We start from the raw sequence: 115,343 nt of genomic DNA, 5'->3' as shown, positions 1-115,343 counted from the left end.
CGCATAACGGGAAGCCAGTCTTTCATTCACCTGCTTGATCTTCTCACGGTAGATCGGAGATGTATAGCAGTGATTATGTCGTGCCCCGTACAAATTGCGGTGCCGATCACTTGAAACCCGAAGCACCTCGGGATATTTCTGTGCCATCCATACGGGACGGGCTCCAGAAGGCGTCGCCAGGAATACGGAGATTCCGTTCTTATGCAGCGAATCCAGGATTCGGTCCAGCCACTCCCAGTTATATTTCCCTTCCTCGGGCTCCAGCACGGCCCATGAGAATATCCCTACCGACATGACATTGCAGCCGGCCTTCTTCATCAATTCAATATCCAATTGCAGCACCTGCGGATCATGCAGCCATTGTTCCGGATTGTAGTCCGCCCCGTGCAGCAAGCCATTTTTGAATTGCGTAAGCATGTTTGTCGATCACCTCCGGTTGTTATATTACTTCACGGATCCAAGCATCCCTTGCACGAACTGCTTTTGCAGCAGGAAGAAGATCAGGACCGTCGGGAGCGTCGTGATCACGATGGCAACCATGATCATCCCGTAATCCGGATTATAAGAGGAAGCGAGTGACGAGACAATAAGTGGAAGCGTCTTCTTATCCGGCGTCTGCAAGGCAATGAGCGGCCACAGGAAGCTGTTCCAGTAGTTCATGAAGGTTATGATCGCGGCTGCCGCATACGTCGGCTTCATCGTCGGCATATAGACATGTGTAAACAACCGCCATTCGCCGAGTCCATCTACCCGTCCCGCCTGCAAGAGCTCGCGCGGAAATGATTTTGTGTTTTGCATAAAGAAGAAAATCATGAACGCTGTCGTTATGGTTGGCAGAATCACGGCCGTTGGCGTATTGAGCATCCCCATCGAGCTGAACATACGGAACAGCGGAACCATAACCGCCGCAAACGGCATCATCATGGACAGCATCAGGATGCCGAACAACCGGTCCTTGCCCTTCGTCCGGTAAATCTCAAATCCGAATCCGGCCATGGAGCTTAGAATCAAGGTACAGACCGTGCCGATCACCGCAATCACTGCGGAGTTCCAAAAGGCCCCGCCCAGATCCGTCATATCGAGAAGCTTATTAATATTGGTAGACAGCTCCGATCCGAAGCTGAACTTGCCCTTTACAATGTCGGAGGAGCTGTTCGTCATGCCGATCAGCATCCAGACAAAAGGAAACAAAGAAACCACCGACGCAATGATTAGAAACAGATGGATAGCTGCTGCCGAAACCTTCCTCATTTCTTCTCACCTCCGACCTTCAGCTGGAGAAAGGCCAGCACGGCCACCATAATGACGATGGCATAGGATACCGTTGCCGCATAGCCGAAGTTAGGCGTATACATGAACGACAAGTTATAAATGTACTGGGAAATCGTCATCGTGGAATTGCCGGGTCCGCCGTTCGTAATGTTCACAACCTCATCGAACAACTGCAAGGTACCGTTCGTCGAGATGATCGCCGTGAACAAGATGATCGGCTTCAGCATAGGAACCGTAATGCTGAAAAATTGCCGCGTTTTGGAGGCTCCGTCTATGGAAGCCGCTTCATAGACGCTTGGGTCGATATTTTGCATCGCTGCTAGATAGAAGATCATATTGTAGCCGGTCCAGCGCCACGTAATCGCTGCAATTATAGCAACTTTCGCCCACACCGGGTCCATGAGCCAGGCGATTGGCTCATGGATGATGTGAATCGACATCAGCATCCGGTTCAGAATTCCATCCACTGCAAATATGCTCTTGAACAGCACAGCGTACGAAACGAGAGAGGTTACGCACGGAAGAAAGATGGCGGTACGGTAAAAGCCTTTGAATTTAAGACCCGGCATATTCAAGAAGTATGCAATGACCAGACCCAGCATGAGCATGATCGGAACTTGAACGACCAAATAAAGCAACGTATTGAGTACAGCCTGCTTGAACATCGGATCCGAGAACAGCCGTGCATAATTGCTCAGCCCGACATAATGGTACACATTCCCTTTTCCCGACTGAAACGATAACAACAAGGATTGAATCATGGGATAGAAGCTGAACAATAAGATGAGCGCCGAAGGCAGCAGCACGAACTGCCATCCCATGAGATTCGATTTATTCCATTTACTGCCCATTTCTTACCACCTGCTGACTTTTAAAATTATTGCACTTGCTGTTCGAACAATTTCTGAATGTTAGCCAAGCTTTGGGTCAGGTCGGATCCATTCAAAATGTTAGGCAGTTCATTTTTCAGTGCATCTTTTGCTTCTTGCGTGTACATGCCCAGAGAAATGCCCGGTACTTCGGTAGACCATTTCGTGAAATCGGTATAGATGGCTTGTCCGCCGAAAAATTCCGGTGTCTGGCTGTAAGCTTCACTGGAGAAGGAAGGAATGTAGGAGCCGACGCCGCCGTTTTCATTCAGGAAGCGCTCGTAGAATTCACTGCTGCCGCCAATCGTCTTCGCCAAGAAATCGATCGCCAGATCCTTGTTCGCAGAGCCTTCCAGGACGAACCAGCTGGAGCCGCCTTCATTCGAAGCGTTCACGGCGCCCTCCACATTCAATCTCGGAATCGGAGCCACTCTCCATTTGCCGCTTTGATCCTTGGCGTCCATGATCGAGGAAATCTGCCATACGCCGGATACGACCGTCGCTACATCGCCGGCGTTGAAGCTGCCTACAAACTCGCTCCAGCCCGTTACCGGCTTGGCAATTCCGGAGTCGGCAATCGCTTTGTACACACGGAGCGTCTCCGTCATGACCGGATTGTCAACAAAATTGCCTTTGTTATCCGGCGTGATGTACCAGGATCCGCCGGATTGAAGCAGGATCGAAGTCAGCGCTTCGTCGTTCGGATTAATCGTCGACATGTATTTTCCCGTCTTTTCCTTTACGACTTTACCGATTTCAATGTATTCATCCCAGGTGATGTTCTCAAGGTCCTCCGCCTTGAATCCGGCTTGCTCCAAATAATCGGAACGGTAGAACATGCCGGTGACCCCGATATCGAACGGAACGCCGTATACTTTTCCGTCGATCGTAAGCGCATCCACTTTGTACGGGGAAAACTGGGAGTAATCAACCTTATCCGTAAAGTCTGCAAATGTGCCTGGATAAGCGGTTACATATTTCTGAATATTCGGATCATTCACCAGAATGATGTCCGGAAGGCCTTCCTTAACGCCGGAAGCCAGGTTGGTGTTCAGTTTTTGCTCCAAATCCGTTTTTGCCATATCTACGACTTCCAGTTCAAAGCCCGGATTTTCTTTGGCGTACAATTCTTCCGCGATTTTCAGGGCAGCTCCGTTAAAGGACGGATCCCATGCCCATGCCACAACCTTCTTGCTTGCGGAGCCTCCTTCACTTCCTGTTCCCGACTGGCCTGAATCCGATGACTTTGAAGAGCCGCAGGCCGCCAACAACGAAGCTGTCATGGAGACGAGCAGCAATACGGATAGCAATTTTTTCAATCTGTACAACCCCTTTTGTTGATATATTTTGTAAGCGCTTCATGATTCGATCTCTATTCTATGTCATTCAAAATAGGGAAGTATAACTCATATTCAAGCTAATATCGTATTAATTATGGTCCTCTTGTCAAACGCCTGTTTATTATAGTAAAAATTATGGGTCGTAGAAATAATTATTGCATGTTGGATTCATTCAAAGCTCCATAATACCTTTATCTTTCACATTGGTATATGATGAGGAAATAAGAAATTGCAACGAGGTGTAATCATGGATAACCCTATCGCAACCTATCGGGTCATGATTGTGGATGATGAAGCCATTTTACGTACCGGCATATTACATCTATGTAATTGGAGCGAATATGGAATCGAGATTGTCGCCCAAGCTGCGAATGGTCAAGAAGCGCTTCAGCTGATCGAAGCGGCCGACCCCCATGTCGTAATTACCGATATTGTCATGCCCGTGATGGACGGCGTGGAGCTGACCAAGACGATGCGTGCACAGTATCCCGACATCAAGATCGTCGTGCTAAGCAGCTATAGCGAGTACAATTATGTGCGCGAAGTGTTTAAATACGGGGTTACGGACTACTTGCTCAAACCAAGGGTATCGGCAACCGAACTCGTCTCGCTCATTCAGTCCTTATGCAGCAACATGAATTTGAACAGCCCTGGCGGCCGGCCGGCGAGAAAAGATCCCGCGCTTATGCTGGGCCGATGGCTGGATCACGAAACGGATCAAGACCTCAGGGAAAATATCAGCCTGGAGCTTCTTCACATTTTCAAGCGTAAGCATTTCATCATAGCCAAAGCAAGCACTGCCCTGCTCTTATCCCGGACGAAATGGACGCAGAGCCAAATCGAGGATCAGATCATTGGCCTGGCCTCAGAGCAGTTAGCGGGGCTGGCACATTGCTGCGTGTTCCTGAAAAATGAAGCGCTTCTCATCATTAATTATGATTCTTCGCAATCCGTAGAAGTCATTGCCGCCTTGCGGCGATTCGCGGAGCGTATTAAGGATTCGCTGAAATATATATGCTATGTCCTCTCGCACCCGTTTGATCATTTTCGCTCCCTTAAAGGGGAGCACGAAAGATTATCGTCACATCTCGGAAGGCTGTTGTATTTTAGCGGGCAAGCCATGGTGGCTGAAGACGAGATTACGATTAGCGGCGAGAAAACCAGCTTCGATGAACGGCAATATATCAGCACGCTGCGCACGTTTTCGACGGACGAATCGATCGCGATGATAAGAGCGCTTTTCTCAGAGACGAAGGCTCATCTCTCGTATGACGAATACAGCTTGAAGCGGCTATGCCAGAATCTGGTTTACTCTACCCTTTTTACACTGGAGCAGCTCAAACAGCCGATCGCCGAGCTTGGCTCCTCCAAGCTGAAGCTCTTCAAAATGATTGATCTTGCCTTTGATATCGAGGAGCTGGAGCATATTATTATTCAGTTTCTGGAGAAGGTTAGACATGTCGTTCAAGGCAATGATTATCGGCAATCGATCATACTGCACCAGATCTATGAATACGTAAATGAACATTATGCCAATGAAATTTCATTATCGGAAATGGCAAACGCGCTGCATTTGAACTACACCTATTTGTCGTCGTATTTTAAACAGCGCACCCAAGAGAACCTTACGTCCTATATTAATCGGGTTCGCACGGATAAGGCCAAGGAACTGCTGCTGGATCCATCGCTTTCCGTGTCGGAGATCAGCCGCCTGACCGGCTTCTCGGATCATAATTATTTTTCGAAAGTGTTCAAGAAGATGACGGGAATGACCCCCGTCGAATACCGCCATCAAATCTCTCATTAAAGAAAAAGTCAGGTGCTTGCCATGCTTCGAAAAAACAGCATCTTCATCAAGATGCTCATTCTGATGCTGTCGGGGATCACGATTATTTCCTTTGTGCTCATCGTCGCGTCGTCCAATATTGCAGAACGCCTTCTGCTCAACCAGGTCGTCCGGAACGCTTCGGCCAACATGAATATCGCCAAGGATGAATTGCTCAGGTATAACGACCAGGTGGTTAATGCCATGCTTCAAATCAACAGCAGCCACGAGTTCAAGGATTATATTACCAAGCCTGCCAATACAACATTGGAGCAAATCAATCTGGCCATCACCCTGGGCAGGTACATCGATGTGTACAAGGAATATTTGAGTCCTGAAAAGTCGCATATCATTGTATCCGGCCTTCCCGGCGAAGGCGGGAGACATTATTCCAGCAACGCGCTCAAATGGGACAAGATTCCGCAGGATATCGTCTCTACGTATATGACCATTGACGGGAACATCCCCAATCGGATCAGCTACCACAGCAGCCCGGATTTATTTGCGGAAACCGTTCCTTATGACAACTATATTTTTGCGACAAAGCCATTGGTGGACAGCAGTACGGGTTGGATGTACGGGTATGCGGCCATCGTGATGGATGAACAAAACATCAAACAAAAATATAGTGCCTATATCGCCAAAGGCATTCATATTTCGCTTATATCATCCGAAGGTACGATCCTGTCCAGCAGTGACAAGGATTCGATCAGCAAGCGGGACACTGAACGGCTGTCCCTGGCAACCCATGCAGCGGACCGGCAGGACGGCGTGTGGACGGAGTCTGAGGACAAGGAGACCTATATTTCCTACTACCTGCCTGAGTTCGATGCCTATTTGCTGGAGGAGATCAACCAACGAGCTGCTTTTGCCCCTCTTTACAGCCTGTCTGCCGAAATCTTCAAGGTGGTAAGCGTTGTGCTGGTCGTTAGCTTGGTTTTTGTCTACTTCCTGAGCCGGCGGATCACCCATCCGTTGAACAAGCTGGTCAAGACGATGAAAACCTCGAAGGGGGATAATCTGATATTCCATCCTTTGGAGGAGAACGGCAGCTACGAAACCAATATATTGGCAAAAACCTACAACCGGCTGATTAAAGAAATTGATCAGTATACGGACAGGCTCGTCCATGAGGAACAGGAGCGCCGAAAAGCGGATTTAAACGCTTTGCAGATGCAGATCAATCCGCACTTTCTCTACAACACATTAAGCTCTATCAAGTATTTATCGAAAATGCACCACACGGATCAGGTGGACCAAACGATCGACAGTCTGATCTCCTTGCTCCAGAGCACGCTGGGCTCGACGGAAGATATGGTAACTGTGGAAACGGAGATCGAGTCCCTGAAGCATTATGTGTTCATTAACCGGATCAGATATGGCGAACAGATCGGCGTGCATTATGAAATCGCGGAGGACTGCATGCCGCTGTTTGTTCCCAAGCTGATTATTCAGCCCTTTGTGGAGAACGCATTCTTTCACGCCTACCCTGGAAATGTCAGCGGTAACATTCATATTTTCATTCATCGGTTTGAGGAAAATCTGATCATAGAGATTATGGATGATGGCGTGGGGATGAAAAATTCGGAGGATCAGGTTAACGAGAAGAGGCGTCATCATTTATCCGGTATCGGCATCAGCAACGTTCACGGCCGCATCCAGCTATTGTTCGGCCCTCCATATGGGGTGCTGATCCAAAGCGAGGAAGGCTACGGTACAGCGATTAAAATAACGCTCCCTGTGACAACACGGAAGGAAGCTTATGAGGACTCGGCCTAAAGCCTCATGAAGACTTTTAAATGTTCTGCAGCATACCTCAGGGAGTAGCGTGTCCTTCAGCTCATAAACATAATGCTGCTTCGAATCATCCAGAACCAGATAAGCCGCTTTCATGCCCAGGCTCATTAGCCTGGCATGAAAGCGGCTTATTCGTTTCGTCAAGCTTCGTAGACCCACCGGCCCCGATGAAGCACAGCCTTGCGCTCAGGCCTTCTCGCCACGGCTTCGGCCGAGCAGCTGGCATCCACGATGACGGCATTTGCCGCATCGCCAACCTTAGGCCACGCCCATTGTCCATTCATGTCCAGCGGCGTGATTCCTCCGGTAATGAAGCCGAGGGTCTGTCCAAGCGAACGCTCATCGCTCAGGCCGAAGCGTTCGGCCAGCGTGCACGCTTTTGCCAGATTGTCGCCTGTGCCGAACGGCGACCAGTGATCCATAATGCTGTCCTGGCCCAGCGATACGCTGACCCCGTGGCGTTTAAGTAGCGGGATCGGAATCGTCCGGCCCAAGGATACGGAAGAGGCAATGGATATCCCCAGCTCCGCTAGACGCGCTGCCATCTCGCTTGCCTCCGAAGCCGAGACATCGGCCAGAGCCAGCGCATGGCTGAGCGTCACCCTTCCCTGCCAGCCGGCCTGTTCCGTCAGATCGGCCAGATGACGGAACGTCTTCATCCCGACATCCCCCGGCTCGTGAAGATGCAGGTCGATATCGGCATTTGCTTCCACCGCAAGCTGCATTACGGTGTCGAGGGATTTTTCCATATCCTCGTCCAAGGTCGCAGGATCAACCCCGCCAACAATCGACGCTCCGCTCCGGAGTGCTTCCCTTACAAGGGCCGTGGATTGGCTCCGCAGCAAGCCATGCTGCGGAAATGCAACGATCTCGACCGACGCCCTATCCTTGTAATGCTCCACCGCTTGCATCGTTGCTTCCAGATTGCGTAAGCCGATGACCGGATCCACATTGCAGTGGGAGCGGATCTGTGTGGACCCGAAGCGAATCAACAGCTCCAAGAGTCCCTCAGCTCTTTCTCTGGCCACAGGAAGCAGCTCGGGAAGAAGACGTTCCTCTTCCTCCAGCCGGCTGACAATGCCTTTCGTCGGGATGGACGGCGCCTTCCAAGGGCCTCCGTAATACGTTTTGTCCAGATGGATATGCATGTCCCGAAAGGCCGGAAGCATCAGCCCTTGGCCGAGATCCCGCACCGGCAGCGTCGTATCGGGCAGATCCTGCCCCGGGCGGATATCGGCGAACACGCCGTTCTCTATTTTCACATGAAAAATCTCGGTTTCCGTGCCCGTCACCACATCACCCTCATATCGATAGCCTGTCTCCAGCCGAACGTTCAAGAGCCAGCAGGCAGCGCCCTGTCGTTGTTCTGTCATCCGTTAATCCCCTCTCTTCTGCTTCACCGATGTATGCCGCGTTCATCAAGACCCGGCGGCCTCAAGCAATATGCGTTCGATCTCTTTAAACCCGCGCTCCTGCGCGTGCCGCAGCGGGCTTACCCCGTTACCGTCGGCAAGATGAATGTCGGCCCCATGTTCAATCAGCAATTTGACGATCTCCTGATGCCTCTCTCCGCCGTCTCCAAGAATGATAGCCTCAAGCAGGGCTGTCCAATCCAGGTTGTTGACATGGTTGACATCGACGTCCGTCCGGGTCAGAAGCTCGCGCACAATTTCGACATGCCCCCGTTCCGAAGCCGGGATCAGAGCCGTTCCGCCAAATCGGTTGGTGAGCGTCGGATCTGCGCCAGCCGCAATCGCCAATTGCAAGATCTCAAGCTGCCCTTCAGCACCGGCATAGAGAAATACATTATTAAGATTGCGGTCCCGGATATCGATATCCGCCCCCTCTTCGATCAGCAGCTGCACGGTCTCAATATGATTGTTGTAGGCAGCAGCCATCACCGCTGTTCTGCCGGCCTCGTCGGTTGCATTGATCGCTGCTCCGGCTTGCAGCAGCTCCTTCACACGCTCGGTGTTCCCCTGCTCCGCGTGTTCGATGAGACTCTGATTCATATTCATATCCTCCGCCTCTCCCTTCTTCGGTTCGGATTGACAAGCTGACAGAACAACCACCAAAACCATGGCGATTACAAGTCTCACTGGATCCCTCCCCATCTGCCGTTTCTATGGGTATGCTATCATGAGAAAGAAGCTTATGAAAAATATTAAAAACATTGATGATCCATAGCTTTATCATATGACTAAAAAGAGGACGAAGCCCTCCTTCCCGGCCCCGTCCTCTATCCTTAAAGATTCACTTTCGTTACTGTGACCGGTATAGCCCGGCCCCAGCACGTTCCCGCTTCTGCTTCTGCCCTTGGGAGTGAAGATACAACTCCTCGTAATACCCGTGTGAATCGAGCAGCTCCTGATGCGTGCCCTGCTCCACGATCTGGCCTTTACTCATGACCAGAATCCGATCCGCCCCCATGATCGTCGACAGACGGTGGGCGATTACGAGCGTGGTCCGCCCCTGGGCGACGAGAAGCAGCGCATTCTGGATCAGCTGCTCCGTATGCGAGTCGAGATTTGCAGTTGCTTCGTCCAGGATCAGAATTTTCGGCTGGAATACGATAATTCGGGCGAAGGAGATCAGCTGCCGCTCGCCTGCGGAAAGGCCGCTGCCCCGCTCCGACAGCCGGGTGTCATATCCTTTGCTCATCCCCTGAATGATCGGGTCTGCACCGATAAATCGGCATGCCTCGATCACCCGCTCCTTGGAGATGCTGTCATCGAACAGCCGCACATTATCCAGCACCGTCCCGGAGTAGAGATAGGGCTCTTGCTGGACCAGCCCGACGATCCGGTGCAGGTCGGATTGCGCCATCTCCCGAATATCGATGCCGTCGATTTTGACGCTTCCTTCCTGTACATCATAGAAGCGGCACAGCAGGCTGATCAGCGAGCTTTTGCCCGCTCCCGTCGTGCCGACGATGCCGATCATCTCGCCGGGCTTCACGTGAAGGTCCAGATCCCGAATGACCGGCGCTCCGTCCCCATAACCGAACGTAATCCGATTGAAATCGATCCGCCCCTGAACCTTCGCTTGATCTATCTGGACCGGCGTCTTCGGATCGGTCACTTCCGGCTGAACCGCAAGCAACCCCCAGATCCGGTTGATCGCCACGCTCGCCGATTGCAGCGTATTCCACTGCTGAGTGATCGTATTGATGGGCTGGAAGAACATCCGGATGTACGTAATGAAGGCATACAGGACGCCGAATTCGAGCGTCAGGCCCAGCACTGCGCGCCCGCCGAGCCAGGTCACGACCGCTATCGCCAGATTGTTTAAAATTTCATACGTCCGGTTGAACAGCACGTTGGTCCGGATTTCCCGAAGATTCGCCTTGAAATAGGAATCGTTGCGTTCTTTGAACTGCCGCTCCTGCTCCTCCTCCTGATGGAATGCCTGGACGAGATTCATGCCGGATAAGTTCTCCGCTGTGAACGCGACAAGCCGGGACAGCCGCGTTCTTGCCATTTGATACGTATGCCGCATATAACGACGGAAGGCGATCGCGATTCCTGCAATGATCGGCAGCAGAATGAGGCAGTACAGGGTAAGCGTCACGTCCAGCTGGAACATCATCACCAAAATGAAGATCAAGGTGAATCCGTCGCGGAAGACACTTAGCAGCACCTGGTTGAAGAACTGGCTGACCGACTCCGTATCGCTGGATACATGCGTGATGAGACTGCCGCTTGGCACCTTGTCGAAGTAGGACATCGACAGCTTGGATATATGCGCGAACAGCCGCTTCCGGATACTTGCAACGATGCTCTGTCCGGCCTTCTGCAGCAGATTGTTCTGCAAATAAGTGAAGACCATGCTTATGAGCGACAAGAGAAAGTAGATGGCGCATATGATCATCAATCCACGGACATCATTCTTGCCGACCAACAGGTTATCGTCGATCGCGATTTTCATCAAGTAAGGCTGCAGCAGCTCGGCGGAAATGGCGATCAAGGTACAGCCGATAAATGCGGTAAAGGTAAGCCGGTGCTCTTTCATGTAACCGGACAACGCGCGGATGGTCGAGACCGGCTTCGTCTTATGCACCGGTGCGTTCGGATCGGCCTTCTGATCCATCTGCCAATTGTTAATGGCCTGTGCCATGGTGCACCATCCCTTCTTCCTGGATATCGTGCAGTATCCGATACACCCCGTCCTGACGCAGCAGCGACTCATGCGTGCCTTGCTGCACGATTTCCCCCCGGTCCAGAACGATAATGTGATCGGCATGCTTCAGCGCACTGATCCGGTGAGCGATAATGATCGTCGTCTTTCCATGCCGAATGCGGCGGATCGTCTCCATGATTTCCGTCTCCGTTACCGCGTCGACGGCGCTGACGCTGTCGTCCAGGATAAGGATGGGGGCGTCCTTGATAATGCCCCGGGCCAGACTGGTACGTTGACGCTGCCCTCCGGACAGCGTAATCCCGCGCTCGCCGAGCCGCGTTTCGAACCGGTTCGGGAATTCCGCGATATTGTCGTACACCCTCGCCTTCCTTGCCGCTTCCTCGACATCAGCCAGCACAGTATCCCGATTATAAAAAGCGATGTTCTCCCGAATGGTCGAGCTGAACAGGAACCCGTCCTGTGGAACGTAGGCGATCCCTTCCCGCAGACTCTTAAGCGTGAGATTCCGGATATCCTCGCCGCCGATGCGGATCGTGTCCGGCGGCGGATCGTAAGTGCGAAGCAGCAGCTTCATGAGCGTGGTCTTTCCGCTGCCGGTGCGACCGATAATGCCCAGCGTTGTCCCGGGAGGGACCTTCAAATGGATATTCCGAAGCACGTCCCTGGCTTCATCCTCCCCGTGGCCGGGTCGATCGTAAGCGAAATTCAAATGCCGTATTTCGATCCCCGTGCGGGCCGGATCCAGCTCCTTGGCATTCGGCAATTCCTTGATATCCGGCTGCTCGTCAAGCAGGGCGTTCAGCCGGTCAAGCGAAGCCCTTGCCCGCTGGACCGCGTTGATGACGTTTCCGATCTGCTGCAGCGGGTTCATCAGCATTCGGATGTACAGCGTCAGTGCAACAAAGTTTCCGACCGTCATACGTCCGATCACCGTCAGGTATCCGCCGAACAGGAGCGCGATGATGAGCGAAGAAGCACCTAGAAACGGAATGATGGACTGGAATAGCGATGAGGCGCGCACCATGCTTAGCTGCTTGTTCAGAATGCTGTCAACCGTTGCGCCAAATCTGCGTTTCATAATATCTTCCACCGCGAATTTCTTCGTAACTCGAATGCCGCCAAACTGCTCCTCCGCTGATTCGGTCATGACGCCAAGCGCCTCTTGCACCGCAAGCGATCTGCTCCGAATAATCGGTCCCAGCCACACGACGATCACCGGAATTAGCAGAAGGGGAGCGATGGACGCGGCCACCACATAGAACGGAACATTCGTAATCATCAGCATGACGATGGTGGACACCAGCAGAATCGACGCATTCACGGACTGGTTAACTCCCATGGAGATGGATTCCCTTACGGTCTTCACATCGTTCATGAAATAACTGAGCAGCTTGCCGACGCCGTTCCGGGAATAGAACCGCTCGCTCAGCCCGGTGAAATGAACGAACAGCCGACGACGGTTTACGAATTCGAAGTACCGTCCCGTATACATCACCAGGTATTGGCCGATCCCCCCCATCACCGCGAAGCCAACCCCGATACCGAGCAGCGTCCAGCTGTACGATGCGATTCCGCCTGCAGACAGCAGCCCGTCCTGTAGATCGTCCGTAAAATGACCGAGCACACGCGGAAAATTGACATGAAACATATTGGCTACCAAATGACAGCAAATCGACAACACATAAATCGGCCACGTCTTCTTAAAAAAGTCAGCAAGTATTCGGTGTGAGTCCAATTTCCCATATCACTTCCTCTTTCGTTAAGTTTGCCTTATCCGAATGTTCCCCCTTTCGTTCAAAGCTGTGATACCTCCATCTTATTAGTTTCTATAAAAAAAATAGTCCTCCTTCCGTCTTCGCGATATTGGCAATGGAATCTTTGAAATCGCTTTAAAGACAACGAGATTTTCTGGAGATATCTTGATGATTGTACTTCACACTATCCAGAACGGTATGGTAAGTGACGTGTCGATGCTTCGCACCGACCATTTGAAATGTAAGAAACCCTGTACTTTGAAAAAAGCACAGGGTCTCTCGACAATCTGACTAACCCTAAACTAGGGTTTAGTTTTTTGTTAGAAGTCAATATCGGGCTTTTCAACATGCTTACCGGTTCTAGAATCAATAATGAATGGTGTATTTTCGTAAACCTCTTTATAAGTCCGTTTCGATTCTTCTCGAGTAGTAGCCATAAGTTTATCTGGATTGTTTTTAGAACCAATAGGGGCTGATGTGGCTGCAAATGCTGCGGTGCTCATTGCAACAACTGAAAATACTGCTACTAAAGCAATGATTGTTTTCTTTTTCACGTTAGCCTTACCTCCGGATATCATTAATTATCTGCCTTGGCAGGGATCAAATTTAATTACTGTAATCTAGTGAGATAGTTTCTTTCCAATTCACCCGTTTTACATATTTTAAAGTCGAGTCAAAGGTACCACTCGAACAATAAGGAAGGGGGGGATCTGCTTAGACACTACCACCACCATCTTCTGTGGAGGAACCTTTTTCTGCACTAGATTTTGATAAAGGAGTCTCTGCATAAACCTCTTCGTAAATCAGAATTTTTTCAGATTATCCCTCCCATATTTAGAATTAATGACTCTCCTAACAATATAAACTCCTAAAAAACAGAAAATGTTATGAAAAATCCCTCTGAGAACCCGTTTTGCATCATTCGCCTAAAATTAAATGGATAACACCATGAAGTGCAAATCAGAACCCCGTTTGATAACATGGTGGTTGCCAATACAAACCAGGTGGACTTAATGAGTTGTAGACGCAAAGCTCATCGGTTTCCCTAAGGAAGCCAAGGAGATTTCCGGCCTGTATGGGTTATGGCCAATGCGTGCATAGCCCGGGTGCAGGCGATGTATAGCAGGCTTCGATCCATCTCGGAGCGGTAGCATGCGGCATTCACAAACGGGATGGCGACCTGATCGAACTCGAGGCCTTTGGCCATATGCGAGCAAGTCACCGTAATGCCCTCCCGGAACTGCTCGCTCTCGAAATCGAGCAAATGGACGTTCTCTTGCAGATGTTTCAGAGCATCATATACCTGCCTGGCCTGCGCCCGCGTCTTGCAAATGATCCCCATCGTATGATAATCCGACTCCAGAAAGCTTTGACTGAGCTTCCTGAGCATATCCAGCTCTTGTTCATGGCTGTCGCAAGAAAGGATGCGCGGCGGTTCGCCATGACGGTCGATCGGAATCATCGTGCCGCCGGGCTGTATCTCCTTGGCAAACTCCATAATCTCCCGGGTCGAGCGATAGCTTTTGGACAGCTCAATGATATCCGCTTGCGGAAAAATGGTCTTGATCGTCTGCAGCGTACTGGAGGAATAAACATTCACCGACTGCTTGCTGTCACCGAGTATCGTCTTCTTGCATGGGAACCAGCGGGACAACACCGCATACTGCACTGGCGTATAATCCTGCATTTCGTCAACCAGCAAATGCCTCACCCGGTCGTAAGGCGAGCTGCCCTCCAAATACATCTTTAGGTAGATCAGCGGAAAAACATCGGCATACTCGATCAGGCCCTTCCCTTTCATCTTAAACAGCTCCGGCTGATTGGCATGCGCATAAAACGCCTTGTACAGGCCGAGCGGTTGCTGGAATTTATACATTTTCTTGACCGCGGTTTTGATTTTGTTCGTTTCGGATTTCGTGAGCCGCTCCCCGTCATCCGTCCGCGCTCCTGCGGCTAGCAGAAGCGCTGTTTTTTCGAGCCTCTGTTTAACAGGCAGCTGTATATTCCGCTCATAAACGCTCCAAATCTCATGTGCCGGCAGCTGCACCCGGTCCATGAGGATGTCGGCAGGCTCGAAGAAATGCTTGTCCGCATAGCTCATGAAAGCTTCAAGCTCAAGGACAAATTCCCGTCTTGCCTTATACCTGATGCGCTCGGCGCTGCCAGGATCCTCGCCGTTCAGCAGCTCCTCCACCTGCTCATAGAATGTCTGGAAGCCCCAGACGCCCGCCAGCTCCTTCTCAGCCAGCTCCTCCATGCCTGCTTCCATGATCTTCTCCTCGCCCAGCTCCGGCAGGACGTTCGAAATGTAGTCGGAGAACACCTTGTTCGGTGAGATGATGAGAATGTCGCTCGATCTGAGCGTTTCCTTATATCTGTACAGCAGATAAGCCACTCTATGCAGCGCGACGGAGGTTTTTCCCGATCCGGCCGCCCCCTGAATGATCAGCTCGTTTGCGTTTTCGTTCCGGATTATGGCGTTTTGCTCCTGTTGAATGGTAGCCACGATATTTTTCATTTTCTCATCCGAAGTGCTGCTCAGCTCCTTTTGCAGAACATCGTCATGTATATTCATCGAGCTCTCGATCATGTACTCCAGCACGCCATCTTTGATTTTATATTGGCGCTTTGCCGTAATCTCGCCGTCAACGATCCCCGCAGGCGCAAGGTAAGATGCCGGTCCCGTCTCGTAGTCGTAGAACAGGCTGGCTACCGGCGACCGCCAGTCGTAGATCAGGTGATGCTGACTCTCTTCCTCGACAAAGGAATGGATACCGATATAATAAGCGCCGGCATCCGGCTGCCGCTTAGTACGAAAATCCACTCTGCCGAAGTAAGGCGAGCCTAACAGCTTGCGTATTTTTTGCAACCGGGCCACCGTCTTCTCCCCGGCATCGATGGACAACGAAATATCCACGCGGTTCGCCGCTCGTTCCGCGGCATCCAGCTGCGCCATATTGACCCACAGGTATTTCTTCGCCTCAATGATGTCCCGATACGAATCGGATACCTTCCCTTCCAGCTCTGCCAGCGTTCGCTGAAGCTCCTTCTGAACATGTGCAAGATATTCACGCTCTTCCGTTTCCTTCCCATTCCGCATAACCCTACGCTCCCTCCCTTAAAGAATAGCTTTAAGTATAGGGGTTTCGGGAAAAAAATATAGACTTATACTTTCCGTTGTAGTATTATATTTTTATCGTGGGTCCAAAAAACCTTATACGATGATGTGCAATATCATTCATACGTAAACCATAATAACCAGGCTGCATCCCCCGGATGCGGACCTGGTTTTTTGTCGTTTTCATCATGAGTATGACGGGCTCATTTTGCCCGCCTTGACATAAGTTTACAGCATGTTTTCTTCGGTAATAATGTGGGAATAGCATCTGTGAGAGGAAGGATATTCCCATGCGGTATCGAAGAAGAACCGGCCATTCAAGCAAAAACACTACCAAGGAAATCCCACCGGCCAACTCATCGACGAATGATACCGATGCTTTAAAACCGGATATCACAAGCAGCCTGGAGCATATCCGAACCACCCTCGGCAACAGCACCGATATCGTGATCAGGGAAATTCCGCTTGATGAAGAGGAAAAACATTATATGGCGATCCTCTATACGGACGGCTTGGCCGACCAAAAAGTCATCTCGGAATCCGTCATGATGGTCGTGGCGGACATTACAAAATCCCTCGTAAAGGAAGATAACGAATATTCGCAGCCTTTCGACGGGCAAAAAATATTAGAAAAAGTCTCTCTCGTCAATCATGAGATCCAGACGATAACCGATTATAAAAAGCTGTTCCATGCTCTATTGTCAGGAGACACGATTTTTCTGATTGACGGCTTGGATCGGGGGATCGCGGCAGGCACCCGGGGTTGGAAGGACCGCGGGGTCATGGAAACCTCGGCGGAAAATGTCGTCCGCGGTCCACGCGAATCCTTCTCGGAGTCGCTGCGAACCAACACGGCCTTGATCCGCCGAAAGATCAAGGATCCGAATCTGTGGATGGAAACGAAGCAGATCGGTCGAATTACCCAAACCGATGTTGCCATCATGTACATTCATGGCATTGCCAATGACAAGATTGTCGAGGAGGTCCGCACCCGGCTTGATCGAATCGACGTGGACAGCATTTTGGAGAGCGGTTATATCGAGGAGCTGATCCAGGACAAGACCCTGTCCCCATTCCCCACGGTTTATAATACCGAGCGTCCCGATGTGATCGCGGCCGAGCTGCTGGAAGGAAAAATCGCCATTCTCGTGGACGGAACCCCGTTTGTTCTGGTCGTTCCGGCACTTTTTGTTTCGTTCCTGCATGCGGCGGAGGATTACTACCAGCGTGCGGATATCAGTTCTTTCCTGCGTTTGCTGCGTTACCTGAGCATCTTCATTTCTTTGCTTGGGCCTTCTCTCTATATAGCCATTACTACTTTTCATCAGGAAATGCTGCCGACGCGGCTTATATTCGGATTGGCCGGTCAGCGGGAGCAAGTCCCGTTTCCTGCGTTCGTCGAGGCCGTCCTTATGGAACTAACCTTCGAGATTCTGAGGGAAGCGGGGGTACGGCTGCCGAAAAATATCGGCTCGGCAATATCCATCGTCGGGACGCTGGTCATCGGGCAAGCTGCGGTTGAAGCTGGGATCATCTCTCCGGCGATGGTCATCGTTGTTGCTATAACGGCCATTTCCAGCTTTGTGGTGCCGTCCTTTAACATGTCCATTGCTTTTCGGATGCTCCGGTTTCCGCTGATGGCGCTTGCCGGATCCTTCGGGCTGTTCGGCATTTTAGTCGGGGTCATCGCGATTGTCCTCCATTTATGCAGCCTGCGGTCGTTCGGAGTCCCGTATATGTCCCCTTTCGCACCGTTAATTCCGGAGGGGCAAAAAGATTCGATCTTCCGTTTGCCGCACTGGTTGTTATCAAGCCGCCCCCGATTGATCAATCAGACCAATTACAAGCGCAGGAAACGTACGCCACCCCGGAAATCGAGAGAATAGACAGATTGAGACCAGCGGGAAAGCGAGGGAAATCCAATGAAACGGATATTGGCGTTGATTCTCTTACATATCGTCGTCACTCTTCTTCTGAGCGGTTGCTGGAACCGCAGAGAATTGAATGAATTGGCCATCGCGGTTGCCGCAGGGGTTGACTGGGTTGATGACCGCTACCGTTTAACCGTCCAGGTCGCAATTCCCGGACAGGTCACCTCGAAAAAAAGCGGAGGGCCCCAAGCTCCTGCTACTTTGTATACGGCTGAAGGCGATACGATCTTTGAAGCTTCTCGAAGGATGACGCAGGTTAGCCCGCGAAAAATTTATTTTTCCCATTTGCGGATGTTTCTGATGGACGAGGCGATGGCAAGGGAGGGAATTGCCAAAGTGCTTGACCTGTTATCCAGGGATCACGAATTCAGACCGGATTTCTACCTTGTTATTACCAGAGGGGCAACGGCAGAGGAAACCCTGAAAATTATGACTCAAATGGAAACGATCCCTGCCAATAAACTTTATGAATCTCTTCAGACCTCCGAGAAGGCTTGGTCAGCAAGCATGACTGTCACACTGGATGAATTGATCAACGACCTCACCAGCAGCGGAAAGCATCCCGTGCTTACAGGACTGATCATAACTGGGGATCGAGATATCGGGAGAACGAGAAAGAATGTGGAAAACATCGACACTCCAGGTCAATTGAAATATTCGGGGCTCGCCGTTTTCAAACTCGACAAGCTGATCGGATGGTTAAACGAAAAGGATAGCAGAAATTATCGACTAATAAGCGGGGACGTTAAAAGCTCTGTAAGCTTTATCCCCTGCAAGAATGAAGGAAAGATTATCATCGAGACGCTGAGAACCGACAGTAAGCTGAAGGGAAGAATCGTCGAATCTCGTCCCGAAATGGACATCCGGATTAATATGGAGGGGAATATCGGAGCCGTGGAGTGCAGCGGCTTGGATCTGTCTGAGCCCGCGACCGTGAGGGAACTGGAAGCTGAAATGGAAGAAAACTTAAAACGAAGCTTGGAGTCTGTTGTCGATAAAGTGCAATCGAAGTTTAAAGTCGACATATTCGGCTTCGGAGAAGCCTTTCGCCGTTCGCATCCGAGAGAATGGAAAGAGATGGAGAAAACGTGGAATGAACGATATTTCCCCAACCTGAAGACCAATATCCATGTGGATTACAAAATCCGGCGAACTGGCACGACCAATGATACTTTTCTCAATGATATTAAGGAATGAGGCTGGACCATGCTAAATATTGCGATAATTGCAGTATCTGCCGCCGTAATCGTCTGGCTTGAACTGCCGAGAATGCTTCGGGAACAAGAATACAGGGAAATCTGGGGGTTTATTGCATTCTTGGTGATTGGCATAGGCATTAGCCTGGCTCAGACGATCTTCAATGATATCCCTACCCCAGTGTCGCTGATAACGATCGTGTTCAAACCGTTCAGTCATTGGCTCTCAATGTTCGGTTTGATTCAATAGGAAAAGGAGCGGTAAAAGATGCATGTAGTAAAAATTTCGTTGCGCCAGGTCAGCATTTTAACCGCTTTGTATACGATCGGCAGCGCGATTCTCATCGTACCATCGGGAATGGCCTCCATTGCTAAACAAGATGCGTGGATCGCCTGTCTGGCGGGGAGCGGTCTCGGATTCATCATCTTGGCGGTGCAGCTGCAATTGTTCAGAAAGCACCCGGAAGCAAATTTGATGCAATGGACCGAGAAGCTGTTTGGGAAATGGATCGGCAAAACGGTCAATCTTCTGCTTTTGCTTACGTTGTTCCTAGGCGGTCCTGCCACGGTATTGCACGAAATCGGCATCTTCATGACCATCCAGATGCTGCCGGAAACCCCGATTCAAGCCATCATTTTCCTCTTCGGTGCTCTGGCTGTGCTGGGCGTGCGCTTGGGGTTGGAGGTGCTGGCCCGTGCGGCGGAAATGCTGTTTCCATGGTTCCTGCTCCTGTTTCTGTCGATGAGCATTTTATTACTGTCGGAGATTCATTGGGAGCATGCGACACCCATTCTTGAATCGGGGATCAGCCCTATCTTCCCGGCCGCACTCTCTTTCGTCAGCATTGCCTTCCTGCCTCACATCGTGTTGATGGTCATCTTTCCAGGAGCCGTCAACCGATCGGCGGAAGCCTACAAAGCCGTATATATCGGAAGCTTGGTTGGTGCTGCCGCGCTATTCTTGATTATTGGGCTATCGATTTTAGTCCTGGGTCCGGACATTACAGCTAGAAATATGTATCCCAGTTATATGCTGGCCAAGAAAATCAATATTGGAAATTTTCTTCAGCGCATTGAAGCTGTTATGGCGGTTATGTGGTTTATCACGTTGTTTTTTCGGATCTCGCTTTATTTTTATGCCATTGCGATCGGCATCAGCCAAGTCTTCCATATTAAAAACTATCAGCCGCTGGTCATGCCGCTCGGGTGGATTCTGGCCGCCGTTTCCGTCTTCATTTATCCCAACGTTCCGTTCAAGCTGCAATGGGACGCAACCATTTGGGTTCCATATACGATCACCGTCGGCTTTCTTTTCCCATTGGTGCTGCTCATCTTGCACGGCTTGCGTAAAATGCTGCCCAAAAAATCAAAAAAGCAATCGGATTCGGCTTGAGCCGCATTGATGCTATGGGCTGCGACTCCGTGCCAATGTATGGAACAGAGCCGCCATTATGCACAGAAAAACGAGCCGAATCCGGTTGCCGGGATTCAGCTCGCTTGGGCGCCACTTGGGGCTCGCAAGTCCTTTTTAGGGACTTGCTGCTGGCTTGGGCGCCTCTTCGGGCCTCGCAAGTCCCTTTTCGGGACTTGTTGCTCGCTTGGGCGCCTCGTTGGGCTTCACAAGTCCCTTTTCGGGACTTGCTGCTAGCTTGGGCGCCTTTTCGGGGCGCACAAGTCCCTTTTTGCTCTTCTGTCAAGAAAGTAGACACCTCTAAGCTAAGCTATGCACTCGTAATAGCACTGCTCAAAACGCACCGGGGACATATACCCAATCGTACTGTTAGAACGTTTTCGGTTGTAAAAAAATTCAAGGTAACGGTACAGCTTCTGCCCGGCTTCCTCTTTTGTTTTAAACTTAGGTTTGCTGTAAATGAATTCTCGCTTTAGGATACTGTGAAACGCTTCAATACAGGCGTTGTCGTAGCAGTTTCCTTTGCGGCTCATACTGGGCTTCATGTTAAATTGCTTCAACTGTTCACGGTACTCTTTAGCGGCATATTGCGAACCGCGGTCGGAATGGTGAATCAATCCCTTCGGAGGCTTCTTCGCAGCATACGCCATCTTTAGGGCATCGAGGGTAAGGTCTGTGGTCATCCGATCGCTTAGCTTCCAACCGACGATTTGTTTGGTGTACAGATCCAGGATGCTCGCAAGATAGAGTTTCCCTTGGCGGCAGGGGATGTACGTGATGTCAGCGACCCACTTTTCGTTGGGCTTTGTGGCTTTGAAATTTTGTTCCAACACGTTAGGGGCAATCGGGAGATCATGCTTGGAATCGGTCGTAACCACTCGGAACTTACGGGCCATGCATGAACGAAGGCCATGTTCGCGCATAATGAGGCCCACCGTACGTTCCGATACCGTCCATCCTTCCTTCACCAGCTCGTTTCGTATTCGGGGACTGCCGTAGGTTTCATCGGAGTCATAGAAGTGCCATTTCACACGTTCAGCCAGCGTTGCCTTACGTTTTTCCCGTTCAGAAGCTTCAGAGGTACGCCATTTGTAATAACCGCTCCGAGACACGTGAAAGAGAACGCACATCTTCTCCAATCGAAACTCGGAGCGATGATCTTCGATAAACTGGAACCTTAGTTCTTTTCTTTGCTGAAGATGTGCATGGCCTTTTTTAGAATCGCAATTTCTTCTCTCAAATCATCAATTTCGCGTTTTTGGTCTTCGATAAGTTGGGTTTGCTGACGTAAGGTTTCCCCATGATTGACAGGCTCGTGCTCGAATGCTCGATACTTTTTGACCCAGTTACGTAATGTGCCTGGATTAATGTTCAACTCATCGGCGATCTGCTCCAGCGTCTTCGACTGTTCTTGCACGTACTTTACGGTTTCACGCTTAAATGTCTCGTTGTAATGTTGTCTATTGCCACTCATTTTTTTTTGACACCCTCTCGTCTGCTTTGTTTCATTATCGTTTTATCACTAAGGGGTGTCCACTTTTTATTCTAGCTGCATTTCGGGACTTGCTGCTCGCTTGGGCGCCTCGTTGGGCTTCACAAGTCCCTTTTCGGGACTTGCTGCTGGCTTGGGCGCCACTTCAGGGCGCGAAGTCCTTCTTGTTGCTTGCCCTCAGCAGCACCACCTTGGGTGCTGCGCTCCATCTACCTTATTTCGATTTTTTCATATAATGAGATATTGAAAATAAACAAACTAGTCTCCCCATCTAACCATTCCTTCCACTAACCTACTAATCCAACTAATCCATCTACTCAATCAAGTATCTATGAATCCACCTGTCGTTTCAATCATTTTCTATCCCACTCATTTGATTCCACTCGCATTACTTCAATTACTGTTATCCCCTACGATTGACGTTTGCCTCCATACGTTTGCTTCCACCCATATTTTACTTTACCGTTACTACTCCACCCGCTTATTGTCGCAATCGCAGCTTTACTTCGTCGCAGACTCCTGCGCCATCAGCTCCCGCGCATATTCGTTCAGGTTGATGGACTTTCCGTGGTTCAGGCGGGATTCCTCCGCCGCAAAGGCAATGAGATGACTCCGGACGGAGGCGCTGGCCGATGTCAGGCTCTCCTGGCCGCTATAGCCTCTTACCTCTTGCAGGAAACTCGCCACGATCCCGCTGTCGCCGCCGCCGTGGCCGCTTGCCTGGGAAGGGATGGAGATTTCCGTCTTCTGTCCGGTCAAAAAGTCGTACACCGTGATGGTTCCTTCCTCGCCGCGAAGCTCCCCGCGCGTCCCCATGATCTGGATTCGGCGTTCCTGCTCGTAGGTGAACCCGCACATGCTGAACATGGCGGTGGCCCCGCCCTCAAACTCCATATTGACGACCTGGTGATCGACCACATTATTGTCGCTCCGGTAGACACAGCGTCCGTAGTCGGTATCGCGAAGGCCTTGAATGATATTCGCCTTGGTCAGCTCATGCGTAAAATGCCCTGCCCATCCCTTGTACTGATCACTCAAATAGAACCGGGGGGCCGAGTAAGGACATGTGGATTCTACCTTGCAGTCCAGACAGCGGTCAGCCGATCCTTCCGGCGCCTGATCCTCGCGAAAATGCATCAGGGAGCCGAAGGACGTAACCTGCGTGCAGGGCCGGTCCATCAGCCAAGACAGCACATCCATATCATGACAGGATTTGGCCAAAATCATCGGGCTCGCCTTGTCAGAGTTATTCCAGTTTCCGCGCACAAAGCTGTGAGCGATATGCCAATACCCCACGTTCTCGTTCAGCTGGATCGAAGCGATCTCCCCGATCGTCCCCTGCTGAATCACGCGCTTGATCGTGCTCCAAAACGGGGTATACCGAAGAACGTGGCAAATGGTCAGCAGCCGGTCGTTCTCCCTTGCCGCCTGCTCCATCTCCAGACACTCCTTCGGATCCGGAGACATCGGCTTCTCCAGCAGCACATGATACTTCTGCTTCAGCGCCTGCATCGTCGGTCCGTAATGCATCCGGTCCTGCGTGCAGATAACCGCGATATCGGCAAGCCGGGGTTCCGCCAGCAGCGGCTCCCAGGATTCATAGCATCGTTCCGGCGGGATACCGTGATTCTCGGCGAACCGGAGTCTGCGCACAGGATCCGCCTCGGCCACGGCGACGAAGGTCAGCTCATGCGGGTAATCCAGCGCATACGGGGCATAGCCCCCGGCGCCGCGGGCGCCTGCTCCGATCAGGATTGCTTTTAGTTGTGTCATGTCAAGTCGCTCCTTTGCATTCACACACGCATTCACAGTTGTATGAACATCTTGTTTATTGGTTGTAGCGTTCCGCCGCCGACTCGTAAATGGCGAGATAGCGGTCGAGTCCCATTTTCTGCAGATTGGCGACATATTGGTCCCAATTGTCAAAGGACTCGTTGCCTGAAATGAATTTATCCCTCATTTCATCCACGTAGGTGGTAATGTCCGTCTGAATGCCGGTAAGCTCGGACTGCTCATCGGCCGTAAAGTTGAACGGCGGCCATATTTTGTCCTGCGGGATAACGTGAGGCTCGGCTTTTTTCGCATTTTCCACGGAGGTCGGAAGCCCTTCCGCCCCTTTAAAATACTTCTGCGTCACGAAGCCTGGATAGTAGCCGCCCGGCCAGATCAAATATTGTCCGACCGCCTGGTCCAGATTCAGCCCGTCCGGGTTGTTCTTGATTTCGTCGACGTAATCCACGTTACCGTCCGCATCTTCCTTATACGTCTCGTCTTTCCACCCCATAAAGAACAGCCTGATGCCTTCATCGCTGTAGAAGTAATCCATCCAGCGGATCATGGCTTCCGGATGTTTCGCTTTATCCGTGAGGACGAACATGCCGATATTGCCGAGCGGGGATCCGGTTGCGGTGTACATCTGATCTCCATGCGGTCCCTTCAGCACCGGCAGGCCCACATAACCTTCCTGGTTATAGATGGCGACCGGGTCCACATTATCCACGACGCCAAGCAGGCCTTCCACGCCCTTCGCATCCACCTCGGTGCTCTTTACGGACATGATGTCCTGCTCCAGCAGGCCGTCCTTGTACAGCTTGTTTACGTACTGCAGGAGCTCTTTATACCGCGGATCGGTCGGAATGAACCGGACCTTTCCGGATTCAGGATCCGAGTCGACGTATATATTCGACGTTCCGTGATTGTTGAGACCGAACGAACCGCGCAAATAATTCACGATGCCCGCCGCTCCGACGCCGCCCCAGGCGATTTCGTCCTTCTGGCCGTTTCCGTTCGGATCGTTCTCTTTAAACGCCTTCAGCATATTGTAAAAATCATCGAGCGTTTGCGGCTCGGATAATCCCAGCTTGGTCAGCCATTCCGACTTCACCCACGGCGTGCCGTACAGCACGGATTTGAATTCCGGATCATACAGCGTCGGCAGGCCGTAAATATTGCCGTCCGGCATCGTAATCCCTTTCTCGATGATCGGATACTTCTCCATGAGGGCCTTAAAGTTCGGCGCGTACTGATCGATAAGATCATTCAGCGGTATAAACGCCCCCTGCTTGCCGTATTTCAGCAGGTCTGCCCGCGGGAACGCCGAAGCGTAGAACATTTCCGGATAATCGCCGCCGGCGAGGAGCAGATTCCGTTTTTCCGCCAAATTGTCTTTATGCACCGTGTCCCACTGGACCTTGATGTTGGTCGTTTTTTCGTACTCCTTCCAAAGCTTGATATTGTTCCAATCCGCGTTGGCAAAGAACTTTCCGGCAAAGCCGGTCACCGTAATCGGCTCGTTCACGATCGGAAACCCCGTCTGATTCAAATTGGCTGCCGTTTCGCCAGGCGTTTCCCCTTCCTTCGACCCTCCCGGATTGTTCGGGCCGCAGCCGGCCGCCAGCGATACCGACAATACGCAGGTCAGCAGAAGACCTCCCCATTTCTTCAGCTTCATCCTTCATCCTCCCTTTTTCTCATCATCCATTCATTTATCCATGCAAGGAATTATCCTTTGATGGCTCCGATCATGACGCCTTTCACGAAGTACCGCTGCAGAAACGGGTAGAGCGCGAGCACCGGTAAATTCGCGACAACGAGAACCGCATATTTGATGCCTTCCACTTCCCGTTGCTGCTTGATTGCCGACTCGGTCGACATCTTCACCATGTCATTCGTTTGACCTTGAATGAGAATTTCGCGCAGGATGAGCTGCAGCGGAAATTTCTCCTTATCCGATAAGTACAAGAGTGCGTTGAAGAACGCATTCCAGTGTCCGACCGCATAGAACAAAATGGTTACGGCAATGATCGGCATCGACAGCGGCAGGATGATCCGGGTCAAAATTTTGATATTCGAGCAGCCGTCGATGGTCGCCGCCTCCTGCAGCTCGTTCGGAATGGACTGCTGGAAGAAGGTTCGCATAATGATGATGTTCCAGATGGATACGGCGTTCGGTATGATCATGACCCAAAGTGAATTCAGCATGCCCAGGTTCTTGATGAGCAGATAGGTCGGGATCAGCCCGCCGCTGAAAAACATCGTGAAAACGAGCAGTGCCATGATCGCATTGCGCCCGACAAAGTCCTTCCGCGACAGCGGATAAGCCGCAAGAATCGTCATTGTCAGGTTGATGAGCGTCCCGAGCGAAGTGTAGATCAGCGTGTTGGTAAAGCCGCTGATGATATCCTGATTTTGAAATATTTTGACATAGGAGTTCAGATTGAAGCCTTTTGGCCACAGCAGCATTTCGCCCCGAAGAACCGTCTGCGGATCGCTGAAGGATGCGCTTAGCACGAACAGCAGCGGGTACAGGACAATGAGCGTGACGAGGATCAGGATCGTGTAATTAATGATGTTGAAGATGCGGTCTCCCCTGGATTCGATTTGCATGATACTAAAGCGCCCTCCCCTACCAAAGACTTGTTTCGCTCACGCGTCTGGAGATAAAGTTCACGACAACCAACAGGACGAAGTTGATGACGGAATTAAACAATCCGACGGCGGCCGAGAAGCTGTATTCGGCATTCTGGATCCCCATCCGGTACACGTAGGTGGCAATAATGTCGGAGCTCTCCATGTTCAAATTGTTCTGCATCAGCAGCACCTTCTCAAAGCCGATGCTCATGATGCTTCCGATGTTCAATATCAGCAAAATGATGATCGTCGGCATGATGCCGGGAATGTTAATATGCCAGATCCGCTGGAGCCGTGTAGCCCCGTCCACCCTCGCGGCTTCATGCAGCTGGTTGTCGATGCCGGCGAGCGCAGCCAAATAAATAATGGAGCTCCATCCCATGGTCTGCCAAACATCGGACAGCACGTACAGCGTTTTGAACCAGCCCGGCTCAGTCATGAAATTAATCGCCTTGCCGCCGAACATCTCAATAAAATGATTGAGGATGCCGTAGCGCGGCGACAGGAAAATCATCATCATCCCGACGACCACGACGATCGACAGGAAATGCGGTGCGTAGGTTATCGTCTGTACGAATCGCTTGAATTTCTCGGCACGTACCTCATTCATGAGCAGCGCCAGAATGATCGGCACCGGGAATCCGACGGCCAGGCTGTACAGCCCGATTCCGAGCGTATTCTTCATCAGGCGCCAGAAATAATAGCCGTTGAAAAACCGTTCGAAATGGTCGAGTCCGACCCAGGGGCTGCCCCAAATCCCTTGGGTTGCAATAAAATCCTTAAATGCAATCTGGATTCCGTACATCGGCACATACTGGAACAGGATGTAGTAGGCAATGACCGGAGAGATCAGGACGTACAGCTGCCAATTACGCCAGATCCGGTTCCACTTATAGCGGCTGCGTTTCGTTTCAGTTGCCGCGATGGCTGGAGACTGCAGCGACGTGTTGGCCAATTTAGCATCACCTCATTGAGAAATAGTAGGGGGACGAAAAATCGGTGTAGACTGCCCCGAAATGACAGCGCTTGCAATTTTGTGATTAAAAAAATGAAGGTTTCCCCCTTCCTGCATACGATAAAGCTTTTTCGAAAATGAGATCCACCATCTTCCCCCTTTTGGTTTGTTCGTTGTGCCACATTGGCAACCATGAAGCTATCTATGCATTAAACCCATGTGACATGGGGTTTAATCCTTTTTGGATATAGACTCAAATTAAAAGATATCATTTGGATGATAATTTGGACCTCTTTAAGCAGGCAGTTTCTAGAATAATGGGGTTAGACGAGATATTTAGGGACGGTGACTCGTATATATAAAAGCTTGTTATACAAGCAAAATAAACGAAGACAAGACAAAATGAGTTCTATAGAGGAAGGTGCTGGGTAAATCCAAAACATGATCAAAAATATCCAAAAACCTTTGATTTTTTTCCCATGATAATATAGCCGCATCGTAATTGTCAAACATTTTTTTGGATTAATTTTGGTGTTATTCCTGGAATTTTGGCGCAAAAACATCACAAATACAGCTGAAAAACAATACAAAAGCAGAAAAAAACACTACAAAAACAGCGCAAAAACAGCCGCAAGCTTTGCAAGCTTGCGGCTGCTATTTTTACGCCTATTTCCTACTCGTGATCGAATTGCACACGGCCAAACTATTATATCCGATCCAATCTGGAGGACTCCCGAATGATCAAAGAGCAGGGCAGCAAAATTTTGGTAGCCGCCTTGAAATGTCCGTCCAAGTAATCGACGATGGATTTCGCGGCGACTCTGCCGATTTCATGCTTCGGCACCGAAACGGACGTGAGCGGCGGGGTCGTATACTGCGCTACATCGATATTGTCCATGCCGACAATCGCAATATCGCCCGGGATGGTGCCGCCGTTCTCGATCACCGCCCGCATGGCCGGAATCGCCAGCATGTCGCTTGCGCAAAATACCGCCGTCGGCCATTCCGCCTTCGGCAGCTTGCCCAGCAAATCGTTCATATGGCTAAAGCTTCGATCCACGTTCCAGCCCGTGTTCATGATCCAGTCCTTCCGCAGCTCCAGATTCGCTTCAAGGATCGCGAATTTGTAGCCGACATACCGCTCCTCGCTCTCCATTTGATTGGAATAGGCAGGTCCCCCGATAAAAGCGATCCGCTTGTGCCCTTGATCAATCAAGTGGCGCACCGCGGATCTGGCGGACAGCACCCGGTCACAATCCACCACCGGGACGGTCAAGCTTTCATCGTTTAAGCTTACCCCCATAATCGCGACGCCTTCCTGCTGGATGAGCTCAAACAATTCCTGGTCATACCAGCTGATCGCAACCAAGCCCTGGGCCCCGGTCTCCTTCAGCATCAGCCGCAGCCGTTCTGCATCGCTAACCTCCTCGCAGGTGCGAACGATGGCCGGAGGCTGTCCGAGCTCCTCCATTTTTTCATGGAAGCCTGCAAGAACCTTCGAGAAATAAGGATGGTCATCCATCAGAAGCTGAGGAACGATACAGACGATTCGCTTGATCTCCGTTCCATTATCACGTGCTGTCTGCATCGGTTCCTGAAGCTTATACCCCAGCTCAAGCGCCGCCTCCCTGATTCTCTGCTTGGTGTCTTCGCTGACCGGACGGCTTGTATCGTTGCTGATTGCCCGCGAGACCGTGGATATGGATACCCCGACCCGCTCGGCAATGTCTTTTAGTCTAGCCAAACGTATTTCCTCCTCCGCAAAGTTGGAGCCAAATTCTCGCTTTCTATTGATCCTATCATACCTTGGACCCATTTAGAGCGTCAAATCGCGCCGAAGAGGAGGATGTATACCACGAAACCGCAGCAGACGGAATCGGCGAATAAGCCTTAGGATCAGGAAGATACGACCGTCCGTCCGGCCTCCTTCTCCTGCTTCCCGATACGGAACAGCACCAGTGCCAGCCCCACAGCAATCGCAACACCCGCTGCCCCAAGCCATGTGATTGATGATAGAGATATGCTATTAACGGCAATACCGCCGAGTCCGGCCCCCGCAGCCATGGACAGCTGCATCACCGACTGGTTCAGTCCCAGCATGACTCCGGATGATTCCGGCTCCAGCTGGACCAGGTTGAATTGTTGTGTCGGACCGGACGACCAGGCGGACAAAGACCATAGGATCAGCATGGCGAACACTGGAAAAGCTGCAGCGGATGCATTCGTGAACGATAGCAGGGCTAACGCAAAAATGTGGATGATCATCCCGAAGGTAAGGGTCAAGGATACACCCCACCGGTCGGTGCTGTATCCGCCGAATTTCGACCCGACCAGGCTCGCAATGCCGAAAGCGAACAGCGCTGCGCTGATCCATTGTTCGCCCAAGCCGCTGACGCTTAGAAGATAAGGGGAAAGATACGTATAAGCTACGGAATATCCCCCAAGCCAGAAGAAGGTTATTCCCAAACCGAGCGCCACTTTCGGCTTTCGAAGCAGTGCAAATTGCTGAAGCAGCGGAACCGGAGCATCGCCTTGAATTTTCGGAATCGCTTTATATAAGACAACCATCGCTACGATACCCAGAACGGCAATCAGGCCGAACACCGACTTCCAGCCGAAAGCGGCGGCTGTCACGCGCCCGAGCGGGACACCGATAATGAGCGAAGCGGTAAAGCCCATGACAACCGTGGCAATGGAGCTTGCCTGCTTGCCCTGCGGTGCGATGCGGGCGGCGATGCCGAGCGCGGTGACGACCACCATCCCTGCCCCCATCGCCATAATGATGCGGGCAATGACAAAGGGAACATAGCCGGGAAGCGCGAACGACAATAGATTCGCAACAACAAACAGTCCGAGCGAATAAACCAGCAGCCGCTGGCGTTCCAGCTTCGCGGTCAGCGCCATCAACACCGGGGTCAGAACGGCGTACACCAGCGAGAAAATCGTAATCAGCTGGCCCGCGGCCGTAATGGTGATGCCGAGGGAATCCGCGATTTTGTCCAAGATCCCCGAGATGATGTATTCCGATGTCCCTACTAAAAAACTCACGATAGCCAGCAAGTATATTTTCCAAGCATTCTTCATAATTCCACTCCTTATATATTTAAATATCGCAAAATATCGATATATGAAACCAATAAATATACATATCGTAATATGTAGATATGTAGTGCGGAACAAGACTGAATATTCCTTGGCCAAGGAAGCATTCAGTTCTTGTAGGTTATATTTCCTGCTTCAAATATTCGCCGATTTGACGGATGACTTCCTCATCACGCTTGTAATACGTAAATTTGCCGATCCGCTCGGTCTTGATCAGTCCGGCCCGCTGCAAAATGGACAGATATTGCGAAGCTGTCGATTGCGTCATATTCAATTTCTCGGTCACCTGGCTCACGCATACCCCGATTTCCCTCATATCAATCCCTTCATGGGGCGTAAAATGCTGCTCAGGCTCCTTAAGCCACCGCAAAATATCAAGCCGCGATTCATTGGACAGTGCTTTGAAGATTTCGATTGGTTTCATACGAATCATTATATCGTGAATTATCGATATGTCAACGGTCGTTTCCGGTCGGACATTACGTGATCATCTTCAGAATGTTCACGATCTCCTGTTCCGTTCTCGAATCCTGCACGGAATCAACATGATCCGGCTGGAACAACTGGTATTTTTTCAACTGGTAAAAGTCCATCAACGCCTGCTTTAAGGTCATGTCGTAATGAATCGAGAACAGCGGGTCCATGATCCGCCGAAGCACGGCATCATCTTGAACCATAAACAATGCGGCATTCAAACGGTTGAAGACGCCTTGCTCCATCCCTGCCTCGAAAAAAGTCTCCAAGTTTCGATATCGGATCTGCTGTGCTGCAATCAGACGGTCAAACAGCGTCGGGTAGGAATCTCTCAGATCTTCCAGGAAGAGATCCGACACATAAACGACGCACCGCAGCGATTGCTCGTATATTTTCTGAAAGCGTTCGGCAAAATCGATGTCCTGCTGAATAATGCAGGTTACGCGGCGATAGGCGCATTCGAAGCCGCGACGGAAGCCCAAATCAAGCGGCAATTCGATGTCAACGTACTTGGGGTCCTTCGCACGACGCAAGCACTTCTTCCCCATTTCAGGCAAAGCGACGGCGGTACGGTCATCAATGTATCCTCCGTTGGCGGAAGAGTGGCTTTTCCGCTGCTGTCGCTGTATCATGCGAGCAAATGGGCCATCGAAGGCTTTTCGGAATCCCTTTTTTACGAGATGGCTGCTCATCAAATCAAGGTGAAGCTCGTAGAACCCGGCAACGTGGCCACGGATTTTACCGGACGCTCCCTCGATCTGTTGACCGATACGTCGCTCGATGCTTACGCCACGTATACGGAAACGGTTCTGCAAAAACAAATGAACAGCTTTGAAGTCCATGTTTCCGAACCGAAGCTCATAGCGGAAACGATCTTCGAAGCGGCAACCGATCCGTCCGATCGCTTCCGTTATTTGGTTGGGGCTGATGCCCATTACCTGATGGATCTGCGAAGCAAAACATCGGATGAGGAGTTTATGGCAGGCATAACGAAGCAGTTCAGCTGAAGATCAGCAAAGACGCAAGCCGCCCTACAGCCTTATTTTCCAAGCTGGGAGCGGCTTATCCAGATTAATGGCTGGATGTCACCCGCTTTGCTCGGCCTTCTCCACGTACAGCCGGCAGCAGGGACAACAGGCCCAGAACGGCTAGCAAGGCGCCGACCCAAAGCGGTGAAGCCAGGCCCAGTCCAGCATCAATCGTCAGCCCGCCTAAAGAAGACCCGACCATGACCCCCAAGCTGATCACCGAGCTGTGAATCGTCGTAACAATGGATCCCGTATCGGCTACGCGCGTTACCCGGGTAGCCATCGCAGGGTTCATCGGCACGCCAACCAGACCGACGATCACAACGGAGATCACGGCGATCGCGGGGCTGTGAACGAACAGGCCGAACATCACGAGCGCAGCGGTCAGTGCGGTCAAGCCAATCGTCAGAATCGGCATCATGTAATGATCCGCCAGCCTGCCGGTAACGATGTTGCCGATGACCGTCGCGATGCCGTAAACGCCGAGCAGCATGGGTACGGTCTCAGCACCGAAGCCTGACAGATCGGTGAGTATCGGGGAAAAATAGCTGAACGCGGCGAAGGTCCCCCCGATGATCAGCATGCTGGTGGAATATGCCGCCCACAGCCTAGGATTCTTAAGCGCGCCGATCTCCTCCCGAAAGCTGATCTTCTCGGACTTCGGCATGGACGGGATCGTGAACAGGCCGATAAGTCCCGATATGAGCAATAGAATCACAACCGCCCAGAAGCTCGCTCGCCAGCCAAATTGCTGTTCGATCCAGATTGCAAGCGGCAGGCCGATGGCGGTAGCCACCATCAATCCGCCTAGAACGATCGAGGCTGCACGTCCTCTGGCACTCTGGCCCACCAGGCTGAAGCAGATCGTCAGCGATATGCCGAAGGCCGCGGCGGAGGATAGGCCGGTCATGATCCGGGCCGCCATCATCACCTCATAGCTTGGAGCCATAGCGCCAAGCACCTGACCGGCCAAGAAGATGGCGGAGACGATCATGAACGATTGCTTTCGCGGCACTTTCAGCAGGACAGCGGTCAGCAGCGGCCCTCCCACGATCATCCCCGCGGCATACGCAGTGATCAAGTACCCGATCGCTGCCACCGATACTTGGAATTCCGCAGACAGTGCAGGCATGATCCCCGCGACCATAAACTCGGAGGTCGTCATGGAGAAAATCATAAGACCCATAATATAAATGGATAACGGCATACAAAATCCACTCCTTCACAAATATTTTTGTAGTGATTGGTACAAAAATTGGTCGGTCATCGTCTATTCCGCACCAGGCTCTTATTGGCGGACATGGCCCACTCGGGCTTTCACTCGGAACTGTACCGGGATTACCTTCTTCGGCAGACATTAATGGCTTCTACCGGGATTACCTTCTTCACCAGACTTTATAGGGCCTCACCGAACCATTCACCGAACCTCTTAGCGGGCTGACACCGGACCGTCAAACGTTTTCTGGGAGCTGCTTTTTAGCAGTCTCAACTTTTTTACTACACAGTACAAAATTGATGTAATTAAACGACTTTATCGCCGCCCGCCCTGTCTAAACGAAGCCTGCAATGGCTGCAGGACGATCCTGCCCGGCCTCAACGTCTGGAAAGTACGCTATGCTGTTCTCACTGTAAACGGCTCCTTTCCTAAGTTTCCAGCTCATTATATATATTTTGTAACGATCGGTCAATAAGCTTCGCCAGCCTATTCCCCGACTTGAGCAAAGGTCCATGCTCACGTAACAACCCAAACGCGAAAAACCCCGCCTCACTTTCTGTAAGACGGGGTTTCCTGCGCTTCCGCTCCTTGCTTGCCTACGCCTGCACTTCTTGCGCAGCGTCCAACAGAACGGCGTTGATTCCGTTCAGGAATGCGAGCGCGCTGGCCTTGATGATATCCGTGTCCATTGCGCGGCCGGAATAGCTCTTCCCTTGGTACTCGATTCGGATGTTGACCCGGCCGATGGCCTCTTTGCCGCGGGAAAGGCTGTTGATTTTGTAATCCTTCAGCTCGACGTCCAGGCCAACGATCGTCTTGATCGCGCTGTACAGCGCATCGATCGGGCCGTCTCCCACCGTGCTGTCCTGCACCGTCTCCCCGCCTTTTTTCAACTTGACGGTAGCGGTAGGATGCAGAGCGTTCGTGACGACCTGGAAGGAATCCAGCTCATACAGATGGCTGCCGGCGTCTTCGTAAGTCCGGTGATGCGTAACCAGGTAAAAGACGTCATGGTCGTACACTTCCTTCTTCGCGTCGGCCAACTGAAGAAATTTCGCGAACAGCGCCTCGAATTCCTCGCCCTCGCCTGCGTCAAAGCCCAGCTTCTCGACCGCGTTTCGGAAGGCGTGTCTTCCCGAACGGGCCGTCAGAATCAGCTCCATGCTGTCGGCGCCAACCTCCTCCGGCGACATGATCTCATACACCTGCTTATCCTTCAGCAATCCGTCCTGATGGATGCCGGAGGAGTGGGCAAAGGCGTTCTCGCCCGTAATGGCCTTGTTCACCTGCACATCCAGCCCCGTCAAATACGTCAGCAGGCGGGAGGTCTTGATCAGCTCCTTCGTCCGGATGTTCGTGCTCGCGTTGAAATAATTCTCCCGCACCTTCAATCCCATCACCACTTCCTCCAGCGATGTATTGCCGGCGCGCTCTCCCAATCCGTTGATGGTGCACTCCACCTTCTCGGCGCCGTTCTTCACGGCTGCTAGCGTATTGGCCGTAGCGAGTCCCAGGTCATTATGACAATGAACGCTTAGAATGACTTGATCGTTCAGGTTTTTGAGCCGCTCCTTGATTTTGTGAATCAGCTCGCCGAACTCTTCCGGCACGGCATAACCGACCGTATCGGGGATGTTAATCATCGTTGCCCCCGCTTTGACGACCGCTTCGATCGTTGTCCACAGGTATTCGAAGTCGGACCTGGAAGCGTCCTCTGTGGAATATTGCACCTGCGGCAGCAGCGTTTTCGCATATTTCACCGCATCGACGCCCATTTGCAGCACCGCATCCTTGGAGCGGTTGAATTTCTTCTCGACATGGATATTCGAGGTTCCGAGCACGATATGAATCAGCGGGTTTTGCGCCAGCTTGATGCTTTCGTACACCGCGTCGATGTCGCTCTTCACGGCCCGCGCCAGCGCGGTAATCGAGACGCTGTCACCTACGGTTCGTGCAATTTCCCGGACGGACTCGAAATCCCCGGCCGACGAAGCAGGAAAGCCCGCTTCAATGATGTCCACGTTCAGCCGTTTCAGCTGCTGGGCAAATTCAATCTTCTGGTGCACGTTCATTTTCGCGCCCGGTACCTGTTCTCCGTCGCGCAAGGTTGTGTCAAGGACGATAATGCTTCGTGTCATTTCTGATTCCTCCCCGGAAAGTTATCGTTGATCTATATCTATTTCAAGCGGGGTTGGTTAAACCCGGAATTTAACCAACAAAAAACCCCGTCTCTGCTATAGAGACGAGGTTGAACCCGCGGTACCACTCTAATTCATTTTACAAGTAAAATGATCTTCTTCGATGGCCATCACCATCTATCCCTGTAACGGTGGAACTCCGGCTTACCCTACATTGTCAGGCAGCTGTTCATAGACGAGTTCAAAGGGAACGACATTACCGTTTCGCACCTGCCAACGGCTCTCTGAAAAGTCATTTCGCTTCTACTATTTCTAATCGAAACATTTGGATTATGCGATTGAATTGATAACTATGTTAGGGAATGAACAGCGATTTGTCAACCCTTTATTTCCCAATTGGTTATACCAATGAGTGCGCCGGCAGCAAGCCGGATTTTCTCACATTGTCCAGGAAGTCCTGGAACTCCGGAATATTCAGCTGCTGAGCCGCGTCGGACAGAGCGGTCGCCGGATCGGGATGAACCTCCACCATGACGCCGTCCGCGCCGGCAGCGAGGGCCGCTCTTGCACATGGAGCCAAAATATCCTTGCGTCCCGTAGAATGCGTAACGTCCACGAGCACTGGAAGGTGGGTTTCCTGCTTCAGGATCGGCACCGCCGAGATGTCCAGCGTATTTCTTGTAGCCTTCTCATAGGTCCGGATTCCGCGCTCGATCAGCATGACCTGCGTATTGCCGCGGGATACGATGTATTCGGCGGCATGCACGAATTCATCGATCGTAGCCGCAAGCCCGCGCTTCAGCAGAACCGGGGTCTTGACGTCGCCCGCTGCTTTGAGCAGCTCGAAATTTTGCATATTCCGGGCGCCGATCTGAATGACATCGATATAGTCGCAGGCAAGCTCGATATGAGCTGGATCCACGATTTCGCTGATCGTTTTCAATCCGAATTCGGAAGCCACTTCCTTCAGAATTTTGAGCCCCTCAACGCCCAGGCCTTGGAAATCATACGGCGATGTTCTCGGCTTGAACGCCCCGCCGCGCATCACGGTGATGCCCGCTTCTTTCAGGGCCTTTGCGACCTGGCGAACCTGTTCGTAGCTCTCAACCGAGCATGGTCCAGCAATCATAACCGGCGTTCCGCCGCCAATGACCGTATCCCCAAGCTGGATCAAGGTGTCCTCCTTCTTCTTCTTGCGGCTGACGAGCAGATGCTTCTTATGGTCGACCTGCTGCAGCTTCAGCGATGCCTGGAAGATCTGCTTGAACAGATGCCGCACCGTTTCGTTATCGAACGGGCCGTGGTTGTGCTCGACCAGGGCATCCAGCATTTTTTTCTCGCGTACCGGGTCGAAATTCGGCACTCCCTGCTTCTGCTTCTCCTGCCCGATCTCCTGGGCTAGGCGCGCCCGCTCCGACAGCAGCTCCAGCAGCTGCAAATTGACGGAATCCAGCTCTGATCGCAATTGCTCCAAACGTCCTTGACTCATATCGAATCTCTCCCTTATGTGTATGATCTGATATAAATAAAAAAGACCCCCCGCCGCAAGGGACGAGGAGTCGTGGTACCACCCTTATTAGATATGCAAAAAAACAGTTCCTTCTTCGCTTATCTCACTTGAACCTCTTAACGCGAGGGCCTCGGGTAAACCTACCGCTTCCCATTCTTTGGAATGCGAGCTATCGGAATACCGGCTCCGGAATGAACTTCGGCGGAGAATCTTCACCCGGGCGCTCTCAGTCGGTGGCAGCCCTTTCCTGTCAGGAAGCTTCTGTCGCTTACTCTTTCCATCATTGCTTGTTGCAGCATGTCTTGTTATGAATTTATAAAGCATTGTATTACACACGGCAAAGGAATTGCAAGAGTTTATTTTAAAGCTTAGGTGCTTTGGTGTGGTGAATCGCCAAATACAAGGGCAACGGACTCGAGGCCAGGCTTTGTATTAAAAAGAAATGCCGGCGGGTTCCGCCGCTTCCCTGTTCATCCATTTCCCGTTGGTGAAATCCGGGATCGCAACGGCGGCGCTTCCAGTCTCGATCGATTGTTCGGACAGGGCGGTCACCGCCATCCAGGACGCCATATCATAGACGTCGATCGGCATCTCCCTTTCCTGAAGAACACTCTCGACAAATGCGCGGAGGCACAGATAGTCCATCCCGCCATGGCCGCCCCGCACGCCGTCTTGCATGTATTCGGTCCACAGCGGATGCTCGTATTCCTGAAGGTAATGCTCAAAGGGTTCCCACTCATGGAGCGGACTTCGTCCTTCCAGGTGAATGACGCCTCCGTCCTCCATCCAGATGCCCCGGGTTCCCTGAACGCGCCCGCCGCGGGAATATGGACGGGGCAGCGACGTATCGTGGGTCAGCAGAATGGTCTCCCCGTTCGCACATTGAATCATGGTTGTTACGACATCGCCAAGGGCCATCTCCGTCCGTGCCACGGGATGGTCTTCGCCCAAATGCCGGCGGGCCCAATCCCTTACGCCGCGCGATTTGGTCGCCATGGAGGACAGCTTGGTCATCCGGTTTCCGCGATTGATATTCAGCAATTTGGCGGCAGGACCCAGACCATGCGTCGGGTACACGTCGCCGTTGCGGCGCAAGTAATTGTGGATGCGATAGTGGCGGTTCTCTATTCCTTTGGCAACCTCATCCCGTAGATCATGCCCGTATGCCCCTTGGCAGTGGATCAGCTCGCCGAACACTCCCTGACGGACCATATGCAGCAGCGCCATTTCCTCCCGGCCGTAACAGCAGTTTTCCAACAGCATGCAAGGCGTGCCGGTCGCTTCATACGTGCGCACGAGCTGCCAGCATTCCTCCAAAGAAGCGGCTCCCCCCACTTCCGACGCCACGGGCTTGCCGACCTGCATGGCCGCTATGGCAATCTCGCTGTGGCTGGTCCAGGATGAGGCGATAATAACCGCCTCAACATCCTCGCGACCGATGACCTCGCGATAATCCGAGCAGCTGGCTGGGGCAGGTCTGCCCATATCGGTTACCACTCTCGCGGCCTCTTCAAGCCGATCCTCGTAAAGATCGGATATGGCCGCAATTTCCACGTCCGGCATTTCTACAAGCAGCTCGAGCAGACTTTTGCCGCGCTTGCCCAGACCGATGAAGCCGAGCCGCAGCGTTTGTCCTCTCCCGCCGATCATCCTGTTCATATTTCGACTACGCTCCTTTTCGATTGGCAGGCTATAGATGCTTCCTTAACCTGCATCACGTAAAATGCTGTTTTCCGCGTTTCCCCTCATCGGCTTAAATATGCCGACCTCCGCGTAATTATTCCATTGATTCGAGGTATTGCCCGAACCGTTAATCCGGATATACCTCGCGGTGACTTCCGGAAAAAGGAACACCTCCGGTTCGGCCGTCAATCCCGAGCTGACCCCCTCTGCATACACCTGCTCCCAATGAACACCGTCCACTGAAACATCGATGGTGAAATAGGACTTTCTCGTATTTCCGCTGAAAAACGCGATCGATACCGCTCCAACCTGCTTGGCCTCGCCGAGGTCATACTGAATCCACTGCGGTCCCTCCGAGGTCCAGCGGGTAATCATGTCTCCGTCCATCGTTTTATCGGGCGTATGGCCTTGGTTCGCCTGAGGGACTGCGCTGGCCGTGACCTCCCGGACCGGCAGACGGAAGCCCGGAGGGGGATCGCCGATCAAAGGTCCGACCGTAAAGGCAATCGTATATCGGTTGCTCACTTCCGGCCTCGACGGATCGGTCACGTCAATATAGGTTTTTCCCGGAATACTTTCAGCCGTCTGGACCGAAACCTCATGACCGGACACCGCCTCGACCTTCGGCACCTTCGACCGCTCCCCGTACGGCACTGTCCATTCGTAATACGTGCGCTGCGGGTCAAATCCGGCGAGAGGGGTCCCGTCCACGAGGATGGATTCGGCTTCAGGCAGCGGAACCTTCTCAGGCAGCGGACCATCCGGGATCGTCCAATCATCGAGGCTGCGGACGTCCGGAGACACTTCCGGCAGCGGTGCCGAGGCTGTCAGCGGAACCATCCACAGGGACAGACGTCCTCCGGTCACGCCCTCCATATGGACGGCCAGCTTCCGAATGCCGTGATTGACGGTTTGCCCCGAAGGATTCGGCGTCCCTTCCAGCGGCTCAGCCTTCATCGCGCTAAACGCCGCTCCCTCCGGAGCGTCCAGCATCCGCACGTACAATTTCTTATCGTTCTGCGTCAACACGGCCTCTTGTCCGCTGCCGAGCACGTCGATCTCGGCTTCCGTGTGCATGAACCAATACAGCTCGGACGGCGACTTGAGTTCGAACTCGTCTTGAACAATCAATTGCTCGCGATCGCCGGTCAGCATCAATCCCCGCTTGTAGGACCATGCATCCTTCGGATACCGCTCGGTCAGGTCGATCACGCCAAATGCGCCGCGAGGCTTGGATTCGCTCCGGACAAGCGGTGCCTTGGCGCCGTAATCCTGCATAAACACAGGGTTTTCTTGCGGATTGATGACCATGACGTTCTGCCCCTGCGCGCCTTTGCGGTAATAAGTCCAGCGTTGACCGCCGGCATAATCCCAGAAGCCGGGGAGACTGTAATTCTCCATCCCCAAATCGGTTGCCCAGCGTTCTCCCAGCGCATCAAATACAAAGGTGCCGGCGTCCATATCGATATGGCTGAGCAGCGTATCGTTAAACCCCTTTATCGAGGCATACGCATCGTTCAGATTTGACCAGCCGCTGCGCATGGATATCGATTCGATTCCGGTAAATACCCGGTCGAGCGCTGCCGGCTGCTCGTCAAACATGCCCGGGCGGTAGAACAGCAGATAGTACGGGGAAAAAGCCCCTTCCCGCCGGGTCAGCTCCCCCGCATACCAGGCGTAATGCGGCTGATCGTAGAAATCGGCCATCCAGAGCGTTTGGGGATGCACGTTCGGCGTTGCCGAATCGTAAAAGTTAAAAAATCCTCCCGGCCCCCATAAATGCAGCGGATATTCCCCCGATGCCTTCACGCCCTTCAGCTCCGCCAAGCCATAGTCGGTTCCGAGCGTATTATGCATTGCAGCAATCTTATAAAAAAGGAACTCGGTCCCGTACTGCCAATAATGCGGCCCTTCAGGCCATGAGCCGTCCTCCGCGAAGAATCGAAGCGTATGCTGCAGCTTGCCGTAGGACCCCCGGAGAATTTCCAGTCCGGCTTGAGTCGCTTTCTCGTCATCGCCGAGCATGGCGAGCGCCGCAACGGCAAAGCTGCCGTTATCCACGAAATTGATGTTGTTGAACTCCCCATTATGGGTGAATTCCCCACGGTACCAAGCGAGTGCATGACTGAACGCATGCTTCATGACCGCCTCCCGGACCATGCTCCGCTCTTGTTCCGTCATGGCGTCGTACAGCCAGTCGTAAGCGAGCGTAAATCCAAGCGTCATATACGTTAAGGAGAGCATATTGTTATAGCGGCCTCCCCAATCCGGGAACGACGCGGCGGATTCAAGTTCCTGCACGGCCCGCTGTGCGTAAGCCTCATCCCCGGTTAGCCGGTACATCATCGCCGTACGGATCAGCAAATCCCGCACATTGCTGTTGCTCCCCCCGTTCGGAAGATAACCGTACGGCTCCGCATCCAGCAGCCGATCCGTTTCCCGCTTCAGCTGCTCAAACCAAGCCGTGACGTATTCATCCTTGCCGATCAGGCTGCGGGTTAGGGCAAAATCCTCCGCATTCGCCAGAACGCGCGGATGGACGCCTTCGTTGCCGCTGGATGCAAGCTTCCCCATCAAGTCTGTCTCATCCGGTATAACAAAAATATAGGCCTTGCCCGTAGCCGATTTCCCCGACGCCGTCGTTGCCGTCACTTCAAATGAATCGTAGCCGACATCATTCGAGGCAGGCGTATAAGTAAACGAACCGTCCGAAGCGAGAGACATTTCGCCGCGCGGAGCGCCGGTCAGCGTCCACTCCACAGCCTCCTCCGAGAGAAGACGGCCTATCCGCCCTTCTAATGGCGTGTTCTTCCCGGTGGAGTACCACAGGAGGTCAAGCACGGGCGGCCCGTCCTTCGGCAGCACCTCGATCATGGCCGCCGCGGCGGCGGGCCCTCCCTCCTTGCCGATGGCCACAAACAGGAAGGAATCCGGGCCGGCGTAATCCCGGTTCGGGTAATAGCGGAACGAACCGTCGGAAGAGACGCTTACCGTGCCGTGGCGGGGCGCCGCCGCCAGCTCAAAGGAAACGGAGCCGCCGGAGGTACCGGAGCTGTCCGCAGCGGTCAGCTGCCCGTCCAAAACGCCGTTTTCATTCACGGTGCCCGCATAGGGCTCGGCAGTCAACCCGGGTGGAGTGTCCACCGTGACCACGGCCTGCCTCGTTACGCCCGACGAATGGGAGGCGGCGGAAATGACCGAATAACCCGCATGATGCGCCGCGACCTCTCCCGTCTGGTACACCGACGCCGTGACCGTGTTGGAGGAGCTCCACTCCAGGAAGGTATCGGACGCATTCTCCGGTGCAAAGGATGCCTGAATGCGTCCGGCTTCGCCCGTTCTCAAGCTGATGATCTGCGGATCGAGCGTAAATTCCTCAAGCGGGACATATTCCCGAAGGGAAAGCTGGTCGAACCATACCGTGCCCGCCGATTTTTCCAGAAACGCCTCCACCTTTCCCTGCGGGCTGGCATCCATATCGGAAGCGACATGGATGACATGGCTGAAGCGGGTCCAATCCCGGGTTCCCTTCTGCCCTTGGACCGCATAGCTGATGCTGCTCGAGCCGTTCCGCTTGTACTGAAAGCGTACCACGACCTGATCCGTCACCTGCTCGAGCTTATACATGCCGGTGAGCAAGTAGCTCTTGCCGGCTTCAATCCCTGCCGCAGGCAGCGTAATCGCTCCCCGGTCGGTGCCGGAAGCGGTGCCGGAAATGGAAACCGAGCGGCTCCCGCTATAATACACGTCCTGATCCACCGCGAACACCGGGTTTCCGGCCGCCCTCCATTCGCTGACATGCTCCGGCGCGACCTGGTCCAGCCAGGTGGACTTGGCCGTTACGGCTTCAAAATCCGAATTCATTAGCAAATTGCCGGCCGGTGCCGCCCCTTGAGCCGAAACAGGCCTTCCCGCCGCAGGAAACACCCCCGCCGTAAGCGCGATGACCAGAACCATGGACAGCCAGCGCTTGAAGTTGAAGCTCATCATCCATTCCTCCCTCTCACAAGGATTTACTTCGGGTTTATCGTTCCATCATACTTGCTCTGATTTGCTCGTTAACGGCGTTTCGCAAATCCAGCAGCCATCCAGCATCCCGCGGGTAGCGCTCAAAGGACAGCGGCGCTTCGAGCGACACCTCAATCATGTTAAGAACTTCGTCCCTCCCGATGGTTTGCTCCAGCAGCTCAAGCGCCCTGAGATCCTGCAGCGCTTCGCGGAATACCTTCATCCGTAAGGAGCATACGGGACCGTCCTCGCCCGGATATACCAGAAAGGCATCGCCGGATGGATAGCCGATATCCGCATCGGTGGTCAGATAGGGGTTCACCGGCCGCTTAGAGTATTGGGAGTTCCAGAAATTGAAGCCCCAATGGAGGAAGCCCTTAATCCGGTACTTATACAGCTGCAGCCCGAGGATGCGGTTCCGCTCGGACGGAAAGGAGAAGAAGCGGTTTGCCACCTGTTTATATTGGCTGCAGCAATAATAGGTCCACAGGGGGGCAACTCCGGATTCGAGAAACGGCTGAAGCTTGTCCGTCGCCGGAATCGGATTCGGAACCAGCCCCTCCTTATAAAACGCATAATCGGACAGTGCGTCGATCCGGGGATAATCTCCCACCGCTACATCCACGATTTCCGCCGCTTTCCGGTAAGTCTCCAGATGCTCCAAATGGGGCTCGTCCGATACATGGAAGAATATCCTGTCCTCAATGCCAAGCCCTCGGATCAGCTGTACAAGCTCCTTTAGAAACCGGGCTAGGAATTCCCGATACTCCGCCCCGAGCGCATCCGTGTCCCAACCGAAGAGGCGCCTCGTCTCCCCGTCCTCCCGGACCATAATCTTCGGCGCATGAGCTGCTCCCCACTGGGTAAACAAATGCGAAAATTCGAAATATTCGATGCCAAGCCGCTGCCCCATCTTGATCCAGCGCTCCAGCTTATCGAAGCCGAAAGCATATCCGTCACCGGACTTCTCCACATCCACAAGCTGGACCGTCAGCCGCTCTCCTCCTACGGCGGTATCCAGCGGCGGCGTGAACAGCGGAGTAAGCAGCATATTGATGCCATGCTCCGCCGCAGTCTCGACGTACCGCTCAATCAAGCGCCAATGCTCCTCCGAAAACACCTCCACCCCGTAAAATTGTGCCAGACCGTCACAGTGGAACCATTCCGTCCGGATCAGCCGCTGCTTCGGCAGGGAAGCCGGGATCACATCCACTTCAAACCGTTCCCCGCCAAGCTCTTCCCCATGCTGGGAATAAAAGACGACCTCGATCGCATGAATGCCGGGTTCGGCCCGCTCCGTCACCTGAACCTCCAACCATACGGACCGCCACTGATTTCCCGGGGAATGAACCCTATTCTCCGGATCCAGCGGGTACAACGGATCGGGGTAGAGCCCCGGCGTCGACCGCAGGATATGCCCGTCATGGTCCGGATAAATCGGAAATTCGGACGGAACCAGCCCGACCGCATACACCGATACGGATAACCCTTCGGGGGCCTTTGCCTCGACACGCACATCCCTCAGCCTTTCCCCTGTGCGGTAGGCGGTTTGAAAGGACACGATTTCCCGCCGCAAGGCGCTTGTCCGTCGACATGGCGGATCATTCAATTCCGAATCCGTAAACACTTTCGACAACGAACTCAGCGCCCGGGTCTCAAACGCGCTGTCGTTCATACCAGTACCCCGCTTTCCCGTTGATGCTGCGCATCAGCGCTTCCACATAAAAATAATCGCCCCAAATCATATAATCATCAGGACCTCTCCCGCCCCGCACATGGTACGATCCGTGCTTCAACAGCCCTTCCGCACCGTCGTCGTCCAGGGTCGCACAGCGTTCGACCAGCGCTTTCAGCAGACGATCGGCCGCGGAGCCGAGCTCAGCCCTGATCGGATCGTCTTCTTCCAGCAGCGAGCGGATTTCCAGCATGCCGCAGACGGCAATGGCTGATGCCGAGCTGTCACGGGGCGTATCTTCCGCAATCTCCGCGTCAAAATCCCAATATGGAATTCCATCTGACGGAAGGCGTCCGATAAAATACCGGGCGGCTCTTATCGCGGTCTCCAGGTATTCTCGATTTTGCGTATAGCGATAGGATAACGCGAACCCGTACACGGCCCACGCCTGTCCCCTGGACCAGGTGGATCCGTCATGATACCCCTGATGCGTTCCGCCTCCGATCGGAATCCCGCTCTCCTCCCGGAAATAAAACGTATGATATGACGAATCGTCGCCCCGCATTAAATAACGGCGGCTTTTGTCCGCCTGGTGCTCCGCGGCCTCACGGTACCGCATGTCGCCAGTCTGTTCGAACGCCCAGTACAGCAGCGGCAGATTCATCATGCAGTCGATGATGATTCGACCGCCGTTCTGCGGGTCGCCTTTCGGTCCCCATGCCTGCAGGTAACGCCCTTCGGGACGCCAGCGAAGCATCAAATGCTCCGCCGCCTCCAGCGCAAGCGTTCTGGCAGCCTCGTCCCGGTCGATGATCCATGCCGCCACGGCGGAGGGCTGATACAAAAAACCGATGTCATGATGATCCAGGTTGCGCCGGGTCACATGCAGCCGTTCCCGAAAGCTCTCCACCTGCATAAGCGCTGATTCCCTGAACTCCTCTTTCCCGGTATATTCGTAGCAGAGCCAGGTCATCCCGGTATAAAATCCCTCGATCCAATCCCGGTTCTCCCCCCATTCATACCTCTTCTCCGAGGTAATGTGGGGGAACAAGCCGGGGGCACGACGAAGGTTGCCAAGCGTCTTCTTCCATGCGTCCTCCATAGCCTGCTCCCACATGCCGTTTCCCCTCCTATTCCTTAATCGCGCCGACCATGACGCCTTTGACGAAATATTTCTGCAAAAACGGATACAAGAACAGGATCGGCAGCGTTGCAACCATTACGGTTGCATACTTGATCGTCTGCGCCACGGGCATTCGGTCTCCCCCGCCAACCGAGGTCATCATGCTGTTCGTATCGTTCTGGACCAGAATCTCCCGCAAAATGAGCTGAAGCGGAAACAAATCCCGATCTCTCAAATAGATGAGCGCATCAAACCACTTATTCCAATGCCACACGCCATAGAACAGAATCATGACGGCCATCACCGGCATCGAGAGCGGGATGACCACCCGGCATAGAATCGTCCAGTCATTGGCCCCGTCGATGCGGGCCGCCTCCTCTAGCGATACCGGCACGCTTTGGAAAGCGGTCCGCATCACAATCAAATTCCAGGTGGTCATGGCACTCGGGATAATTAATGCCAAATAGGTATCCGTCAAGCCCAGTCCTTGAACGATCAAATACTTGGGAATGAGGCCACCGTCAAAGAACATCGTCAACACGATCAATATCATGATCAAGCTGCCCCACATCACGTTCCGGCGGGATAGCCCGTAAGCCCCGAGCGCAGTCATCACCATATTAAGCGTCGTTCCTGCGACGACATAGAACAACGTGTTCAGATAACTGTTTAGAATGTTCGGATTCTCAAACACCATTTTGTAGGAATCCAAGGAAAATCCGGCCGGCCACCACAAAATCCCCCGGTGCTGCACGAACTGGTTCGGATCGCTGATCGAAGCGAACAGCACGTAAACGATCGGGTACAGCGTAACGGCCGACAAGGTGAACAGCAGAACGACATTGGTTATATCAAACGCATGCTCGCCAAAGCTTTTTTTATGCACCATGCTGTCTGCCTCCTTCTACTACCACAGCTTCGTATCGGAATAGCGTTTGCTGATATAATTCGCTCCCAGCAGCAGCGCCATGTTAATGAGCGAATTAAACATGCCCACGGCTGCGGCGTAGCTGTAGCTCGCCTCCAATATCCCCTTGCGGTACACGTATGTGCCGATGACATCCGCCGTTTCGTACGTGGACGGATTGTACATCAACAGAATCTTCTCATCCTGTAAGACCATGAAGCTGCCGATCCGCAAGATGAACAAAATGATCACCGTCGGCATGATGCCGGGCAGCGTAATGCGGAGCATCTGCTTCCAGCGGCCGGCTCCGTCCACTTTAGCAGCCTCGTAAAGAGAAGGGTCGATGTTCGAGATTGCCGCCAGATATATGATCGAGCCCCAACCGACGCCCTGCCAAATCGCCGAAGTCGTAAAGAGCGTCCGGAACCATTCCGGCAGCCGCAGAAACGGGACCCCTTTCCCTCCAAAAAACTGGATGATCTGATTGATCAGTCCGTCCGTCGACATGAAATCGACCATCATCCCCACCACGACCACGACGGAAATAAAGTGGGGGATATAGGTGATGGATTGCACGGTCCGCTTAAAGAAGCGGCTTCGCACTTCATTTAGCATAAGCGCCAATAGGATGGAGGCGGGAAACACGAAGATCAGGTCATATAAGCCGAGTAACACCGTATTTCGCAATACCCGCTCAAAGAAAAAGCCGGTGAAAAAATCCTGAAAATGCTGAAAGCCTACCCATTCGCTATGCCAGATGCCTTTGCCCGGAGAAAAGTTCTTGAAGGCGATCTGAAGCCCGTACAGCGGCCCGTAATGAAAGATGGCATAAAAAGCCACGACGGGCAGCAGCATGAGGTAAATCAACCGATTGCGCTTGAAATCCTTCCTGACTCTTACGCCGAAGGGTTGGCTGATTCGGGCGGATGCTGCATCCTTCCTGCCTAACTCCACAGTTGTCCCTCCTTTATGCTATTTGCTAAGGTTGACCGGAGCCCATATATCGGTGCGGTCCCGGCTTCTTGATTCAAACAAGTCATTGTTAACGGCTGTTATAGCGGTCCAGCGCGGCCTGCTGAATGGCGACGGCCTCTTCGATTCCCATGCCTTTAATCGTTTCGACGAAGGCTTCGAATTGGTCGATCGGCTCCACGCCCATGATAAATTTGTTCAGCATTTCGTCGTAGTAGGTTTTCACATCGTTCATGATGGATGCGTACCGGGCCGATTCCTCTTCGTTCGGGGAAATGACCGGCATCAAGCGGTCGTTCTTGGCATTCATCCAGGCTTCGATGGCCGACGCTTGCTGCGGCAGCGAGGAATACTGCTCCATATACCTGCGATCCTGGACGAACGGACCGGAGTATCCGGCCATCGCATACTGCGCCAAGGCCTGCGCAATCGGAAGACTATCGTTTTTCGTGATTTGCTCGGTATACGTCGGGTACCCGTCAACCATCTCGTAGCTTTCTCCCTCGATGCCGAAGTTGAACAGCAGTGATCCTTCCTCCCCGTACTTGTAATCAAGCCATTTGACGGTGGCCTCCGGGTTCTGGTTTTTGGATGTGATGGCGGCGCCGTACCCCGTAAACGGAGAATCCTTCTGGCCCAGCGGCGGCGTCTCCCCCTTCTTCAAGGCCACGTTCGGCGCGCCGGCAAGATCAAAGCCGCCGCCCTTCCCTTCCATCATCTGCAGATAGCGGCCGATGCCGCTGCCCGTATAGCCGGTGAAGGCGCCCAGCGTGTTGTTCGTAATTTTGGCGTCCCACAGATTGGAGTCTCCTGAGAGATAATCCGGGTCGATCAGGCCTTCGGCATACCACCGGCTCATCGTTTGCAAAAATTCCTTGAATTCCGGCTGGATCGGACCGTATTTTACGACCCCGTCCACTTGGTAAAAGGAGTCGGTGATCCCCCATGCCCCCAGAAACGCCTTATTCATAGAGAGCTGACCCGGATCCAGGCGAAGCGGGATTTCATCGGCCTGTCCGTTCCCGTTCGGATCGTCGTTCTTGAAAGCGGTCAGAACCGTATGCCACTCTTCGATCGTTTCCGGCATGCCAAGTCCCAGCTTGTCCAGCCAATCCTGGCGGATGATCAGCCCGTTGTAGGTCAACAGGTAGTCGTCGCCCCGCAGAAACGGAAACACGTATATATTTCCGTCGTCCGAAGTAATCATTTTGCGATACTCCGGATTTTCGTCGAGCACCTTCTTTAAATTCGGGGCATGCTGATCAATAAGCTCATTGAGGCGAATCAGGGTGCCGTCTCCAATCAGCTTGTCGGGACCGCCCGAAACGGCGGACCAGTTGTGCTCGATCACGTCGGGCAGATCGCCGGACGATACCATGATGTTGAAGGAGTCCTGCTCCGATCCTGCCGGAGGGTGCTGGAACTGCACCTTGGTTCCCGTCATTTCCTCCAGCTTTTGATATGCCTTGATCTCACCGGCATTTTGAAGGGTTGCGGAAGCGTTGGAATTCAACGTTACCCAGTACGTCAGACTTTCCGGATAGCCGACCTCCTTCGGCGTCCCTTCCTGCTGCGTCTTGGCCGGATCGGCTTCGCCGTTTTGGTCGGAATCAGATTTGCCTCCACCTCCGCTGCAGCCCGTTAATGCCAATACAAATGACATTATTAGGGAAACAAATATGACATTTCGGTTTTTCATTTTAACTATTCCCCCTCCTCGTGTTCATCCTGCGAATATCGCTCCCCTTATCGGGTTCTCCTTGAATTTTAGGGAATGGTCGCGCTTTCGTACATTGCCAAAATTTCTAATACCGTTTACATTTCTTCAGAATGAAGACGCAATTTTTAATATTTCGTTTACAATGTTTACGAAATCGTTCTATAACCTTCACGTTATGTGATATTTATTAACTCACATGTAACAAATTAGAGTGCATAAACAGAAAACAAGCAGTTGCTAGACAACTACTTGTTTTCAACCAATGTTTTGTATTTCCCCGGCGTGATCCCTTCATGCTTTTTGAATACGCGGATGAATCCGACATCATTGTTGTATCCGACGAGGCGGGCGATTTGAGAAATGGTAATATCCGGGTCGTTCATCAGTTCCTTGGCCTTTCGAATGCGGATCTGGGCGAGATAGTCCGACATGTTCATGCCGCTGCTCTTCTTGAACAGCCCGGACAGATACTGAGGCGTAATGTGAAAATGCTCCGCAACCGCGGCCAGGCTCAGCATGGCGTCATCCGCGTTCTGCTCCAAATAGGCCTTGGCCTTATCCACGACCGCCGATGCATTGTTTACACGTTTCTTTCGCACCTGCTCGCAAACTTGTTGAAAGAGCGACAGCACAAAGGCATACATGTCCTCGACGCTATCCGCTTTGTTGATGACCTCCAGCGGTTTCAGCCCGGGTTCGAACAGATCCTCGTATTTTAGATTCAGGGCGTTCAAAAGCTTGAGCAGCGTGCTGAGCAGATTGGCGAACAGCAGTCTCGCCAGCTCCGGCTCCTTATGCTCCATCTCTAAATTGCTGCGGTATAGGTTTCCAATTAGCTGCTCGACCTTTTCCGTTTCCCCGTTCTTCACCGCGTGAATGATCTGAACCTCGGTGTCCACCGGGAAATCGTAGACCAGTCCCGACCTGTGCTTCATATCATCGTAGACGAGCACGGACCGGTTCTCCGTGAAAATGGAATAATCCAGCGCTTTCATGCTTTCGTCCATACATACGGGGACCTGTTCCATGCCCGGGTGGAGATCGCTCAAGGCAACGATCACGCCGGTCTCGAACTGCCCGCTGATCAGTTCCTGAATATTCCCCAGCCATTCGTACAGCGATGCTTTTTGATGGTGATCCTTCTCGGAAACATTGAGTACGACGGCAACCAGATCCTTGTCCAGCTCCACGCAATGAAAACAGTAAAGCGGGTGGTCTTCCACGAGCTTCCCTGTCAGAAAACGCATGATCGCCCAGACCCTCTCCGTCTTCTCCTGTTCCTCCGCTCCCATTCCGCACAGCTTGATCAACGCGACGCCAAAGTAAGCATGCCTGAACCCGATCTCCATGAATTCCAGCGAATGGTCCGATACCGCTTGGGCATCCACATGACCTTTCAGCAGCCGCTGCAGGAAGTGGGAGCGGATGACGGGCACCTGCTCCTTGAGCCTGTCGTTTATTGCATCCTTCTGGACAAAAGCATCCTTCACGGCAGTCTTGATGAATTCGTATTCGTTGCCGTAAGCGGAAGGGCTCGGCTGCTTTTTTTCCGAAATCAATCGGATGATTTCCCGCACCGGCTGATACGCCCGATAGGTTAAGAAGGCGCAGGCGCCGATCCCCCCGACTAAATAGATGAACAGCACGCTGAGCGCCCAGCTTTTGACGGTTCCTACCTTTCCCCAAAATACCTCATCCGGCACAGCGGACACATACTCCCACCCGCTGCGCGCGGAATGAGCCGACACGCTGATCGTGCTCGGATTCCCCTCCTGCATTGTCATAAGGCTCTCGCCGCTTCCCGTATGCAGCAAAACCTGCCCTTCAGCGTTCTTAATATAGATCGTCCCTTGATTCGACCGGGTGATTTCCTCCAGCCATGTATGAATTTGCCGTTTATCGATTAACATCACCAAGGCGCCTTCGGGAGCGCGTCTCTCGCCCGACGGCAACGAGTGAACATAGGTCAGCATTTCCGTTTTATCATTGGGCCGGCCGATGGGTTCCACCGGAAGAAATGAATTATAATGAGGAGCATTCAATATTTGGTCCTTCCACTGCTCATACGTCATGCCATTGTATGCGTAAAGCCTCGAATAGAACAAATGGGCACTCGTTTTCAGACCCGGCGTCAGAACGATGTCGCTGTTCCGGAAGTAGATGTACAGTTCGCGGACAAAGCTGTTGTTGTTTTTGTACCGCTGTATTTCCTCCATGAAATTGTAGAAGGCATAGTTCTCTTTGCCGTTCGTTATGCCATCCATGCTTAAAAGCGCTTTCATATCTGGATGGGACGTAATGTTGCGTGAAAGCTGGTACATCTCCTCTAGTTTGCTGTCAACAATCTGCTGCGCCTGCTGAATCAAAGCCTGGTTCAGCTTATTCGCGTTATCTACCATGACGCCCTCGATTCGATTATAGACTGCGGCAAAAACAAGCCCCGGAAAAAGCAAGATCAATAAGTACGACAGCAGCAAAGTCATAAACACTCTTCTGCGCATGAATCGTCTGTCACGCATCATTGCCGATCCTGCCATATCCCTCCACCTCCATCGTGTTATACCTAGCATCATAACGCAATCCTTTCAGGATCGCACAACTCATCTTAAATATTGATAATGCACTTTCAAATTATATAATACGATTTTCATGTTTAAACGAGCCTTCTGTCCTGTATACGGCTCCCTCTTGTTCCGATTAGCAAGAGCGGCAGTCAAACCGCCTCGAAGTCATTGAAGAGACTTCATGGGAACCCCCTCTAGCTTCGTATGGTCAAAAAAAGAGACTCCCGCCGCGAGGGACGAGGAGTCGTAAAATAACCCTGTTAAAGATTTTATAAGGTGCCGCGTTGCTGCCGGGGATGCGATACGTCTTGCCCGCTCCGCTTTACAGGGTTCCCCCAATAGGTGACCAGCCGCCACACATATTCCAATGGTCCGATTGGAAACCGTCTTAGCCACCATATACTGAACGCCGTTTGCAGGGCGAAGATGAACAACGCCAGCAGCATTTGCGCCGCGGGCGCGACCTTGCCGAACCACCCGAGCCCGTAGCCGTAGAAGATCAAACCGCAGATGACGGATTGAAGCAAATAATTGGTAAACGCCATTTTTCCCGGGCGGGATAGTGCATTCAGCACGTTATTCCAGCGGCTGTTCTGGTATAAACGGGCGAATGCACCGATATAGGCCAGCGTCACCAGCGGCGCCCCCACGAACAGGGAGACCGCTTCGACCCAGGTCGGAAGCCCTTTTGCCAGCGACATCATCACTTGAAGCGGAAAACCGATGAGCGCCCCGAGCAAAATCAGTCTTGCTATAATCTTACGGTTTCCGTCCGCATCATGAAGAATCCGCTGTTTGCAGAAGTAAGCGCCCAGCAGGAACATCCCGAGAATTTGCGGATAAAAGACAAGCATGTTGAACAACGAGGCGATGTAATCATTGATGCGCTGAGCCGTGATCTGAAAAAACGTGCCCTCGCCGTAAATGGCCGCATCGCGTTCTTGAAAGTAAATCCCCATCCGATAGGCATCCGCTTGGCTTATCGGCTCGAACGCTTGGCTTCCGGCGCCGGGTGACAGCAGGCTGGCTCCCGTCAGCAGGACCGGAACAACCAGGAGCAGCGCCACCGACCAGATCAGCAGCGTACGCGGCTTACAGCGGTGAAACAGCAGCAGTACAAACCCCAGAATGGCGTAATGTGTCAGGATGTCGCCATACCAGATCAGCAGGCCGTGCAGCAGCCCGAACACCAGCAAGGCCAACAGCCTGCGCGTGTATATGCGATGAAACCGGCCTCCTTTCCTCCGGCTGCTCTCCTGCATTAACACCATGCCGAAGCCGAACAGAAAAGAAAAAATCAAGATGAATTTCCCGTCGATCAAGATGCCGCGCAGCAGCATCAGTCCTTGATCCAGCCATCCGTTCCATAATTCGACGCCGAAGGAGATCGTCTGGAGCGAGGTCGTAAAGAACGTAATATTGACTAAAAATATGCCGAATAACGCCAATCCCCTCAAACTGTCGATCTTCGTCAAGCGTTGTTGCGAATTCCTGTCCATTCATTTCCCTCCTTACCCATGTATTCCAAGGTTAAGGTACAATGATAAAGAATCTATAAAGTCCGCTATCCCGTTGCCGGATCTATGATTTTGGTTCAACGAACGGGGGATTCTTTATTCTTTCTTTAGAAAATTGATATAGACTATGAAGATCCTGATTCTCGCAGGTTTAGCGATTGGAGGAAAACAACGACATGAACCGATTAAACGAGACGATTCTGCTTGTCGACGACGAAGAGGACATCGTCTCATTTATACGCGACGCGCTTGAGCTCGACGGCTACCAAGTGCTGACTGCAGCGAGCGGGCAGGAGGCGCTGAGCCTATGTAAGCTTGAGCCTTCCTTGATCATCCTGGACGTAATGATGCCCGATATGAACGGCTTTGAGGTATGCCGCGTGCTCCGGGAAACGATGACCTGCCCGATCGTCTTTTTGAGCGCAAGCCAGAGCGAGGTAGACCGCATTCGGGGCTTGGCAGCCGGAGGGGACGATTATTTACTGAAGCCGTTCAGCATGGCTGAGCTGAAAGCGAGAGTTCACGCCCATCTCCGCCGGGAGCAGCGGATCCGCACGCAGAAGGAGCAGGGCATCCTCCGCTTTCCGCCTTTAACGGTCGATTGCCTCGGCCGAACCGTAACCTGCCGGGGGCAGGAGATCGTTTTGACGAACAAGGAATTCATGATTCTTGAGCTCCTCGCCATGCATCAGGGACAGGTTTTTACACGGGAGCAAATCTACGAGAAGCTGTGGGGATATGACGCAGAGGGCGATGACGCCACCATCACGGAGCATGTCAAAAAAATCCGCTCCAAGCTGGCCGCTGTATCCGAAGAAAGAACCTATATTCAAACCGTATGGGGCATCGGCTATAAATGGGAAGTGAAATCATGAAGGCGCGGTCAATCAAAAGCACCTTCGCCCGTCATTTCGCCTCCATCCTAACCTGCAGTTTGCTCGCAACGCTTGCAACGTGGGGGCTGCTTATAATTCTTCTCAACTATTTGTTCAACCAAGGCGTCCTGCTTCCGGCTAATCACTATGAAGCACAGATCCCTGCCATCTCTGAGTATGCGCGTACAAACGGCGAATCGATCATGAGCGGTCAGGGACAGGCTGAGCTTAAGCGACTCATCCCTTCCGAGGGGTTATCCTATAAGGTCATGGCTTTATCAGGCGAACCCTTGTACGGAAATCTCACGCTGGAGAAGGAGCACACCCAGCAGGACTTGGTGTCCCGATTAAATAAAACGGAAAGCGGCGTCAACCAAATCATTCAGAACATTCCGGTCCTATCGGACCGTGGCGAGCTGCTCGGAGCGCTGCTGGTCGGCTATTCGTTAAAGGTAAGCGCGGCGGATCCCTCGTTTAACCCGTTCATTCCTCTTGGAATGTTGGTTTTTTTCCTGACTCCGTTCCTATTCATCACCATCTTCACTTACCTGTTCGGCCGGCGGTTTAGCCGGAGCATCGGCGGGCCGCTTAAGCAGCTGCTTCAGGGAGCGGAACGGATTAAGGCCCGTGATTTGCAATTCGCCATGGACGGAAACTCTTCGGTGATCGAGGTCAACCAGCTGGCACACGCATTCGAGGACATGCGCAGGGAGCTTGCTCGCTCCATCGAGCGGGAATGGCAATTGGAGCAGGAGCGAAGCACGATGCTTGCCGCGCTGGCCCACGACCTGCGCACGCCGCTGACGATTATTCAGGGCCACGCCGAAAACTTGGAGCGGATGATCGGGGAGGAGCATGAGGAGAAACGGAACCGGTACGTTCAGGTGATCAAGCGCAATACATCGCGTGCCACGAATCTTTTGCAGGACATGAACGCGATCACCGAACTGGAACAGGTATCCTTTCGCTTGAATCCGGTTGCACTCGACATCAGGGAATTCATGGATGAGAAAAAAGCCGAATACGAGTCCTTATGCCATCATAAGAGCATCTCATTCCGAACGGAATTCAAGGATGAACGGACCGCCACGGTTCCCGTCGTCTTCGATCCCGGTCGGATCATCCAAGTGCTGGACAATCTGATCGGGAACAGTATCCGGCATACGCCTGAAAACGGGACCATCATATGGCGTGTGGAAATTGCAGATACGCAGATCACGATGGAGGTTGCGGATAACGGCACCGGATTCGCCGAGCAACACCTGGAGCAGGTGTTCAAGCCGTTCTATCAAGGATCCGTCCGATCCGCCAGGCTAAAGGGCCACTCGGGGCTTGGCCTGTATATCGCCAAGCTGCTGGTTGGGCATCATGGCGGGAATATATCGGCCGGCAACCGGGTGAACGGCGGAGCCGTCATCCGGTTCTCCCTGCCGCTCGGAGGACTGCAGCCCTCCGGCGTACAGCAAAAGGACATCTCCTAAATCCGTACGGATTCTTGGGAAGATGTCCTTCTTCTTTCTTTTTTTAATAGGAAAATAGGATTTAAACGCTCTGCTAAAAAACGTTAGTTTGGATTAAAAATAGCCTCGATTCCGAGTTGAGTAAGGATGCCTACAATCGTTCCATATATCGCGATGCCTATGGCTGATGCTAAAAAAAGCCGCTTTCGATCCATGCCGATCATTTTTCCCGCAACTCCAATTCCCCATGAACCTAATAAAGGCGTTGCAATCAGAACGAGCGCAAATCCTCCGTTATTCAATTTTTTGCAGGCGTTGGAGCTTGCCAGTTTCATGAAATAGGTTTTAACTTTATCGAATTTGGTGAGCCAGTCATAAGAATAAGAAATAAACGGAATCACGAAAAAATTCCCGAGCCAGCACCAGAACACGGAAGAAACGATATCCAGCCCTAAACCTTTGGCAGCCGGGACCGCTATGAAAATTTCCAGCATAGGGAAGAACCCCATAAACCATGCGATTGCTGCCAACCAAATATAGTTGAGCAAAATGAAATCATCCCTTTATATCCTTCATCCCAAGCGATCATTTGATCACTTATAGCCCAAGTTGAGGGTTGGCTAGACCTTAAGCCGGTAGATCGCTTTATTGTCCAGCCCTCGTACCATCGGCGTCCACGGCTCGCTCTCGGCCGTCGTATCGAGCGCATCCTCTACCATCTGCAGCTTGGCGTCCAGCAGGTCGATATGATGAAGCGCGACCGCTTCGGCGGTCTGCGGCTGAACCGGGCTTCCCCACTCTCCCAGATTATGATGGGACAGGACCAAATGCTGCAATCCAAGAACGACCTCGGATTCGAGCGGAATATGATGCGCGACGGCGGCTTCGACGATCCAGTTGGACGCCAGGACGATATGTCCGATCAGCTTGCCTTGATTGCTGTAGTCCGTCACGATCCCCATCTGTGCAATCATCTCTTCGGGTTTCGCGATATCATGCAGAATGATGCCGGCCTTGATGAAATCCGGCTTCAGGAAAGGCCGCTGCCTGCAGATGAAATCGCCAATCTCGAGCATGCGCACAATATGGTAGGCCAAACCGGCAAAATAGGCGTGGTGATAGGTCTTGGCAGCCGGATAATGCATCAGCTTCTCCTCCACCTTATCCACGCAATACTGCACGATCAGCTTGACTTCCGGATTCGAAATATCCTGGATTGCCAGCTTGATCGTATGCAGCAAATCAATGGGCCGTATGGGTGCAGCCCTGACAAAATCAGTGATCGATACCCCGTCCTCCTCGGTCGCTTTGCGAATCCGGCTGATTTTTACCTGAGGCTGATCCCGGTAGCTGAGGACAGTCCCCCGGATTTTGACCAGCTGCATCGGAAAGAACGTTTCCTTATCCTGAATCGACACGTCCCAATACTTGGCTGATATCTGGCCGCTCGAATCCGACAGGATGATGTCGAAATAGTCCTTCGGCGGCGTGCCGTTCGTTTGCCTGAGATTGAGCTCCTTCAATAAGTAAAATCCAACAAATTCGTCTTGTACGCTAAGTTGATTAATGGGCTTCATCTGGTTCCTCCCCGAAAATCTCGAGCTATATAAGATAACATAACTATAGCAAAATCTGTCGGTTAGCGTCTATCATCCCGTACTAGTCCCTCCAAAATGAATAGATTTATATACGAGCTGCGGGGGATGAATCCAGCAAAAAACACGCCTTTTCAGGCGTGTTTTTGCTTGCTTACTACCGGATCAACAAGTCACTTATCGCACCGTGACGGATCCGGTAATTCATATTCGATTTATCGTTATTATGATTTCCACGCTCCGGGATGATTGTCGCTGACCATATCCAGCTCTGCCGCTCTCGCATTCATCTCGACCTGCTCGACGCTCTTGCAGCCCGGAATGACACAGCTGACGGCCGGATGCTTCAAGCACCAGGCCAATGCCCATTCGGCCATTGGGACGCCCTCCGGCACTTCATTCCTATGAATCTCTTCCACAAGCTTCAGCTTGGCATTGATCTCGTCCTGATCACGGTTCTTGCGCACATTATCGCTGAATACCGTCCCCGGCTTGTACTTCCCGCTTAAGTACCCGCTTGCAAGCGGCACCCTCGCCAATACGCCGAGGTCCTGGCGTATGCATGATGGAAGAACCTCCTCCTCCGGCGCTTGATCGAGACGATTATAGACGACCTGAATGGCCTTGGCATTAAGCTCCTCGGCCTTGTCGGTTTGATACAGGTTCGTATTGCTTCCAATGGAAATTCCCAGATGACGTATCGTACCCGCCTGGACCTGCTTGTCCAGCATTGTCCACATATCGTCATTATTGAACACTGCATCGGAGCCGGAGTGAAATTGATACAGGTCGATGTAATCCGTACGCAGTGCTTTAAGGGATTCCTCGAGCTGAATCCGGATCTGCTTCGCATCCCAGGCTTCCTCCCAATGCTCGTGCCATCTATGACCAAACTTGGAGGCGATCACCCAATCCTCGCGGCGGTCACGCGACAAGAAATCACCGATAAATTTTTCGGACAAATGGTGCGGCCCGTAACATTCTGCAGTATCCAACAAATTAATACCGAGCTCCTTCGCACAGGTTAAGATGGCGTCGACTTCCTTTTGGTTGAAGTCCTTTCCCCAATCACCGCCAAATTGCCATGTTCCTACGCCGACTACCGATACCTTCAGTTCCGTTTTGCCGAGACGTCTGTACTTCATACCCTCACCCCTACTCATTAATTCGTGCGCCTATATTCTATTTGAATTTGAAACCGCTTGCAACTCCTGGCACGGACTCTCTCCCGGCAGTGGTCCTGTTTCTTTCGGCCGGTTGCTGCACCTGGACTGTTTAAGAACAAGTCGTGATGGTGAACCCTATAATACGTAATCTTTTCATTATCATCTGGATGGAATGAAAGGGGAATTCTTGTTGTGAATGCTCGAACGCTGGAGCAATGGATACCGGACATTAAAGAGAGCCTGAAAGCCAGTACCTCAACCGATTTTCAGAGAATCATCGATGAGTTTCTCCCCTATGATCTGGCAAGGATCCATAGCCAACTCAGCGATATGGAGCAAGCCCGCTTTCTGCAGTTTCTGAACGAGGAGCAGCTTGCCGATATGATTCAGGAGATGGAGCACGACCAGCAAATTGATGTTTTGGGTCGACTGGACCAAGAGAAAACCGCCCTCATCCTGGATCTCATGGACAATGACGATTTGGCCATTTTGCTCGATGAACTGTCACAAGAGCAAAAAGAAGAGCTGATGAGGGGCATGCGTGACGAGGAATCGCAATTCGTCCAGAACATCATGAAATTCCCGCCGGAAACAGCGGGACGCATCATGACCAACAGATATGTTTGGATCCCCCAGCACTATACCGTCTCCGATGTCGTACAGAAGCTGAAGGCCTTTGTCTCCATCGCCGAAACCATTAACTACTTGTATGTGATCGATCAGGAGCGGAAACTCGTTGGGGTCGTATCCTACCGCGCCCTCATCCTTGCGGAACCCGGTGAAACCATCGTAGAGATTATGAACGGCCGCGTGCTGTCCGTGCCTGTCGATGCGGATCAGGAGGAGGTTGCGCAGCTTATTCAAAAATATGACCTTGTAGCTATTCCGGTCGTTGAGGCAGACGGTACGCTGGTCGGGATCATTACCGTTGATGATATTCTCGACGTTATCGTCAGGGAAGCCGACGAGGATATTCAGAAGATGAATGCTACCGGAGGCAAATCCATCGATTTCCATACGAAGGCCGTTAACGCGGCTGCGCGGCGATTGCCTTGGCTGATTCTGCTGCTCTTCATCGGACTGATCTCGGGGACGATCATTTCCGTATTCGAGCAAACCCTTGAACAGGTTGTCGCCCTGGCCTTCTTCATGCCGATGATTGCCGGCATGACCGGGAACACGGGAACCCAGTCGCTGGCCGTCATCATTCGAGGCCTGGCAACGAAGGAGCTGTCCAGACCGGTTGTCGTCCGGCTGCTGGCTCGCGAGCTTAAGGTAGGCATAATGATCGGGGTGATCTGCGGCATTTTCATCGCAGTGATCGCGTACATCTGGCAGGGAAATTTATATCTGGGACTGGTTGTCGGCAGCTCGCTCATTGCTACGCTCATCGTCGGCACTATGGCCGGAACGGTCATACCGCTTATCCTGTTCAAGCTTCGCGTCGATCCGGCTGTCGCTTCGGGCCCGCTGATTACGACGATTAACGATATTTTGTCCCTGATCATCTATTTTGGCATCGCCACGCTGTTCCTGTCTTATCTTTAAAGATTAACCTCCCATTGGATTCTGCCTCGTCGCCAATGAGTCGGGACGATGATTCCTCCTTCTTCCGAGAAGATCTAAAATTTTTAGGTATAATACCTAATTTTCTTAGGTGTTCTGGATCCTTCGGCTTTGCTACAATTGATATAAACGCTTACATGCAATGAAATGAAGGAGGATGTCCAAATGACCAAGCCTGTACGGCCGAACGAGCCGATCGTAACCCATATCTACACAGCCGACCCTTCCGCCCATGTGTTTGAAGGGAAGCTTTATATTTATCCGTCCCATGATCTCGATCACGACAATACGTCCAATGATAACGGTGACCAATACGATATGGAGGACTACCATGTGTTCTCGCTGGAGGATGTGAATGCGCCTTGCGTGGATCACGGCGAGGTGCTTCATGTCAAGGATGTGCCTTGGGCGCAAAAGCAGATGTGGGCACCGGATGCCGCATTCAAAAACGACACGTATTACTTATACTTTCCGGCCAGGGATCACGAGGGGATTTTCCGGATCGGCGTAGCCACCAGCTCCTCCCCTTCCGGACCGTTTACGCCGGAGCCGAACTATATTCCGGGCAGCTTCAGCATTGATCCCGCCGTATTCGTTGACGATGACAACCGGGCTTATATGTATTTCGGAGGTCTATGGGGCGGCCAGCTGGAGAAATGGCAGACCGGCACATTCGTTCCGGATGCGGAAGGGCCGGCCGCCGATGCGCCGGCGTTAGGACCGCGCGTGGCCGAGCTTAGCGACGATATGCTGACATTCAAAGCCGCGCCGCAGGAAATTTCAATCGTTGACGAGAACAGGAAGCCGATTCCGGCAGGCGATGAAGACCGCAGATATTTCGAAGGCCCGTGGATGCATAAATACAACGGCACTTATTACTTGTCCTACTCGACAGGCTCCACCCACAAGATCGTATACGCGACGAGCCAAAGCCCGACTGGCCCGTTCGAGTACAAAGGAACGATCCTTACGCCGGTTCTCGGCTGGACGACCCATCATTCGATCGTGGAATTTAAAAATAAATGGTACCTGTTCTATCATGACAGCTCCCTGTCCGGCGGTGCGGACAATAAGCGCAGCGTGAAGTTCACCGAGCTGAAGTACAACGAGGACGGAACCATTCAAACGATCGATCCTTACGGTAACGAAAACCGTTGACCGCAGGTTAACGAGCCATCCATTAACGATCGAGCCGTTTGCCGCTGGTCGGCACGCGGCGGATAAAAAATGGGATAAGCCCGGTTATTTCCGGTCTTATCCTATTTGCTTTTAAAATCCGTCGCTTTACACCCCTCTTTTATATAGGGAAAAAGAGTAAATTGCCGGTACAAAGACAATCAGCACGATAATCGGTAATGTGACATAGATTCCCTGGATATCCAGGAACGCCACTGCCATCAAGAGCAATCCGCCCACCATCCACACATACCCTGCAAAACGATGCGTCCGATTCCAGTTATCCTGACTGTTCAAGGTCCATGGAAGCTTGATGCCCACGGTATAATTCTGCTTGCTCTTCGGCAAGTAGTTTCCGATGATGACAAACAGCAACCCCACTAGTGCAGGCACGAAGGTATCAATCGGAATATCGGCGCCCATCGCTTTAAATAACGTGACAGGCGTCAGGATGCACGACAAAACGGGAATGGACCAATATCCGAACATTCTTAATGCAGGTGCTGCATTCATTCGCTTCGGATCGTGATTGAGCGCAACATTTACGATCACATTCATCACGGCCAACATGAGCGGCAGAACGAAGGCCGCAACCGCCTTCGATGCATAATTGTCGGGATTGCCGGCCGCATCCCAGTGAATGGCCAGCCGATCCGGCAGCCGATCGTACAGGGTGACCGACAAGATGATTGGCAGCAAGCACAGCAGCGTGGTCAAAATAAGCACGGATTTATTCTTTTTTTCCATCCTCTTTACCTCCATTGAACTGTGAGAACCACAGCATGATTTCCTCAATAACCGAAACATTGATTTCGTAGTAAATATAGTTCTTATATTTCGTTTCCGAGATAAGTCCCGCCTTCTTCAATTGGGACAGATGATACGAGATCGTTGCGCCCGTCATGTCAAAGTGCTGGCCGATTTCACCTGCCGACATCTTCCCTTTGCGGAGCATGATCAAGATTTCCCTCCTAACGGGATCTGACAGCGCCTTGAAGGTTTCCGGAAAACCCAATGTGCTTCACCTGTTTCTATTTAGAATTTCTTCTAAATACATTATCTCTCAGTTCGGAGCGGATTTCAAGATCTATTTAGAAATTTTTCTAAATTCAATTCAATATTCAATGCTTCGAAGTTTGAGGCAGCCCATGAAAAAAAAAAACGGGGCCGCCCCCCATCGTGCACCCCGCTTAGCTGTTTATCATTATAGAAAAATCTACTCCACGCGCTCTGAAAATACCTTCTCGAATACCGGGAAGCTGGCCGTTTTGCCCGGATAATTCACCTCGCCCCGCTCCTCGTAGCCAAGCCCGCGATACAGCTTCAATGCCGCCGTATTTTTGTTGTAGGTATCCAGCCGGATGCTGGTGTACCCTTCACGGACCGCATAGTTTTCGGCAAATTCAATCAGCTTGCGGGCAACCCCTTGGCCTTGCGCTTGTGGATCGACGGCAAGCCGATGCATCATCAGATGCGGCCCCTCCGTCTGCTTCCAATCGATCCTCCCGTACTGCTCATCCTGATGCTCATCCAGGACAACGATGCCAAGAATCCGCTCATTCCCTTCTGCTACGAACAGCGTCCCCCGCTGCAGATCCTCTCCGATCACGTCCCGGTTCGGATACTGCTCGTCCCATTGATCGCTTCCGCCTGCCTGCATGACTTTCACGCAGCGGGCGATCAGCGCCATAATCTCTTGCAGCTCGTCCCTGCGCCCTGTTCGAATTTCAATACTCATCTCATGCACCTACTATCGTGATTTTTCCATCAGTTTACTAAACATTGGGCAGGGATAGCAATTTGCTGGCGGATTAATATATGAGCGGTTGTCGGATTAATGAATGGACGAATGATTGAATGATCCGCTAAGGGTCAATCGATCGCTTGGCACGAAAATTGCTTGTATTCCCCATAAGAAATGACGACACAACATTTTCGAAAGGGATGAGATGATGATCAGAATTGAACGGGACAAGACCGGGCCGGTTGAGGTGCCGTCCCATGCCTACTACGGTGTCCAGACGATGCGGGCTGCCGGGCAATATCCGAAGGTGAATGCCCCCGTCCATGGCCAGTTTATTAAAGCTTTGGCCTGCGTCAAAAGTGCAGCAGTCCGTGCAGGTATCGATCAAGAGATCGTGCCCGGACGAATCGGAAATCTCATCATGAAGGCGGCCGATGAAATCAAGGAAGGAAAGCATTCGGAGCAGTTTATTGCAGGTTATATCCATGGTTCATCAAGCCATCTTTTGAATGTGAATTTAAACGAGGTGCTTGCCAACCGGGCACTGGAGCTGATGCTTGAGGATAAAGGAAACTACGACCTGATCGATCCGGACCTTCACGTAAACGGCCCTCATTCGGCCGACTGGATCCTTTCAACATCGCTGAATGTCGCCGCCCATCAGCTAACGCACAAGCTGGTCTCAGCCACCGAGGGACTAAAATATCGGTTATGGATGGCAAAAGAACGCCTCGAGGGACAGCGCCAGGGCAATTCCACGGATCCCGTTATGAACGTACCGGCGCGGCTGACCCGGACTTTCGGGGAATCCGCGAAGCAGCTGCAGCTGGATGCAGCACGGCTGGCCGAAGCCGCCTCCCGATTCAAGAGGATCCGTATCGATTCGGCACGGGATGCCGTCATGCCCCAAGCAAATCGCGAATTAACGGAGCGGACCGTCTCTTATTTGAGGCATATGACGCGCATTGAGTTTTTTGCGGCGAGCCGCTGGGACGCTTCATCCGGCAGCAAGAGCGTCTATGCAGACCTGTCATCGGTTCTGAAAACGTTGGCCGTAAATCTTTTCAAGCTCTGCAGCGATATTCGGAACGCCGCTTCCTTGAAAGGCTCGGCTACGAGCCCTGAGAGCCGCCGCTTCCTTGAATCGGCCGGGTTTCTGCATCAGATTTGCGTTCTGGTTATCGGTTATGACCATATCATCAGCCTAGCGGAGGAGGCCGGAATACCGGACGAAGAAACCGTGCCTCCGGTAATCTTCTATCATGTGCTGGAGTCGCTTGATATCATGATGAAAGGAATCGATTCGTTTGCGGGCTCGCTGACACAAGAGCAGGACGATGCCGATCCAGCGGGCATACGGCGGTAATGAGGCATCCGTTTTTCGCTTTAAGGAAGGCGGAGTCAAAATAAGGGTGCCCTCGGATACATCACTCCGAGGGCACCCTTTTCTATCTGCGTTTGCGAAAGGCGGAGGGCATAATCTGCATTTGCTCCCGATACTTCGCAACCGTTCTGCGCGACAGCCGGATTCCCTCCGCGCCCAGTACATCGGCAATATGCTGATCCGAGCAGGGACAGTTCTTATCTTCGTTGTCGATGAGCTCCTTGATTCGCGCTTTCACGCTTCGGGAGGATATCCCTCTCCCGCCAATGGTTGATAATCCGGTTGAGAAAAAATATTTCAAGGGAAGCACGCCGTGCGGCGTAAGCACAAATTTCCCCTGCACCGCCCGGCTGACGGTCGATTCATGCACATTCAGCTTGGCCGAGATCGTATTCATCTTCATCGGGGCAATGCCCCTGATTCCTTCTGCCAGAAACCTTCGCTGCTCCTCCATAATGGCCATCACGACCCTCATCAGCGTCCGGTTCCTCTTCTCCACGCTCCGAACCAACCAGCGTGCGGATCGGACGCAGCCGTTCAAATATGAAGAGGCTTCGGCGGATCCCCGCAGCATCACCCAATCCCTGGAGGAGCTGTTAATGGAGAGCTTGGGGAGATTTGCCGGATGCATCGACACCGTGAAGCCATCCCCATGGCTTTCGACGATCGCATCCGGGATGATGTACTGCGTCTCTATTGCGGCAAACGCCAGCCCGGGACGCGGATTCAAGCCGCGAATATAATCCGATGCCGTCCTTGCCTTCTCCATCGGGATGTGCAAGGCCGCGGCAACCTTCCCCAGCTTCCCATTTGCCAGCTCAGGCAAGTACCGGTCTGCGATTTCATAGGCATACGGGGGAGCCGCTGAATCTCTCACGATCTGGAGCAGCAGGCATTCCCGTAAATCCCTGCAGCCGACCCCGGCCGGCTCCAATGATTGCAATGCCTCAAGCGCGGTCCGAAGGAGCTCCTCCGATATGCCTAGCTTTCGTCTAACTTCGATGACCGGGAGATCCAGATAGCCGTCATCATTTAAGTTGCCCGCCATAAATGCCGCAATTCGGTATACCTCCTTCGGGAGGGAGAGAAGACGCAGCTGGCTCCTCAGCCTTGACTCCAGCGTGTCCTGCGCCTGCCTTGCGTTCCGTAATGGGTCCAGCTCGCGCCCGTTGCCGATTGCGGCCCTGCTGCTACGGCCGTACACGTCGAAATCCCGTCCGAATTCCAGTTCAAGGACCGGATTTTCGGCTTCCTGCTCCTGCAAGTACCGGATAAGGTCTTCGGCGGACATGGTTAATATATGAATCGATTGCTTCAGTTCAGGAGTTATTGCCAGCTTCGTGCTTTGGTCTTGCACCAATTGATAGCCCAGCAACAGGTTCTCCTCCTTCCGCAGGCTCTCTTCCAAGTCATGTAACTGCTCTCTCTTGACTATACTCAAAAACATTCCAATTGAACATCATGATGTGGTGTCTAATTTTTTAGACGATATGACCGGAGTTCATCTGCTTAGAAGCGCTCGGCTACCAGCTTCGCCTGGGTAAACAACAGCAGATAATCCCGGCCGCCGGCCTTCGAGTCCGTACCCGACATATTGAATCCGCCAAACGGATGCGTTCCGACCAATGCGCCAGTGCATTTGCGGTTGAAATACAGATTGCCGACGAAAAACTCGCGTCTTGCCTTCTCCAAATTCGCCCCGCTGCGCGAAATAACGGCTCCGGTTAAGCCATAATCCGTATTATTGGCGAACGCCAGCGCCTCATCGAAGGATTGCGCCTTCGTGAACGCAACCACCGGACCGAATATTTCTTCCCGCGAAATCCGGGCATTCGGGTCCACATCCGCAAAAATCGTAGGCTCGATAAAGAATCCGTTCGGATCTCCGGTGCCGCCCCCAAGAACCAGGCGACCTTCCTGTTTTCCGATTTCGATATACTCCTGAATTTTCAGATAAGCCTTCTCATCGATCACGGGACCTACATCCGTTCCGGCAGCCGAAGGCGCACCTATCGTGAGCCGGCTTGCCCGCTCCGCCACCCGCTCCAGGACGGTATCGTAGACCTTCTCATGGACGATGACTCTGGAACAAGCCGAGCACTTCTGGCCGGAGAAACCGAAGGCGGACAGCGTAATGGCGTCCACCGCCAGATCGAGATCGGCATCGTGGTCGACGATGATCGCATCCTTGCCGCCCATTTCCGCAACGACGCGTTTGATCCATTTCTGTCCAGGCTGGGTCTTCGCTGCCCGTTCGTTAATGCGGAGTCCTACATCGCGGGAGCCCGTAAAGCTGACAAAACGGGTCAGCGGATGGTCAACAAGATAATCGCCGACCTCGCCGCCCGGTCCGGGTACAAAATTGACGACGCCCGCCGGCAGTCCCACCTCTTCGAGCAGCGCCATAAATTTCGCGGCGATGACAGGCGTCGGACTCGCCGGCTTCAAGACGACGGTATTCCCGGCAACAACGGCAGCCATCGTCATGCCTGCCATAATCGCCAGCGGAAAGTTCCATGGCGGAATGATGACGCCTACGCCTAAAGGCAGATAATACAGCTCGTTCTCTTCTTCCTGGCTGACCGTCAATGGCTGCGGCTGGCTGAGCCGCTGCATCTCGCGCCCGTAAAACTCCAGGAAATCGATCGCCTCCGCCGTTTCAACATCCGCTTCCACCCGGGTCTTCCCGGCCTCAATCGTCATCAAGGCGGAAAATTCATGTCTGCGCCGGCGCAAAATAGCCGCTGCACGGAACAAGTAACGCGCACGCTCACTCGGATCGGTCCGCTTCCAAGTCTCAAAAGCAGCCGCAGCGGCTTGGATGGCCTGCTCCGCATATTGTACGTCCGCCTGCGATACGATACCGACCACCTGAGCTTTATTTGCCGGATTAATGGAAGCGGCCTTGGTCTCCGTCATGATGCGCTCGCCTCCGATGATTAGCGGAAACTCTTTGCCAAACCCCGCCTCCGTCTGCTCGAGCACGCGGTCATATTCCGCATTGTTGCGCTCATCCTTGAAGTTGACAAACGACTCGTTCCTGAATTCGGTTCTCATAAACGTTAACCACCCTTTCACATGTGTTGTGGAATCGCCAAATCCTGTTCCACCGGTCTTATAGGATAATAAGCAAATATCATGCCAACGGTGCTTGTTTTTTCGTCTGGAACGTTTTTTGCTTGCAGTCATCCAGTAAAGATTCATTGCGTCAGCAATGACAGCCTGAAAGGAGAAATCAAACGTGGACAGTATCGAACTCTATCGAAAGGTATTGTTATCGGTTTCCGGCAATAAACTGGTGGAGCATCTTGCCCTTCGGTACGGCCGTAAATTAGCTGCAAAATTCATTGCAGGCAGCAGCTTGGAGGAAGCGCTGGACGAAATCGAGAGGTTGAACGGAAACGGGATCATGGTCACATTGGATCATCTGGGGGAGGGAATCAAGCAATTATCGGAGGCTGCAGGCTACAGGGAGGAATATGTACGCTTAATTAACGGGATCGCCAGACGGAAGGTAAACTCCAATGTATCGTTAAAGCCGACGCAGATGGGCTTGGCCCTGGACCCGGAAGCCTGCTACAGCAATATTCGGGACGTCGTCGCCGAGGCTAAACAGCATAACAACTTCGTACGGATCGATATGGAGGATTCGCCCTATACGCAAGCGACCATTGATATCGTCCTTCGCCTTCACGGGGAAGGATTGACCAACGTCGGGACCGTGATTCAAGCCTACTTGCTGCGTTCACGGGAGGATGTGAAGCAATTGATCAAAGCGGGCGTAAACCTCAGGCTTGTGAAAGGAGCTTATAAGGAGCCGGCATCCGTTGCCTATCAGCAAATGAGCGAAGTGATCGATAACTTCAAAACGCTCATTCAAATGCATCTTGACCAAGGCGTGTACACCGCCATCGCCTCGCATGATGACCGCATCATCAATTGGGTCAAGGAATACGCGCATAAGAACGGCATCAAGGCAAGCGCTTTTGAATTCCAGATGCTGTACGGCCTGCGGATGAGCGACCAGGCGCAGTTGGCAAGGGAGGGCTACCGGATCCGCTGCTATATGCCGTACGGCAGCATGTGGTACCCGTATTACACCCGGCGCTTGGCGGAAAAGCCTGCGAATCTATGGATGGTCGTCAAAAATATGTTCAAGTGATTTACACTGAAAAACAGGCTCGGTATAATGGCCCTAACATGAGTTTGTAAGCATTTACTTTTTCTATATCTAGGGGGCCACCGAATGAAGCATCGATTGCCGAGCGTGGAGCAGCTCATCCGCACGGACTGCATCATTGTTGATCTGACCGACCCGGCAGCAATCCGGGATGCCCTGGTTACGGCGGGCTGTACCCCTGTCTTTGTCAGGGTCGAGACCGGCAAATATGGGCTGCTGCCTTCATCGGCTGCGGATCCCGTACGGAATATTCAAGATATCCTGATTCATGTCGAGACCATAAACGCAGATGAGCCATTAACGAAAGCCTCTGCTGCCTTTACCTGCTGTTCATGGGCGATCGTACAGCGAAACGGCAAAGCGGTCGGCTATCTATCCGCTCAGGATATGGTAGATGCGCTGGTGCAGGCTCACCGGGTGCTGGAGGCTTACTTCACAACAACGCTGAATACCTTGGATCCGGACGTTGCCATCACGCTGATTGACGAGGAAGGACGCGTTGCCGTCTGGACCTCCGGTGCAGAGCATATCTTCTCCATTCCGAGGGAGGATATCATCGGCAAGCCTGCTTCCGATTTCTTTCCCGTCGACCGGCTGCAGTCCCTTCGCACATTAGAAACCGGCCAGCCTGCCCATAAAATGCAGCATCGGCCGCGTCACGACCTGTTCGTCCTGATTAATTCCAATCCGGTTACGCTCGAGGATCGGATTATCGGCGCCGTTGCAGCGGAAACGGATCTGACCACCCAAATGCGGCTGCATCAAGAGCTGCTGCAGATGACAAGCAAGGTCCATCATCTTCAGAAGGAAGTGGCGATGCTGAGCCCTGCGGGAGACCCTTTTCAGCATATTAAGGGAACGAGCCGCGCGATTAAAAACAGCATCGAAACGATCAAGAAGATCAGCTCGACGAAAGCGACGGTGCTGATCCAGGGCGAGAGCGGAACGGGGAAGGAATTGTTCGCCAAAGCGATCCACGAATCGCGCGAGCCTGCGAACGCCCCCTTCATTGCAATCAACTGCGGAGCCATTCCGGCCGCATTGTTCGAGAGCGAATTATTCGGCTACGAACGGGGCGCTTTCTCCGGTGCGGACCCGAAAGGGAAGAAAGGAAAGATCGAGCTGGCCCGCGGCGGCACCTTATTCCTTGACGAGATCGGGGAAATGCCTCTCGACCTGCAGGTCAAGCTGCTGCGCGTGCTCCAGGAGCGAAGTTATTTCCCTGTCGGCGGGACGCAGCTGCATCGCGCCGACTGCCGGATCATCGCGGCCACGAACCGGGACTTGAAACGGATGATTGCAGATGGCAGCTTCCGTGAGGACCTGTACTACCGCCTGAACGTCGTGACGTTGGACGTTCCCCCTTTGCGCGAACGCAAAGAGGATATCTACGAGCTGACGCAGTCCTTTCTTCACGAATTCTCGCTTGTCTATGGCCGCCATATCCATTCGTTTACGCCGGAGGTATTCGAAGATTTGCTAAGGTACGATTGGCCGGGCAACATCCGCGAATTGCGCAACACCATCGAACGGCTTGTTATCTTCTCTACCGAAGGAGAGATTCGGCGCGAATATTTGCCGGACCATATGTATTCCGGCGATAAGAGTCCTCAGCCGGGGGAGGGAAATGACACGGGCACCACGCCGATCAACGGTGCTGCTTACCAAGCAAGGCTTGAAGAGTACGAGCGAAAGCTGCTGCTTGAAGCGCTTGCAGCTGTTAAAGGGAATAAATACACGCTGGCGAAGAAGCTCGGCATTTCACGGGCAACGCTCTACAATAAGCTCAAACGGCTGAATCTGTAACATGAGCTTGATTGGACGACGTCTAATATTTTGGACACATTAAATTTGAATGTCTAAAATTGCATACACACACGCAATTCATTGTCCGCTCCGCGAAACAGGCGAGGAATTTCGATGCGAAAAGATTTCATCTCCTAAAATATGACAACCTATGATAGAATGGACATAAAAATAGTTATTTAGGAGGCATTCATTTGTTAGGTCGTAGCGGAAATCCAACACTTAATGAGAATACGTTTGAGAGGAGCAGGCATTACAATGACCAAGAGACGATGACCATCGGCGGAACGGTGAACAAATCGTTCATGCTGCTTGCGCTGCTTATCGGGGCAGCAGTCATTTCTTGGGTCATGTTCTTTAACGGGTACGATATGTTCCCGCTTATGGTCGGCGGTGCGATCGGCGGCTTTGTGCTGGCGCTGATCATCAGCTTCGCGCCGAAGTCGGCGCCGTTTCTCGCACCGATCTACGCGGTTGCGGAAGGATTGTTTCTCGGCGCATTATCGGCCAATTATGAATCCCTCTATTACGGCATTACGCTGCAGGCGGCCCTGCTGACGATGTGCGTGTTCTTGGGCATGCTGCTTGCGTACAAGACCGGCCTCATCAAGGCGAGCCCCGGCTTCCGACGGGGAATCATCGCAGCTACGGCAGGCGTGGCGCTTGTCTATTTGCTCAGCTTTGTACTCGGATTGTTCGGCGTTACCGTTCCGTATTTGCATGACAGCACGCCGATCGGAATCGGCATCTCGATTGTCATCATCATTATCGCCGCACTGAACTTCGTGCTCGACTTTAATTTCATTGAAGAAGGGGCGCATCAGGGTGCTCCGAAATACATGGAATGGTACGGCTCCTTCGGTTTGTTGGTCACTCTCGTATGGCTGTATATCGAAATTATCCGTCTGCTGGCAAAGCTGGCGAATCGGGACTGATAGACCTTTGAAATTCCTCGAGTAATCGTTCTCGAGCCTTCCATACACAAACAAGAAGTCCGGCTAAGCGCCGGACTTCTTTCGTTTCGTCATATGAACCTTCACGAATTTCATAATCTACTTCACGCCATTGTACACGAACGCCTTAATAATCGAGCGCTGCGCGAAAAAGAACACGATCAGGATCGGCACGACGAGAATCAAGTTCGCCGCCATCAAAATATTCCATGTCGCAACGCCCTCCGTTTCCCGGATTTTCGCAATCCCGAGCGGCAGGGTTCTTGCCGTTTCATTCGTCGTCATGACCAGCGGCCAGAAATAATCGTTCCAGTGGCTGATGAAGCTGAACAGTGCAATCGTGATCAGCGCAGGACGGGCCATCGGAATCATCAGCTTCCACATGATCTTCCATTCCTTGGCCTTATCGAGCCGCGCCGCTTCAATAAGCTCTTCCGGCACCTGCTTAAAGGACTGTCTTAGCAGGAAAATGCCGAAGGCGCTGGAGGCGAAAGGCAAAATCAGCCCCAAATGGGTGTTCAGCAAATGCCACGAGCTAAGCTGCAGATAAACCGGGAGAAAAATAAGCTGAGATGGAATCATCAAGGTCACCATGACGAATCCAAACAGGATGCCTGAACCGGGAAATTGAAATCTCGCAAAAGCATAAGCCGCAGGAATCATGGTCAGCATTTGCAAGATTAGAATACCGCCCGCAATCAAAACGCTATTGAAGAAATAATGAAGGAACGGTCCGGAGTTCCAGGCTTGAATAAAGTTTTGCCACTGCGGGTCGTTCGGAATCCATTCCGGCGGAAAAATCATCGTTTCCGGCAGGGTTTTAAGCGACGTCGAGATCATCCATGCAAAAGGCAGGGCGAAGATCAGCACAAGGCCCAGCATGCCGATGATATTCAAGGCTTTCAGAATGCCGTTCATCACCTTGACTCCGCTCCATGTCTCCGGCCTTAAATTCCGTTCGGACGACTCTCTTGCTTGAACTGCTTTCTCTATTGCACTCACTTGAATTCGTCCTCTCCTTTCCGCTAACTCATCTATGCCGCACCAGGCTTATCTGTAATGGACGCGCTTGGATAGCATGCGGAAGTAAATGATCGTAAGCACGCCGACAATAATGAGCAGCATGACGCCGGCTGCCGATGCATATCCGATCTTGAAGAAGCGGAAGCCGTATTCGTAAATGTAATATACCAGCGTATTGGTCGAATTGACCGGCCCGCCTTGGGTCATGATTGCAATCGTCTCGAAAACCTGGAATGAGCCGATCATGCTCATAATCGCCAAGAAAAACAGCGTCGGGGACAGCATCGGCAGCGTAAGCTTCCGAAACGTCCGCCACCGCTTCGAGCGGTCAAGCGCGGCCGCCTCGTAAATGCTCGGCGGGATGCTCTGCAGGCCGGCAATAAAGACCAGCGTATTGAACCCGATGCCCTTCCACACGGCGACCAGAATCAGCGACATGAGCGAGGTGTCCGGGTGGGACAGCCACTGCAGCGGTGATAGTCCGAACAAACCGATCACCCAGTTCAGCAATCCGTATTCGGGATCCATGAGCCAGCTCCACAGCAGGGAAATGGACACGAGGGAAATGATGTGCGGACTGAAGATCGCGCCTTGCACGAATCCGTAAAACAATCCCGAGCGGTTCAGCCAGAGGGCGATGGCCAGCGAAATGCTGAGCGTCAGCGACACCGTGGCAAAGGTGTAGATGGTCGTATTCAGGAGCACCTGCATGAACTCTTTATCCGACAGCAGATCCGTAAAATTTTGCAAGCCGACATAATTCTTCGTCGGGCTGACGAAATTCCAATCGAAGAAGCTGAGATAGATCATATAGAAGATCGGGTAGATGAAGAATATGCCGAATACGGCAAGCGAAGGCGAGATCATGCCATAAGGCTTAAGCTTTTCCCACAAACGAGATGTCATGCTAGAGCCCCCCGCCTACCGATACCAATTCAGGAGCCTGTGCCGTGCCGATCTCTTCCCCACGCCGAACCTCAACCTGCCGAAGCCTTTGGCCCTCGCTATTGAAATAGTACAGACGCTCATAAGGAACCGTCACCGTAACCAGCGTATCCGATGTGAGCGGTTCAAGAAACGTCTTGACCGAGAACATGCCGAGCGAGGATTGGATTTGATAAATATTTTCCGCGCCAAGGCTTTCGCGGGTCAGCACCATCCCGTCCAGCCGAAGTCCTTCGATTGCAGCCGGGGCATGGAATAGCGCATGCTCGGGACGGAACCCGAAGCTGGCGATATCATGCCGCTTCCCTTGGGCCGAAGGCAGCTGAAGCTCCTGGCTTGGCAAAATGTTCATAGCCGGTGTACCGATGAATTGGGCTGCAAATACATTGGCCGGATCGTTGTACAGCGTCATCGGCGAAGCCGCCTGCTGGATAACGCCCTTGTTCATAATCACGATTTCATCCCCCATGGACATCGCTTCAACCTGATCATGGGTAACATAGACAAAGGTGGTGCCGAGCCGCTCGTGCAGCTGAATCAGCTCGGTCCGCATTTGGTGGCGCAGCTTCGCATCCAGGTTCGAAAGCGGTTCGTCCAGGATAAAAACCTGCGGCTTTTTGACCATGGCGCGCGCAAGCGCCACGCGTTGTCTTTGCCCGCCGGACAGCATTTCCGGCTTCTTTTTCATATAATCGCTAAGGCCGACGATTTCGGCGATGTCCTTGATCAGCTTCTCCCGCTCTTTCTTCGGCACCTTGCGGTTAATGAGCCCGAACTCGATGTTGTCGTAGACGTTCATCGTCGGGTACAGGGCATAGTTTTGGAACACCATGGCTACGTCGCGATCTCCGGGAGGGACCCCGTTTACGCACTTGTCATCGATCCAGATCTCGCCCTTCGTCTGCTCATCGAGGCCGGCTATCATGCGGAGCGTTGTCGATTTGCCGCAGCCTGACGGTCCGACGAGGACGGTGAAGGAACCGTCCCGAATCGTCAGATCCAAATTTTTGATGACTTCCTCGTCTTTGAAAAACTTGCTGATTCCTTTTAGCTCGATTCTGCCCATCTCACATACCTCCCGATTATTTGCTGAGCAGTGCGTTCGCCTTTTCGTTCGCCTCGTCCATCGCTTGCTGAGGCGTTACTTTCGGATCAAGCAGCGTTTTCTCGATCGCGCTCTTTACAAGTTTGGCCACTTCCGGATAGGCCGTCTCCATCGGACGCGGTCTCGCATATTCCAGCTGATCTACTGCCACTTTGTATTGCGGATATTCTTTATAGAGGGACTGCATCTCTTCGGTCTCCAGCGCCGATAAACGGGTCGGCAAGTAACCGACGTGCTTGCTTTGGTAAATGGTGCTTTCCGTTGTTGTCATGAACTTGATGAACTCCCATGCCGCAGCCTGCTCTTCCTCGCTCAGCTTGGATGTCATCACGAGCTGGCATCCGCCTGTAGGCACCCCGTAAGACTTGTTTGCCGGCATAAACGCCGTATCAAATTCAAAGTTATTTCCCTTCGAGATATCGATCGCTCCAGCTACTCCGGCCGTCGAACCGAATTTAAACGCGGAGGTTTGGTTCGCCCAGTCCTTATCCGCCGTCGCGCCCGCTTCATCGCCGACCGGAATTTTAATGAGTCCTTCGGACGCAAGCTTCTTCCAGAACTCCACCGGCTCTACCGCTTCAGGCGTGTTAAACAGGCCGGATTTGCCGTCTTCGGCAAGCACTTGGCCGCCGGATTGGGCGACAAGCCCTTCGTAGAACCAGATGTCGACCGGCATCGTCATGGCCGTAATCCCTTTTTCCTTAAGCACGCGCCCGTATTCCTCGAACTCGGCCCATGTCTTCGGTCCGGCCGGATCAAGGCCTGCTTTTTCCAGCAGCGAAACGTTCATATACATGATCGGCGTGCTGCGCATGAACGGAAGTCCGTACAGCTTTCCATCAACATAGGCATTTCCCATCAGACCGGGATTGAAATCATCGATCTTCAGCTGGTCCTTATCCTTTTCGGCAAAAGGCGCCAGCTCCTGCAGCATGCCATATCTGGCAAACGTGCCCGTCGAGGCGATTTCCAGATCCGTTACGGCCGGAGCATCGCCAGCCGCAAATGCAGCCTGTACTTTGGCGTGCAGGTCATCGTAATTGCCCTGGTATTCCGCAACGACTTCAATCTTGTCCTGGGATTCGTTGAACCGTTTGACCAGCTCCTGCTTGGCTTCCTCGATTTTCTCCCCGAACGCGTACCAATACTTGATTTGGATTTTCTCGCCGGAGGCATTGCCCGTGTTCGCCGAGACTGCGCTCGCGTTCGTTGCCGCGCCGCCGCCGGACTCGCCGCCGCATGCGGACAGCATCATGGCCATCCCCAGCATGAGTGTTAAGAAACTGCGTCTTTTTCTTCTTTTCATTTCATTTCCTCCCATAGTTTTATTTCTAAAGAATTTGCAAAATTCGATTTCAGTCGCTCCCGGGCAAAATATATTGACGAACTAAACCATTTCGTTGGGGCCATGGCTGATTCAAAATTACTCTTTGGATTTTTGCAAAATCCTCCCCTTAATGCCGTTTGGGACCCGGTCTATCAGGACTGTCTGGGCATGACAAAAAGAAACCTGAACCAAACCATGCAAAAGTCTAAGATACGGACTCCATGGTCTGTTCAGGTTTCTCCATCACTCCAACCCCATCGGCTATTTACTTGTGTGGTTAGAAAAGGCAGGTTTGTCTCTTCAACCTGCCTCCATCTTATCGCCCATATGTTAACGGGATATGTTTGAATTGTTAAACATCCGTTAAGCCAAAACTTTCCTTCCACAGCGAAGGGCTTGAAGAGGAAATGGCGGTCGCCCCGTGCGCAAGGCACTCCTCCGCGTGCTTTCGCTGCGTAAGCAGCCCCCCGGATATGATGGGGAGCTTCGTCATCTCCCTTATCTTTCCCAGCACCTCCGGAATCCGGGCAGGCATAATCTCAATAACGTCCGGCTGCACCTGGTCCAGCGATTGCGTGATGTTGGCGAGCCCCTCGGAATCGATCAGGAAGAAGCGCTGGATGGTGGTGAGCCCCAGCTTCTGCGCCTTCTTCACGACCTGGATCTTCGTCGTAATGATGCCGTCAGGCTTGATTGCATTCGCTAAATATTCCAATCCCGGCTGATCGAAGGACAAGCCGCCGATCTTCTCGACGTGAACGAATACCGGAATGTCATGCTGCTTGAACAAATCCACATAGCCTTTGATAACGCCGATGTTTCCTGTCAGCATGAATACGCAGCTTAATGTATTGCTGAATGTTAGGGCAGCTTCAAGCTGCCTGACATCCCGAATCGATGCCACGTTCCGGCGCAGCTCAAGCAGCTCCCGCAGACCAGCGGCGGATGAGCCCGCAACCTTCCCCCGCTTTTCCGAATAGGAACGGTTGGCCTTGGATGGTGTCTGATTAACCATGGCTGCTGCCAGCCTTCACTGCTGTAGTATTTTCAAGCTCGGCGTCTCCTCTCGCGAGCAAAATGCTGCACGCCCGCTCAAGCTCCCCACCTCTTGCATTTGCATTCGGACTAAAGTGCTTCATATGGCGGTGAATTTCGGGAAGCTGCCTCGATAGCTCCATGTCATCAATGTCGACGGCATGGATGTGAATATAATCGCCTTCCATTTCGACGATCCGATAAGCGTGCTGGTCCAAGCAAGCGGACAGCTGCACGAAGGTCCAGTTGTTCTGTTTCGTAATGGAATCGACATGGGTATGCCCGTTGAAGTATACGGCTGGGCCCTGTTTTTGGCTTAAAATCCGCCACATATCGATCGAAGGGTCAATCGAGCCTTTATCCCGATCCGATCCTGTCGTGGTCAGATGCACCGGGTGATGCGCGAACACAAGCATCGGCTTCGTGCCGGAGCTGACAACGATATGCTCGAACCAGCTCAGCTGCTCCTCGTCAAGCCAGCCTCCCCAGTTCGTTAAATCCATCTCTCTCGTCGTGTCCAAAAATACGAATACTGCCTGTTCCATGTCGAGCGCCTGATAACGGGCCTGGCCCGTCCTCATGAGCAAATCCCGCTTGGACTGGGAATAGGTGTCGTGATTCCCGAGCACATGAACAAAGTTCGCATCGTAACGCTCCATGATTCCATAGACTTCATCGATCTCTCTCACCGTACCGAAATTCGTAAGATCACCGAGCGAAATATGCATATCCGCTTCAGCACTCATGAAATGGTGCAGCATTCTTGTATAAAACGCATCCCTCGCCATCACCCATGCGCCAATCTGTTCGTCCGCCTCGTGATAATGCAAATCTCCAAGGATCGCCAGCTTCATCTTCACACTCTCCTTATGCGTTTTGTATCAGATCCATTATAGTAAGAGAATGTTATCCGAACGTCCCCTTTAGTAGATCGTTATGTAAAATAAGCTATTGTTTCCTAAGTGCCTTGCCTTCGGACTTAGAGCATACGCCGGATTTAGCTTTGCATGCCTGAGACTAGCATAATATTTAAGACAGGATATAGGAGGCAGCGATCTGAGCATCAGGACCTGAGCTCCAGCGATCTGAGCAGTGGTTAGGGCAGCTGGGATATAGCTGTGATGATATGGAGGTGACAAAATAACAGGGGTGAACGGCAGTGAAGATATACGGGCCTATCCGGCCGGGTAAACAAAACCCATGACCCGCCGGGATTTCCGGCATATCATGGGTTGCACGATTTCTGGCTCTTAAGATTACATGCTTGCGACTAACTAATCCCCAAGCATGACCCCGGGCTGCAATAAGCAGTTTATCGCTTGACCGCACGCATCCACGCCAAAGCAATCCCGCCCGTGACGATCCCCCAAATGGCGTTCGTTATCAGAACGCTGACGATGGCAAACGGATTCGTCACCGGTCCTTGGAGCTCGCCGGTCAGGATTGGCGAGAGAACGGCACTGATCAGGATGACCAGAATGCCGTATACAATGCCGGTATACATCAACGTCATTACAGGCTGCTTCACTCGCGCGAGCACGGCAGCTGCAATCCATACGACGGAAATGGCAACCGTAAAAATAATGCTGCCGGCGGGCTGCCCGATTTGCTGCAGCAGGCCAAGCATGCTCATAAGCGGACGAATGCAAGCGACCACAGCTAAAATCAAGATGAGCTTTGCGTGTTTTTTGCCATCCGTGACGCGGCTGTATTCTGGATAAGTTTTCATCAATGGATTCCTCCTCCGGAGCGGAAATCCGGCCGTTAACCAAGACGCCTGTCGGGAACACCTGGACAAGTCATTTGCCTCAACACAACAAGCCAAACCGGATTTCCCTCTCCCTTCTTGACCCTTATCATATCAGCCTCATGTTGCAAACTTATTGCGGTGCGTTACGGAAGCGATGAAATTTCAAATATTGTGCGCGCCCCCTCCTGCCTCTGCAATGTTTTGGTCTGGAAAGGTTATTAATAGCCTAACAGGAATTCAGAATGGTTCATTCCGCCGCTTAGTTTCTCCAATCAAAGAAGGCAGCGCTCGAACAGCGGCTGCCTTCTTCTGATGATCCTCGAGTTTCTCATCTGATAAAATTAGTTCCTAGACTAGATCCCCACAGCATCCGCTTTCGTTACGGTGCGTCTGCGGATCGTACCGATCCCTCGCCGGCCTTGTGCAGCTGCCGGCATTCCGGCTTATCGCACACGCCGTAAAACACGGCAATCTTATTAGTGTCCACCGTATCTACTAGAGAGCTGCAATGCCTGCAAATGATAACGCCCATATTGATTTGCTTCATGGAATGGTACATGTCTCACTCATCCTCTCTTGTTCTCGTTCATTTGATTCGTATGGACTTTCGGGTCCTGCATAGAATGATACTTACAACCTCAGATGCTGAACGACCTCATATATGATTCTTAAATCCAATTTGGATAACATTAATGTACACTATAAATGGAATTAATGCAATTAATAACGACCTATTTGTTCGAAATATTTTAATTATGACGTCATATATAATCAGTTGAATTTCATCTTCCTTCCTTAACCGTAAAATATGTTTAGTTCAAACGAAAAAAAACAGCCCACAGAAAATCCTCCTGTGCAGCCGTTTCAAATGCCGAATATCCAACTTTAAACGTCTTCCTCTTCCGGGTCCATCGTATATTTCACCTGCATCAAAATATTCTGCTCATGATCTCCGAATTGGCGACCGAACAGGTTCAGCCCGCCCTGGTGTACGGCATCGGGCTTGATGCCGATGCGCAGCCGCAATTTCGGGCTTTCCGAGATGCGAAGATCGCTTAAGGTAACGTCGGAAATCTTCTCCATATCCAGCGTCGTCTTCTCATGATCGACCCGCCATGTTTTGAGAAACCCATACTGCGTCGCCCAGTCATACCACCAGTTCGGATTGAGCTTTCCGCGCCGGTCGCCGAAATCGCCGGGACTGGTCCACATGCCGATCTCCACTTCGTTCACCCATACCGAGATGTTAGAAGGCCAGTTATTGTCGTAATTGGGCGCCTCGGAGCACATCTCCATCGACAGCTCCAGCGATTCGATGCGTGCACCCGCCGGAATATCCATCGGCAGCAAATATTCCAAATACCCTTTGCGCAGCCAGATGATTTGAGCGTTCACATGCTTCGGATGATAAAAGCTCGCCGGTTCGTCCTCCTTGATGATGTAGCCTTCGGCATTCGCCATTCCGCAAGTAGGGTGCACTTCGCAGTCGCTGTAATGCCCGATGGGCATGTCCACCTCATAGACATGCATGACTCCTTTGGGCATGGTATTCCTTAAATTAAGGGCGATATGAATGTCATCGTAATTCCGGCTGCATACCTTCATCGCTCCGCGGGATGCCGGAAGCAATTCCGTATTGATCAGCTCTGCCGCTTCCAATACCTTGATGTTGCTGGCGACGGTCGATACGGGAAGATTAAGCGTCTCCGCGATTTCCATAATGTTTAAGTTTTTGGAATTCAAGAGGCGAAGAATATCTACCCGGGAACGCGTCGACAAAGCATGGGTTACCTTAACAAGCTTCTCCGGGTCGTTAAAACTAAGTTCCAGCACGAATCCGCTCCCCTTTATCTTAATCGTTACAATCATCTTACTTCGAACGGTAGTGAAAAACAATGACGCCTGCCGGTGCTGCCGCTTGGCTTTTCATGATGCTGATCGATTGCGGAATATGAATAATGGAAGGAAAAGGACCTCCGGAAAATCCGGAAGCCCCTCTCGATTGGATTCGCCTTCATTTCAATCACGCGGTACCCGTGTCCTGCATCTTAATTCGCCGGTTTAATATCAAAGAAGTCAATCTCGCCGTAGCCTTCACCTTTCGTAAACCGGATCTTGTTGGCTCCGGCTTTCAGTTGGACTCTGGCTGTGGACAGCCCCCAATTCTCCCAGCCTTTATTCGTGATGTGGAACCGGCTCGGCTCGCCCGAGTTTACGCTCAGCTGCAGATAGGACCAGCCGCCCCCGGCCGTCCCGTTGGCGGTGCGCGCAAGCAAAATATACTCGCCTGCCTCCTGGACGTGAACGTTAAAATCCACGAAGCTCTCCGGGGTATCAATATGACCTGCCTTCAGGCCGCCTGAGCCGTTCGGGCTTTCCGATGCATAGGCCGCCCCGCCGAAAGCTCCCTCCTCCCCTTCATACCGGAGATGGGCCGGTTCGCCGGAAGGCAGAGGAATCGGCGTGTTCGGATCGACCGGTTCGCCGAGATTCGGCGTGCCATCCGCATGCCACGTGAATTTCTGCATCCGAACCTCCCGGTTCCACCCGGCATTATTGTATTTGGCTACATGATACATGATCCAGTCCTCCGTATCATCCGGAGACTTCGTGAACGAATGGTGGCCGGGACCGTAAAGCCCGTTGCCGGACTTGAAAATAGGCTGGTCCCGCTTGGTCCATGAAGCGGGATCCATAGGATCGCTGGATACACTGGCGGTGATCAGTCCCAAGCAATAGTCGTTGGTCCAGCTTCCGCTTGCGGAATAGACAAGAAGAATAAGACCGTCCCGGACGATGACCTGAGGTCCTTCATTGACATGGGGAACATGATTCGTCTCCCAGCTGTACGTCGGCCTGGATATCTCCACCCGCTCCGAGTCGATGGTCCATGGATTGCTCATATGGGCGATGTACAGGTTCTGACGGACGTTGACGTCTCCTTCCCAGCCGGACCAGATGAAATACAGCTCCCCGCCGTGCTGCAGCACCGTCCCGTCAATCGCCCATTTGTTCGTCGGATCGGTGATCTGCCCCTTGTATTCCCACGTGCCTTGGGTCGGATCCGGCGATTTGTTCTCCATGACGTACATGCGGTGATTGACATTGTCTCCGTCATCCTTGGCGTAGTAAATATACCAGGCGCCGTCAATGTAATGCAGCTCCGGTGCCCAAATGTTGCAGCAGCCCGTGTTTACCACCGCTGTAGGGGCCGCATCAATCGTAGTGAGCTGGGCGGATTTCCAGATCGTCACGTTGCCGCCGGTCGTTTTCGTGAAGTAGTAATAGCCGTCCGTATGCTTATACACCCAAGGGTCTGCCCCCTCCTGCATGACAACGTTATAGAAGTTGTTCTGAACGGAGGCCGCTTGCGAGGTCTGGCCGATCGGAAAAACAAGCAGCGCGCATATCGACAGCAGCAAGGTGTTCCTGAAATTCTTATTCATCATCCGGTTCACGTTCCTTTCGGTACATGTATGATCATGCTCCAAAACGGCTATTCGGCACGGCCCGCCTTCGAAACCGCTGCGGGCAGCATTATTAGTTCCTGCTTAGCGCGTTTCGGCCACAGGATGGCAAGCTCCCGGATATCAATCCTCGATGGCCGCTTTACGCGAATTGATGCGGCGGATGACCTCGGGGTCAAACTTCGCCTTTCTTTCGTAGGTATACAACCCGTTGACTTCCTGTTCCACGTCGTACAGCTGCGTGTAACAGAATCCGAACATCATCGGATGATCCAGCAGCGTGCTCGTTAAACCCTCGTAACGCGCAAGGAATTCTTCTTCGGAAGCCGGTCTCTCGCCGTACCCCCAGGCCTTCCCGTCCCTTTGGTCCGGGTTCCACCATATCCCGCCGTACTCGCTGACGAAATACGGCTGCCCTCCATAGGTTTGCCGGTTCGGAAACGTATTGTAAACCTCGCCGCCGTCCTTCATCGACTCAAATTTTTGGCGGAACGTCTCCGGATTCTGATCATAGTCATGAATGTCGAAGATATCGGTGACGACATGGAAGTTCCCGCTGGTGTCGATCACCGGACGGGTTGGATCCATTCGCTTCGTCACCTCGTAAACAATGCGAAGGACATCGTTATGCTGCTTCGTGCCATCCTTATCCCACGTTTCGTTAAACGGGCACCAGCCGACAAGCGCGGGATGATTGAAATCCCGCTCTACGCCTTCCAGCCATTCCGGCAGAAAACGGGACACCGCTTCAGTCGTCGTGATATCCAAGCCCCAGTTCGCGTGCTCGCCCCATACCAGATAGCCTAGGCGATCCGCCCAGTACAGGAAGCGCGGCTCAAAGATTTTCTCGTGAAGCCTGGCCCCGTTAAAACCGAGCTCCATGGAGAGCTCTATATCCCTGCGAAGATCCTCATCGCTCGGCGCCGTGTAGATGCCGTCCGGATAAAAGCCTTGGTCCAGCACAAGGCGCTGAAACACGGATTTGCCGTTAATCCGGAATGCCATGCCGTCAAGACGTAGGGTCCGAAGACCGAAATACGATTGGACGGAATCGCTTGGGCTGCCCTGGTCGGTCAAAGACAGGGCCAGGTCGTACAGCCGTCCGTTTCCTGCTTCCCACAGATGGATCTCCGACAAGGGAACGGTCAGCTTAACCGAAGGTCCGGATACGATCGCGCCGGCTTCGCCGACAAGCCGGCCGTCGAAATAGGCGGAAGCGGCAAGCCGCTCCCCGGCCGCACTCCCTTCGACCGCAATCTCGAGATGCACGCAGGCATTATCCGGATCCCCCACCAATTTCATCGACGCCATATAAGCCTTTGGCACATGCTCAAGCCATACCGTCTGCCATATCCCTGTCGTACGGGTGTAGTCGCAGCCGTGCGAGTGGTATAACCCGCTCTGCTTGCCTCTCGGCTGGCGCCCCGAACGAACGTCGTCCTCCGCATATACCGTAATGACGTTGCTGCCCGGCACGACATGGGACGTAATGTCGAAGCTAAACGGCGTGTACCCTCCGCGGTGCGAGCCGGCAACCGTCCCGTTCACCCATACCTCGGCTGCATAATCGACGGCGCCGAAGTGGAGCAGGATCCTGCCCCCGGCCCAGCCTTCCGGCACGGTGAACGCCCGTTTATACCATACAGCGGCCATAAAGTCTTTATATTCTACGCCGGAGAGCTTGCTCTCCGGACAGAAAGGCACCGTGATCGTCCCGGACAGCTGGTATCCGGGATCCGTCAGGCCGCGGTCCTTGCCGCTCTTGCCGTGGTCGATTTCAAATTGCCACTGGCCGTTCAGATTGGCCCAATCGGACCGGACCCATTGGGGTCTCGGGTACTCGGGGCGCGGGATATTAGATGAATGAGTCATGGTCTACTCCTTTTATGTCTGGATTGTTTTATATTTCAGCATTTTGCAAAATTCGATTCAAGCCGCTCCAGGGTACAATATATAGACGAACTAAACCGTTTCGCTCTATATATTGCTGATTGAAAGTCGCTCTGTGGATTCTTGCAAAATCCTTATTTACAAAAGCCTATCTTGCCATTTCGGGATCAGCCTGCTGCGACTCGGTACGCATATCCGGTTCCGGACTAAGCGGCTCGGTTAGCGTCCCCGTCATAATCCCGCGGATCTTCGCAAGCGGCGCTTTCGGCCGCCTGTCGTAGGTGAGCAGACCGTTGATCTCCTGCTCGACATCGGTCAGCTGCGTATAACAGTAGCCTTGAACGACCGGCGAGGTCAGCATCGGGTCGACGACGGCCTTGAGCCGGATCAGGAAATCCTCCTCGCTGTCCGCCCCCGAGTATCCCCAGCCCTCCCACTCGCTCTTCTTGAAGGCGATGCCTCCAAACTCCGATACGAGAATGGGCTGCCCTTGATAGGAAGCGCCTCCGACGAAAATGCTGCGGTTGGCCGGCATCGCTTCCACGGCGGATTGCACGCTCTTATACCGCTTCTCCAGCACCTCTTGACGGCTCTCATAGTCGTGAATCGTGACCAGGTCGGTGGTCATATGCTCCCAGCCGTCGTTGTACACCACCGGCCGCGTATCATCCAGCGATTTCGTCAAATGATACATGGCCAACCCGTGCTGCTGCTGCCGGCTGTCCATGCGGACATTCGGGATTCCCCAGCTTTCATTCAGCGGAACCCAGGTGACGATGCACGGGTGGTTATAATCCCGCTCGATGATCTCCTGCCATTCCTTGGTGAAGCGGCGCACATATTCTTCGGAATAGTCATACGCATTCGCCGCCTCGCTCCACACAAGCAGCCCGAGCCGGTCGCACCAATAAAGGAATCTTGGATCCTCCGTCTTCTGGTGCTTCCTCACGCCGTTGAAGCCCATCTCCTTGGTCAGCTCCACGTCGCGTCTCAGCGCATCGTCCGAAGGAGCGGTTAGGATGCCTTCCGGAAAATACCCCTGGTCCAGCACCAGTCTTTGATAATACGGCCGGTTATTCAAGCACAGCTTGCCGTCCTCGATCGACACCTTCCGCATGCCGAAATAGCTGGCAACCTCATCGACGACCTCTCCGCCGCATACGAGCCGAAGCTCCAAATCGTACAGATTCGGATGCTCGGGGCTCCACAGCCGCCCAAGGCCATGATCCGTGAAATCCCCGAGGCCGATGGTCCGCAGCTGCTCGCCGCTGCGGATCGAATATTGATCCTCGGCCACGACTTCGTTCCCGTACGCTACGGTAACCTGAAGCTTTATATCATCTGCCGCCTTCAATCCTTCAACGAAGGTGCGAATCCGGATTTCATTCCGATCGATATCCGGCGTAACCACCGTTTTTCTAAGGTGCACGGCGGATAAAGGCTCCAGCCAGACGCTCTGCCAAATGCCCGTCGTCCGCGTGTAGAAGATGCTGGCCGATTTCTCAAGCCAGTATTGCTTTCCCCTCGGCAGCGTAACATCACGGCTGAAGTCCTCGGCCCTGACCACCAGCGTGTTGCTCCCTTCAACGAGGAAGCGGGTAATATCCGCTTGAAACGGTGTGTGGCCCCCTTCATGAACAGCCGCAAGCTGCCCGTTAACCCAGACCTTTGCCAGATAATCGACGGCGCCGAAATGAAGCAGAATGGTTTTTCCCTTCCAATTATCCGGGATGTGAAAGCTTCTTCGATACCACACCACGTCATGGAAAGAGGGATCCCCGATGCCGCTCAGCTTGCTTTGGAACGCGAAGGGCACGTTGATCTTTCGGGGGAATGAAGCGGAGCCGTCCGCCTCATACCACCGTTCCTGCTCGCCGACGTCTCCGTCGTCAAATCCGAATTCCCACTCTCCATTAAGGCTCAGCCATGCCTTGCGCATGAACTGGGGCCTCGGATATTCCGGTCGCGGAGGCTGCGTATGGTTTGTTTCTGTCGTCAAGATGTCATCCACTCCTCATCGATTCATTGTTGTATCTATCCTTTGATCGAGCCTACGTAAACGCCTTTAACAAAATACTTCTGCAGGAACGGGTATACCATTAAAATCGGCACCGTCGAAACGACGATCGCGCAGTATTTCACCAGCTCCCGGAAAGCGTTCGCGCTCTGGGCGCTGTTAATGACGACGCCGCCGGCGCTTCCGATCGACGTTGCCGTGGCGTCGTTCGCCACCAAAATTTCCTTCATTAACAGCTGCAGCGGGAACAGCTGCCGGTCTTTAAGCAGCACCATCGCATTAAACCAGGAGTTCCAGTTCCCGACCAGGTAATACAAGAAAATGACGGCGAGCGTCGCTCTCGACAGCGGCAGGATGACGTTGACCAGAATCTTCGCCTGGCCTGCGCCGTCGATCACGGCCGCCTCCTCCAGCTCCCTCGGTATGGCCTGGAAGGCGGTCCGCAGGATGATGATGTTCCATGTGCTGATGGCGGTCGGCAGAATCATCGCCCACAGATTGTTGTACAACCCGATGTCCTTCATCAGCAGGAACCAAGGAATCAGGCCGCCGCCGAAGAACATGGTGATGGTGATCAGGATCATGATGAAATTTTTGAAATACAAGTCCCGTCTGGACAGCACGTATGCCCCTAATATCGTCATGACCATGTTGACTAGCGTGCCGAGCCCGACGTAGATCATCGTGTTTTTATACCCGTTGAGCAGGCTGTTGTCTTTGAATACCAGCTTATATCCGTCAAGCGTGAATCCAAGCGGCTTGAACAGCGCGCCTTTATGCGCAATCAGAGCGGTAGGGTCGCTGACCGAAGCGAACAGGATATGCAGGATCGGGTAGAAGCATACCAGCGTCAACGCGGCCAATAATGTATAGTTTGCGAAATCGAATACGAAGTCTCCCACCGATTTATGCTTTCTTTTACCTCGTGCTTTGATCTTCTTGTTATCGATCATGGCCATCTCCTTCCCCTACCATAAGCTGGTTTCCGATCTGCGCTTCACGATGTAGTTCGTCACCCAGAGCAGCCCGAAGTTGACGATGGAGCTGATCAGCCCCACCGCGGCGGAATAGCTCAGACTGGCTTCCCTGAGGCCCCGGCGATACACGTAGGAAGCGATGACGTCGGCCGTCTCGTAGGTGAGCGGATTGTACAGCAGAATGATTTTCTCGTAGCCGGATGACATCAGGCCGCCGATCGCGAAAATAAACAAGATAATGATGACCGGACTGATCTGCGGCAAGGTGATGTACCACATTTTCTTAACCCTGCTGACGCCGTCGATTTCAGCCGCCTCGTACAATGCCGGATCGATCCCGCTCATGGCGGCCAGATAAATGATGCTGTCCCACCCGATGCTCTGCCAGATGCCGGAGAAAGTATAGATCGGCCGGAAGAATGAGGAGTACCCCAGGAGCGAAGAGTACTCTTTGCCTGTAATGAACTGCAGCAGTTGAGTAATAATTCCTTCATCCGCCGTGAAAATATGGATGATCCCGCACACGACGACCAATGAAATGAAGTGCGGCATGTACGTAACGGTCTGCACGGTTCGTTTGAACTTGGACGACCGGACCTCATTCAGCATTAAAGCGAGAATGATCGGCGCCGTGAACCCGAAGGCGAGAGCCCACACATTCAGCATCAGCGTGTTCTTGACGACCCTCCAGAAATAAGGTCCTTGGAAAAAATCGATGAAATGCTTAAAGCCTACCCAGTCGCTTTCCCCGAATCCAAGCAGCGGCTTGAAATCCTTGAAAGCGATCATGACGCCCCACATAGGGCCGTAGCAGAAGATCAGGTACCATGCGATCACGGGCAGCGCCAATAAGTATACGAACCAGTTCTTCTTCATATCCCGCTTGATCAGCAGGCTCTTCCGTAGTTTGGCTTCCGCGGGAGCCGGGCTCATCTTCCTGTTTTTTCGAATGATCTCCATGATTCAACCACCTATTCCCGATATGGAAGCTATCGTTGGTTATACCGGTCCAGCGCCGCCTGATGGAGACTTAAGAATTCGTCCAAGCCCATGCTCTGCGCTTCCTTCAAAAACTGGTCATATGCATTCACAGGCAGCTCGCCCATGATGATCTTGGCAAAATACTCTCCCCGAAGCGTAGACAGCTGGTTTCCAAGCTCGGCCTCGCGCGATGCCTCCTCTTTGGTGAAGGTGATCGGCGGCATGGCCATGCTGGTGTCCATGTTCTCTGTCCAATATTTCCGGATATCTCCGGAATAGCTTCCCTTCGCCACGATCAACGGGTTAGCATGATGCTCGTCGCGAATGTTCGGCCAGCTGTGCATGCGGTATTTCCACAGCGTCGTGGCGACCGGCTGTCCGTCCGGATCATTGTAAATGTAGCTGTTCTCAGGGAAATACGGCATTCCCTTGTCATCCACCAAATGAACGGTGCCATACTCGCCGAAGTTGATCAGTTCCCATCCCTTTTTGCTGTAGTTAAAGTCCAGCCAAGCCATGGCTGCTTCCACATTGTCCGCTTGGGTCGTAATCGCCGCCTCGGTGCCGGTGCGCATGAAGTTTTTGTACGTCGTCGCCGATTTATCGCCTTCGTTCAGGATCGGATTCAGCGCACCAACGAAATCGATGTCGTTCTGTTCCTTCCAATAGCTCCACATCGTATCCGGGGAGTCCATGATGACCGCCGTATCGTCTGAAATGGCGCTCGCCATCCGCTGGTTGAAGTCGGCCGTTGCCCAATCGCGGTTAAGGAGACCCTCCTTGTTCCACTTCTGCATGGTCGCCAAGTACTCTTTCGCTTTCGGCTGCGCAGGCCCCCATTGCACCTTGCCGTTCTCGTCCTGGAAGGTCCAGTCCCATACGCCGTAAGCGCCGTTAATGATGCCCGTAAAAATTTGGCCGTAGCTCGATCCGTAGTTCAGCGGGGTCTTGTATCCGACCTCCTGGCATTTCTTCAAGAACGCGTACCATTCGTCGATGGTGTTCGGCACTTCCATCCCCGTCTTGTCGAGGGCTTCCTGCTTGATCAGCATGCCGAACCAGGTCCATTCCGAATACGGAGCGATTCCGTAGAAGCCGAGCAGCCTCCCGTCGTCCGTCACCGTCGTCTTTCTTCTCATCTCGTGGGAATTGCGCCAGGCCGTATAGTTCGGAGCATGCTTCTCCATCAGGTCGGTCAGGTCGATATAAGCGCCGTCGTTAACCCCGGCTTCCAGGCCCCCGGGATACCGGCCCGGTTCAATGATGATGTCCGGGAGCTCGCCGGAGGAGATCATCAGCGTGAATGCATCCGCTTCCTGTCCTACCGGCGGCGTGATGAAATTCACCTTGATCCCGGTCAATTTCTCGATCTGTTTCTGAACGGCATGGTTGTTCATATCCGGTATATTGGAGTTGGCAGGCATCCAAACATCCAGCACGACCTCTTCCTTGAACGGATAGGCGGAGTAATCGCTTGGAATGACTTCGTCGTATACATCGCCGAGGTATGTATCGTTCAGCGTGTTGTTCACCTCGTCGATTTGCTCTTGCGTCGGAGCCGTATTGCCGCGGATGCTTGCGCTAATGTCCGTAAACTCGACCTCATTCTTCTTCTCGGTGGACACGGCCTCTTCGTTGCCTTCCGGCTCATCCTTCCCGGAGCCGCCGCCGCTGCATGCGGTTATGGCCGAAATCATCAGTATGGAGATCAGGAATAAATGAATCACACGCTTAAATTTCGCTTTCATCGTAATCCTCCCATAATCAAAATTGGTTGACCTTCCGTTCCAAAAACCCGCTCTTGCCTACTTCCCCCTTTTCGAAATCAAAATGCTAAAGGTCTCTCCACAAACACCCTTGTTTAATACAATAAAACCGTATCTTTAATCGAAGTATAGGCATGATTTCATCATCTGTCAACGCTTTCATACATTAATTTTGTAATTATTATTCCTTCAAGCAATTCCCCATATCGTACAACAAAAAGTCGTTTCGAGGGGTCGAATACAGATAAAACCCCAATAGTGACAAGGTTTTCGGGTGCATTAATTCAATTTGCTATCGATCTATTTGGATTGAAACAATCAATAATCCCGAAATAAAAAAAGCCTTTTATTACGAAATTTCTGTAATAAAAGGCTTTTTACTTCGGATCCTTCGTTGCTATCGGCTGCCCTTTTTCAATGGGATACGGATCTCCTGCATCATTCTCCCGAAGGGACGTAGAGCGCGTCGGAATCGCCTGCCGGAATTCCGAAATCCGGCGTTCCGTCCGGATGCCATCCGAACTTCTGAATGCGGGTGGCGCGCAAGCGGGTATCCGCTCCCGGTTCAGGGAGGGCATGATAGACGATCCAGTCCTCCGTCCCGTCCGGGGACTTCGTAAAACTGTTATGTCCGGTCGCATAAATACCGTTCTCCACGCTTTTGCGAAATACCGGTTCCGGGGATTTCGTCCACGCATCCGGATTCATCGGATCGCTGGACGCGTCCATCGTCAGCATGCCCAGCGCATAATCCTCGGACCATGTCGTGCTGGCGGAATAGACAAGAAAGATGCGGCCGTTCCGATGGAGAATGACAGGGCCTTCGTTAATGGCCATGCCCCCCTGCTTCTCCCATTCCAGGGTTGGAGCTGTAAGCAGGACATGCTCGCCGGTCAGCGTCCATGGATCAAGCATACGCATGATATAAATTGCCGAGCCGTAATCCGGAAACCGGCCGTATCCGGCATACAGGAAGTAGAGCTGACCCTGCAGCGTCATCACGGTACCGTCCAAACCCGGGACGGGCGTGTCAAGCGCCCCCCTCCATGTCCATTCGCCCTCCATGGGGTCGTCTTCACCGTTCTCCAGGACGCAAATCCGGCGGGTATCGTCGCCTCCCCCGTCATTCGCCGTATAATAAACATACCATTTACCTTGAACATGATGAATTTCCGGAGCCCATAAGTTATGGCTGTATCGACCTCCCGGCTCCGGCGCCCAAATCGTTTTCTTCCGGCCTTCGGCGATCCGGCTCAGCGAGTCTGATTTCGTAAGCTCAATACGATCCCGGGCCGTATGCATGAAATAATAGAAGCCGTCGGTGTGCTTCCACACCCAAGGATCAGCCGCTTGCTCGACAATCGGATTGTGAAACGTTGCAGTTTGGGGCAATTTCTCCATCTCCCTTCGCATTTCGCGTCAGGCCCTTCGCTCGGGTGCTCTTCCATGGATCCTCCCGGACCTTTGCGTTACGTTCCATCTTACCGATGCCGTTTTATGCTGTCTATGCTAAATTGAGTATATTTAGGTCCGGCGCATATAAGCCCGAACCGTCAACGGAGCGAATACCGCCACGATGACGGCGGCGCCGATCAGCGAAATGGACAGATCCCAGCCGACGGTTCCCGAGTTGGTCAAGTCCCGGACGGCCGTAACCAGATGCGATATCGGATTAATATTCACGAACCATTGCAGCCATCCCGGCATCGTCTCGACCGGCACAAACGCATTGGAAAGAAACGTGAGCGGGAACAAAACGATCATCGAGATGCCCTGCACGCTGGAGGCCGTACGGGCGATCACCCCGAAGAAGGCGAAAATCCAGCTGATCGCCCAAGAGCAGACGATGACGAGGAGCGCGGCGAGCGCCACGTACCCCAAGCCGCCGCCCGGATGATAGCCCATCACATATCCCATGGCAAAGGTCAGGACCGTTGCGATGGTATACCTGACGGTGTCCGCCAGCAGGGCGCCGGCAAGCGGCGCGATTCGCGCGATCGGCAGCGATTTGAACCTGTCGAACACGCCTTTATCCATATCCTCTCGCAGCTGTACGCCGGTAACGACCGACGTCGTGATAACGGTCTGCACGAGAATGCCGGGAATGATGACCGGCAAGTAGCTTTGCACGTCGCCGGAGATGGCGCCGCCGAAAATATACGTGAACATCAAGGTAAAGAGAATCGGCTGCATCGTCACGTCAAAGAGCTGCTCCGGCGTTCGCCGGATCTTCAGCAGCCCCCGATACGCCATCGTAAACGAATTGCGCAGGGACTGGCCGAAGCTGGTGCGGTTTTTCAGCCGGGAATTGGTACCGGGTTTCATCTTCATCACGCTGCTCATACGCTTGCCTCCTCAACTTGCTTTGAATGTGGTCCCCGGGACGGATGCGATGTTTGAGCCTTCGCAGCATGCCCGGTAATCGTCAGAAATACCTCATCCAGCGTCGGCTTCTGGACGCTCATCTCAGCTAAGCCGATCCCCGATGCGCGAAGCTCAATCAGCAGGTCCGTGACCAGATCTGCATTCGCCATCGGTGCCGTGATCGCTCCGGCCTCCGGGGATACCATGGAAGGCGCCTGAAGCACCCGTTCAACCATTTGGCGGGCCTGCTCGATGTTCGCCGGATCCCCGACGCGCAAATGGAGCGAAGAGGTGCCAACCGATGCCTTCAGTTCATCGGCGGTCCCTTCGGCAACGACCCTGCCGTGATCGATGACCGCTATCCGGTCGGCCAGCTGGTCCGCCTCCTCCAGGTACTGCGTCGTGAGGAGTACGGTCGACCCCGTGCTCACCAGCCGGCGGATCGTATCCCACATCTGGGATCGGGTTCGCGGGTCGAGACCCGTTGTCGGCTCATCCAGAAAAATAAGCGGCGGCTGGGCAATCAGGCTTGCCGCCAAATCGAGCCTGCGGCGCATGCCGCCGGAAAATTGCTTAAGCGGCCGCTTTGCCGCTTCCGTTAAACCGAACTCCTCAAGCAGCTGTCCTGCCTTGCGTTTCGCTTCCGCGCGTCCAAGCCCGAGCAGCCTTGAGAAGATGATGAGGTTCTCGGTCGCGCTGAGCGATTCGTCAACCGACGCGTACTGGCCGGTGACCCCGATCAATTGCCGGACGATCTGCGCTTCCTTCAGCACATCGTAGCCGAGGATGCGCGCCGAGCCGGCATCCGGACGTAGCAGAGTTGCCAGCATCCGGATCGTGGTGGTTTTGCCCGCACCGTTGGGTCCGAGCACGCCGTATATGCTCCCAGTCCGGACCTTCAGCTCCACCCCGTCCACCGCCCTGTTATCGCCGAACGTTTTGACGAGCCCGTGCGCTTCGACTGCCCAATCCCCGCTTCTTGGCTCCCATTGGTATTGATTGTTCTGTTTCACTTGATTTCCTCCAATCATCGTGATGGTTGATGAAAGAAGGTTAACATGCTTATTTAAACGGAATTTAAATCCGCCTCGGGAGCAACAGGCAAAAAAGCGCCCCAAGATCGAATGATCTTGGGGCGCTTTTAGGTTATCGTCTGAAATCAGAGGATGTTCTTACGACATTTTGACCAAGCTGTAGTTCTTCTTCCCCTTGCGGATGATGATGAACCGGCCGCCGATCGCTTGGTCGGCGGTTACTTCATGGCTGACATCGCTAATGCGCTCGCCGTTCATGGAGATAGCGCCGTTGTTGATATCCTCGCGCGCCTGCCGCTTGGAAGGCTCGATGCCGAGGTCGACCAGCCAATCCACGATATTTTTCGTCTCCGGACCTGCCTCGTAGGTCGGCATTTCCTTGAAGCCCTGCTCGATCTCATCGGCCGTCAAGGACTTGATATCGCCGCTGAACAGCGCTGCCGTAATGCGCTTCGCCTGCTCCAGCATTTCCTCGCCGTGCACGAACCGCGTCATTTCCTCGGCAAGCGTTATTTGCGCTTCGCGTTTATGCGGCTCGGTCTCCACCTTATGGGCAAGCTCCTCGATCTCCTCTTTCGCGAGGAACGTGAAGTACTTCAAGTATTTCACGACGTCGCGGTCGTCGGTGTTGGCCCAGAACTGGTAGAACTCGTACGGCGTCGTCTTCTTCGGATCGAGCCAGATCGAGCCGCCGGCCGTTTTCCCGAACTTCGTGCCGTCGGCTTTCAGCATCAGCGGAATCGTCAAGCCGAACGCCTTGGCGTCCGCGCCTTCCTTTTTCCGGATGAGGTCAAGGCCGCTTGTGATGTTGCCCCATTGGTCCGAGCCCCCGATCTGGAGCTGCACGTCGAAATTCTTGTACAGATGCAGGTAATCCAGCGACTGCAGAATCTGGTACGAGAACTCCGTGAAGGAAATGCCGCTCTCCAGCCGGCTTGCCACGACGTCCTTCGCCAGCATCGTGTTGATGCTGAAGTTTTTGCCGTAGTCGCGCAAAAATTCGATGACGCCGATGTCCTTCGTCCAATCGTAGTTGTTCACCAACCGGATCTGGTTGTCGCCCTCGGTGATGAACAGCTTCTTCATCTGCTCGGTCAGGGCGTCCACGTTGGCCTGTACCTGCTCGAGCGTCTGCAGCGAGCGCTCGGTTTGGCGTCCGCTCGGATCGCCGATCGTCCCGGTCGCGCCCCCGATCAGAATGACCGGACGGTGTCCTGCCATCTGGAAGCGCTTGAGCACCATAAACGGGATCAAATGCCCGATATGCATGCTGTCGCCGGTCGGGTCGACGCCGCAGTATACGGAGATTGATTTTTCATTCGTCAATTCGCGGAGGCCTTCGGCATCCGTCTGCTGATTGATGGCATCGCGCCACTCGAGTTCATCGATAATGTTCATGTCTACATTCCACTCCTTGAATTCAATACTTCTGCATGTGAAACAGCTTTTAAAGGCTAGGTTAAAACCATAAAAAAACGCCCCCATGTCTATCACAGACACAGGGACGATTGAACACCGCGTTACCACCCAGATTGCACCCCTCCAAGCGCCGGCGCCTAGGCCGCAAGCAAGGATGCCACTCGTCGGCGAGTTAACGTTCGCCTCTTCCCGCTCGGCATTACCCGAGATACTCCAGAGTGTATTTCACCGGCTTAATATGTGCCAAGGTTCCATCCTCCTCGGCTTTCTGGAACAGGGATTAAGCAAGCTACTGGGCTCTTTCAACGTATATCCTATATAAGATTACAGACAGTATAGTGAAATACGAATTGAATGTCAACTGGCCATCTGATTCGATCTTGCTGCTCAGGCTCACACCATACTTGACAGCCTATTGTTTAGATCCTAAACTAATGGCATGAATAATGAATCCAACCCAACCAATCAGGAAGCGAACCGGGGCAGCAAGAACTTAGGCCGGTTGATTCTGCAGCTGAGACGCCTGGAGCGCCAGCCTCATACATTCGGCCATGCAGGCAAATTAACGCCGAGCGAGATCCATACGATTGACGCCATCGGTTATGACGGAGCCATCCTCATGAGCGAGCTAGCAGCACGGCTTGGCGTGACAAAGGGAGCCATTACGCAGGTGGTTGATCGGCTGGAGGCTAAATCGCTTGTGATCCGTTCCCCCCATCCACATGATTCAAGAAGCTCGATCGTTTCGCTCAGCGAAGACGGAAAGGAGGCTTACCGGGCTCACGAGGCCGTGCATCTCGAATTCTATAATCAGCTGAGATCGCAGCTCAGCGAACAAGAAATAAAAATTTTTGAGAAGAGCATTGAGATATTAAATAATATGCTGAGCAAATAACTATTTTTTTTCGATAAATAGTTTAGTTACTAAACTAAAATCCAAGGGAGGCTTCCCATGAATCTCGATACCAATCCGGCTCTCATCATTACAGCGAAACATCGATGGTGGCTCTTGTTTTCAATTTGTACTGGCGCATTTCTGTCCCATTTTACTGCCGGCGTTGTGAATGTATCGCTTCCTTCTCTTACATCGGTATTCCAAAAGGATTTGGATATCCTGCAGTGGATTACGACGGCATACTTGCTTGTCATTACGGCATTGCTGCCCATCATGGGGAAAATGGGCGACCGTTACGGGCATGGTCTCATTCATAATATGGGCTATTTGATCTTTGCCGTAAGCTCTCTTCTGATTGCCTTGTCTCCAAACGTCCTTGTCCTAGTCTCGTTTCGAATCCTCCAAGGGATTGGAGCCGCCATGTTTCAAGCAACCAATATTGCGCTGATCCAGCTTTGTTACCCTAAAGAACAAAGAGGCCGCGCCCTCGGCATCATGAGTTCGGTCGTCGCCCTCGGAGCCATGACCGGCCCGCTCGCCGGTGGACTCATTGCCGAACGGTTAAGCTGGCACTGGTTGTTCCTGGTACATCTGCCCGCTGCAGCCGGAGCGGCTGCACTCGCTTGGCGATTCATCCCCATGCAGCGTCCTAACGGCGATTTGCCATCCATAGACCGAGTCAGCGCATTGTTATTCGTTGCCATTGCCGCATCGGTGACTTATGGGTTATCCAGCGGGAATGCGCAGGGCTGGTTTTCCCCAATCATCCTTTCGGTTTTTGGCGGCGGCGGGTTCGTGCTCACTTTGTTCTTGCGGCGGGATTTGCGCATGCCCGTCCCCTTTTTGCCTTTGCAAGTTCTGCGCGTGCCTTCAGTCTCATCGGGGTTAGTCATAAGCTGTATCTCCTTTGTGCTGATTAATGCCGTATTGGTTGTCATGCCTTTTTATTTGTCCCATATGACCTCATATCCTCCCGTGTATATCGGCTTGATCATGACGGCTTATCCCCTGCTATTTGCCATATCCAGCCCGGTGTCCGGACATTTATCCGATCGAATCAATCCCCGGCTGCTCATGTTGACCGGACTCGCTTTTATCGTAACTGGACTTGCGGTTTTTTCTTGTTTTCTAGCTGATCTGACGGTTCCCGGCTTGGTAGCCGTACTTGCCTGGATAGGGCTGGGCATGGGCTGCCTGGCTGCGCCAAACAACGGTTACATCATGCGCAGCGTCCCCTTCCGGTATGCCGGCTCGATTGGAGGCATGATTGCACTGACACGAAATGCCGGAATGGCCCTAGGTGCAGCATTAGGTCTCGGCATGGTAACCGGACATACGGGAACGGAGTTATCGTTTGCTGATTTTGAACGGATTTTTAGAATCAACGTGATCATCGGCCTATGCTCCTGCGCTGCTTTGGGTTATGGAGCGTACCTGGAGCGCCGAAGCAAGTCCATTTCTAAACAATCGGAGGAAACAGGATGTTGAAAGATAAAATCGTCGTCATTGGCGGATATGGCCAGGTTGGGCAAATGATATGCAACGACCTCGCCTTCTTCTATCCCGGCAAAGTCTTCGCTGCAGGAAGAAGTCAAGGGCGGGCGGAAGCATTCAGCCGCGCCACGCAGGGCCGCGTGGAGCCGCTGCGCATCGATGCGGATGCAGGCGTAGACCCCGCGTTGTTGTCCGAGGTTAAGCTGGTCATCATGTGCTTGGACCAACAGAATTCGTCATTCGTTCAAGCCTGTATCGGGCAAGGCATCCATTATATAGACCTTTCGGCGGATTATCGATTGCTGTCTCAAGTGGAGCTGCTGCATCCCCTGGCCGTTACTCATGGGGCTACCGCCATCCTGAGCGTCGGTCTTGCACCGGGCATGTCGAATCTTCTATCGCTCCATGCCAAGCAGCAATTGGATGTTACAGAGGCTATCTATATATCGCTTATGCTGGGTCTCGGAGATTCCCACGGTAAAGCGGCCATTGAATGGACCGTTGATAATTTGCGCTCCAACTTTACGACGATGGAGCAAGGGAAAGTGATACAGCATACCAGCTTTGCCGACGGGCGCAAAACGGATTTCGGCAACGGACAGGGCAGCCGCACAGCATATCGATTCAATTTTGCCGATCAGCATATATTGCCGCGTACGCTTCAAGTGCCAAGCGTATCGACACGGCTTTGCTTTGACCGCCCCTTCATCACCGGGTTATTATCCTGCCTCAAACGGATGGGCAGCCTCAAGCTGCTGAATATCCCCTGGATTCGGGATGCTGCTGTTAAAGCCTTTGCATCCATGCGGATCGGTAAGCCCATGTTCGCATTAAAAGTCGATGCGGTGGGTAAGAAGCAGGACCAGCCCGCGCTTGTGGAATGCTTCCTGCAAGGCGTTCACGAGGCCGAACTCACTGCAAAAGCGGCTGCAATCGTGGCTAGAAGGCTCTACACTTCCGATATGCCGCATGGCGTCTTTCATATCGAGCAGTTGTTCACCTATGATTCCTTCGTTGAAGAACTGCGGGAGATGGCGCATATATCATCACGGCTTCGCATCGGAACGTCGCCTGGCTCGGACCTGATGACAGAGACCTCAAGCTGAGAATAGCGAGCGAATATTTAGATGGTTAAGGGCTAACGCATTCTCCATAATTCAAATAACCGTCCCGATGGATTCCATCAGGACGGTTATTGCCGTTTTATTCTACGCCTTTATCCATAAAGCCCAGCGTTTGAAGTGTACGCATCAGGACCAGAGCAGCTTGCGCGCGGGTAACCGCCGCTTGTGCCGCGAATCGACCGCGGTGATCGCCCTGCACGATGTTCAGCTCCACCAGCTGGCTTATATCGTTCACGGCCCAAGCCGGAATTGACGCTTGATCCCGGAATGCAGCCGAATCTTCTTGCCCTCCGTCGTTACTAGGGACGGCGGCGGCCGCATTCATCGCACGATTCAGCATCACGGCCATCTCGGCGCGGGTCAAGGCGGCGTTCGGCGCGAACCTGCCCCCGCTGCCTTCGATGATGCCATGCTGGACGGCAGCGCCGATCTCTCCTGCATAAGCGTCACCTTCACGGACGTCGCGGAAGTCTCCGCCGCCCGTGATCGGGCTCAATCCCATTGCCCGTACGAGCAGCGCCGTAAACTCGGCCCGCGACATCTCCTTGCTTGGAGCGAACGAGGTCGCGCTGACGCCGTTTACCAGCAGGCGGGAAGCCATCGCTTCGATTTCCTTGCGGGCCCAGTGCCCGTTAAGATCTTCAAACGTTTTGCGGTATTCCAGCAATGTATAAATGCCGTTGCCCGCATGCTTGATTTCGACGGCAGGCTGTCCGTGCCAGGTCGTCTGCACGGCAGGGACGAACCGGAAGACACCCGCTGCCTCGTCATAGATCGCAACTGTGACTGAAGCCGGATTCGCGCCGGCCGGGAGCGGCAGGATTCGGCTTACCGGAAGCTTGCCGAAATCCTTGATCGGCTGCTCCTTGCCTTGCGGCCCCACTGCTGCGCCGATCCGAGCTCCGCCGTTTCCGGCCACCTTGGCCCCCATGGAAGCGGCCTTGCCGCTCATGGCAGATACCACCGCGCTGTCAACAGGCGTCACGGACAAGCTAACATTCCCCTCGCCCTTAAGCGCCTCAATCGGAAGGCGGATCGCACCAGACGCTGTTTCCAGCACCAGCTTCGCCTGCTTCGATTTCGCTGCCGCGCGGTTCACCCATGCTGCCGGAATAGACAGCTCCGCAGCACGGTTCGTTTCAGGAGCACGCACGACCAGCTCCTGCTGTTCCCCGGACAATGCGGCTACGGTCCTGTTCCAAGCCTCTTCTTTCAACGTGATCCGATCAACGGCACCGTCCGCCTTGATGATAAGATCGTTCCCCTCAAGGACACCGGAGGGCGCTGCTTCTCCGCCCGTTGCCGGCGGCGTTACAGACGGCGCAGTGCTGCTGCCTCCCGAGCCGCCGGAGCCGGATCCAGGGGCCGGGTCAGTCGTCCCGCCTCCGTTTCCGGGGTTTGCAGGTTTTTTCTGTTCGGTGATCCGCCCCTCCACTTTCGGTGACACCGTTCCGCCGAGCTTGCTCACATGCTCCATGAAAATTTCATAATCCGGATAACCCAAATCCTCGTTATACTTCCCTTCCGCAATCGCTTCGGCAAAGGATTTATAACCGTCTCCGCCGTTAGCTACAAAGCTGTTGGTCGCCATACGATAGCTCTCGGTCGGAACGAGCGGCTTGTAGCTGCCGTCCTTCATGATCATAATATCGTACACCCGGTCTCCAGCCGGAGCGGAAGGATCCCATTTAAACTTCATACCGGCAACTTGAGGGAATTTGCCTGGAAGATCCGCCAGCTTGGCCCCGCTGATTCCGTTCTCTAACCCGTCCTTCAGCTGCTGTCCGGTGAGGTCCAGGACAAACAAGGTGTTGCCGAACGGCATCACGGTCCGCAGCTCGCCCATCGTAATCTCGCCTTCGTCGATGGAGGCGCGAATCCCGCCGCCGTTCATCAGGGCGATGTCGGCGTTTTTAAGCTCTTTAGCTTTGGCGAGCATGCCGTCTGCGATCAGATTGCCCAGATTCGTCTCCTTCGAGCGGACATTCTGCCGCTCGCCGTCCAGCTTGACGGTTGCCGTGCCGATCACCTGCTTCATTAATTCGTCCAGCTCGGCTTTATAAGGAGCCAGCATCGCCTTCGCCTGCTCGTCCTCCTCCACGCTGGCGTCCACCGCCAGCAGCTTGCCGTCAACCTTGCCTTCCTCCGTCAAGACATTGCCGTGCTCATCAAATTCAAGGTCCACGCGGCCAAGATACTTGCCCCATTCATTCGCCTGCACGATGACGGTCGGCGTCTCATGCTGGCTGTCCGTCACAACTTCGGGGGCATCCAGCTTCGTATGGGTATGTCCGCCGACGATCAGGTCGATGCCTTCAACGGCTTCAGCCAGCTCCTTGTCCTTGGCATAGCCCAGGTGCGACAAGGCAATGATGATGTTCAGACCGTCCTTCTCCATCGCTTCGACTGTCGATTTGGCCGAGGCTGCCGCTTCATTGAAGATCACGTCTTTGCCCGGGCTCGAGGTCTCGGCCGTATCCTCGGTCGTGAGACCGAATATGCCGATCTTGTGCCCGTCCACCAGCATCGTCACATAAGGGTACACCCCGCTGTTCGCCGTCGTTTTCGGCTGGGCGGCATCCATGACGGCCGGCGGCTTGAGAAGATGCGAGATCGCTGCGTCCCGGCTGAGATCGACGTTAGCGCTCACCAGCGGGAACTGTGCCTTGGATACGAACTCCGCGAGCGCTTTGGTCCCCTGATCAAATTCATGGTTGCCGAACGTCATGGCGTCATAGCCCATGTAATTCATGAAAGCCAGATCGGCCAAACCGAACCATTTGGTAAAGTACAGGTCGCCCGAGAATACGTCACCTGCATCCAGGAGCAGGCTGTTGCCGCCTTCCTCACGCACCTGCTTCACCAGTGTTGCCCGTCTCGCCACATCGCCCAAATGGGCATGCGTATCATTGGTATGCATGACCGTCAGCTTCCAGCCTTCCTCATCGGCCGGACCGTCCGTTACGGTCACTTTAGCCTCCGCAGAGCCATAACCATCCTTACTCCGGACGGTAATCACGGCTTCCCCGGGAGTTAATGGAGTCACCGTTCCGCTCGCGTCCACGGTCGCAACCGCTTCATCCGACGAGCTCCACTCCAGCTCGGAGGAGCCGCCATTCGAAGCTTCTACCGCTGCCTTCAGACCCACGGCGGCTCCGCCCGCAGTCAGCTTGAGCGAGGCTTGGTCAAGCGTGATCTTGGTAACCTGAAGCTCGAGCAGCGCCACGGTTCCGCTGACCTCATTGGCTACGAGCAGAAGCGGCCGCCCGGTCAGGCTATCCGACGCCGGGATAAACTCCAAGCCCTCGGGCCCGGAGTCCGAGGTGATCCCTCCCTCGAAATCCCGCGTATTGAAATAGTTCAGGAACTCGGGCACAGAAGGGTTCGTCACGTCATACGTCATCACGCCGCCGATGCGTTCCAAGCCGATGAAGGCCAGCGTTTTCGCTCCGACCTTGCCGACTGCTGCATATTCAGGCTCAGGACCTTTCTTCGAGCTTCGGCCGTCCATTTCGTTTTTGTCGTTGCTTACGTTAAAGTATTTGGGAAAGCGGTCTGCCGTAATTTTTTCAAAGTCGCTGCCGCTGTCATACACCTGGGACATGTCATCCGCGTTCCAAATGGAGAAGGAGCGCGCTCCGTACATATACAATCCGTCGCTTCCCATATCGCTCGCAACTTCAACCTTATCGTAGGTCGTTCCTTTATCCGCCAGAAATTGGGCTGCCGGAGAGGAAGGATCAAGCAGGGCCTTCATATCTCCTACTTTGCTTTCATTGGTGCGCTCATCCCAGCCCGTTGCGTCGCCTTCATTAGCGGACACGATAAACTGCTGCCCGCCCACGCTGTAAGTCGCGATGCCGTCCGGCATGTACATGCCGTAGAACGGAACGTTCTCGAACCTGATTTGCCCGTCCTTCAGCAGATCCAGCGCATGTTCCGGCTTGCTGAAATCTTTGTAGCCCAGACCTTTGACCGAACGAATCGTCTTCGCTGCCAGGTCCACTACGGCAATCGCATTGTTCTCCTGAAGGGAAACATATGCAGTCGTTTCGTCCTCCGAGAGGGAAATATACTCCGGCTCGAGATCGCGGATGGCGTCCGCCTTGGTGCCGGCGCTTCGGATTTGACCGTCCGCACCAACAGAGCCGCGGATATGTACCGTATCGTCAATGACCGACGGATCGTCGAATTTTAGATGCCTAACCTCATGGGTAACCGTGTCCACGATCGTAATGCTGCCTTCGGGATCGGGAGCGGTCTCGGTGCGGGGCTCGCCTTCATCCGCCGTCAGGAGATAACGCCCATCGGACGTGAATTTGATCATATCCGGCTGAACGCCGGTCTCATAAGTTTCCAGCAGAACCCCCTCGTAATCGAGCACGAGCACTTTGCCGGGCTTCGTGTGATCCAGCTCCTGGACCGCGATTGCGACCCGCTTGCTCTCGGTATTCACATCCACGCTCGTCAGATCGCCGTACTTGAAGCCATTCGTCTCGGCAAGCGCCTGGACGTCGATTCCCTTATCCTTCACAAGACTCCCGTTAGTCTCCAGCGAAATGATCTCCAAGCTGGCCGGCTGCGTCGAGCCGTTAACCAAATAAAGCTTGCGGTTCTCCTTGTTGTACTTGACGATTTCCGCCACGCCGCCATCCTTATTGAAAGTGCCAACAGCATAATGACCGATCATCTTCATGTCGAGCTTGTCCGCTGCCGAAACCGGTGTCTGGCGCAAGCCTAGTACCTGAAGCGTAAACTCCCGCCGTGCCGTGAACGGAACCGGGGAGCTGTCGGCAACCGTTACTTCTACGGAATGCAGGCCCTCTCTTCCCAGTGCCGGGACGCCCTCGATGATCCCGGTATCCGGGTTCATCGACAAGCCGGCAGGTAAACCTGCGGCAGCATATGTATAAGGTGCTTGTCCGCCGTATACATCGACCGTGACCGAATAAGGCTCGTTCACATAGGCTTCCGGATAATCTGTTTCCGTGATGCCAAAATCAGCGGCCATTGGAGCTGCGGCCTGCTGGGTTTGAACGTTGCGCGTTTGAGGCGCATCGACTCCCGCGTCTGCGAAAACGGTGCCAGTGGAAAATAATGAGGCAATCGTGATTTCCGCCGCCATGAACAGCGATACCGCCTTCATTTTTCTATACTTCAAATTCGGTTCCCCTCTTCCAATTCTATATTCAACTATAGAGTGTAAAGAGAGATTGTTAACGGCCGCTCAACGGAGATCACGGTTTATGTAAAGAAGGCATCATTTACTCGTTTTTTTCAGCCAAGATGCCCCAACCCTAACGTAACAACAAAGAAGCGCCTGCCGTTAAATCGGCAGGCGCTGTCTTTACGTCATTGTACCAGGCAAAATCCATCCGTTATCCGAAGGAGTCACGACTTCCAGGATATCGGAAGCTTTTCCGTTCTTGGCCACAAGGAAAAAGAAGTCCGTGAATGGAGTCGGTGATGCTTTTCCATCTATCGCAGCTCATTGCATTGCATAGCTTTGAGAATCTGCTTTTGCGGGATGACCCTCTAAGTAAGCCTTAGTTCAAAATCGCATTTCCGCTGCCTTCCCCCGTAATGATCAGCTCCGCCTTGGCGAGCTCCTGCGAACAACCGCCGATCCCGATTGTCACACGGCATGGCTCGACCGCAAACGACATCTCCCGGTTCCAGAAAGCCAGTTCCTCCCGGCCCAAGCTGAAGGTAACGTCCCGCTCCTCGCCGGGTGCCAGCTCCAGCTTTCGGAACGCCTTCAGCTCGGCAATGCGGCGGGTAATGCCCGATTCGCGGGCCGAGATATACAGCTGAACGGTTTCCGCTCCGGGGCTACGGCCCGTGTTGGCGAGCCGGACCGTCACGGCGACTTTCCTGCCCTCCTGCAGCTCGAACACCGAGATTTCACCCCGCGATAGCCGAACGTCCCCGTACCGGAATTCCGTGTAGCTTAGCCCGTAACCGAATGGATAAAGCGGGGCGGACGGCATATCCACGTACACACGCGGCCGGCCGGGATCCTTCTGGTTGTAATACACCGGCAGCTGTGCGGCGGAACGCGGAATCGATACGGGCAGTTTGCCGCTCGGGTTCGCCTTGCCGAACAGCAGCTCGCCGATTGCGGCGCCCCCTTCCGGCCCCGGATACCAAGCGCACAGCACGGCCTCGCAGTGCTCGACCACGCCGGCGAGCGCATGCGGACGCCCTTGGATGAGCACCAGGGCTACCGGCGTTCCCGTCGCGGCCACTTCCTCCAGCAGCCTCTGCTGCAGGCCGCCCAGCGCAAGATCAGCCAGGTCGACGCCCTCTCCGCAGTCCATCTCGGAAGGATTGCTCGTTTCGCCTTCGGGGACGATAGCCTCGCCATTGCTGTCGAACATCCCGTCAAAGCGGCGGGCGCTGCTGCCGCCCAGCACGAGCACGCAGACGTCCGCCCCCTTCGCCGCCTCCACGGCCTCGGCCAGGCCCTCCTCGGACATATCGCGAATGCCGCAGCCCTTGGCGTAGACGATGTCCGCGTTTGCAGGTGCAGCCATGCGCATGCCCTGCAGCACTGTAATCCCGGTGCCTTCGCGTTGAACGCTCGTATAATCGCCGAGCTGATTGTAGAGCTGATCGGCGTTGGGGCCGATCACCGCGATGCGGCGGCGCTCCTCGCCCAAAGGCAGCAGGCCGCCTTCGTTCTTCAGCAGAACGGCGGATTCCCTGGCCACCTGCCGGTTCAACTCGCGGAATTCGGAACGGCCGACAATGGAGATCGGGCCGCTCTCGCTGACATATGGATGGTCAAACAGTCCCAGCCTGAACTTCAGACAAAGCACCCTACGCACCGCACGGTCGATGTCCGCTTCCCGAACGAGCCCCTGCCGTACTGCGCCTTCCAGCGTCGAGAATGCCGTATCCCATAGGCTGAGATCCACGCCCGAGTCCAGGGCGAGCGCTGCGGCGGACTCGTAGCTGCCTGTCAGCGCCAGAAGCCGGTCGATTGCGACGCCGTCGGCCATGACGATGCCGTCAAAGCCCCACTCCTCGCGAAGGATGCCGGTTAACAGCCGCTTATTCGCATGGCAGGGCACGCCGTCGATCTCGTTGTACGCCGCCATGAAACCGGCGGCGCCGGCCGCCTTCCCGGCCATGGCGGCAGGAAGGTGGATTTCGCGCAGCTCGCGCTCCCCGATCGGAGCCGGTCCCGCATTGCGCCCGCCCTGCGCGGTGCCTTGGGCGCATAGATGCTTGAGCACGACCGCGACTTTATCCGGCCCGGCCATCTCCTCCGGCGTCTCGCCCTGCATACCCCGCACGGCCGCTTCCGTAAACCGGGCCGCCAAGTACGTATCCTCGCCGTAGCATTCCTCGGACCGGCCCCAGCGCGGATCGTGGAGGATGTCGAGCGCCGACACGAGGCCGATATGCGCTCCGCGGCTCCGGATCTCGGCGGCCGCCAAACCATAAGCCCGCTGAAGCAGCGTCGGATTCCAGGTAGCCCCCGCGGCAAGGTTGACCGGAAGCAGCGTCCCGTCCAGCGCCTGATGCCCATGCGGACACTCCTCCGCCAGCAGCACCGGAATGCCGAGCCGGGTATGCTCCATCACGTACCGCTGCACCATATTAGCCGCTTTCGCGCTCTCCGCCGCCGTAATGCCGTTGCCGTAGTGGACACCGGACCACGGATCGCTGCGGAACAGCCCGTAAAGCGCGCCCATGCCGCCGCCCCAAGCCACCTCGGCCTTGAACGCTTCGGTCAGATGGAACCCGTCGTCCTTTTTAACATAGGCGTTCCACCCATACATTCGCTGGTTCAGCTGTCCTACCTTCTCCGTCAACGTCATTCTTCCGAGCAAATCCTCGATTCGCTCTTCCAACGGCACTCGGGCAGACTTATATTTTTCCATCTTTTCATTCCCCCGCTTCATCGATGTGGGCTTCGGCCCTTAATGCACCCTGCCGCCCGCGTCCCTCGCGGCGCTGAGTCCGCGGTACTCCTTCGGCGTCATCCCTGTGTACGTTTTGAATACGGATACAAAATATTTGTATTCTTTATACCCTACTTTGTCCGCAATCTCAAACACTTTGTCATGCGTCGTGGCCAAGAGCTCTTTCGCATGCTCCATCCGCATTTCGTTCATATATTCCGTAAAGCCCTTTCCCGTGCTCTGCTTAAAAATATAGCTGAAGTAGCTGGGCGTTATTTTCAGCCAAGACGCCACTTCAGAGGCCTTTAAATCGGCTCGGTAATGCTCGTTCATATACTTTTTTGCCTTTTCGATGATCCAGTACGATTTATCCATGCCGGACCGCTCGATGAACTTCAGCCATTCCCGCATATGTCCCTGCACGAGACGCTCCAATGAGCCATAAGAGTTGAAGTGGTTCATATCCGGGCTTGCCAGATGGACATCATCTAGCCCGGTCTGGCCGCTTCTCCGCATTCGCTGCCTTATCAACACGGCCAATTCTTCATATGCGATCCACAGTTCCTCCGGCAAAAACCGCTTTTCCCGGAAAAAAGCGAACATTTCCGCAACGAGCGCATCCAGTTCGTTATGATCCCGCTTGAGCATTGCCGCCATCAGATTCCGTGCCGCAGCCTCCGCATCGAAGTCGGCTGTGGCTGTACCCGGGCCGCGCCCGGCCGTGCGCGGGTAATCCGGAAGCAGCACCGTCTTATTCTCCAGCAAATGATAAGGCAGCAGGCGGCTAGCCTCCGCGCACCGCTCGGCCGTCTCTGTCAAATCGCCGTAGGGCCCGGAAGCTCCGCAACATATCCCGGCCTTCTGCAGCACGGGCTCGGCCGCCTCCAGCAGACGGTCCCAGGCAGCGAGATCCATTCGGATCTCGGATACGATCAGCGTATACAACAGATTTTCGTGGTCAAATACAGAAATCAAGCGGAGAAAAGGACAACGCAGCTCTGCATGCAGCCGATCCACCCAATCGTCCTGAATCTCGTCGTAATGTTCCGGAGGCTGCTCACCGAACCGTTCCATAAACCGTACCATCTGGGTTGCCAGCACGCGAAATTCCGCTCCATGAAGAGACGGCGGGGCTTCTTTGCCGTAAGCAGTCCCTTGACGCGCCATATTCGACAGCCATAATTTCGCTTCCTGGATGCCCCCGTCTCTTTCCCGACCCCGAACGCCTTCGACAATGGCCTTGACGACTTCCGTCAATTCATCGATATCGACCGGCTTCAGCAGGTAGTCGCTAACGCCGAGACGAATCGCCTGACGCGCGTATTCAAAATCCTCGTAGCCGCTGATCATGACGATGCGGACATTCGGAAACCGCTCCTTCAAGCGCTCCGCCAGCTCAAGTCCGTCCATCCCCTCCATGCGGATGTCGGACAAGACGACATTCACGTCTCGCTCCCCGACGAGCCGCAGTGCCTCCGCCCCGTCATAGGCTACGTCCACGACCCGGACGCCAAGACGCTCCCAATCGATCGTGCGCCGCAATCCTTCGCAGATGACCGGCTCGTCGTCCACGATCAGCATATTGACAAGCTTGCCCCTAACCGTCCATTGATTGTCCATGCTTATCACCGCCTTGATCTTGAATATCTCCCCCAGGAAGCCTCAGCCTGACCCAGGTGCCTTTTGAGGAAGTGCTGACCAACTCGAGCCCATAGCCGGGTCCGAAAAAGATCGAAAGCCGCTCATGAATATTGGACATCGCTCCCTGCCGGCCCCCTTCCCTGGCCCTCCCCTGAAGCGATGACATCACCTCTTGGCGGCGAACGGCCGGCATTCCCTTGCCGTTGTCGATCACGTCGATCACGATTTCATCGGCGACCCGGGAAGCGTTCACGAGGATGTCATTCATCGGTTTGCCCCGGTCATACCCGTGCTTGAGGAAATTTTCCACCAGCGGCTGGATGGTCGCTTTCAGCATTGGCGTATCCTCCAGGCCTTCTTCCATCGATAACGTATAGGTCAGCTTGTCACCAAGACGTCGCTGCTGCAGATACAGATACGATTGAACGAACTCCATCTCCCGGCGCAGCGTCGTCCGGTAGCTGCCGTTATTAACGCTGGCGCGGAAGAACTTGGACAGCATTTCGATCAGCTGGCTCGATTTTTCCGCTTGCTCTAATCTAGCCGTCCAACGGATCATGTCCAGCGTATTGTAAAGAAAGTGCGGATCCATCTGGTTCTGCATCAGCTTCAGCTCGGACTCGCGCTCCCGGAGCTCCAGCTTGTACTTATGCTCGATCAATTGCTGGATGGTGGCAACCATTTCGTTGAACGTCCGGTTCAGCTCCGCGATTTCATCCCGGGATTGGATCGGCACGCGGGCGTTGAAGTCCCCGTAGGCGACTCGGCTCGCCTCCTTCTTCAGCCGCAGTATCGGAGTGATGATCGTATAATGAAAGCCGATCAGCGCCGTCAAACCGAGCAGCAAAATCGCGGCCAGTATGAACAGCATCAGCATTTTGACGCCGCGGAACTCCTCCGCCACGGTAGCCTCGGGAATCAAGGCCACGACGTTCCAGCCCGTGCTTTCGATCGGCTTGTACAAGGTTAAATAGCGTTTGCCTTCAACCGGATAATGAAAGAAGCCTTCCCTTCCGGAGGAAAGCTTGTTCACCAGCGTTTCGTCGGGCGCAAATTGTTCGCTCAATGCGCCGCGGGAGCCGAGTACGATCTGACCCTGTTCCCCAACGATGAACACGCTTCCCTGATCCTCCTCGAAAATCCCCTTCTCGAGCAGATTGACGATGCCGGCCTCGTCCATGCGGATGGTCAGCCTGCCTAGCGGCTTCGTAATGTCATTGTACGAATTCAAAATCCGGAACATCGAGAGGAGGCGGGTGGGCCCGTACCAATCGCTGTTCAGGCTGTACCCCTCCGTCCAGACAATGCCCCCCTTGCGGGCCTCGGCCTGACGCACCCACATCGATTCATCCCCGCTGAACGGCTCGCCCATCTCGATGAAACTTCCGTTATAGCCGGAAATTTCGATCGAGCGGATATAGCTCCGGGACATGAGCTGAAAGGTAAGGAATTCTTCGATGTTGCGCTTGAGATTGGCCTGCTGGCCGCTGCTTAGGGGAGGTGATGGCCTCAGGAAGGACCGCATATCCGGACTTAGGATGAGATAGTTGGCGATATCCTCCACCATTTTGGTTTGCTCGCCGAGCTGGCTCGCGACGTTATCCAAATTCCGTTTGGTAGAGTTCATGAATTGGTCCATCAGGACTTGATTGAATTTATATTGAGCGACGACGCCGACGCCGAACGTAGGCAAAATGACGAAGAGAAGAAAAATGGCGAGCGCTTTCCGCTTCAAGCCGAAATTTCCCAGGTATTTTCCGTAACGGGTCTTCATGCTGTTCTCCCCTTCCATCCGCCTACCCGCGCACTAGCCTTTGACCGCGCCTGCCGTCATTCCGTTCACGAGCTGCTTCTGCAGCAGCAGGTAGAAGATCAGGATCGGAATGAGCGCGATCGTCAGAGCCGCCATTTGAAGCGTAAGGCTCGCCGTTTCAATGCCGGCGAAATTGGCCAGCCCGAGCGGCAGCGTTTTGAGCTCCGTCGAAGTGATCAGGACCAGCGCAAACAGATACTCGTTCCAATTATAAATAAAGTTCAATATAATGACCGTCGCCAGAGCCGGCCGGGTAATCGGCAAAATAATTGACCAGAAGATGCGATACACCCCCGCCCCGTCCATGACGCCCGACTCTTCCAGATCTTTAGGGAATCCCCGCATAAAGCCCTCTAGGATAAACACGGTCAATGACAAGTGAAAAGCCGTATACGGCAAAATCAGCGACCAGTACGTATCGAGCAATTGCAGCTTTTGCATAATCAAAAAGATCGGGATCAAGGTTGCATGAATCGGCACCAGCATCCCCAGCAAGAACAAGCTATAAGTCACGCCCCGCAGCTTGAACTGGAAGCGGGAAAGGAAATATGCCGCAAGTGCTCCCAGCAGCACCGTAATGATCAGGGAAGCAAACGTGATGATAATGCTGTTCAAAAAATAGACGTCCATGTTCGCAACTTCCCAAGCCTTGGCGTAGTTCGAAAACTGCAGCGTATGCGGCAGCGAAAACGGCGAGGCGGCATATTCCTGCTCCTCCTTGAAGGAGTTGACCACCATCCAAAAGAGCGGGATTATATTCATAATAGCGAACAGGCCCAAAAATGTGTATGCGAATAACTGGAACAGGCCCGACTTTCTCTTCATGGCGTTTCCTCCTTTCGTTAAGCGTCCTTCTCCCGGCCGACCCGATTGATGAGCGTAATGACGATCAGGCTGAACAGCAGAACCAGGATGGATACCGCACTGCCGTAACCGTAACGCATGTTGATGAACGCGCTGTTGTACATGTAGATGGTCATAACTTCCGTCTGGTGCGCCGGGCCGCCGCCCGTCAGGATCTGAATGAGGTCGAAAACGCGGAACGAGTTGCTGATGCTGTATACCACGCCGACCATAATCGTTCCCCGGATCATCGGAATCGTAATCCGCAGCGTTCGCTTCAGGCCGGTGGCCCCGTCCAGCTCCGCAGCCTCGTTGACTTCCTCCGGAATGTTCTGCAGTGCAGCCAGGAAGATCACCATATAAAGGCCGCAGTTCTGCCAAATATAGGCGATGCTGATCGACAGCATCGACCATGTCGAATCCCCCAGCCAATTCTGCTTCCAGCCGTCCAGCCCAATCATGCCGAGCAGGTTGTTCAGCATGCCGTATTCGGTGTTGTACACCATGCCCCAGATGAGGGAGACCATGACCGAGGAAATGACGACCGGCATGAATCCGATGGTTCGGAACAAACCGGACCCTTTCATGCCTCGGTTAAGCAGCAGGGCAAGCAGCAGGCCGAGCGGAATTTGTCCGATCAGGCCGGTCACCATGATGATGACGTTGTTTTTCACCGAAAGCCAAAATGTGTCGTCGCCCAAAATTTTTACATAATTATCAAGCCCGGCGAAAGTCATCGAGCCGATCCCGTTCCAGTTCATCAGGGAATAATACAAGGACAACCCGATCGGAACGATGGCAATGCCCAGATAGATGATCAGCGCCGGAAACAAACCGAGGAATATGGCGAGTTTGGTTCCTCTTAGCGTTTGCATCAGGGTTCCTCCTTTGTTGCACCCCTGCCCAACCCCCGAAGAAGGAAGAAAACCCGTTGAAGTTCGGGTTTTCCACATCGTTTCGGATTTGGGCAACAGGATGAATGATTGAATGATTGAATGATTACGTTACAGTTACCGCTATTGATTCATGTCGTCAAACGTTTCCTGCATTTCCTTCGCAACCTCTTCCGGCGTCCCGTGGCCGACGGTCAGCGCCTGCAGTCCGTTCTGAAGCACGTCAACCACTTGGGTCGGAATAACGCTGTCGAATACCGGGGCAGTGCCATTGCCTGTCAATTCCAGCATTTCTTTCAGATATGGGCTCGCATCTTCCGGCACCTCTACCTTCGCCGGGACGACGACGCCGCTGCTGATCAGTTCTTTGTACAAATCCTCGCTGACGAAAAACTTAAGAAACTCCTCAGCGGCTTCCCGTTTCTTCTCGTCCAGCCCGCTCTTGATCGCAATACCGTACTGAACGACGCCTGCGCTCTTGGACGGATCGCCTTTGCCGCCTTCCACGCTTGGGAACAGGGCAATGCCGAACTTGTCGCCTTCCTCGTTGTTGATGCGAACCCGGCCGTCAACCGTGGCGGACGAAATATGCATAGCGGCTTTGCCTTGGATGAAATAATCCTGCGCCTGCACCGAGTCCATGTTGTTGGCGTCGGTATTGAACGCATCCAGCTTGGTCAATTCGTCGATGACCGACAACGCCTTCACGAACTCCGGATCGGTAAACTTGGCCTTCTTCTCCAGGACGTTCGTTAAGAAATCGCTCCCCGTAAAACGGTCGCCGATGATCGAAATATAGGACGATTGAAGCGGCCATTGTTCCTTGTTCCCGAGTGAAATCGGCGTAATGCCCGCCTCTTTCAGCTTTTTAACGGCATCGATAAATTTATCGTACGTATCGGGGAACTGATCATAGCCGACTTGTGCGAACATGTCCTTGTTGTAATAGATGATATCCACAAAGTTTTGCTTCGTTGGCACTGCGTACTGCTGCCCGTCCACATTGAACCCGGCCAGCGCCGATTCCGGCAGGATCGAGGACCAGTTGTCCATCAGGCCGTTGATCGGCTGCAGCAAATTCCCCGCCACCAGCGGATCGAGGTCCGCTCCCGGCCAGACCACGTTAATATCCGGAAGATTGTTCCCTGCCGCAAGCGTGCGCAGCTTGGTCTTGTATTGGGCGGCCGGCACGCCGTCTTGCTTGATCACGATGTTCGGATGCTGCTTCTCGAATTCGGCAATCCGGGCCTTGTACACTTCGTTGTCCACGTTAGGCGAAGTCCATGGATGCATCATATTTAGCGTGATTTGCTCTCCTTCGGCCCCGCTGCCGCTGCTTCCAGCGTTGTCCTTGCCGCAGGCGGCAGTGAAGAGTGTAATCATCGCGACCAGTCCGAGCAGCAGCATTCTTTTGCCTTTGATTGTTTTGTTCATAACCAGCCCTCTTTTCGTCATAATAAAAGTCTCCGAGATAAAAACATTAAATGGGGTATTTACGATCACAACGGGTTATCTTTCCTGTAAAAATGACTGTATGCGGTTTCAAATTGTTATCATGATGAACCGCGGTATCGCGGTCATCTCCTGATCAGCTTTGCGGTTCGTTCAATATATAATCCACCAGCTCGTCCAGAGGCACGGTCGCCAGTGCAATCGCCGTATCGGTCACACCATAGTAAATGTATAACAGACCGTCCTTCACCACATTGCCGGTCGGGAAAATAACGTTCGGAATCTGGTACCCGAATTTCTCGTAATACGTCTCCGGCTCCATGATGAAATTCCGGGTCCGGGCGATGACTTTTTCCGGGTTATCGAGATCAAGCAGCATCGCCCCTACGCGATATACCACCTCGTCGTCCACGCCGTGATACAAGACGAGCCATCCGCGGTCCGTCTTAACCGGCGGCGTCGATCCGCCGATCTTTCGCGATTCCCAGGCCGGATTCTCCCCTTTGGCCAACAGTCTTGGCTCCTCCCAATGAATCAGATCATCGGAATACGTGATCCACATCGCCGCTTTGTCCGTGCCGTATTGATCCCCCACGTATTCTTCGGGCCGACGAAGCAGCACGTATTTGCCGTTGATTTTTTCAGGGAACAGGATGTTGTCCCGGTCATTGATGTCCAGCGGCGTCGTGTCGGTCAAAAACTCCCAATCGATCAGGTTTTTGGAGGTGAGGATCGAAGAACGGGTCAGCCAGTGGCCTTCCTGTTCGCCCCAACCGTCCGGATATTCCGGAATCGAACGCTCCGGGACGCCCCGTCCGGTCGGATAATAGCTCATGGCGCAAGGGCGCAGCGCGTAGTTCATATAAAAAGTGTCGTCAATCTTGACTATGCGCGGATCCTGCACGCTGCCGTACGGGAACCCGAGTTGGTCCGGCGTCACGATCGGCTCGTCTTTCACGTGCGTGAAATGCACGCCGTCTTCGCTTTCCAGCAATCCGAGGAAGTTTTTGCATGGCGTCAGCGAACCGGCAGTCCGCTCGATCATGTAAAATTTCCCGTCCTCGATAATGACGGCAGGATTGAATACGGTAACTTTCCGCCATTCGTATCCTCCCGGCACCACGATCGGATTTTCCGGATGTCTTTCAATCTTCATCTGTAGGCCTCCTCATGTAAATCCCTAAAACTTGGTAACCCTAATTCCGCTTGCGTTCCATTGTTCTTGAAGCATCTCGATTCCTTTCTGCCCGGTCTCGATCGGGAGACGAATGTTGTGAATCCGCTTTATTTTTTCCCAACGGAATCGCCGCTTGAGTTACAAGCAACCGCTTATAGGGCTATTATAGGTCGCTTTCGGACGGCAAAATATCCTGTGAACTTTAGAAAACATCCGAATTATCGGGGCAATCTTGTAAACGCAATCATGATTCGAGTAGGACCGGCCAAACATTCGTACTTGTGTGTAGGGTCGTAGCTCCTCAAATCCGTGACCATGTCATTTTGCGGCGCCGGTTCGACGATCCGCCATACGGACGCCTGAATTTGACCGTGATCTGATCACTAATCTATAATTATAATGAACAATTGTTCATTATTCAGATCATTCATTAGGAGGGAGGTTATCGTTGTCCGGAAGCTATTCATCGGAAATATCTACTATTCTTAACGTGGCTCAAGTAAGGAGGAAATGGTTGTTTATTGGTAGGAATGCAGATATTGAAGTCTGCTTGCCATTTAGAGTGGGGAGACAAAATCGACCTGTGAGAGAGGATGGTTACCATGGACAGATCGAAACTAAGCGCATCAGATCAAGCCGGATTCAGCTTTTTTGGCGGGAAGAACGATACAGACCCGTTCCCGTTATTCGCTCAGCTTCGCGCTAGCGGTGCCGTGATTCCGATTCCGAATCCGCTAGGCGGTTCCGGGGGAACGTGGATCGTCACTCAGATGGAGGAAGCCATCCAGGTGTTGAAGGATCACGCTCGCTTCACCGTGGATCCCAGCTCGCTCGACGGTTATCAAGACATTCGGAGAACGCTCGCCGAAACGGCGGAAGCATCCGCTCCAGCGACCTTTTTTACCGGCAAATCCATGTTATTCGTCGACGAGCCAGATCACAAGCGGCTGCGCGGCCTGGTTTCCAAAGCTTTCACGCCCAGATACATGGAAAGCTTGCGCCCCCGCGTTCAAGAAATTGCCGACGAGCTCCTCGACCAGGTACAAGCTCAAGGGCGGATGGACATCGTCAAGGATTATGCCTATCCGTTACCGATCAATGTCATTTCCGAAATGCTGGGCGTACCGTTGGAAGACCGGGACCAAATCCGCGTTTGGTCTGAGGCGCTCGCACGCGGCCTTGGCTATGAGAAGCAGGATCCAACGGTCGCAGCCCATATGAGCGCCTTCGGCGAATATACCGCACGGCTTGTAGCGGATAAACGAAAGCGCCAGGCCGAGGATTTGATCAGCCAGCTGATCGCCATCGAAGAGGAAGGGGACCGCCTGAACGAGGATGAACTGATCTCGATGATTACCTTATTGATCTTTGCCGGCCACGAAACCACATCCAACCTGATCGCGACTGGAACCTTGATGCTGCTGGACCATCCACGGCAATGGGAGAAACTCAAAGCCGATCCCGGTCTCGTGCCGTCAGCCGTCGAGGAGCTGCTTCGCTTCAACGGACCTGCTACGGCCTCGGGACCGCGCTATGCCACCGAAGACGTTGAGCTTGGCGGACAGCGGATTAAGAAAGGGGATATCGTGATCCCCGTGTTGAAATCGGCCAATCGGGACGAAAGCCAGTTTACCGATCCGGAAGAACTCGATGTTGCGCGTCGGATCAAACGCCATCTCGCATTCGGGCATGGGATTCACATGTGCTTGGGGGCGCCGCTTGCCCGCGTTGAAGGCGATGTAGCGTTCGGCACGTTGGTCAAGCGCATGCCGAATCTGAAGCTCGCCATCCCAAGGGAGGATATCGCCTGGCACTTTACGCTCTCCTCGCAGAGCTTGGCTTCACTGCCGGTCACGTTCTAAAGGGCAGCGCATCCGCTCTCGGGCGCATATCCCGCCCTTCGGCATTTACCGCTTTTAGCAACAGAACTTACCGTAAAGAAGCGC

Annotated in this window: 86 protein-coding genes and 1 other annotated feature (1 of these 87 running past the window's edge); of the genes, 19 read left to right on the top strand and 67 right to left on the bottom strand. The window is 53.3% G+C overall.

Translation table 11 applies throughout. The features are described 5' to 3' along the window. The 4 genes in view from MKX76_RS00430 to MKX76_RS00415 are tightly spaced (at most 27 nt apart) and all read right to left on the bottom strand, a layout consistent with a single transcriptional unit that may run on beyond the window. Positions 1–417, bottom strand: the beginning of a protein-coding gene (locus tag MKX76_RS00430) for a beta-galactosidase (RefSeq protein ID WP_341032670.1). The gene continues 1,638 nt to the left of window position 1, outside the view; only the first 417 of its 2,055 coding nucleotides appear in the window; the start codon lies at positions 415–417; the stop codon falls past the left edge of the window. A 27-nt stretch (positions 418–444) separates the two neighbouring features. Next, positions 445–1,251, bottom strand: coding sequence for a carbohydrate ABC transporter permease (locus MKX76_RS00425; RefSeq protein WP_341032669.1), 807 nt, complete (start codon positions 1,249–1,251; stop codon positions 445–447). Then, on the bottom strand, positions 1,248–2,123 hold the full coding sequence (locus tag MKX76_RS00420; RefSeq protein ID WP_007127562.1) for a carbohydrate ABC transporter permease: 876 nt from the start codon (positions 2,121–2,123) through the stop codon (positions 1,248–1,250). The genes MKX76_RS00425 and MKX76_RS00420 overlap by 4 nt, the downstream gene beginning before the upstream one ends. 26 nt (positions 2,124–2,149) lie before the next feature. Continuing rightward, positions 2,150–3,460 (bottom strand): ABC transporter substrate-binding protein, encoded by a 1,311-nt coding sequence (locus tag MKX76_RS00415; RefSeq protein ID WP_341032668.1) that lies wholly within the window; start codon positions 3,458–3,460, stop codon positions 2,150–2,152. A 268-nt stretch (positions 3,461–3,728) separates the two neighbouring features. Between MKX76_RS00415 and MKX76_RS00410 the strand changes: the two genes are divergently transcribed. Beyond that, positions 3,729–5,288: a response regulator transcription factor gene (locus MKX76_RS00410; RefSeq protein WP_341032667.1), complete on the top strand. Its 1,560-nt coding sequence runs from the start codon at positions 3,729–3,731 to the stop codon at positions 5,286–5,288. 21 nt (positions 5,289–5,309) lie between these two features. Next, positions 5,310–7,085, top strand: a complete 1,776-nt coding sequence (locus MKX76_RS00405; RefSeq protein WP_341032666.1) for a sensor histidine kinase — start codon at positions 5,310–5,312, stop codon at positions 7,083–7,085. A 158-nt stretch (positions 7,086–7,243) separates the two neighbouring features. Here the strand turns inward: MKX76_RS00405 and MKX76_RS00400 are convergent, their stop codons facing one another. From MKX76_RS00400 to MKX76_RS00375, 6 genes are all read right to left on the bottom strand, one after another. Further along, positions 7,244–8,476: an amidohydrolase gene (locus MKX76_RS00400; protein WP_251537800.1), complete on the bottom strand. Its 1,233-nt coding sequence runs from the start codon at positions 8,474–8,476 to the stop codon at positions 7,244–7,246. A 45-nt stretch (positions 8,477–8,521) separates the two neighbouring features. Beyond that, positions 8,522–9,202, bottom strand: coding sequence for an ankyrin repeat domain-containing protein (locus MKX76_RS00395; RefSeq protein WP_007127550.1), 681 nt, complete (start codon positions 9,200–9,202; stop codon positions 8,522–8,524). 163 nt (positions 9,203–9,365) lie between these two features. After that, the gene (locus tag MKX76_RS00390; RefSeq protein WP_007127549.1) at positions 9,366–11,219 is read right to left on the bottom strand and encodes an ABC transporter ATP-binding protein; all 1,854 of its coding nucleotides are present in this window, start codon (positions 11,217–11,219) and stop codon (positions 9,366–9,368) included. Then, positions 11,203–12,978 carry an ABC transporter ATP-binding protein gene (locus MKX76_RS00385; RefSeq protein ID WP_007127548.1) on the bottom strand — a complete coding sequence of 592 codons (1,776 nt, stop codon included), beginning with the start codon at positions 12,976–12,978 and terminating at the stop codon, positions 11,203–11,205. Before MKX76_RS00385 ends, MKX76_RS00390 begins: the two co-directional genes overlap by 17 nt. A gap of 339 nt (positions 12,979–13,317) precedes the next feature. Then, positions 13,318–13,551: a hypothetical protein gene (locus MKX76_RS00380; protein WP_144867469.1), complete on the bottom strand. Its 234-nt coding sequence runs from the start codon at positions 13,549–13,551 to the stop codon at positions 13,318–13,320. A 491-nt stretch (positions 13,552–14,042) separates the two neighbouring features. Further along, positions 14,043–16,097, bottom strand: coding sequence for a HelD family protein (locus tag MKX76_RS00375; protein ID WP_007127547.1), 2,055 nt, complete (start codon positions 16,095–16,097; stop codon positions 14,043–14,045). 308 nt (positions 16,098–16,405) lie between these two features. Between MKX76_RS00375 and MKX76_RS00370 the strand changes: the two genes are divergently transcribed. The 4 genes from MKX76_RS00370 to MKX76_RS00355 are packed head-to-tail and all read left to right on the top strand — an operon-like array spanning position 16,406 to position 20,635. Then, positions 16,406–18,001: a spore germination protein gene (locus MKX76_RS00370; RefSeq protein ID WP_210095005.1), complete on the top strand. Its 1,596-nt coding sequence runs from the start codon at positions 16,406–16,408 to the stop codon at positions 17,999–18,001. A gap of 36 nt (positions 18,002–18,037) precedes the next feature. Continuing rightward, positions 18,038–19,243 carry a Ger(x)C family spore germination protein gene (locus MKX76_RS00365; RefSeq protein ID WP_007127545.1) on the top strand — a complete coding sequence of 402 codons (1,206 nt, stop codon included), beginning with the start codon at positions 18,038–18,040 and terminating at the stop codon, positions 19,241–19,243. A gap of 9 nt (positions 19,244–19,252) precedes the next feature. After that, complete coding sequence (locus tag MKX76_RS00360) at positions 19,253–19,492, top strand: hypothetical protein (RefSeq protein ID WP_007127544.1); 240 nt, start codon at positions 19,253–19,255, stop codon at positions 19,490–19,492. Positions 19,493–19,510: 18 nt separating this feature from the next. Continuing rightward, positions 19,511–20,635 carry a GerAB/ArcD/ProY family transporter gene (locus tag MKX76_RS00355; protein ID WP_007127543.1) on the top strand — a complete coding sequence of 375 codons (1,125 nt, stop codon included), beginning with the start codon at positions 19,511–19,513 and terminating at the stop codon, positions 20,633–20,635. Between the two features lie 323 nt (positions 20,636–20,958). Here MKX76_RS00355 and MKX76_RS00350 read toward each other — a convergent pair whose 3' ends face one another. The 10 genes from MKX76_RS00350 to MKX76_RS00305 all read right to left on the bottom strand — a co-directional run bounded on the left by MKX76_RS00350 (position 20,959) and on the right by MKX76_RS00305 (position 31,445). Then, positions 20,959–21,819 carry an IS3 family transposase gene (locus MKX76_RS00350; protein WP_244152709.1) on the bottom strand — a complete coding sequence of 287 codons (861 nt, stop codon included), beginning with the start codon at positions 21,817–21,819 and terminating at the stop codon, positions 20,959–20,961. 11 nt (positions 21,820–21,830) lie between these two features. After that, positions 21,831–22,127 carry a transposase gene (locus MKX76_RS00345; protein WP_007129247.1) on the bottom strand — a complete coding sequence of 99 codons (297 nt, stop codon included), beginning with the start codon at positions 22,125–22,127 and terminating at the stop codon, positions 21,831–21,833. Between the two features lie 519 nt (positions 22,128–22,646). Further along, positions 22,647–23,918, bottom strand: coding sequence for a Gfo/Idh/MocA family protein (locus MKX76_RS00340; RefSeq protein ID WP_341032660.1), 1,272 nt, complete (start codon positions 23,916–23,918; stop codon positions 22,647–22,649). 55 nt (positions 23,919–23,973) lie between these two features. After that, on the bottom strand, positions 23,974–25,596 hold the full coding sequence (locus tag MKX76_RS00335; protein WP_007127540.1) for an extracellular solute-binding protein: 1,623 nt from the start codon (positions 25,594–25,596) through the stop codon (positions 23,974–23,976). A gap of 50 nt (positions 25,597–25,646) precedes the next feature. Next, positions 25,647–26,531 (bottom strand): carbohydrate ABC transporter permease, encoded by an 885-nt coding sequence (locus MKX76_RS00330; RefSeq protein ID WP_007127539.1) that lies wholly within the window; start codon positions 26,529–26,531, stop codon positions 25,647–25,649. Positions 26,532–26,550: 19 nt separating this feature from the next. After that, positions 26,551–27,510: an ABC transporter permease gene (locus MKX76_RS00325; protein ID WP_007127538.1), complete on the bottom strand. Its 960-nt coding sequence runs from the start codon at positions 27,508–27,510 to the stop codon at positions 26,551–26,553. A gap of 706 nt (positions 27,511–28,216) precedes the next feature. Continuing rightward, positions 28,217–29,254, bottom strand: coding sequence for a LacI family DNA-binding transcriptional regulator (locus MKX76_RS00320; protein WP_007127537.1), 1,038 nt, complete (start codon positions 29,252–29,254; stop codon positions 28,217–28,219). A gap of 152 nt (positions 29,255–29,406) precedes the next feature. After that, a complete protein-coding gene (locus tag MKX76_RS00315) occupies positions 29,407–30,594 on the bottom strand; it encodes an MFS transporter (RefSeq protein ID WP_007127536.1) in 1,188 nt (395 codons plus the stop codon). Between the two features lie 139 nt (positions 30,595–30,733). Next, positions 30,734–31,036: an ArsR/SmtB family transcription factor gene (locus MKX76_RS00310; RefSeq protein ID WP_007127535.1), complete on the bottom strand. Its 303-nt coding sequence runs from the start codon at positions 31,034–31,036 to the stop codon at positions 30,734–30,736. Between the two features lie 55 nt (positions 31,037–31,091). Then, positions 31,092–31,445, bottom strand: a complete 354-nt coding sequence (locus MKX76_RS00305; RefSeq protein WP_050953981.1) for a hypothetical protein — start codon at positions 31,443–31,445, stop codon at positions 31,092–31,094. Positions 31,446–31,466: 21 nt separating this feature from the next. On the opposite strand from MKX76_RS00305, the gene MKX76_RS00300 reads away from it, so the two are divergent. After that, on the top strand, positions 31,467–32,093 hold the full coding sequence (locus MKX76_RS00300; protein ID WP_341032659.1) for an SDR family NAD(P)-dependent oxidoreductase: 627 nt from the start codon (positions 31,467–31,469) through the stop codon (positions 32,091–32,093). A gap of 64 nt (positions 32,094–32,157) precedes the next feature. Here the strand turns inward: MKX76_RS00300 and MKX76_RS00295 are convergent, their stop codons facing one another. From MKX76_RS00295 to MKX76_RS00240, 12 genes are all read right to left on the bottom strand, one after another. After that, the gene (locus MKX76_RS00295) at positions 32,158–33,321 is read right to left on the bottom strand and encodes an MFS transporter (protein ID WP_341032658.1); all 1,164 of its coding nucleotides are present in this window, start codon (positions 33,319–33,321) and stop codon (positions 32,158–32,160) included. Positions 33,322–33,926: 605 nt separating this feature from the next. After that, entirely contained in the window at positions 33,927–35,468 is a 1,542-nt protein-coding gene (locus MKX76_RS00290) for a 2-isopropylmalate synthase (protein ID WP_341032657.1), read from the bottom strand. Positions 35,469–35,565: 97 nt separating this feature from the next. After that, positions 35,566–35,797: a binding site (T-box leader), on the bottom strand. 71 nt (positions 35,798–35,868) lie between these two features. Beyond that, on the bottom strand, positions 35,869–36,957 hold the full coding sequence (locus MKX76_RS00285) for a bifunctional 3-deoxy-7-phosphoheptulonate synthase/chorismate mutase (protein ID WP_007127531.1): 1,089 nt from the start codon (positions 36,955–36,957) through the stop codon (positions 35,869–35,871). Between the two features lie 453 nt (positions 36,958–37,410). Continuing rightward, the gene (locus tag MKX76_RS00280) at positions 37,411–38,637 is read right to left on the bottom strand and encodes a Gfo/Idh/MocA family protein (RefSeq protein WP_210095003.1); all 1,227 of its coding nucleotides are present in this window, start codon (positions 38,635–38,637) and stop codon (positions 37,411–37,413) included. 45 nt (positions 38,638–38,682) lie between these two features. Further along, positions 38,683–42,651 (bottom strand): discoidin domain-containing protein, encoded by a 3,969-nt coding sequence (locus MKX76_RS00275; RefSeq protein ID WP_213613531.1) that lies wholly within the window; start codon positions 42,649–42,651, stop codon positions 38,683–38,685. A gap of 34 nt (positions 42,652–42,685) precedes the next feature. After that, entirely contained in the window at positions 42,686–44,344 is a 1,659-nt protein-coding gene (locus MKX76_RS00270) for a DUF4091 domain-containing protein (RefSeq protein ID WP_007127528.1), read from the bottom strand. Then, complete coding sequence (locus MKX76_RS00265) at positions 44,325–45,461, bottom strand: glycoside hydrolase family 88 protein (protein ID WP_007127527.1); 1,137 nt, start codon at positions 45,459–45,461, stop codon at positions 44,325–44,327. The genes MKX76_RS00270 and MKX76_RS00265 overlap by 20 nt, the downstream gene beginning before the upstream one ends. 13 nt (positions 45,462–45,474) lie before the next feature. Next, positions 45,475–46,356: a carbohydrate ABC transporter permease gene (locus MKX76_RS00260; RefSeq protein ID WP_007127526.1), complete on the bottom strand. Its 882-nt coding sequence runs from the start codon at positions 46,354–46,356 to the stop codon at positions 45,475–45,477. A gap of 18 nt (positions 46,357–46,374) precedes the next feature. Continuing rightward, a complete protein-coding gene (locus MKX76_RS00255) occupies positions 46,375–47,328 on the bottom strand; it encodes an ABC transporter permease (protein ID WP_007127525.1) in 954 nt (317 codons plus the stop codon). A gap of 88 nt (positions 47,329–47,416) precedes the next feature. Beyond that, positions 47,417–49,045 (bottom strand): extracellular solute-binding protein, encoded by a 1,629-nt coding sequence (locus tag MKX76_RS00250; protein ID WP_007127524.1) that lies wholly within the window; start codon positions 49,043–49,045, stop codon positions 47,417–47,419. Positions 49,046–49,311: 266 nt separating this feature from the next. Next, on the bottom strand, positions 49,312–51,603 hold the full coding sequence (locus MKX76_RS00245) for an AraC family transcriptional regulator (protein WP_007127523.1): 2,292 nt from the start codon (positions 51,601–51,603) through the stop codon (positions 49,312–49,314). Between the two features lie 296 nt (positions 51,604–51,899). Further along, positions 51,900–53,129: a DUF418 domain-containing protein gene (locus tag MKX76_RS00240; protein WP_007127522.1), complete on the bottom strand. Its 1,230-nt coding sequence runs from the start codon at positions 53,127–53,129 to the stop codon at positions 51,900–51,902. 194 nt (positions 53,130–53,323) lie between these two features. Between MKX76_RS00240 and MKX76_RS00235 the strand changes: the two genes are divergently transcribed. Together MKX76_RS00235 and MKX76_RS00230 are read left to right on the top strand one after the other, a co-directional pair. Next, a complete protein-coding gene (locus MKX76_RS00235) occupies positions 53,324–54,022 on the top strand; it encodes a response regulator transcription factor (protein ID WP_007127521.1) in 699 nt (232 codons plus the stop codon). Further along, complete coding sequence (locus MKX76_RS00230; RefSeq protein WP_007127520.1) at positions 54,019–55,503, top strand: sensor histidine kinase; 1,485 nt, start codon at positions 54,019–54,021, stop codon at positions 55,501–55,503. Before MKX76_RS00235 ends, MKX76_RS00230 begins: the two co-directional genes overlap by 4 nt. Before the next feature lie 83 nt (positions 55,504–55,586). Here MKX76_RS00230 and MKX76_RS00225 read toward each other — a convergent pair whose 3' ends face one another. The 3 genes from MKX76_RS00225 to MKX76_RS00215 form a co-directional block, all read right to left on the bottom strand. Beyond that, entirely contained in the window at positions 55,587–56,030 is a 444-nt protein-coding gene (locus MKX76_RS00225) for a small multi-drug export protein (RefSeq protein WP_007127519.1), read from the bottom strand. Between the two features lie 72 nt (positions 56,031–56,102). Then, positions 56,103–57,059 carry a 3'-5' exoribonuclease YhaM family protein gene (locus MKX76_RS00220; RefSeq protein WP_007127518.1) on the bottom strand — a complete coding sequence of 319 codons (957 nt, stop codon included), beginning with the start codon at positions 57,057–57,059 and terminating at the stop codon, positions 56,103–56,105. A 242-nt stretch (positions 57,060–57,301) separates the two neighbouring features. Next, positions 57,302–58,222: an aldo/keto reductase gene (locus tag MKX76_RS00215; protein ID WP_007127517.1), complete on the bottom strand. Its 921-nt coding sequence runs from the start codon at positions 58,220–58,222 to the stop codon at positions 57,302–57,304. A gap of 213 nt (positions 58,223–58,435) precedes the next feature. Between MKX76_RS00215 and mgtE the strand changes: the two genes are divergently transcribed. After that, the gene (gene mgtE, locus MKX76_RS00210) at positions 58,436–59,791 is read left to right on the top strand and encodes a magnesium transporter (RefSeq protein WP_144878842.1); all 1,356 of its coding nucleotides are present in this window, start codon (positions 58,436–58,438) and stop codon (positions 59,789–59,791) included. A gap of 183 nt (positions 59,792–59,974) precedes the next feature. Beyond that, complete coding sequence (locus MKX76_RS00205) at positions 59,975–60,967, top strand: glycoside hydrolase family 43 protein (RefSeq protein WP_144878843.1); 993 nt, start codon at positions 59,975–59,977, stop codon at positions 60,965–60,967. Positions 60,968–61,093: 126 nt separating this feature from the next. Here MKX76_RS00205 and MKX76_RS00200 read toward each other — a convergent pair whose 3' ends face one another. The 3 genes from MKX76_RS00200 to MKX76_RS00190 form a co-directional block, all read right to left on the bottom strand. Then, positions 61,094–61,732 carry an SdpI family protein gene (locus MKX76_RS00200; RefSeq protein ID WP_007127514.1) on the bottom strand — a complete coding sequence of 213 codons (639 nt, stop codon included), beginning with the start codon at positions 61,730–61,732 and terminating at the stop codon, positions 61,094–61,096. Continuing rightward, positions 61,716–62,000: an autorepressor SdpR family transcription factor gene (locus MKX76_RS00195; RefSeq protein ID WP_040737818.1), complete on the bottom strand. Its 285-nt coding sequence runs from the start codon at positions 61,998–62,000 to the stop codon at positions 61,716–61,718. Before MKX76_RS00195 ends, MKX76_RS00200 begins: the two co-directional genes overlap by 17 nt. A gap of 201 nt (positions 62,001–62,201) precedes the next feature. Then, entirely contained in the window at positions 62,202–62,723 is a 522-nt protein-coding gene (locus MKX76_RS00190) for a GNAT family N-acetyltransferase (protein ID WP_007127512.1), read from the bottom strand. A gap of 211 nt (positions 62,724–62,934) precedes the next feature. On the opposite strand from MKX76_RS00190, the gene MKX76_RS00185 reads away from it, so the two are divergent. Further along, positions 62,935–64,095 (top strand): lyase family protein, encoded by a 1,161-nt coding sequence (locus MKX76_RS00185; RefSeq protein WP_213613541.1) that lies wholly within the window; start codon positions 62,935–62,937, stop codon positions 64,093–64,095. 82 nt (positions 64,096–64,177) lie between these two features. Here MKX76_RS00185 and rpoN read toward each other — a convergent pair whose 3' ends face one another. Both rpoN and pruA read right to left on the bottom strand, forming a co-directional pair. Further along, positions 64,178–65,488 (bottom strand): RNA polymerase factor sigma-54, encoded by a 1,311-nt coding sequence (rpoN, locus tag MKX76_RS00180; RefSeq protein WP_340899739.1) that lies wholly within the window; start codon positions 65,486–65,488, stop codon positions 64,178–64,180. A gap of 134 nt (positions 65,489–65,622) precedes the next feature. Beyond that, on the bottom strand, positions 65,623–67,170 hold the full coding sequence (gene pruA / locus MKX76_RS00175) for an L-glutamate gamma-semialdehyde dehydrogenase (RefSeq protein WP_213613545.1): 1,548 nt from the start codon (positions 67,168–67,170) through the stop codon (positions 65,623–65,625). A gap of 184 nt (positions 67,171–67,354) precedes the next feature. Here pruA and MKX76_RS00170 point away from each other — a divergent pair, with 184 nt between their 5' ends. The 3 genes from MKX76_RS00170 to MKX76_RS00160 all read left to right on the top strand — a co-directional run bounded on the left by MKX76_RS00170 (position 67,355) and on the right by MKX76_RS00160 (position 71,034). Beyond that, positions 67,355–68,275, top strand: coding sequence for a proline dehydrogenase family protein (locus tag MKX76_RS00170; RefSeq protein ID WP_213613547.1), 921 nt, complete (start codon positions 67,355–67,357; stop codon positions 68,273–68,275). 84 nt (positions 68,276–68,359) lie between these two features. Then, the gene (locus MKX76_RS00165) at positions 68,360–70,099 is read left to right on the top strand and encodes a sigma-54 interaction domain-containing protein (protein WP_213613552.1); all 1,740 of its coding nucleotides are present in this window, start codon (positions 68,360–68,362) and stop codon (positions 70,097–70,099) included. 194 nt (positions 70,100–70,293) lie between these two features. Then, positions 70,294–71,034, top strand: a complete 741-nt coding sequence (locus MKX76_RS00160; RefSeq protein WP_213613554.1) for a Bax inhibitor-1/YccA family protein — start codon at positions 70,294–70,296, stop codon at positions 71,032–71,034. A gap of 117 nt (positions 71,035–71,151) precedes the next feature. Here MKX76_RS00160 and MKX76_RS00155 read toward each other — a convergent pair whose 3' ends face one another. From MKX76_RS00155 to tyrS, 19 genes are all read right to left on the bottom strand, one after another. Further along, positions 71,152–71,970 (bottom strand): carbohydrate ABC transporter permease, encoded by an 819-nt coding sequence (locus MKX76_RS00155; protein WP_040737814.1) that lies wholly within the window; start codon positions 71,968–71,970, stop codon positions 71,152–71,154. A gap of 132 nt (positions 71,971–72,102) precedes the next feature. Beyond that, positions 72,103–72,981, bottom strand: a complete 879-nt coding sequence (locus MKX76_RS00150; RefSeq protein ID WP_077567664.1) for a carbohydrate ABC transporter permease — start codon at positions 72,979–72,981, stop codon at positions 72,103–72,105. Position 72,982: 1 nt separating this feature from the next. Further along, a complete protein-coding gene (locus MKX76_RS00145) occupies positions 72,983–74,086 on the bottom strand; it encodes an ABC transporter ATP-binding protein (RefSeq protein WP_210094999.1) in 1,104 nt (367 codons plus the stop codon). Positions 74,087–74,102: 16 nt separating this feature from the next. Further along, the gene (locus MKX76_RS00140) at positions 74,103–75,431 is read right to left on the bottom strand and encodes an ABC transporter substrate-binding protein (RefSeq protein ID WP_210094998.1); all 1,329 of its coding nucleotides are present in this window, start codon (positions 75,429–75,431) and stop codon (positions 74,103–74,105) included. Positions 75,432–75,804: 373 nt separating this feature from the next. Further along, the gene (locus tag MKX76_RS00135; RefSeq protein WP_210094997.1) at positions 75,805–76,467 is read right to left on the bottom strand and encodes a glycerol-3-phosphate responsive antiterminator; all 663 of its coding nucleotides are present in this window, start codon (positions 76,465–76,467) and stop codon (positions 75,805–75,807) included. Then, positions 76,460–77,341 carry a metallophosphoesterase family protein gene (locus tag MKX76_RS00130; protein ID WP_210094996.1) on the bottom strand — a complete coding sequence of 294 codons (882 nt, stop codon included), beginning with the start codon at positions 77,339–77,341 and terminating at the stop codon, positions 76,460–76,462. The genes MKX76_RS00135 and MKX76_RS00130 overlap by 8 nt, the downstream gene beginning before the upstream one ends. Before the next feature lie 458 nt (positions 77,342–77,799). Then, entirely contained in the window at positions 77,800–78,216 is a 417-nt protein-coding gene (locus MKX76_RS00125) for a hypothetical protein (RefSeq protein WP_210094995.1), read from the bottom strand. A gap of 400 nt (positions 78,217–78,616) precedes the next feature. Next, entirely contained in the window at positions 78,617–78,796 is a 180-nt protein-coding gene (locus MKX76_RS00120; RefSeq protein ID WP_028404940.1) for a GapA-binding peptide SR1P, read from the bottom strand. A gap of 326 nt (positions 78,797–79,122) precedes the next feature. Further along, on the bottom strand, positions 79,123–80,070 hold the full coding sequence (locus tag MKX76_RS00115) for an ArsR/SmtB family transcription factor (protein WP_028404939.1): 948 nt from the start codon (positions 80,068–80,070) through the stop codon (positions 79,123–79,125). A 215-nt stretch (positions 80,071–80,285) separates the two neighbouring features. Next, positions 80,286–81,686 (bottom strand): family 43 glycosylhydrolase, encoded by a 1,401-nt coding sequence (locus tag MKX76_RS00110; protein WP_186311201.1) that lies wholly within the window; start codon positions 81,684–81,686, stop codon positions 80,286–80,288. Positions 81,687–81,827: 141 nt separating this feature from the next. Then, the gene (locus MKX76_RS00105) at positions 81,828–83,576 is read right to left on the bottom strand and encodes a glycoside hydrolase family 2 protein (protein ID WP_210094994.1); all 1,749 of its coding nucleotides are present in this window, start codon (positions 83,574–83,576) and stop codon (positions 81,828–81,830) included. A 166-nt stretch (positions 83,577–83,742) separates the two neighbouring features. After that, positions 83,743–85,533 carry a glycoside hydrolase family 2 protein gene (locus MKX76_RS00100; protein WP_245256036.1) on the bottom strand — a complete coding sequence of 597 codons (1,791 nt, stop codon included), beginning with the start codon at positions 85,531–85,533 and terminating at the stop codon, positions 83,743–83,745. 95 nt (positions 85,534–85,628) lie between these two features. Continuing rightward, a complete protein-coding gene (locus MKX76_RS00095; RefSeq protein ID WP_028404935.1) occupies positions 85,629–86,564 on the bottom strand; it encodes a carbohydrate ABC transporter permease in 936 nt (311 codons plus the stop codon). 15 nt (positions 86,565–86,579) lie between these two features. Next, positions 86,580–87,548: an ABC transporter permease gene (locus MKX76_RS00090; RefSeq protein ID WP_144871373.1), complete on the bottom strand. Its 969-nt coding sequence runs from the start codon at positions 87,546–87,548 to the stop codon at positions 86,580–86,582. A gap of 29 nt (positions 87,549–87,577) precedes the next feature. Continuing rightward, positions 87,578–89,317: an extracellular solute-binding protein gene (locus tag MKX76_RS00085; protein ID WP_210094992.1), complete on the bottom strand. Its 1,740-nt coding sequence runs from the start codon at positions 89,315–89,317 to the stop codon at positions 87,578–87,580. Positions 89,318–89,773: 456 nt separating this feature from the next. Continuing rightward, a complete protein-coding gene (locus MKX76_RS00080) occupies positions 89,774–90,736 on the bottom strand; it encodes a glycoside hydrolase family 43 protein (protein WP_251535299.1) in 963 nt (320 codons plus the stop codon). A gap of 123 nt (positions 90,737–90,859) precedes the next feature. Further along, on the bottom strand, positions 90,860–91,678 hold the full coding sequence (locus MKX76_RS00075; protein WP_144871367.1) for an ABC transporter permease: 819 nt from the start codon (positions 91,676–91,678) through the stop codon (positions 90,860–90,862). After that, a complete protein-coding gene (locus tag MKX76_RS00070) occupies positions 91,675–92,730 on the bottom strand; it encodes an ATP-binding cassette domain-containing protein (RefSeq protein WP_340899708.1) in 1,056 nt (351 codons plus the stop codon). The genes MKX76_RS00075 and MKX76_RS00070 overlap by 4 nt, the downstream gene beginning before the upstream one ends. A 141-nt stretch (positions 92,731–92,871) precedes the next feature. After that, positions 92,872–94,131 carry a tyrosine--tRNA ligase gene (gene tyrS, locus MKX76_RS00065; protein ID WP_251535301.1) on the bottom strand — a complete coding sequence of 420 codons (1,260 nt, stop codon included), beginning with the start codon at positions 94,129–94,131 and terminating at the stop codon, positions 92,872–92,874. Positions 94,132–94,591: 460 nt separating this feature from the next. Between tyrS and MKX76_RS00060 the strand changes: the two genes are divergently transcribed. The 3 genes from MKX76_RS00060 to MKX76_RS00050 are packed head-to-tail and all read left to right on the top strand — an operon-like array spanning position 94,592 to position 97,647. Further along, positions 94,592–95,047: a MarR family winged helix-turn-helix transcriptional regulator gene (locus tag MKX76_RS00060; protein ID WP_210094989.1), complete on the top strand. Its 456-nt coding sequence runs from the start codon at positions 94,592–94,594 to the stop codon at positions 95,045–95,047. A 57-nt stretch (positions 95,048–95,104) separates the two neighbouring features. Beyond that, on the top strand, positions 95,105–96,535 hold the full coding sequence (locus tag MKX76_RS00055; RefSeq protein WP_251535302.1) for an MFS transporter: 1,431 nt from the start codon (positions 95,105–95,107) through the stop codon (positions 96,533–96,535). Beyond that, on the top strand, positions 96,529–97,647 hold the full coding sequence (locus tag MKX76_RS00050) for a saccharopine dehydrogenase family protein (protein ID WP_341032654.1): 1,119 nt from the start codon (positions 96,529–96,531) through the stop codon (positions 97,645–97,647). The genes MKX76_RS00055 and MKX76_RS00050 overlap by 7 nt, the downstream gene beginning before the upstream one ends. Before the next feature lie 97 nt (positions 97,648–97,744). On the opposite strand, the gene MKX76_RS00045 is transcribed toward MKX76_RS00050, so the two are convergent. The 8 genes from MKX76_RS00045 to MKX76_RS00010 all read right to left on the bottom strand — a co-directional run bounded on the left by MKX76_RS00045 (position 97,745) and on the right by MKX76_RS00010 (position 113,376). Further along, positions 97,745–102,826, bottom strand: a complete 5,082-nt coding sequence (locus MKX76_RS00045; protein ID WP_251535304.1) for a choice-of-anchor I family protein — start codon at positions 102,824–102,826, stop codon at positions 97,745–97,747. Between the two features lie 385 nt (positions 102,827–103,211). Continuing rightward, a complete protein-coding gene (locus MKX76_RS00040; protein WP_341032653.1) occupies positions 103,212–105,557 on the bottom strand; it encodes a glycoside hydrolase family 3 N-terminal domain-containing protein in 2,346 nt (781 codons plus the stop codon). A 39-nt stretch (positions 105,558–105,596) separates the two neighbouring features. Next, positions 105,597–107,198, bottom strand: coding sequence for a response regulator transcription factor (locus MKX76_RS00035; protein ID WP_251535306.1), 1,602 nt, complete (start codon positions 107,196–107,198; stop codon positions 105,597–105,599). Then, positions 107,176–108,993 (bottom strand): cache domain-containing sensor histidine kinase, encoded by a 1,818-nt coding sequence (locus tag MKX76_RS00030; RefSeq protein ID WP_251535307.1) that lies wholly within the window; start codon positions 108,991–108,993, stop codon positions 107,176–107,178. The genes MKX76_RS00035 and MKX76_RS00030 overlap by 23 nt, the downstream gene beginning before the upstream one ends. Before the next feature lie 33 nt (positions 108,994–109,026). Then, positions 109,027–109,857: a carbohydrate ABC transporter permease gene (locus MKX76_RS00025; protein ID WP_007127479.1), complete on the bottom strand. Its 831-nt coding sequence runs from the start codon at positions 109,855–109,857 to the stop codon at positions 109,027–109,029. Between the two features lie 17 nt (positions 109,858–109,874). Further along, complete coding sequence (locus tag MKX76_RS00020; protein WP_007127478.1) at positions 109,875–110,750, bottom strand: carbohydrate ABC transporter permease; 876 nt, start codon at positions 110,748–110,750, stop codon at positions 109,875–109,877. Positions 110,751–110,891: 141 nt separating this feature from the next. Next, complete coding sequence (locus tag MKX76_RS00015) at positions 110,892–112,202, bottom strand: extracellular solute-binding protein (RefSeq protein WP_040737942.1); 1,311 nt, start codon at positions 112,200–112,202, stop codon at positions 110,892–110,894. Positions 112,203–112,356: 154 nt separating this feature from the next. Next, a complete protein-coding gene (locus MKX76_RS00010; protein WP_007127476.1) occupies positions 112,357–113,376 on the bottom strand; it encodes a glycoside hydrolase family 130 protein in 1,020 nt (339 codons plus the stop codon). Between the two features lie 623 nt (positions 113,377–113,999). On the opposite strand from MKX76_RS00010, the gene MKX76_RS00005 reads away from it, so the two are divergent. Continuing rightward, the gene (locus MKX76_RS00005) at positions 114,000–115,259 is read left to right on the top strand and encodes a cytochrome P450 family protein (protein WP_007127475.1); all 1,260 of its coding nucleotides are present in this window, start codon (positions 114,000–114,002) and stop codon (positions 115,257–115,259) included. The last annotated feature ends 84 nt before the right edge of the window (positions 115,260–115,343 follow it).

This window comes from Paenibacillus sp. FSL R5-0810, assembly GCF_038002285.1.
Taxonomy (GTDB): Bacteria; Bacillota; Bacilli; order Paenibacillales; family Paenibacillaceae; genus Paenibacillus_AQ; species Paenibacillus_AQ lactis.
Note: the sequence above shows the minus strand (reverse complement) of the source record. Positions and strands in the feature narration are given on the sequence as shown.

What these genes read in the sequence shown, in the direction of transcription:
- MKX76_RS00425 (WP_341032669.1), bottom strand. Translation starts at nt 1,251, where the DNA reads ATGAGGAAGGTTTCGGCAGCAGCTATCCATCTGTTTCTAATCATTGCG.
- MKX76_RS00420 (WP_007127562.1), bottom strand. Translation starts at nt 2,123, where the DNA reads ATGGGCAGTAAATGGAATAAATCGAATCTCATGGGATGGCAGTTCGTG.
- MKX76_RS00410 (WP_341032667.1), top strand. Translation starts at nt 3,729, where the DNA reads ATGGATAACCCTATCGCAACCTATCGGGTCATGATTGTGGATGATGAA.
- MKX76_RS00405 (WP_341032666.1), top strand. Translation starts at nt 5,310, where the DNA reads ATGCTTCGAAAAAACAGCATCTTCATCAAGATGCTCATTCTGATGCTG.
- MKX76_RS00400 (WP_251537800.1), bottom strand. Translation starts at nt 8,476, where the DNA reads ATGACAGAACAACGACAGGGCGCTGCCTGCTGGCTCTTGAACGTTCGG.
- MKX76_RS00390 (WP_007127549.1), bottom strand. Translation starts at nt 11,219, where the DNA reads ATGGCACAGGCCATTAACAATTGGCAGATGGATCAGAAGGCCGATCCG.
- MKX76_RS00375 (WP_007127547.1), bottom strand. Translation starts at nt 16,097, where the DNA reads ATGCGGAATGGGAAGGAAACGGAAGAGCGTGAATATCTTGCACATGTT.
- MKX76_RS00370 (WP_210095005.1), top strand. Translation starts at nt 16,406, where the DNA reads ATGCGGTATCGAAGAAGAACCGGCCATTCAAGCAAAAACACTACCAAG.
- MKX76_RS00365 (WP_007127545.1), top strand. Translation starts at nt 18,038, where the DNA reads ATGAAACGGATATTGGCGTTGATTCTCTTACATATCGTCGTCACTCTT.
- MKX76_RS00360 (WP_007127544.1), top strand. Translation starts at nt 19,253, where the DNA reads ATGCTAAATATTGCGATAATTGCAGTATCTGCCGCCGTAATCGTCTGG.
- MKX76_RS00355 (WP_007127543.1), top strand. Translation starts at nt 19,511, where the DNA reads ATGCATGTAGTAAAAATTTCGTTGCGCCAGGTCAGCATTTTAACCGCT.
- MKX76_RS00345 (WP_007129247.1), bottom strand. Translation starts at nt 22,127, where the DNA reads ATGAGTGGCAATAGACAACATTACAACGAGACATTTAAGCGTGAAACC.
- MKX76_RS00340 (WP_341032660.1), bottom strand. Translation starts at nt 23,918, where the DNA reads ATGACACAACTAAAAGCAATCCTGATCGGAGCAGGCGCCCGCGGCGCC.
- MKX76_RS00335 (WP_007127540.1), bottom strand. Translation starts at nt 25,596, where the DNA reads ATGAAGCTGAAGAAATGGGGAGGTCTTCTGCTGACCTGCGTATTGTCG.
- MKX76_RS00330 (WP_007127539.1), bottom strand. Translation starts at nt 26,531, where the DNA reads ATGCAAATCGAATCCAGGGGAGACCGCATCTTCAACATCATTAATTAC.
- MKX76_RS00315 (WP_007127536.1), bottom strand. Translation starts at nt 30,594, where the DNA reads ATGAAGAATGCTTGGAAAATATACTTGCTGGCTATCGTGAGTTTTTTA.
- MKX76_RS00310 (WP_007127535.1), bottom strand. Translation starts at nt 31,036, where the DNA reads ATGAAACCAATCGAAATCTTCAAAGCACTGTCCAATGAATCGCGGCTT.
- MKX76_RS00295 (WP_341032658.1), bottom strand. Translation starts at nt 33,321, where the DNA reads ATGCCGTTATCCATTTATATTATGGGTCTTATGATTTTCTCCATGACG.
- MKX76_RS00290 (WP_341032657.1), bottom strand. Translation starts at nt 35,468, where the DNA reads ATGACACGAAGCATTATCGTCCTTGACACAACCTTGCGCGACGGAGAA.
- MKX76_RS00285 (WP_007127531.1), bottom strand. Translation starts at nt 36,957, where the DNA reads ATGAGTCAAGGACGTTTGGAGCAATTGCGATCAGAGCTGGATTCCGTC.
- MKX76_RS00280 (WP_210095003.1), bottom strand. Translation starts at nt 38,637, where the DNA reads ATGAACAGGATGATCGGCGGGAGAGGACAAACGCTGCGGCTCGGCTTC.
- MKX76_RS00275 (WP_213613531.1), bottom strand. Translation starts at nt 42,651, where the DNA reads ATGATGAGCTTCAACTTCAAGCGCTGGCTGTCCATGGTTCTGGTCATC.
- MKX76_RS00270 (WP_007127528.1), bottom strand. Translation starts at nt 44,344, where the DNA reads ATGAACGACAGCGCGTTTGAGACCCGGGCGCTGAGTTCGTTGTCGAAA.
- MKX76_RS00265 (WP_007127527.1), bottom strand. Translation starts at nt 45,461, where the DNA reads ATGTGGGAGCAGGCTATGGAGGACGCATGGAAGAAGACGCTTGGCAAC.
- MKX76_RS00260 (WP_007127526.1), bottom strand. Translation starts at nt 46,356, where the DNA reads ATGGTGCATAAAAAAAGCTTTGGCGAGCATGCGTTTGATATAACCAAT.
- MKX76_RS00250 (WP_007127524.1), bottom strand. Translation starts at nt 49,045, where the DNA reads ATGAAAAACCGAAATGTCATATTTGTTTCCCTAATAATGTCATTTGTA.
- MKX76_RS00245 (WP_007127523.1), bottom strand. Translation starts at nt 51,603, where the DNA reads ATGGCAGGATCGGCAATGATGCGTGACAGACGATTCATGCGCAGAAGA.
- MKX76_RS00240 (WP_007127522.1), bottom strand. Translation starts at nt 53,129, where the DNA reads ATGGACAGGAATTCGCAACAACGCTTGACGAAGATCGACAGTTTGAGG.
- MKX76_RS00235 (WP_007127521.1), top strand. Translation starts at nt 53,324, where the DNA reads ATGAACCGATTAAACGAGACGATTCTGCTTGTCGACGACGAAGAGGAC.
- MKX76_RS00230 (WP_007127520.1), top strand. Translation starts at nt 54,019, where the DNA reads ATGAAGGCGCGGTCAATCAAAAGCACCTTCGCCCGTCATTTCGCCTCC.
- MKX76_RS00220 (WP_007127518.1), bottom strand. Translation starts at nt 57,059, where the DNA reads ATGAAGCCCATTAATCAACTTAGCGTACAAGACGAATTTGTTGGATTT.
- MKX76_RS00215 (WP_007127517.1), bottom strand. Translation starts at nt 58,222, where the DNA reads ATGAAGTACAGACGTCTCGGCAAAACGGAACTGAAGGTATCGGTAGTC.
- MKX76_RS00205 (WP_144878843.1), top strand. Translation starts at nt 59,975, where the DNA reads ATGACCAAGCCTGTACGGCCGAACGAGCCGATCGTAACCCATATCTAC.
- MKX76_RS00200 (WP_007127514.1), bottom strand. Translation starts at nt 61,732, where the DNA reads ATGGAAAAAAAGAATAAATCCGTGCTTATTTTGACCACGCTGCTGTGC.
- MKX76_RS00190 (WP_007127512.1), bottom strand. Translation starts at nt 62,723, where the DNA reads ATGAGTATTGAAATTCGAACAGGGCGCAGGGACGAGCTGCAAGAGATT.
- MKX76_RS00185 (WP_213613541.1), top strand. Translation starts at nt 62,935, where the DNA reads ATGATGATCAGAATTGAACGGGACAAGACCGGGCCGGTTGAGGTGCCG.
- pruA (WP_213613545.1), bottom strand. Translation starts at nt 67,170, where the DNA reads ATGAGAACCGAATTCAGGAACGAGTCGTTTGTCAACTTCAAGGATGAG.
- MKX76_RS00165 (WP_213613552.1), top strand. Translation starts at nt 68,360, where the DNA reads ATGAAGCATCGATTGCCGAGCGTGGAGCAGCTCATCCGCACGGACTGC.
- MKX76_RS00155 (WP_040737814.1), bottom strand. Translation starts at nt 71,970, where the DNA reads ATGAACGGCATTCTGAAAGCCTTGAATATCATCGGCATGCTGGGCCTT.
- MKX76_RS00150 (WP_077567664.1), bottom strand. Translation starts at nt 72,981, where the DNA reads ATGACATCTCGTTTGTGGGAAAAGCTTAAGCCTTATGGCATGATCTCG.
- MKX76_RS00145 (WP_210094999.1), bottom strand. Translation starts at nt 74,086, where the DNA reads ATGGGCAGAATCGAGCTAAAAGGAATCAGCAAGTTTTTCAAAGACGAG.
- MKX76_RS00140 (WP_210094998.1), bottom strand. Translation starts at nt 75,431, where the DNA reads ATGAAAAGAAGAAAAAGACGCAGTTTCTTAACACTCATGCTGGGGATG.
- MKX76_RS00135 (WP_210094997.1), bottom strand. Translation starts at nt 76,467, where the DNA reads ATGGTTAATCAGACACCATCCAAGGCCAACCGTTCCTATTCGGAAAAG.
- MKX76_RS00130 (WP_210094996.1), bottom strand. Translation starts at nt 77,341, where the DNA reads ATGAAGCTGGCGATCCTTGGAGATTTGCATTATCACGAGGCGGACGAA.
- MKX76_RS00125 (WP_210094995.1), bottom strand. Translation starts at nt 78,216, where the DNA reads ATGAAAACTTATCCAGAATACAGCCGCGTCACGGATGGCAAAAAACAC.
- MKX76_RS00120 (WP_028404940.1), bottom strand. Translation starts at nt 78,796, where the DNA reads ATGTACCATTCCATGAAGCAAATCAATATGGGCGTTATCATTTGCAGG.
- MKX76_RS00110 (WP_186311201.1), bottom strand. Translation starts at nt 81,686, where the DNA reads ATGATGAATAAGAATTTCAGGAACACCTTGCTGCTGTCGATATGCGCG.
- MKX76_RS00105 (WP_210094994.1), bottom strand. Translation starts at nt 83,576, where the DNA reads ATGACTCATTCATCTAATATCCCGCGCCCCGAGTACCCGAGACCCCAA.
- MKX76_RS00100 (WP_245256036.1), bottom strand. Translation starts at nt 85,533, where the DNA reads ATGCGCAAGGCATGGCTGAGCCTTAATGGAGAGTGGGAATTCGGATTT.
- MKX76_RS00095 (WP_028404935.1), bottom strand. Translation starts at nt 86,564, where the DNA reads ATGATCGATAACAAGAAGATCAAAGCACGAGGTAAAAGAAAGCATAAA.
- MKX76_RS00090 (WP_144871373.1), bottom strand. Translation starts at nt 87,548, where the DNA reads ATGGAGATCATTCGAAAAAACAGGAAGATGAGCCCGGCTCCCGCGGAA.
- MKX76_RS00085 (WP_210094992.1), bottom strand. Translation starts at nt 89,317, where the DNA reads ATGAAAGCGAAATTTAAGCGTGTGATTCATTTATTCCTGATCTCCATA.
- MKX76_RS00080 (WP_251535299.1), bottom strand. Translation starts at nt 90,736, where the DNA reads ATGGAGAAATTGCCCCAAACTGCAACGTTTCACAATCCGATTGTCGAG.
- MKX76_RS00075 (WP_144871367.1), bottom strand. Translation starts at nt 91,678, where the DNA reads ATGAGCAGCGTGATGAAGATGAAACCCGGTACCAATTCCCGGCTGAAA.
- MKX76_RS00070 (WP_340899708.1), bottom strand. Translation starts at nt 92,730, where the DNA reads ATGATTGGAGGAAATCAAGTGAAACAGAACAATCAATACCAATGGGAG.
- tyrS (WP_251535301.1), bottom strand. Translation starts at nt 94,131, where the DNA reads ATGAACATTATCGATGAACTCGAGTGGCGCGATGCCATCAATCAGCAG.
- MKX76_RS00060 (WP_210094989.1), top strand. Translation starts at nt 94,592, where the DNA reads ATGAATAATGAATCCAACCCAACCAATCAGGAAGCGAACCGGGGCAGC.
- MKX76_RS00055 (WP_251535302.1), top strand. Translation starts at nt 95,105, where the DNA reads ATGAATCTCGATACCAATCCGGCTCTCATCATTACAGCGAAACATCGA.
- MKX76_RS00050 (WP_341032654.1), top strand. Translation starts at nt 96,529, where the DNA reads ATGTTGAAAGATAAAATCGTCGTCATTGGCGGATATGGCCAGGTTGGG.
- MKX76_RS00040 (WP_341032653.1), bottom strand. Translation starts at nt 105,557, where the DNA reads ATGGAAAAATATAAGTCTGCCCGAGTGCCGTTGGAAGAGCGAATCGAG.
- MKX76_RS00035 (WP_251535306.1), bottom strand. Translation starts at nt 107,198, where the DNA reads ATGGACAATCAATGGACGGTTAGGGGCAAGCTTGTCAATATGCTGATC.
- MKX76_RS00030 (WP_251535307.1), bottom strand. Translation starts at nt 108,993, where the DNA reads ATGAAGACCCGTTACGGAAAATACCTGGGAAATTTCGGCTTGAAGCGG.
- MKX76_RS00025 (WP_007127479.1), bottom strand. Translation starts at nt 109,857, where the DNA reads ATGAAGAGAAAGTCGGGCCTGTTCCAGTTATTCGCATACACATTTTTG.
- MKX76_RS00020 (WP_007127478.1), bottom strand. Translation starts at nt 110,750, where the DNA reads ATGCAAACGCTAAGAGGAACCAAACTCGCCATATTCCTCGGTTTGTTT.
- MKX76_RS00015 (WP_040737942.1), bottom strand. Translation starts at nt 112,202, where the DNA reads ATGAACAAAACAATCAAAGGCAAAAGAATGCTGCTGCTCGGACTGGTC.
- MKX76_RS00010 (WP_007127476.1), bottom strand. Translation starts at nt 113,376, where the DNA reads ATGAAGATTGAAAGACATCCGGAAAATCCGATCGTGGTGCCGGGAGGA.
- MKX76_RS00005 (WP_007127475.1), top strand. Translation starts at nt 114,000, where the DNA reads ATGGACAGATCGAAACTAAGCGCATCAGATCAAGCCGGATTCAGCTTT.